This is a genomic window from Nocardia yamanashiensis NBRC 100130 (genome assembly GCF_001613325.1).
Classification (GTDB): Bacteria; Actinomycetota; Actinomycetes; order Mycobacteriales; family Mycobacteriaceae; genus Nocardia; species Nocardia yamanashiensis.
Window position 1 is genome coordinate 115,344 of the sequence record NZ_BDCD01000018.1, and the last position, 115,343, is coordinate 230,686.

Sequence of the window (115,343 nt, forward strand, 5' to 3'; positions counted from 1 at the left end):
CTCGTGCACGGCATCCACTCGGTGAAGGTCGAGACGTAGTCGTCGGAGCCGCCGGTGCACCGCCTCCGCGTCCGCTCGGAGTACGTCCTGGACGGTCTGATCGGTGACGGCGGGGGCGGTGGTGGTCATGATGGATTTCTTGGGTGAGGTGGGTCCTGGACGAGGGGAGGCGTGATTTGCGGCGGCAGGATGCGGCGGGTGTGAGCGGCGCTATGTGACGTGGAAAACGGGGGTGTGCCGAGTACGAAACGGTGGTGGTTCACCGCTTAGACTTCGGCCCGGAAGATTACGAATTCATCTCGGATTGGATCTGTCAGCGTCATGCTCAAGGGCTTCAAAGATTTCCTGATGAGGGGCAATGTCATCGACCTCGCGGTCGCGGTGGTCATGGGCACCGCCTTCACCGCGATCGTCACCTCGGTCACCAAGGGTCTGATCGAGCCCCTGCTCGCGGTGCTCGGCGGCAACAGCGAGTTCGGTCTGGGGTTCCAGATCCTCGCCGGCAAGCCGTCCACCTTCGTGGCGCTCGGGCCGATCATCAGCGCGGCCATCAACTTCGTCACCGTCGCCGCGGTCCTCTACTTCGTGCTCATCCTGCCGATGAACACCCTCAAGAACCGGCTCTCGAAGCCGACCGAGGTCAAGGCCGACCCCACCGAACTGGAACTCCTCACCGAGATCCGCGACCTGCTCGCCAAGCAGCAGGGCGATCCGCTGAAGAAGTAGGGCCGACTCTCAGGGGCTTGGCCCCCGAACCCCCTCGGGTAGGAGTGACTCTCGGCCCCGAGCTCCGGCGAGTTGAAGGGCCACCCATAGGGCGCGCCCCCGAGCTCCCGAGGCCGCGCCGTCTGGGCGTTATCGTGCTAGCCAGAGTGTTGCTCTACAGGCGGCGGGCTACGCGAGGAGGCGGTGGCGTGGGCGGGATTCCTCCCGGGGAGTTGTCCGAGGCGCGGGTCGGGAGTGCGGGGCGGGCGCCGTCCGGGCGGTGGTACATGCTCGCGGTGTTGTGCGCGAGTCTGCTGCTGGTCGCGATGGACGCCACGATTCTGAATGTGGCGTTGCCTTCGCTGATCGATGACATGGAACCCAGTCCCATGGAGCAGCTGTGGATCGTGGATCTGTATGGGCTGGTGCTGGGTGGGTTGCTCATCACGACCGGGGCCATCGGGGATCGGTATGGGCGGAAACGGCTGTTCATCGCCGGGTTCGTGTTGTTCGGGCTGGCGTCGGTGGTGGCGGCGACGGCGCATGTGCCGGCGCAGTTGATCGCGGGCCGGGCACTGCTGGGCGTGGGCGGGGCGATGGTGATGCCGTCGACGCTCTCGTTGATTCGCAATATCTTCACCGATGATCGTGAGCGCACCCTCGCCATCGGGATCTGGGCTTCGGTGGCGGGTGCGGGGGCGGCGATCGGGCCGTTGGTGGGCGGGCATCTGGTCGAGCATTTCGGATGGTCGGCGGCGTTCTGGTTGAACGTGCCGGTGGTCGTGCTCACCGTAGTTGCCGGATTGTGGCTGCTGCCGGAGTATCGGGCTCCGCAAGAGGGCCGGCTGGACTATTTCAGCGCGGTGCTGTCGGTGCTGGGGATCATCGCGCTGGCTTGGGGAATCAAGCATGTGGCCAAGGGCGAACCGGCCGCGGTGGATCTGCTGATCCTGATCGCGGCGTTCGTACTGCTCGGCCTGTTCGCCTATCGCCAATTGCGGTCGCCGGATCCACTGCTGGATGTCCGGCTGTTCCGCAATCGCGCCTTCACCGCGGCCGCCCTCGCGACCCTGCTCGCCATGCTCGCCATCGGCGCGGCGCTGTTCCTGATCTCCTTGTGGCTGCAATACATTCACGGCTACACCCCCTCGGAAGCCGGCCTGCGCACGCTGCCCGCCGCCATCGCCACCCTGCTCGGTTCGCTGTCGACCCCGTGGCTCATGCGCCATGTCGGGGTCCGGATCCTCATGGGTTGCGCGCTGGGCGCGCTCGCCCTCGGCTTCCTGCTACTGGCGGCCGTTCCGGACACCACGTATCCGCTGGTCGCCCTGGTGCTGGTGTGCCTGGGCATCGGCGACGGCATCGCCATCACCACCGCCGCGGCCGTGCTCGTCTCGGCCGTACCCGCCGAACGCGCCGGGATGGCGGGCGCGGTGGAGGAAACCAATTACGAACTGGGCATCGGCCTGGGCGTGGCGCTGCTGGGCAGTATTCACGGCCGCCTGTTCGTCTCGCACATGACCGATCTGCCGTTGCAGGGCGATCAACTCGACACCGCGCGCGGCTCGGTCGGCGGCGCGGCCTATATCGCCCACGAGATCGGCGGCGAGACCGGAGCGCGCGTACTCGAAACCGCCCAGCACGCTTACGATTCCGCCTTGACCACCACTTCCTGGATCTCGGCGGCCATGGTCGGCGCGGTCGCGGTGCTCACCGTAGTGCTGGTCCCACGCGGCTTCACCGCCACCAGCTCACACTGAGACCAGCGCCAGCCGCAATTGCGCCAGTCCGGACCGAATCCGGGCCTTGACGGTCGGCAAACCGATCCCGAGCCGGGCCGCGATCTGCGGATAGGTCAGACCCCCGTAGAACGCCAGTATGACCGATTCCCGCTGCCGCGGCGTGAGCGCCGCCAGCCCCCGGCGAATAGCGCTCTCCTCGTGCCGGCGCACGATTTCCTCGGCCACGACGTCGGCGGGCGCCCGATAGTCGCATGCGCCCCAACGATGTTCGTGCCCCGCCGACGTACATTCGCGCCGCACCCGATCCACGGCTTGATGGTGCGCGAGCGTGGTCAGCCAGGTGAGCGCGTTCCCCCGCCGCGGATCGAACCCGCGCGCACTGCGCCAAACCTGCAGATACACCTCGTGACACGTCTCCTCCGCGTACCCGTGGTCGCGCACGATCCCGTGCACCCGGTTGTAGACGAGCGTGCGGGTCTGCCGATAGAGCTCCCCGTACGCGACCCGGTCGCCGGTTCCGATGCGGCGCACCAGATCATCGAATACTCCGCGATCGGAATCCGCGGCGGTGACCGCGGCCCGCCCGGCGGAAGTGACGCCGACGTCGGAGCCGACGTCGCCACGGCCGGTGGGCTGCGGCGGTGCGGTGCTGGATTGCCGTGGCGCTCGTGACACATTCATGCGGTCCCCAGTCGGGTATCGGTGCGGAACTTGCCGAAACCAGCCGTCGAGGACAGGGACGGGCGGGCGGAGCGCGCGGAAACCGGCCGGGGACAGGGGCTTTCGGTTCCGTCGATCGCCCAGGCTACCGGACCGGGCGCAGCAGGCGGGTCAGATCCGCAGTCCCAGTTCGACGATGCCCTGCGCCACGGCGCGCACCGTGACCCGGTTGCGCCGGGCGTGCGAGCGGATCAGCTCGAAGGCGAGGTCGGGTGTGGTGTGATTGGCGTGCGCGATAACGCCTTTCGCCTGTTCGACCACGATCCGGCTGGAGAGCGCATGTTGCAACTGGTCGGTCACCTCACGATGCCGCTGCACCAGATTGGCGGTGACGATGTGACCGGTCGCCATCCCCGCGAGCAGCGCCGCGATGGACAGATCCTGCCCGGTCCAGGCCCGCCCGGCGCGCGAATACAGGCTCAGCACACCGGCTTCGGTATCGTCCACCCGCAGCGGCACCGACGCGACCGACGAGATCCGGTGCCGCCGCGCCAGACTGGTGAATTCCGGCCACATATCGTCGTAGCCGCCGATGTCGATGACGGTGACCGGCGCCCCGCAGGCGAATGCCACCGCCCCGGGCCCGCGTGCGCTGTCGCGCTGGCAGACTTCGAGTTCCAGCAGATCGGCCGGCCGCGCGGCGAAGAGTTCCGACCGCCCGGGACACAATTGCTCGGCGAGCGCCACCGTCGCGCCCGCCGGTTCCAGCACATCGATCACGCTGCGCAGCAACTCGTCCAGGATCCGCGGCAGTTCGTGCGCCGCCGGTAGCAGCCGCGCGAATCTCGCCAATACCGCCACCAGCAACTCACTGTCGGACACGCCATCACCCCGCATCGGCGAACCCCAGGGGGCGTCCGCCACGAAAGTCCACTGTGCCGCACTAACCGTCAGGTCATGTTATGCCCCGGCAACCCTTCCGGCGGCGCGGTTGCGCTCATTCCGGTTCGATCCGGACCTCCCGGTCCACTACCCGCCGCGCCACCTGCACCAGCGAAAGCCCGTGCGTGAAGGCGTATCCGCGCAGCCGCGCGTAGGCGTCGGCGATATCGATCCCCAATTGCGCGCTGGTCATCCCCGCCGCCTGATGGATCCACCGGCTGGCCGGCGGCTGCGCCCACTGCCGCGCCCCTTCCCCCGATGCCAGCACCAGGCTCGCCGTCACCAGATCGGCGACGTGCAGCGCCCCGGACATGAACCGCGGTCCGGGCCGCCCGGCCCGATCCCGGTACAGATCCACCGCGCCGAGCCGAATCGTGCCCAGCCGCAACGGCACCGCCAGCATCGACCCGTGCAAGGGGGCATCGGCCAGCGCTTCGGCGAATCCGGGCCAGCGTTCGCAGTCCTCGGCGAGGCCGACCACCAGCACCGGCGTCCCGTGCGCCACCGCCGACACCGCCGGTCCCTCCCCCGCTGTCGCCTGCGCGCTCTCCACCCGATCCGCGAATTCGTCACTGGCACACCACGGTTGCATGCCCGCGTCGCGTTCCTCCAGCACGATGGCGGCGGCCCGCACCGGCAGCACCCGCACGCAGGCCGCGCACACCGCGCCCAGCCCGCCGCCGGCATCCCGCACCGCCCGCAGGAACTGCCCGGTCAGCTGGTCGAACTGTGACGTTCCCATCGCACGTACCGCCCCGCCCTCATCGCCTCGCGATGTGTTATTCGGTGCCCGGCCCAGTATCGGCGTCACAGCTCGGCAACGAACAGTGCCGAAAGTCCCTGCGAGCAGCTGTATTTCAGATGTCGCTAGGCCGATCCGGCCGGAGCGGCCCGGTGCGGCACCCCGAGCCGGTACAGCCCACGCAGGTCATAGGTGTGGGTGGCGATCGCGCCCAGCAGGACCCCGAGGCCCAGACCCAGGATGGTCATCCAGATCCCGGTGCCGAGCCCCGCTTCCAGATGCCCGTCGAAGAACAGGATGGCGCGAACCGCCAGATAGATCTGGTGCATGGGTTCGAAGTGGGACAGGAACGCGATGTAGCGCGGCGTCGCCTCGACCGGAATGGTGCCCGAGGACGAGGGCAGGCCGAGGATGACGAACACGATCATATTGACGATCAACCCCAGCGTTCCGAACGCGGCCAGTACCGACAGCCCGGTGACCGATACGGCCGCGATGGCCAGGGCGCCGTAGAGGTACAGCGGCAGCGCGTGATCGATGGGCATGTCCAGCAGGGTGGCGATGCCGAGGAACACGCCCGAGATGATCGGCGCGGTCACCACCGCGATCCCCCATTTCGCCAGCAGCGTCCGCCAGCGGCTGATGGCAATCGGCTCGGTCAGGTGCTTGTACCAGGGGCCGTATTCGGCGGGCAGGTAACCGAGGGTGTTGTCGACCATCGAGTGGATGATGAGCGCCGCGCTGAAGCCGGAGAACAGCAGGATGAGCGTGTAGAAGAAAGCCGACAGACCCTGCCCGGTGCCTTCGGGCAGCGGCCGGTACGGGCTGATGGTCACGTCGATGGGCTTGGCGAGTTGCAGCCGCGCCGCGCCGCTGAGCTCGGCGCCGGGCAGCTTGGCCTTGACCTGATCGGTGAGCTGGGTGCCGACGGTGGCATTGACCTGAGCCAGTGCCCGGTCGCCGACCCGGGTCACGATCTGCGAGGCGTAGGTGCCCGCGCGCGGATTGGTGTGCACGCTGATGGCCGGCCGCTCCACATCGCCGGGCACCACCGAGGCCGCCGCCAGGATGGACAGTCGTTTGGAGAAGTCGCTGGGGATGACGATGGCGCCGTAGATCTCGCCGTTCTGCAGTTCCCGGTGCATCTCGTTGATGCCGATGAGCCGCAGGTCGATCTTGTCGGCGGGCACCTTCGAGGTCAGCGCCTCGGAGATCTGATCGCCGATATTCACGGCCTTGCCGTCGACGACGTCCCCGTCGTCCTGATTGACCAGCGCGACCGGGAAGTCGTGCAGGTTCTTCTCCGGATCGGAGGTGTAACCGAGGTACATGACGCCCATGAGCGCGGCCAGCAAGGTGACCACGAGCATCGGGCCGATCCAGCCGCGCAGCGGCACACTGTTTTTCGTCATAGCATTCGCAAATGTAGGCAGTGACTACAAAGTAGTCAACGCCAACATCCCGAGTGTGTCCGATATCCTGCTCTCACCATGTCCATCAAGCACCGAGCCGTGGAGCGGGTCCGCTCCTACCATCACGGGGATCTGCGGGCCGAACTGCTGCGCCGCGCCGAGGCCACGCTGCGCCGCGCCGGGGTCGACGGTCTGTCGCTGCGCCAGCTCGCCCGCGATACCGGCGTCAGCCACGCCGCGCCCAGCCGGCACTTCCGGGACAAGCAGGCGCTGCTGGACGAACTGGTGGTGTCGGGTTTCGACCGGCTGCGCGACGCCTTCGAAGAGGCCGCGGCCACCGAGACCTTCCTGGATCGCCTGCATGGGATGGCCCGCGCCTACCTGCGGTTCGCCATGGACAATCCGGAACTGCTCGCGCTCATGTTCGCCCGCAAGAGCAGACCGGTGCCGGCCATCGAACAGGCCGCCAGCCGCGCGTTCCTGGTGCCGATCACCATGGTCACCGAGGCGCAGCAGCTCGGCGAGGTGGTGCCGGGCGATCCGCGCCGCATCTGCCTGTCCGCGGTGGCGGCGCTGCAGGGCCTGGCCTCCATCGTGGGATCGGGTCTGGTCGCGGCGAGCGAGGCGGACGAGATCTTCGAGGAGACGGTGACCCACATGCGCGACGGGTTGCGGCCGCGAAACTGAACGGCCCCCGGACCCGATACCTTGGTGTGCGTGATGTGCGAGGGCAGACAGTGACGATCGTGGGCGGCGCCTCCCGGCCCGGTGGGCGAGCCGAGGGGGCGTGGTGACCGTCGAGGGCCGCCTGTACGGCGGTCGCGCCGTCACCGAACGCAAAGCCGAACGGCGGCAACGTTTCCTCGACGCCGCCATCGCCATCTTCGGCGAACGCGGGTACGCCGACTGCTCGCTGGCCGATGTGTGCGCCGCCGCGGGGCTGTCCAAGCGGCAGTTCTACGAGGAGTTCGACACCCGCGAGGACGTGCTCATCGCGGCCTACGACCATATTCAGGATCAGGCCGCGGCCGCGCTGGCCGCCGCCCTGCGTGATTCCGGGCCCACCCCCGATCCGGTCGTGACGGTGACGCGCGCGCTGTCCGGTTACCTCGGTTCGGTCGGCGCCGATCCGTATCGGGCCAAGGTCGCCTTCGTCGAGGTGGTCGGGGTCAGCGAGCGCATGGAACAGCATCGGCGCGCGCGGCGGCATTCGTGGATCGCCATCATCCTGCTGGCGCTGGAACCGCTGGCCGGTCCCGGCGCGCGGATTCGCGGCAATCCCGAGCTCGCCGGTAGCGCCCTGATCGGCGCGATCAACGGTCTCGCCCATGAATGGCTGCTGTCGGAACCCCGGCCGCCGGTGTCGGAACTGGTGGAACTGCTGGTCCCGGTGGCGGTTTCGCTGATCGTCCAGTCCTAGTTCATGAGTTGCCGTTGCAGGTAGGTGTATTCGAGGGCGGCGGTGCGGGCGCGTTCGTCGATATTCGAGCCCGCGGCGTGACCGCCCTGGGTGGCCTCGTAGAACAGGTACGGGTCACCCAGCTCGGCTAGTCGGGCCGCGAATTTGCGGGCGTGCTGCGGGCCGACCCGGTCGTCCTTGGTGGAGGTCCAGATGAACGGTTCCGGATACTTCACGTCGGCTTTCAGGCGCGCGTACGGCGAAATGGATGCCAGGAAGGCGCGTTCGGCGGGGTTCGCGACGCTGCCGTATTCGCCGGTCCAGGACGCGCCCGCCGCGATGCGCTCGTAGCGGAGCATGTCGAGCAGCGGGATCTGGATGTCGACGGCGTTCCAGAGTTCCGGGTGCTGGGTGAATTCCACGCCCATGAGCAGGCCGCCATTGGAACCGCCCTGGATGCCGAGGTGCCGGGGCGTGGTGATGCCGCGGGCGATGAGATCGTCGGCGACGGCGGTGAAATCATCGAAGGCCCGCTGGCGGTTGGTTTTCAGCGCGGCCTCGTGCCAGGCAGGACCGTACTCGCCGCCGCCCCGGATATTGGCGATGACATAGACGCCGCCGCGCTCCAGCCAGAGTTTGCCCAGCAGGCCGTTGTAGGTGGGCGTGGATACCAGTCCGAAACCGCCGTAGGCGTACAGGATGGCCGGGTTGGTACCGTCGAATTTCAGGTCGGCGGACCGCACCACGAAGTAGGGCACCGAGGTGCCGTCGGGCGAGGTCGTTTTGAGCTGCTCGACCACGAAGCGCGACGAATCGAACCGTGCGGGTGCGGTTTTCACCGGTTGCGCCTGCGCGGTGGCGGCATCCAGGGACCAGAGGGCGGCGGGGACGACCGGTGAACTCACCGCGAGGTACGCGGTATTGCCGAGCCGGTCGGCGGTCACCGGGCTCACGGTCGCATTGTCCGGGAGCACGACCGGTCGCGCCGTCCAGCCGCCGTTCGCTTCCGGGGTGTAGACGGTGGCGCGGCCGCGCACGTCGAAAAGCGAAGTGACGACGGCGTAGTCGCGGGTGGTGAGCACCTTGCGCACGGTCTCCTGCGGGCCCGGCGCGTACACCAGGGTGGGGCGCGGCCGCGCCGGGTCGCCGGTGAGATCGTCGGCGTCGAGGGAGACCAGCGCACCGGAGCGGAAGGGGGCGCCGTCCACGGTCCAGTCCTGACGCAGGGCCACCAGCACCCGGTCGGCGACCATGCCTTTCACGTCGGACTTCGCCGGCAGGGCCAGGGGAATCGCGCGTCCCGACCGCAGCAGGTGGAATTCCGACTCGTTGGAATTCATTTCGCGGACAACCAGATTCACCCGGCGACCGGCCCCGTCGGTCAAGGCCAGCGGAGCGGTGCCGCCGCCGTCGGCGCTGTCGCCGCGCGCGACTTCGACCGCCTGGTCCAGCGGTTGCCCACGCTGCCAGCGCTTGACGATGTAGGCGTAGCCCGAGGTGGTCTTCGCACCCGGCTCCCATTCCCGCGCGACCAGCAGCGTGTCGGAATTCTCCCAGGCCACGGACTGCTTGCCGCGCCCCAGTTCGAATCCGCCCGGCACGAATTTCCCAGCTGCGCGGTCGAATTCGCGCACGGTGACGGCGTCCTCACCGCCCTCGGACAACCACACCAGACAGCGCGAGCCCCGCACGGGATCGCAGTCGATGCCCTCCCACACCCAGTTCTTGCCCTCCGCGGCGCCCAGCGCGTCCAGATCCAGCACGGTCTTCCACTGCGGTTGCGCCGCTTGATAATCCGCCGCCGACGCCTCCCGGTAGATACCGCGCGGATGTGCACCGTCCTGCCAGAAGTTCCCGATCATCCCGTCTTGGAACTCGGGCATCGGCAACCGGTCCGGCGCGCTCCCCTGCGCCACCGCCTCGGCCAGATTGCCCCCGTACCGCGAATCCTGCTCCAGCACACCGAGCGTGCGCGCGTTCTCCTTCGCCACCCACTCTTGCACCCTGGGACTGTCCAGTTCCTCCAGCCATTGGAACGGGTCCCCGGCGGCATTCGACCCGCCACACGCCGCCGTCACCATCACCCCGGCGACCCAAACCCGCAACCCTCGACCGATCCCCTGCCCGGCCCGACCCATGACGCCCCCGTCCGATGATCATGCGGCTCTCCACGCTGCCGAGAACACTACCTCGGGGGTCCGACGAATTTGTCGGTGCCGGAAGGCAAGATCATGGGCATGCCCCCTGGTGACGTGCGATGAAGTCCGAACCAGCGCGACGCCTCGAAACAGCCATGGTGACCGGCCGGCGCTGGCGCCCCACCGCGTTCCACACCCTCGTCCTGAACGATCCCAACCTCGCCGCACTCGCCCGAGAACTGGTGTGGGCAACCTTCACCGATACGAACACGACGGACGAATCCGCCGAGGGCGCGGCCTGGGCGGCAGCAGCCGCCGGCACGAATGCAACCGCGGCGAGCACCGGAGCGACGGTCCGGACAACTGCAGCGAGGCCGGGCGGTACGCCTCGGACGAATGCCGCGAATTCCGACATTGTCGTGGCGGCCGGGAGCTTCCGGGTGGAGGACGGATCAGGCGAACTTGTGGACGTGCGCGCCGAGTGCTTCGAGCTTCGGGAGGATGCGCTGGTGGGTGTGGCACACCCATTGCACCTCGGTGAGTCGCTACGCCGGTGGCGGCGGGTTTTCGGTGGGCTCGGCGTGCGGCAGCCGTTCGAGCAGCTGCATCGCGAGGTCCACCGGTTCACCGCGGCGGAGGCCAAGGCGGATCGGTTGCGCCGCTTCGAGAATCGGCGGATACCGACCGGGCGGCTGTACACCATGCAGCGGCAGGGCTGGGAGCTCGGGCATGACGCGATCTCGCTACCGGTCGGGGTGCGGCGGCGGGTGCGGGTCGGGCTCGATCCGGGGATTCGGGGCGGTTACCGGTACGAGGCGGAGGAGCAGCGGATCGTGGCGGTGACCATCGAAGGCGGTGAGTTCGGTGCGCTCGACGCGGTCACCGCCTCCGAATTGCTGCGTCAGCTGGCGCGGCCCGCGGCATTGGCGCCCGCGCGGCGGCCGAAGAACGACCCCGCACCGAGCTGAGTGCCGCTGGCATAGCCCTTGCCGTCCTGGGCCAGGGTGGCCGCGGTGGCGCCGGCCGCGTACAGGCCGGGAATGGGGGAACCGTTGTCCCGCAGCACTTCTCCGTCAGCGGAGGTGCGCAGGCCGCCCAGGGTGAAGCCGGCGTAGAGCGCCTTGCCGAGGGTGAGGTCGAACGCTCCCCACGGGCCGCGGTCCTGCGGCTCCAGCCATTCCGCGCCCTTGTGGAAGTCCGGGTCCTCGCCGCGCGCCGCATGCTCGTTGTAGCTGTCCAGGGTGGATTTCAGAGCCGCATAAGGGATTCCGAGCCCCTCCGCCATTTCCTCCACGGTCTCCCAGCCGTCGATGAACGGCGCCAGCGGAAACGCCGGCCGTTCCATATGCTCGGAGTCGACGATGAGATACGCTGCCGCACCGGGCTGTTCGAGCACGAAGGCCGAGGTCCGGGAGTGGTAGGAATCCTCGGCGACGAAACGCTCGCCATTGCGGTTCACCACGATTCCGGTGAGCAGCCGTGAGGGGGGATACACCGGCGCGGTCACGAACGCCTGATCCATATTGCGGGTGTCCGCGCCCGCCGACACGCCCAGCCGGATGCCCATGCCGTCGTCGTAGGTGGTGCCGAGCACGAACGGCTTCTCGCTCAGCCACGGCACATTGGCGGCCACCATCTCGGCGTTCATGACGAACCCACCGGCCGCCAGCACCACCGATTTCGCCCGCACCGCACCGGTTTCGCCGGGCTTGCGCCAGGCCACGCCGACCACCGCGCCGTCGGGATCGGTGACCAGGTTGGTCACGCCGGTCTCGTAGCGGATCTCGACGCCGAGCGCCGCCGCCCGCTTGACCAGCAGTTCGATCACCATGGCCGCGCCCTGGGTCTCGCCGGGCACCGGCACCTTGTGCCCGCGCGGCGCGGGCACCGCCTGGTCGCGATACGGCCAGACCTTCTCGTTGCCGGTGTACATCAACCCTTCGGTGCCGGGCTGGATCACCGCTTTCTCGGGGAAGTAGCTGCGTTCGAACTCGAAGCCGAGGCCCTCCAGCCAGTCGAAATGCTCGACGCTGCCGTCGCAGTAGGCGCGGATCTTCTCCGGTTCCGGATCACGCGACACCGCCATCAGGTATCGGTACATCTCGTCCGCGGAATCCGCCTGGCCCGTGGCTTTTTGGACCGCAGTGCCGCCGCCGAGATAGAAATGCCCGCCAGCCAGCGCGGTGGTGCCACCGGCCACCGCGGCGCGTTCCAGCACCAGTACCCGGGCGCCGCGCGCCGCCGCTTCCACCGCGGCGCAACCGCCCGCGATCCCGAATCCGGCCACCACCACGTCGAATTCGTCGCCCCACTCGGCGATGGACTCCGCGGCAAGGACTTCCGGCAGCTGTGTGCTCACAACGCACCCTTCTTGATCTGTTCGAAGAACATTCGCATATTGCTGCCGATCTCGGCCAGCTCGAGATACGGCATGCCCGCCGCCGCGCCGTCGAGGTAGGCGAAGCGCATCTGCCCGCCCATATCGCCCTGCTGCAGCACCTCGAGGCCCTGTGCCGCAGCCGTTTTCAGGGCGGCGTCGAAGTCCTCGGGTTCCACGCACACGTGATGCAGGCCGGGCCCACCGCGCTCCAGGAATTCGCTGTAGATGGAGGCCCCGCACACCGGCTGGATCAATTCGAGCTGCGTGTCACCGCTGTAGGCCAGCGAGATGTGCGCGGTGAAGTCGGCGGGCGCACCGCGATAGACGCAGTTCGCGGGCGCGAAATGCACGTCCGGCATCCGCGTCCATTTGCCCGCGCCCAGGGTCGCGGTCAGGAATTCCTCGCCGCGCGCTATATCCGTGACCACCCAGGCGATCTGGGTGACGGGCCCTTCGGCCACCTTCATCGTTGCTCCGCTCGCCGAACCATCACCCGCAGTTAATCACATTCGCTTAATTCGTCAAGCCCGCGTGCCGGACAGCGGCCGGACCGGCGCATACGACGGCGGCCCGGTCCATGCAGGACCGGGCCGCTGGGACTCGTGCGCTCACGCCAGGGTGCTGCGCATCGACTTGGCGGTGCGGATGGTGACGACCGTCAGCACCGTGACCGTGCCCGCCATCAGGACGGTGGACAGCCAGGCCATGGTCGAGATCGGGAGCTGGTAGGCCAGCACGACCCGCACCGCGGCCTCGGCGATCAGGCCGACCGCCCACATCACCGACAGCCTGGTGTGGGTGCGGCGGACCATCGCATTGCTCTCGTAATCCCGCTGGATCTGCGCGGCCCGCGCGGTGCCGGCCAGCGCCTTGCGCACCGCGTGGTAGGTGAGCGGCTTGCCGAGCAGGGTCGCGATCAGGAAGGCCGTGCCCACCGCCGCGGTGCCGAACGAATCCCGCACGATGATCAGCCGGGCGTCACCGCTGATCAGCGAGGCGACCAGGCCGATCGCGAAGCCGCCCAGCACGATTCCCGCGAACAGATCGAAGCTGCGGGCCCGCACCACCCCGGCCACGACGATGATCGCCGACACCACCGCGCCGGCCAGCAGCGCCACGAAATCCGAGTAGCCGAGCGCGTGCAGGGCGTAGTAGGCGGCCATCGGCACCAGCACGTCGCGGGCGATCGGCGCCAGCATCTTGGACATTTCCGGGCGCTGCCGCTCGGCCGGCGCGGTGGTCACGGTGGTTTCGGTGGCGGTCATCTCGGCTGCTCCCCTGTAATCGGCTGCTGCTTACAGGAATTGAATCTACGAGCGCCGCTGTCCGCGCAGATCTGCCAACCATCACCACTCCGGCATGACAGTTGTCATGCCTGCGCGGCGGACTCCAGCGAGACGCCCTTGGTCTCCGGCGCACCCCAGATACAGATGCCGAGGCCGACCGCGGTGAGCGCGGCGGCGGCCAGGAAGGTCGGGCCCATCCCGTAGTGCGTCAGCGACCACGGCAGCAGATAGGTGCCCAGCGCCGCGCCCACCCGGCTGATGGAGGTGGCGAAACCGACCGCGGTGGCGCGAATGTGGGTGGGGAACAATTCGTTCGGATACGTCCAGTCCAGCACGTTCGGGCCGCCGCAGAAGAACGCGTACAGGCACAGCATGGTGAAGGCGAGGACGGCGGGCATGCTCGGCCAGATGCCGATGAACAGCACCGGCAGGATCATCAGGCCGAAACACCAGATGATGACGGGGCGGCGGCCGACGGTGTCGATGAGCCGCATGGCGGGCAGGCAGCCGATCAGGAAGACCGAGCTGATCAGGGCGGTGCCGAGGGTGTCCATCCAAGTGCCGGAAGGCATTCCGAAGGCGGCCAGGATCTCCGGGCCGAAGGTGAGCATGGCGAACAGCACCGCGACCTGACACAGGAAGAAGCCGCAGCAGAAGACGGTGCGCTTGCGGTATTCGGGGGCGAACAGTTCGCGGATGGAGCCGTGATTGTCCGGGGTCTCACCGGTTTCCAGCATGTCGCGCGGGGCCACCTCGACGTGCAGGAACCGTTTCACCATGGCGGCCGATTCGGCGGCGCGCCCGTGTTGCGCGAGCCAGCGCGGGGATTCCTTGGCCGAGCCCTGGCGGACCATCAGGAAGAAGGCGCACAGCACCGCCGAACTCGCCAGCTGCCAGCGCCAGCTGCCATTGCCGCCGAAGGTCAGGAACAGGTAGCCGACCACGTAGGCGAGAACCGAACCCGCATACCAGGCCACGATCTGGAAGCCGAGCAGCCTGCCGCGCATTTTGAGCGGGAGCCATTCGCCCAGCAATGAAGTGGCGATCGGATAGTCGGCGGCCACCGCCATGCCGAGCACGAAACGCAGCACCACGATGAGCCAGGTGCTCTCGACCCAGAACGACAGGATCGAGCAGAGCGCCATGACCACCAGGTCGGCGGTGTACATGACTTCGCGGCCGATCTTGTCGGTGATCACGCCGAACAGGGCGCCGCCGACGAACATGCCGATAAGCGCTGCGGCGCCGATCAATTGGACTTCGCCGGTGCTCAGGTCCAGTTCGGGTTTCATGCCGATGAGCGCGGTGCCGACAATGCTCAGGATGTAGCCGTCCAGCAGTGGGCCGCCGGAGCAGGCGACCGCCAGCCGCTTGTGGAAGGCCGTGAACGGCGCGTCGTCGATTACCGTGCTCATCTCGCCCTCCTAGCCCCCGACCCCGGACTCGCGAATATGCAGCAAACGTGGCGAACCTACCCGGAGCGGCCGGTGGGCGATGGCCCTGACACGCCGCCGCCGGATTTCGATGAGCACTCGCAACCCCCGGACCGCGCCGACTGGCATACGATCGACCGTATGGATGCAGCACAGGAGTCCGGGGATCGCCGCCTGCTCCGAGGCGCGCGCTCCCGCAAGGCGGTTACCCGGCGCGCGGTGGATATCGCCTCGTCGGAGGGGCTGTACGGGCTCAGCTTCGGGCGGCTCGCCGAGGAATTGAGCATCAGCAAGGCCGGCATCCAGACGTTGTTCCGGACCAAGGAGCAATTGCAGCTGGCGACGGTCGAAGAGGCGCGCGTGGTGTTCGTCGATACCGTCATCCGGCCCGCGCTGGCGTCCGCCGCCGGCGGGGATCGGCTGCGGGCGCTGCTCGACAATTGGATCGACTACGCCGCCACGCCTTTGTTCCCCGGCGGCTGTTTCTGGTCGGCCAATCTCGCCGAGTTCGACAGCCGGCCCGGGCCGGTGCGCGATGCATTGCGCGAAACCCGGCAGCAGTGGCTGGATCTGCTGGCGACGCAGTTGATGCGGGCGGTGAACAACGGCGAGATCGCGCCGCTGGACCCGGATCTGGTGGCATTCCAGATCGATGCCGTGCTGAATGCCACCAATATCGCACTGCGCCTGGGCGATCCGGACAGCGTGGGCCGGGTGCGCCGACTGCTCGACGGCCTGCTCACGCCGTCCGGCGTGGCGCGGGGGTGAGGGTCAGAGCACCTCGGAAACGCGGTACGCCACGCCGCCTTCGATCAGATAGCCCTTGCCGATGGCCTGGATGCCGTTGAGCCAGGCGTAGTTTCGCGATCCGGTCTCGAACAGCGGGGCGATGCGGAAGTAGTACCGTGACGGGTCCACCAGGTGCCGGATGGCGGCGAGATCGTCGCGGGCTTCCTCCGGGACCATCCAGCGGCCGCCGTAGCTCACGTAGATGAGGTCGCCCTCCTCGGTGCGCAAGGTCAGCCGGACGTCGATGTCGATACCGCCGTCCGCGCGGTACAGCACCCAATCCCCGCCGCCCGGAACGACTTCCCCGCGTAGCTTGGGGCCTTCGAACGTGCCGCCCGCCGCGCGGTACAGGACCCGCTTCCCGATCGGACCGGCACCGAACTTCACCGGTTCTTCCAAATCGATCGCCACGTCGTAGAGCAGCCGAGTCTCGAGTTCCCCGACGTCCTTGATGCGCGCGTCCATGTTCGTCTCCCTTCGAACCGCCGGCAATCGCCGACCCTTCGAACTATACGGTCGGCCGTATGTATTGTCGATCGCCTGCGGTGGATTCGCGAACCCCGCTGTCCGCCGGCCGTCGTCGCGTCGCGAACAGCAGGGCGACAGCGCTCAATGCCAGCGACAACCAGGCGAACCAGTCACCGAACCGGGCATACGGGGTGCGCTCGCCGGACAGCGGCACCGTCGCCACCACCGACCGCGTGACCGTGATGTCCGTACGCGCGGAAGCGAGGATCTCCCCGCCGGCGTCGCTCAGCACCAGTTCCCCGAGTTGCGGCGCTCGTGCGACCGCGACCCCGGATTCCATCCCGCGCACGACCGCCATCCGGCTGTGCAGCCACGCGTCGTCGGTGAAGTCGAGTGCCGGCACCAGCAGCAGAGTCGCTCCGCGGCGCGCGTTCTCGCGCACCAGCGCCGGTCGATCGAGGTCGAAGCACACCGCCAGCGCCCACGGCCGCCCGGGCGCCAGCTGGAATTCGTTGCCCGGCACCAGATCGTCCTCCAAACCGGGAACCAGATAATGCTTGGCGTATCGCACGCCGGAGGGATAGTCGATGGCCGCGTTCACACTGGTCTCCCCGGTGGTGAGCACCAGCCCCGCCACCACATGTATGTTGCGCCGGACAGCCACCCCCCTGAGCGCTTCAGAAAGTCCCGCCAGGCTGGATTCGTCCGCACGCCAAGCCTTTTCCGGCAACACCACCACCTCCGCGCCCTGATCGGCGAGCCGATCGATCTCACGCACCGCCCGCTCGATCATGTCGCGCCCCTCCGGCGAATCCACCGGAACGAAGTCCGGCGGTTGCGAAATCCCCACCAGCCCCACCCGCACCGATTCACCGGTACCAGAACGCGCCGCCTGCCAGCCCCCGAATCCGCCCGCGGCAACCACCGCGACCAGCACGGCCACCGCAACGCGGATCCGTTGCGCTGCAAATACTCCCGGCGCCGCGAGCGCGGCGATCGCCGAGGATCCCAGCAGCACGGCGAAGCTGATCCCCCACACCCCGGTCAGCGCGGCCACCCGCACCACCGGCAGCATCGCGGCTTGGCTGTACGCGACGCTCCACCACGCCCCGAACGGCCCGACTGCCGCCAGCAGATATTCGAAGCTCACCCACACCGCCGGAACCGCCACTGCCGCAAGCCCGATCCGCCCGCGCACTAGCAATGCCCGCCCCACCAGCACGGCCGCACCGAACACCGCCGCCGAACCGACCAGCAGCAGCACGGTCACCGCCTGCGGCTGTTCCAGCGTCTCGACGAAATACGGCCACCACCGCAATTCCCCGATCAGCAGCGCCGAGAATGCCGCGACGAACGCCCAGCGCGCATCGGTCCTGGGCACGAGCAGCAACACCGGCAATGCCGCCAGCACAGCGACACCCGGCACCGGATGCAAACCCCACCCCACCCACCACAGCCCAGCAGAAGCCAGTACGGCGATGAGCCCCACCGCGAAACGCTGCATCGGAAAGCACCCTTCGAATCGGCATCACTCCGACCCGATGGTCAACCCGCAAAGCTCGACATCACATCACCGAGAAGTACTGTCCCCGAATCACTCTCCCGAGTGAGACGCCCACTCCGCCCGGTCGGTCTGCGAGCGCATCTCCCGAGTGGAAACCCACCTCCGCCCAGTCAGCCTGCGCGCACATCTCCCGAGTGGAAACCCACCTCCGCCCAGTCAGCCTGCGCGCACATCTCCCGAGTGAGACCCCACCTCCGCCCAGTCGATCTGCGCGTGCATCTCCTGGTCCCCCCTGCACAAGGGTCACAGCATCGATCGCTTCGCACTGCGGGAGTTCCCAGGAACCTTTCACCTCGCCGCCGCAAGGTCTCGAGCGCCTCACGTTTCGCCCTGCGCAAGCCCCCCGAGCATCTTCCGATTCGCGCCCCCGCACGAGGTATCGAAGACGCCCCCTCAGGTCGGGGGTCCGATCTTTCCCATCACGCCTTGCGCAAGGTCCCGACTATCTCCCCATTCACCTGCGCTCGATACTCCATCGCGCCGTCCGCCGTCAGGACAACGGTCGAGGTGCCCCCGTCCGCTCCACATCCGGCTCCGCCGACATTCCTTGCCGCGAAGGTCAATTCGTGCTCCTCGGCCACCACGAGCCGCTCGATCCGCTCGCAGCGCACCGCAGCACCTTCCGTCCCGAAGGTCGAACTTGCGACTTCCTCCCCGTTCTTCCCCGACTTCACGACCAGCACGATCTCGTATTTGTCCGCCGAGTTCCCGGCCATGCCTTTCCATTCCCCCAGAAAGGCTTTCGGCACCGCCCAGGTTCCCGCCATCGGTGTCGTGTCCTGCGGCCGTGCGACGCTGGTACCAGCGGCCCGTTCGGATGTCCCGTCCCGCCCCCACAGCACCGCGAGCACACTCGCGACAGCCACCACGACGACCGCGAGCACCGCCCATCCGGCCTGCTTACGCCCCGATCGTGATGAATTCACTGCGCCCTCGCGCGTCCAGGCGACCGTCTCCCCAGCTGGCGCTCTCGTAGGCGTCGACCTCGACGGCGTACTCCCCGGCACGGAGTCCATCGGGTACCACCATCGACGCCGACGAACGGCCGTCGATGATCCCGAGATACACCCGCTCCGCTTCATCTTCCAACGGCACCAGGAAGATTCGCGCGCATTCGAACTTCTTTCGCACGCCCGAAGCCGTGGCCGCCGTCCATCGCACCCCGACCTCCCCGCGCCCGCCCGCCGCGAACTCGACGCTGACCGCCAGCGCCGCCACCCCCTCCACTCCGGCGTCGTGCCTCACAACATCCTCCTCGGTTCCGCTCTGCAACCAGGCTGGCACGGTCCCCCGCCCGAAGCAACGCACCGTCAGCGGCCCTGACGCCGGGTGGCCGGGTCAGGTTTCGGCGTGCTCGCAGCGGCTCGCGCCGATCACGATGTTCCACTCCCAGGACCATTTCCAGGACCACGACCAAGGCCACTTGAACGACCAGAAGTCATTGCCTGCGGGGGAATCCGGATCGCTCTCACGGCGACCGGCGCCGACGACGGCCGCGCCGAGCATGGCACCGGCCAAGGCGGCCACGAGCGGGACGAGGAGGCCACGACGGGGCCTCGGCATCGAATTGTGCTGCGCCGACATGATTTCCCCCCGCACGTACGTTCCCCCGCCATCATCCCACGTCGTCAGTAGCGGCGTCCCCACTTGGCGCGCGACCGCCATTGACCCCCTTTGGGGATACGGGAGCTGAAACCGGCCAGATGCAAGGCCAAGCCGAGCAATCCGGCGATGACGAGCGGCTCGACGGCGGTGGTGGTGCGGTCGACGAGTTCGAGGAGGAGGGCGAGCGCGAACAAAACCGCGGCGACGATGGCGAACATATTCGGGTGATACCCACGTTCTGGCGCGATATGGGGGGAAGGCGATTGCGGAAGCCCCCGAAAATAGGGGATATCCGGATGGGCGGCAGCTTCGAATGTCGGGGCGTAGGCATCGATGTACCGGAATGAGGTTCCCTATGGGCATACATCCGCCCGCCCGCTCACCCCGTCAACGCACCGCGGCCTTGCTGCTCGGTGGCGCCCTGTCGTTCTCCCTGCTCGCGACCACTCCGGCCGTGGCGGAGACCATTACCGCCGAGTCCGCGCTGCCGGCGGATTCCGAAGGCGTGACGCCCGAATCCCCCACCGCCGCCACGGAGAACGTGATCCGCATCGGCAATCTGCAAACCGCGCGGCCGGATTGGATTACCTCGGAGCAGGCCCAGCAGCTCAATGCCGCGGCCACCGATGCGCGGTCCGTGCTGGCGCACACGCTCGAAGCCACCGGCCTGTCGCCCGAACGGGCCGATCTCATCGCCGCCGCCATCCTGACCGACGCGACGGTCGGCGCCGCCATCGGCGCTGCGGCGGCCGCTCCCATCGCGGTCACGGGTGCGCTCGTGGGCGCGGTGTCCGGTGTGGTGGCCGGGATACCGTTCGCCCCGGTCGGTCTGGTGGTCGTTCCGGCGGCCGGCGCCGCACTCGGATACGCCATGGTCGCAGCACCTTTCGCCGCGATAGGCGCGGCGGTCGGCGCGGCAGCGGGCGCGGCCGAGGGTTATCTCGCCGCACCCGTCACCGGCTGAACCAGTCCTACACGGCGGTGAGAATCAGCACCGGAATATCCCAGGACACCTTGGCCTGCAGATCCTTCAGGAACCCCCACCGCTGGATCTGACCGTCCCAGATCCGGTTTCGCTCCTCGCCGGTGGCCTCCGTCGCGCGCACCGACCACGAATCGCTCCCGACCTCCACTTCGGCCCGCGGGTCGGCCATCAGGTCGTGGTACCAGTTCGGTCCTCGCTCGCGGCCGTCGTCACCGGCGAACACGATCAATCGTGCGCCGTCGCGCGCATACCCGAGCGGCACCGTCCGCGTCCCGGTGGTCAGCAGCAGTACATCGATATTCGCGAACGGCCCGCCGAGCTTCCCGCCATTGGCCCGGAACTCCGCGATGATCTCGCGATTCACCCGCTGCGTCTCCTCATGCGACATCCGCCGATGCTATGTGCCCGCCCGCCGCGAACCCGCACGAGCACCGATGAATTCGCTCCCCGGCCGCCGTCTACCCCTACAGCCCCCACTCTGTGGACGCCGACAGGAGGACCTCATGAGCACCCAAGCACTCCCGCCCGTCGTGGACGCCGCCACCTGGCAGCACGAACTCGACCAGCTCCGTATCCGCGAGAAAGCCGCCACCCGCGAACTCGACGCCATCGCCGCCCAGCGCCGCCGCCTCCCCATGGTCGAACTGCCCGACTACACCCTGGAAGGCGAGGACGGCCCCATCCGCCTGGCCGATATCTTCGAAGGCAAATCCCAGCTCATCGTCTACAACCACATGTGGTTCCCCGGCGAGCAATGGCAGTGCGGCGGCTGCACCGGCTTCACCTCCCAATTCACCCGCCTCGAATTCCTCGACAACTACGACGCCCGTTTCGTCATAGTCACCCAGGGCCCCATCGACGAAGCCCTCGCCTACAAACGCCGCGTAGGCAACCAAATGACCTGGTACTCCACCGCCAACAGCCCCTTCGGCGCCGACGTAGGCGCCCCACCCGACGCCGGCTTCGCCGTCAACGTCTTCCTCCGCCACAACGACACCGTCTACCGAACCTGGCACACCAACGGCCGCGGCACCGAACAACTGAGCCACTCCTTCCCCCTCATCGACCTCCTCCCCTACGGCCGCCAAGAAGAATGGCAAGACTCCCCCACCGGCTGGCCCCAATCCCCCACCTACAGCCGCTGGTCCACCTCCAAAGACATAGCCGCCGCCTACGGCGACCCGAACGCCTGAATCCCGCACCGCGACAGGGAGGCCCGGCGCCGCGCGACCGGGCCTCCCGGTTAACGAGTTGTGTTGCCCGCGAATAACGGGTTGGCTGGGTGGGTGGGTCACATTGACGTCAGTGAGGTCGAGTACTTCCTGCCCGATGGGCGGCAGTTGCTGGGTGGGGTGGGGTTCCGGATCGGGGCGGGGGTCAAGGCGGCGTTGATCGGGCCCAATGGGACCGGGAAGACGACGCTTTTGAAGATCATTGCGGGGGATGCGGTCGCGGATGAGGGGGCGGTGACGCGGTCGGGGTCGCTGGGGGTGATGCGGCAGTTCATCGGGCAGGTGCGGGATGAGTCGACGGTTCGGGATCTGTTGTTGGAGGTGTCGCCGGCGAATATCAAGGGCGCGGCGCGGGCCTTGGATGACGCCGAGAACGCGTTGATCCAGGATGATTCGGAGCCGGCGCAGCTGAAGTACGCGCATGCGCTGTCGGATTGGGCGGATGTCGGCGGGTACGAGTTCGAGGCGTTCTGGGACAAGGTGACCATGGCGGCGCTGGGGGTGCCGTTCGATCGGGCCAAGTGGCGGGCGGCGAGTGCGCTGAGCGGGGGCGAGCAGAAGCGGATCGTGCTGGAGGCGCTGTTCGCGGGGCCCGACGAGGTGCTGTTGCTGGACGAGCCGGACAACTATCTGGATGTGCCGGGCAAGCAGTGGCTGGAGCGGACCATCGCGGAGTCGAGCAAGTCGGTGCTGTTCGTGAGCCACGACCGGGAGTTGATCGCGAACGCGGCGACCCGGATCGTGACCCTGGAACCGGGCGTCAACGGTGCGACCGCGTGGGTGCACGGCGGCGGGCTGGCGAGCTATCAACAGGCGCGGGAAGATCGCAACGCGCGCCTGGACGAACTGCGCCGGCGCTGGGACGAGGATCGCGCCAAACTCCGCGCCCTGGTGCTGCGCTTGCGTGAGAAAGCCAAGTTCAACGATGGCGTCGCCGCCCGATACCACGCGGCCCAGACCCGCTTGGCCAAGTTCGAGGAGGCGGGCCCGCCCGAGGCGATCCCGTTGCGGCAGAACGTCACCGTGCGCCTGCACGGCGGCCGCACCGGCAAACGCGCACTGGTCTGCACCCAGCTCGGTCTCACGGGCCTGATGAAACCGTTCGACACCGAGATCTGGTATGGCGATCGCGTCGCGGTGCTCGGCTCCAACGGCTCCGGCAAATCCCACTTCCTGCGGCTGCTCGCGGCCGGCGGAACCGATCCGGGCACCGAACATCTGCCGATCCAGAGCCTGAACCTGGCTCCGGTACCGCACACCGGCACCGCGGCACTGGGCGCCCGGGTCCGCCCCGGCTATTTCGCCCAAACCCATTCCCGCCCCGACCTTTCCGGCCGCACCCTGCTCGAGATCATGCACATGGGCGACGAGCACCGCGACGGTATGGGCCGCGAAGCCGCCACCCGGGTCCTGGACCGCTACGAACTCGCCCGCGCCGCCGAACAACGCTACGACGACCTGTCCGGCGGCCAGCAGGCGCGCATGCAGATCCTGCTGCTCGAATTGTCCGGCGCGACAATGCTGCTCCTGGACGAACCCACCGACAACCTGGATCTGCACTCCGCCGAAGCCCTCGAACACGGCATCGCGGGCTTCGCCGGCACGGTCGTCACCGTCACCCACGACCGCTGGTTCGCCCGCGGCTTCGACCGCTTCCTCGTCTTCGGCTCCGACGGCGCCGTCTACGAGAGCGATACGCCGGTCTGGGACGAGCAGCGCGTGCAGCGCGCCCGCTGAGCCCGAACAGTTCACCAACCGGCCACCCGCAGGTAGGCCCACGCCCGCACCATCGAAGGCATGGGCACCGGAACAACCGCGGCGGCGACATTGCTCGCCGCCGCGCTACTCACGGCCCCACCCGCCACCGCCGACGGACCCGGTCGTGAATTCGACCTGCAAGCACACCGGGGCGGCGCCGCGCTGATGGTTGAGAACACCCTCCCGGCCTTCACGAATGCCCTCGCACTCGGCGTCACCACCCTCGAACTGGACGTCCAGCTCACCTCGGACGGATACGCGGTCGTCACCCACGACCGAGATCCCAGTCCCGACAAGTGCATCGACACCGCCCCCGCGACGCCGAACGATCCCGACTTCCCCTACGTTCCAGGCACCAAATACATCCGCAACCTGACCCTCGCCCAGGTCCGCACCATCGACTGCGGCTCGAAGGCCCTGGCCGCCTTCCCCGGTCAGCGCACCGCCCCGCAATCCCGAATGCCGCTGCTGTCAGAGGTTTTCGACCTGGTGCGCGCACGCCGAGCCGACGACGTGATGCTCAATGTCGAAACCAAAGTGGAAGCCGCCGCCCCCGAACAGACCGCGCCTCGCGAGCAGTTCGTGAATGTCGTTGCCGACGAAGTCCGGAAGGCGGGAATGACCCGCCAGGTCACCATTCAAAGCTTCGACTGGGGCGCACTCATGCTGATGCGCCGCGTCGCACCGGAACTCCCGCTGGTCGCCCTCACCAGCGGACAGCAGTTTCTCCAGGCAGGCGAACCAGGCGCCTCCCCTTGGCTGGGCGGCATCGACATCGACGACTTTCCGGGCTCCCTGCAAGAGAAATACGTATCCGCCGCAGCATCTTTCGGCGCCGATGCAGTATCCCCAGTGCATGGCGATCCACAGGACGGCTCCATCGCGGACCCGGGGTATCGGCCGTTCACCACAAGGGAACTCGTCGACGCCGCCCACCGGCGCGGAATGCGCGTGCTGCCCTGGACGGTCGACGATCGCCCCACCATGACCGCCCTGATCGAGCTGGGCGTCGACGGCCTCATCACCAACCGCCCCGACCTGCTGCGGACCGTCCTGTCCGAGTACGGCTTCCGGCTACCGGCGCGACACACCGGATAGGGTGAATCCATGGCCGATGAAAATGAAGTCCCCGCTGAGAATCTCGCGGGCGAAGCTACGGAGTCGCCGGAGGAGGCGACCAGACGGAAGTTCCGGGAAGCACTCGAGCGGAAGAACGGCCACGCGTCCGCAGGCGGTTCGTACCACAATGGCGGCAAGGTCCGCGGTGCGCACACTCAGGCGGGTGGCAAGCGCACCTTCCGTCGCCGGGCCGGCGGGTAAGCGCTAGCGCGAACGACGAAGGCCCGGTCCTGGTGGACCGGGCCTTCTCAGTGGAGCTGCCGGGAATCGAACCCGGGTCCTCCGCCGCATTTTCAGGGCTTCTCCGTGTGCAGTTCGCTATGCCTCTGCTCGGATCTCTCGGTCACGCGAACAAGCCGAGATGACGATCCCAGCCGCTGTTAGGTGTCCTGTCCGCCGCCGCGGCCGCGACGGACAGTAGAGCCCTCTAGCTGATGCCAGGGACCGGGTCGAGGGCGAACCCGGGCTGACAGACACGCTTCGTTGCTTAGGCAGCGAGAGCGTAGTCGCGCTGATTGGAATCGGCGCTTATAGGGTTACAGCGACGCTTATACGGTGGTCTCCTGCCTGCACCGACACGCTTCCCCTGAATCAACGTACGCAGTCGAAACCGTTCAGCCCCGAGCTGTTTCATCCGATTCAGATGAACTACCCGGCTCTCACCGGGCCACCCATAGTAACACCGCGCAAACAGCGGATCATCCCATTAACCGCGCATGCCTTTGATGCGGCGGCCGAGCTCACGGGTGATCTCGCGTTCGGTGGTGCGACGAGCCAGGTCCTGGCGCTTGTCGTGCTCCTGCTTGCCCTTGGCGAGGGCGAGTTCGACCTTGACCTTGCCGTCGGAGAAGTACATGGACAGCGGAACCAGGGTGAGGCTGGACTCCTTGGTCTTGCCGACCAGCTTGTCGATCTCGCGCCGGTGCAGCAGCAGTTTGCGGCTGCGGCGCGGCGTGTGATTGGTCCAGCTGCCGTTGCCGTACTCGGGAATGTGCAGGCCACGCAGCCAGACTTCACCGTCGTCGATGGTGGCGAAGGCGTCGACGAGCGATGCCTTGCCTTCACGCAGGCTCTTGACCTCGGTCCCGACCAGCGCGACTCCCGCCTCGTAGGTGTCCAGGATCGAGTACAGATGCCGCGCCTTGCGGTTGGTCGCGATGGCCTTGCGCCCCTTCTCCTTCATAACGGTCAACATTATCGGTCAGGGCCAGCCATTTATTCCGAGGCCGGGTCAGGCGATGATTTTGAGACCGATCACGCAGGCCACGATGCCGCCGAGCAGCAATATCTTGAGCGCGGAGACCGGCTCGGTCCCGGTGGCCATGGCGTAGGCGACGGTGAGGACCGCGCCGGTGCCGACCCAGACCGCGTAGGCGGTGCCGACGGGCAGCCCGCGCATGGCGTAGGCGAGGCCGGCCATGCTGGCGAGCAGGGCGACGCCGAACACGAGCGAGGGGGCGAGGCGGGTGAAGCCTTCGGACTTGCCGAGGGCGGTGGCCCATACGGCTTCGAAGACGCCCGAGGCGAGCAGGACGATCCAGTACATGACGAGCCTCCTGAGAGGCCGTCTTGTCGCTGACCGGGTACGGCTCCATCGTCCGGGGTTCCATCGAGGAACCACTTCCACCATTGCAAAGGCCCGGCAAGCCGGGCAAATTCCCCGGTGGTGAGTTCGGTCTCCACTCACGAGAAGTATTGCGGGAGAACGAGAAAGGCCCCCAACCGGAGTTGGGGGCCTTTCTTGGTAGTCCCGACGGGATTTGAACCCGCGCTACCGCCTTGAGAGGGCGGCGTCCTAGGCCGCTAGACGACGGGACCAGGAGCTTTACTGCGATCCGTGGACCGCGGCAGCTCCGAAAGCTTATCGCGGGAGCGCTCAGCATCCAAATCCGCTGGCTAACGGCCATCCCGAGGTCGATTGCGCACAGCCGCGCAGCCGCTCACGCACCACCCGGCAGTCCACTTACGCGAGTCCGCGCCCGGTTACGCGCAGTCCGGCGGCAGCTCGACTTGCCCGTAGCCGGGCGGCAGCTCGTCTTACGCGTAGTCGGGCGGCAGCTCATCGAAGTCGGGCGGCGCTTCATCCGGCCACGGGATGTCGTCGGCGGCGAAACTGGGCGCGGCGGTCGGGGTGGGTCGCGCGGCAGCGGATGCGGCGGCCGGGCGTGAAGCGGCGGACGCGGCGGCGGGGCGCGGGGCGGGCGCGGCATCTCCGAAACGCGAAGACTGCCGGGGCGCTGCGGTTTTCACCGCGGCCGGAGCCGAGGCAGCGGGCGGGGCGCCAGCGGAACCCGCACCGCCGCCCGATTCGGCGATGACCTCGAGCACACCCTCGCCGTACTTGGCGCGCTTGTTCTCGCCGATGCCGGAGATGGTGCCGAGGTCGGCGAGCGAGCCCGGTTTGCGGGCGGCGATTTCGCGCAGGGTGGCGTCGTGGAAGACGACGTAGGCGGGGACGCCCTGTTCCTTGGCGGTGGCCGCACGCCAGGCGCGCAGCTTCTCGAACAGTTCGGAGTCGCCGGGCGCGAGGTCGGCGGCGGGCCGGGAAGCCTTGGCGGACTTGGCGGTCCGGGTGGTCTTGGCGCGCTCGGGTTCGCGGCGGAGCTTGACCTGCCGGCCGTCGAACAGCACCTCGTTGCTGGATTCGGTGAGCGTCAGCACACCGTAGTCGCCGTGCACGGCCAGCAGCCCCTGGGCCAGCAACTGCCGCACCACGCCCCGCCATTCGATATCGCGCAGTTCGGTGCCGATGCCGAAGACCTTGAGTTCGTGATGGGCGTGCTGCTCCACCTTGGGGTTTCGCTTGCCGATGAGAATGTCGACGATGTGCCCGGCGCCGAAGCTCTGCCCGCGTTCGCGCTTCAACCGCAGGATGGTGGAGAGCACCTTCTGCGCGGGCACGGTGCCGTCCCAGGCCTCGGGAGCATTGAGACAGGTATCACAGTTCCCGCACGCCTTGCCCTCCTGGCCGAAGTAGGCGAGCAGCTGGGTGCGCCGGCATTCCACGGTCTCGCAGAGCGCGAGCATGGCGTCCAGGTGCAGCTGCAGCTGCCGCCGGTGCATGGCGTCGCCCTCGGACATGTCGATCATCTTGCGTTGCTGCACAACGTCGCTGAGGCCGTAGACCATCCAGGCGGTGGAGGGCTGGCCGTCGCGGCCGGCGCGACCGGTCTCCTGGTAGTAGCCCTCGACGGATTTGGGCAGATCCAGGTGTGCGACGAAGCGCACATCCGGTTTGTCGATGCCCATGCCGAAGGCGATGGTGGCGACCACCACCAGGCCGTCCTCCCGCAGGAACCGCGCCTGGTTCGTCGCCCGCACCCGATTGTCGAGCCCGGCGTGATACGGCACGGCCGCCACGCCATTGGCGGACAGGAACGCCGCGGTCTTCTCCACCGAATTGCGCGAGAGGCAGTAGACGATGCCCGCCTCCCCCGCGTGCTCGTTCTGGATGAACGACAGCAGTTGCTGTTCGGGCCGGTTCTTGCCCTCGATCCGGTACTGGATATTCGGCCGGTCGAAACTGGCCACGAAATGCTTGGCCGACACCAGGTCGAGCCGTTCCGCGATCTCCTTGCGGGTGGCCGCCGTGGCGGTGGCGGTGAGCGCGATACGCGGCACGTCCGGCCAGCGCTGATGCAGCATGGACAGCGCCAGATAGTCCGGCCGGAAGTCGTGGCCCCACTGCGATACACAGTGCGCCTCGTCGATGGCGAACAGCGAGATCTTGCCCTTGTCCAGCAGCGCCGCCGTGGACTCCAGCCGCAGCCGTTCGGGCGCGAGGTAGAGCAGGTCCAGCTCCCCCGCCACGAATTGCGCCTCCACCGTGCGCCGTTCGTCGGGGAACTGGGTGGAGTTGAGGAATCCGGCCCGCACCCCGACCGCGTTCAGCGCATCGACCTGGTCCTGCATCAACGCGATCAGAGGCGACACGACGACGCCCACGCCGTCGCGCACCAAGGCCGGGATCTGATAGCAGAGCGACTTACCGCCACCGGTCGGCATCAGCACCAGCGCGTCGCCGCCGGAGATCACCTGTTCGACGATCTCCCGCTGCGGCCCGCGAAAACTGTCATAGCCGAACGTCTTACGCAGAACCTGGTGCGCCGCATCGCCCTCAGTGAATCCAACACGGCCGGCGGACCCCAGGGTCGCGTTGCGGTTGACGGCCTCGACCTCCGGTGCGCTCACGCCGGCAATCCTACGGACACCGGCAGACACCGATCCAGCCGTTGCCAACTTCGCGCACCGACACGCCGACTCACTCCCGCACGTAGAAGCGCAACGCCAGATAGGCCGTCAACGCCGCGAACCCGATACCCACCGGAGTCACGATCAACGCCACGGTCGCGATGTCGTCCCCGGTGATGCGCGGCAGCACCTGATCGTTGAACAGGCTGCCCAGCGCCCGGTTGATCACCAGCGGCTGCGCCACGAACAATCCGCCCACCGCCAGCACCGCACCGGCCAGCGCGGCCAGCACCGCCTCCAGCAGGAACGGCAGCTGCGTGTACCAGCGGGTCGCGCCGACCAATCGCATGATCGAGACCTCGGTCTTGCGCGCCATGGCGGCCACGTGAACCATATTGGCGATCAACAACAATGCCGCGATGGCCTGCAGAGCCGCCAGCCCGAACGCCGCATTCCGCAGTCCGACAAAGAAACTCACCAGCCGGTCCACGATGTCCATATCGTTGAGCACCGTCATGACGCCCGGCCGCTTGGCGAAGTCGTCGTAGATGGACCGGTACTTGGTGACATCGTCGAGCTTCACCCGGAACGAGGCCGGCAGCCCGTCCTTGCTCACTTCGTCCGCGAGCCCCGGCTGATCCTTGAAGGTGGTCTCCTTGACCTCCTTCACCGCGTCCGCCGAGTTCACGAACTGCACGCTCGCCACATCCGAATGCTTCTTCAGGTCGGCCATGAGCGTCTTGCAGGTATCGGCGGTGCAGTCCGGATCGGTGCGCGAGACCTCGTCGTCCAGGTACAGCCGGATCTCCACCCGCTGCACGTAGTAGTCCTCGATCTTGTCCGCCATGCGCACCGCCAGCAGCCCGCCGCCCAGCATGGTCAGCGAGACCGCCGTGGTCAGGATCATGGCGATGGTCATGGTGATATTGCGGCGCAGGCCGGTGAAGACCTCGCTGAACAGGAATCCGACGCGCATTACCGGCCCACCCCGTACACGCCCATCTCCTCGTCGCGGACCAGGCGGCCGCGATCGAGTTCCACCACGCGCCGGCGCATGGCGTCGACGATGGTGTTGTCGTGGGTGGCCATCACCACCGTGGTGCCGGTCCGATTGATGCGTTCCAGCAGCGTCATGATGTCCTGACTGGTCTCCGGATCGAGGTTGCCGGTCGGTTCGTCGGCCAGCAGCACCAGCGGCCGGTTCACGAAGGCCCGGGCCAGCGCGACCCGTTGCTGCTCACCACCGGAGAGCTCGCTGGGCAGCCGGTCGGCCTTGCCCGAGAGCCCGACCATGTCGAGCGCCTCGGGCACGGCGCGATTGATGAAGGTCCGCGACTTACCGATCACTTCCAGCGCGAACGCCACGTTCTGTTCCACCGACTTCTGCTGCAGCAGCCGGAAGTCCTGGAACACGCAGCCGATGCGCTGACGCAGTTTCGGGACTTTGCGGCCCGGTAGCTTGTCGACTCGAAAATCGGCCACCCAGACTTCTCCGGTGGTCGGCTTCTCGTCTTTGAGCAGCAGACGCATGAAGGTCGACTTGCCGGAGCCGGACGGTCCGATCACGAAAACGAACTCGCCTTTTCCGATGTCGACGGAGACATTGTCCAGCGCGGGCCGCGTCGAGGTCGGGTACGCCTTACTGACACTCCGCAGGCTAATCACGAGGTCCGAGTGTACCGAGACCTGACCGTTACCCGGCCGCGCCGCGCAGACACGCCGTTAGCGGGCGGATGGCTCAGCTGTGCCAGGCAGATGGTTGCTGAGCATGGTGTTGACGATCGGGGTGTAGTCGGTGTGGCTCTGTGTATCGGGCTTGACGAACAGGTACAGCACGAACGTGGCGATCCACACGGTGAGCAGGATCGCCGTGGACTTACGTGTTTTCACTGAGACCCTCCCGGCGTAGTGCAGCGGCGACTCGCACGCGCAGCTCCCGCCCGACTTCGAACTGTTTGCCCGGCAGTGTCCGGGCCACCATCTTGATGTTCATCTGGTTGACGGTGAGATCTTCGACACCCATCACGGTGGGTTCGTCGAGCAGCAGCGTCTTCAACTTGCGATCGGCGAAGGCTTTGGCGCCCACGTCGTGCAGGACTTCGTTGACCTTGTTGATATCGGCGGTCGCGGGGACGGGCACGTCGATTGCGGCACGCGCCCAATCCTTCGACAGATTGGTCACTTTCACGATCTGGCCGTTCGGTACGGTGATCACTTCGCCGTCGGCGCTGCGCAAGGTCGTGATGCGCAACGTGACGTCCTCGACCGTACCCTCCGCGTCCTGAGCCGATCCAGTGACGGCGATGCGCACCACATCGCCGTAGCCGTACTGCCTTTCGGTGATCAGGAAGAATCCGGCGAGCAGATCCTGCACGATGCGCTGGGCGCCGAAACCGAGCGCGGCGCCGAGCACCGCCGCGGGCGCGACCAGACCGGTCAGCTGGAATCCCAAGCGCTGCAAGACTTCCAGACCGACCAGGAAGTACACGATGGACAGCACCACCCAGGTGACGACCTGGGCGAGCGCGTGCCGATGCTTGGCCGCCTCCGACCGCACCAGCGAATCGCTGGAGCGGAAGGTGGCGTCGATCTTGCGCGTGATCCGGTCGCGCACAAAGGTTGCCGCGCGACTGAACAGCATCGCGCCGACGATCAACAGGACGATCTCGAGTCCGCTGGACCGGACCCAATTACCTAGATCGGCTCCGGTGCCGGCGGCGAGCATCGAACTCATAAAGCGTTACCCCTGGGTTGTCTGCTGCTCCCGCATACGCCAGCGGATGCCGCTCTCGATGAAGGCATCGAGATCGCCGTCGAGCACCGCGGTGGGGTTGTTGACCTCATAGGCGGTACGCAGATCCTTGACCATCTGGTAGGGATGCAAGACGTACGAACGCATCTGGTTGCCCCAGCTCGCGCCCTCGTTGGTCTTGAGCGCGTCCATCTGGGCGCGCTCCTCCTGCCGCTTGCGCTCGAGCAGCTTGGCCTGCAGCACCCGCATGGCCGAAATCTTGTTCTGCAGCTGCGATTTCTCGTTCTGACAGGTGACGACGATGCCGGTCGGAATGTGGGTCAGGCGGACCGCCGAGTCGGTGGTGTTGACGGACTGACCGCCCGGGCCCGACGAGCGGTACACGTCGACGCGGACTTCGTTCTCGTTGATGTCGATGTGGTCGGTGGTCTCGACCACGGGCAGCACCTCGACCTCGGCGAAGGAGGTCTGGCGGCGGCCCTGGTTGTCGAACGGGCTGATGCGCACCAGGCGGTGCGTGCCCATCTCGACCGAGAGGGTGCCGTAGGCGTACGGCACCTTGACGGCGAAGGTGGCGGATTTGATGCCCGCCTCTTCGGCGTAGGAGGTGTCGTAGATCTCGACCGGGTACTTGTGGCGTTCGGCCCAGCGCACGTACATGCGCATGAGCATCTGGGCCCAGTCGGCGGCGTCCACGCCGCCCGCGCCGGAGCGGATATTGACGAGCGCTTCACGCTTGTCGTACTCGCCCGCGAGCAGGGTCCGGACCTCGACGGCTTCGATGTCGGCGTGCAGCGAAGAACGCTCGGCATCGGCGTCGGCGAGGGCTTGCGTGCGCGCTTCGCCCTCTTCGTCCTCGGCCAATTCGTAGAGCACCGGCAGGTCTTCCAGACGCTGCCGGAGATCGCGCACGCGACGCAGTTCGGCCTGCGCGTGCGAGAGCTCGCTGGTCACTTTCTGAGCGTGTTCCTGGTCGTTCCACAGCTCTGGGTCCGCGGCCTGGTGCTCGAGCTCGTCGATACGACGAGCCAGCTCGTCGATGTCGAGCACGGACTCGACAGTCTTCAGAGTCGTGTCGAGTTCAGCCAGGTCAGCAGAGACGTCAGGATGCACGGTGTTCAAGGCTACTAGTCCTATCTAGATCGATGAAACAAGAGGGAGTACGACCCGCGCGGGGTCCCGCACTCGTTCATCAACCCGGGAAGCCGCCACAGCAGTGACAGCCGGACCTTCAACCTGCGACGGCGCGTAATCCACCCGGGCGGCGACCGACCAGTCGGTCCAAGGCCACGGCGGTGGTGTCGTCGGCCGGGAGATAGATCATGACGAACTGATCGTCGTCGGCGGAGAGCTCGAGGGTTTCGTACGCGAGCCGCAGCGCGCCCGCCTCGGGATGGGTGAGCCGCCCGACCCCATTGGTATCGGGCAGACCCGGAATCGTCTCCATGCGACGGGTGAACTCCTGACCGACCAGCACGGTCAGCTCGTCGATGAGCTCGCGCACCTGCGGATCGGCGCGCCCCGGCCCCTGCTTCAGGGTCGCGACCACCTTGTCCGCCTTGTGTTCCCAATCGGGGTAGGCGTCGCGCGCCCGCGGATCGGTCAGCACGTAGCGGGCGTAATTGCCCGGCAGGCCATTGTCGAGGAGGCCGATCGGCCCGAAGAGCTGCTCGTATCCCGTTGTGCAGGCGATGATCTCGCTGAGCCGGTTCATGAGCGCGGCGGGGGCGGGCTCGAGCTGATCGAGAATCGCCCGCACCGCCGGGCGCACCCGGCGATTCGGTCCCTGGCCGCCCAGGCAGTTGAAGGACGGCTCCGCGGCCTTGCCCAGGCGCAGCAGGTGCACGCGCTGCGAGGCCGTCATGCGCAGTGCGTCGGCGAAGGCGGACAGCACCTGTGGCGAGGGATTGCGATCGCGGCCCTGTTCGAGCCGGGTCAGGTATTCGATGCTGACGCCGGCGAGCGTGGCCAGTTCGGAGCGGCGCAGTCCGGGCGTGCGGCGGCGCGCGCCGGCGGGCAGCCCCACCTCGGCGGGCGTGACGGCTTCCCGGCGCAATCTCAGGAAGAGTCCCAGCTCGTTATCGCTCACCGTTCGAAAGTAGCAAGCCCGGGCAAGCGAAATCAGGGGCTGAGGGTATCCCTGTCACTACCACCCTCGAGCTGGCCTCCCTGCGGGTCACGAAGCGCAGCAATGTTGTTGCCGAGCGGCCGGACAGGTCGCGGTGAACTCTCGAAGGAGTAGTCCCATGAGCAACACGCTTCGTCTCGCGGTGGTCATCGGCAGTGTCCGGGAAGGCCGGTTCGGTCCGGTGGTGGCGAACTGGGCGGCCGAACAGGCCCGCGAGTACGGCGAATTCGAGGTCGACGTCATCGATCTGGCCGATTACCCGCTGCCGCACGCGCTGCCCGCGGTGTCGCCGCTGATGGAGCCGAATCCGGTGCGCCCGGTCGGCACCGAGGAGCTGTCGGAGCGGCTGGCGGCGGCCGACGCCTTCATCGTCGTCACCCCGGATATCAACCGGAGTTACCCGGCATCGCTGAAGACGGCTATCGACTGGCACTTCACGCAGTGGAATCACAAGGCCATCGGTTTCGTCGGATACGGCGGCCTGAGCGGCGGCATCCTGGCCATGGAGCACCTGCGGCAGGTGTTCGGCGAGCTGCACGCGCACACCGTGCAGGGGTACGTCGCGTTCCCCAAGTATTTCCTGCTGTTCGACCAGGATGGCCAGCCGATCGAGCCGACCGGTCCGGAGGCCGCGGCGCGCGGCATGCTCGAGCAGCTGCACTGGTGGGCGGGCGCCCTCGCCGCCGCCCGTAAGCAGGCCGTTCCCGCCTGAGCGGGCGCGGGATGCCCGGAGTTCGCTGCCGTCACGCAATGTTCACTGACAGGCACTAACGTGTCGGCGGTGAGCGCCTACTCCGAAGATCTCGAACTCGCCCTGCGGCTGGCCGACGCCGCCGACGCCATCACCCGCGACCGGTTCGGCGCGCTCGACCTGAAGATCGACTCCAAGCCGGATCTGACCCCGGTCTCGGATGCCGACCTGGCGGTGGAGCGGGAGATCCGCGACATCCTGAAGTCGGAGCGCCCCGGCGACCTGGTGCTGGGCGAGGAATTCGGCGGCGATGCCGAATTCACCGGCCGCCAGTGGGTGATCGATCCGATCGACGGCACCAAGAACTTCGTGCGCGGCGTGCCGGTCTGGGCCTCGCTCATCTCGCTGCTGGAGGACGGCGTGCCGGTAGTGGGTGTGGTGAGCGCCCCGGCACTGTCCCGGCGCTGGTGGGCGGCGGCCGGCGCGGGCGCCTTCACCAGCTTCGAAAAGGGTGCGGCCAAACCGATTTCGGTCTCGGCGGTGGCGGAGCTGGGCGCGGCCAGCCTGGCCATCTCCAGCCTGTCCGGGTGGCGGGCCATCGGGCGGCGGGAGAAGCTTCTCGTCCTGACCGACGAGGTGTGGCGGGTGCGCGGTTACGGCGACTTCTTCGGCTACACGCTGCTGGCCGAGGGAGCGGTGGACATCACCACCGAACCCGAACTGTCGCTGTGGGATATGGCCGCGCTCGACATTCTGATCCGCGAGGCCGGCGGTACCTTCACCTCCCTGGACGGCGTGCCCGGGCCGCACGGCGGCAGCGCGGTGGCCACCAATTCCCGGCTGCAGGACCAGGTCCTGGCGGCATTGTCCGCCTGATCCTCCGGCCCGCCGGTCCGAGTTTCCGGTATAACGAGAGAGCACCCCCCGTCGTACACACGGGGGGTGCTCCTTCGTATTCGAGCTCGTTAGGCCGAGCCGGAACCTCCACCCGGGCTTCCGATGAGAACACCGACGAGACCACTGAGCAGACTTGTTACCACAGAGACGAGTCCTGACAACATGAGCAATCCTCCTTTCGCCTCGTCGAAAAACGTAGTGGCCCTTGACAGTTGCCGTAACCGTTACGAAATAACCGCATGGAAGTCCTGTTATACAAACTTCACCATGCTGCGAATCATTGTGGAGGACAGCGCTTTTGACATGTCATCCTATGAATCCGAGCGTGCGCCGTGGCTATCCCAGTCGTCGCAGACCAGGCCACAATTCAGCCCATGAATCCTTCGGCTGGCTACATAGATACACCGGCGCGTCGTGCTCGTCGGCGTGTATGTCGAACTCATTACGTAGGTGAACGACTAGTTTAAAATCCTTGCAGAACAACGCGATTCGAGGCTCGTCCATGCCCACCACGAGCACCGGCCGGTTATCCACCGGCGGGCCCCACCACCAGTAGGAGTTGTGCGGGCTGTGTGGTGCGGGCAGACGATATTCGGAGCCGAAGCGCTCCACGGCGCCCGCTTCTCCGTAATTGGCCGTGAGGATTTCGGCGTCGGGGGCGACGCGAGCGCGGGCGTCGGCGAGCTGGCGAACATACTCCGGCCAGCCGATGGTCTCGCCCGCGTCGTAGTTGATCTCAACCACCGGGGAGCCCCGCAGCTCCGTCTCCGGCAGTACCGGAAGGAACAGCAGTGCGCCGAAAACGGCATTGACGGTGACCACGGAACCGACCGCGGCAAGCCGGATTCGGCGTCCGGCAAGCCCGGGTTCCAGGCCGGTCGCGGCGGCGGCGAGCAGCAGGGGGTACATGCCGCCCAGGTAGTAGGCCTTACCACCGGTCGCCAGGTAGGTCGCGAACAGCAGCAGATAGGTGAGCGCGAACGCTCGGTAGTCGCGATGCCGCCACAGCCACCACAGTCCGAATATCCACAGCGGCACCAGCAGTGGGCCCATCAGGCCGCATTGCAGCAGCACGAACTCGGCCCGGGAACCCGAGGTGCCCGAGGATCCGCCCGCGATGGCTCGACTCAATTCCCATTGCGGCCAGCCGTTTCGCGCCTGCCACACCAGATACGGCAGCACGATCAGCGTTGCCAGGCCGACTGCCAGGGGAAAGTATCTGGTGGCGAATATCTTTCGCGGTCCCACCACGGCGAATGCCAAGGCCAGCAACAGCAGTGGAATCGCGGTGAGCGCCTTGACCTGCAACCCGAGCCCCACCAATGCCCCGATGGCCAGCCACCAGCGCCGATCGGTTTCCGGGCGGAGCAGCCGCAGTACCAGCAGCACGATCAGCGAGAGCACCGCCAGATCGAAAATCGTCGTGCCGAGCAGATGCCCGGCCCCCATCAGCAGAGCGGCCGAGGCCACCGTCGCGGCGGCGAGGGTCCGCGCGAGCCGACCGCCCCCGAATTCGCGTGCCAGCCAGCCGGCGCACAGCACGACCAGGACGGCCGCCGCGATCGCCGGGAGGCGCAGGAGCGTCAAGGAATCCGCGTCCAGGAACGACATGGCGCGGGCGAGCAGCGGAACCACGGGCGGCTGATCCGGATAACCCCAGTCGGGGCGCCGTCCGGCGGCCAGGAAGTACAGCTCGTCGCGGTGATAGCCGTAGCGATCCGCGTAGACCAGCAGGAGAACCGCGAAACTTCCGCCCACCCAGTACATTCCGTCAGCCTGCCGGTTCGCGGTGAACGCCGGGTGCTGCGGCCCCGGCGCGAGGGTGCCCGAAGGCGTCAGCGCGGGGAGACGGAGCCCGAGCCGAGGTAGTAGCGGACGGAGCCGAATTCGAGGTAGGGGCCGCCGGGGGCGGCCGAGCCTACGCCCACCGAGCCGAGGCTGATGGTGGTGTCGGCGGCGGGGCTGCCGTTGGAGCCGAGTTCGATGCCGGCGACCGGTTCCAGCGGGAGGCCGGTGGCGGGTGCGGCGGTGGCGACGGGCATGCCGAGCAGGGTGAGGGCCGCGAAGCCGCCGACGCCGATGACTGTCTTCTTCATATGTGCAAGACCTTCGAAAGTGGGGGATGGTGCGCCTGCACGGTAGCCCAGTTCCGGCCCATCTGAATGGAGTTTGTTTCACTATCTCCGAAACCTGGGAAAACCACCGCCTCGACCTGCCGATTCGACAACGCTCGACGGTTCTTCTTACTCTGGAGTAAGATAGTCTTACTCTGGAGTAAGATTGCTGGGCAGGATCACCCTCCACACTCAAGAAAACTGGTGATGATGAGCACTCGAGACACCGCAACGAAGCGGGATACCTCCGCCGTCGGCCTCAACCCGGTCAAGCGCGACTGGATGGGCACGGCCATGCGGGTCATGACGACCATTACCGGGTCGCCGCTCGCGGAGAAGTACAACCTGCGCAAGCCGATCGAACGGCTGACCTACGAAGGCACCAAGACCGGCTTCCGCACCCTCGGCGCGGCCACCCGGGCCTTCGAGAAGGTCTCCGGCGGCGGCGCCCCGAAGCGGCTGCCGGCCAACGAGTCTCGCAAGAAGGACTACTTCGACCTGACCCCGTCCGACGAGCAGCAGATGATCGTCGAGACGGTGCGCGAGTTCGCCGCCGAGATCCTGCGCCCGGCCGCCTACGACGCGGACAATGCCGCCAAGGCGCCGCGCGATCTGCTGGAGCGGGCCGCCGAGCTCGGCATCACCCTGATCAATGTGCCCGAGGAACTGGACGGCGCGGCCTCCGAGCGCGGCGCGGTCACCAATTCGCTGGTGGCCGAGGCCCTCGCGCACGGTGACATGGGTCTGGCGCTGCCGATCCTGGCGCCCTCGGGTGTGGCCGTCGCGCTGTCGCAGTGGGGCACCGACGCGCAGCAGAAGACCTACCTGGGCGCCTTCACCGGTGAGAACGTGCCGCAGTCCTCGGTCGTCATCTCCGAGCCGGGCGCGCTGTTCGATCCGTTCGCGCTGAAGACCAAGGCCACCCGCTCCCCCAGCGGTTTCCGCTTGAACGGCGTGAAGAGCCTGGTGCCCGCCGCGGGTGACGCCGAACTGTTCATCGTCGCCGCCGAGCTGGACGGCCGCCCCGCGTTCTTCGTGGTCGAGGCCGACACCGAAGGCGTGGTGATCGAAGCCGATCCGTCGATGGGTCTGCGCGCCGCCGGCCTGGGTCGCCTGCTGCTCGACAATGTCGCCGTGCCGGCCAACGCCATCCTGGGCGATGCCGAGGTCGCGCAGCGCACCGAGGATTACGCCGACGCCGTGCGCCTGGCCCGCCTGGGCTGGTCGTCGCTGGCCATCGGCACCGGGCAGGCCGTGCTCGACTACGTGATCCCCTACGTGAAGGAGCGCGAAGCGTTCGGCGAGCCGATCGCGCACCGTCAGGCGGTCGCGTTCATGGTCGCCAATATGGCCATCGAGCTCGACGGTCTCCGGCTCGTGACCCTGCGGGGTGCGTCACGCGCGGAGCAGGGCCTGTCGTTCGCTCGCGAGGCGGCGCTGGCCAAGAAGCTGGCCACCGACAAGGGCATGCAGATCGGCCTGGACGGCGTGCAGTTGCTGGGCGGCCACGGCTTCACCAAGGAGCACCCGGTCGAGCGCTGGTACCGCGATCTTCGTGCCGTCGGCATCGCCGAGGGCGTCGTCCTCATCTGACCCGACTTCTCAACGGAGAGACCATCATGATCAATCTCGAACTCCCCAAGAAGCTGCGGGCCAGCGCCAACCAGGCCCACCAGGTTGCCGCCGAGATCTTCCGCCCGGCTTCGCGCAAGTACGACCTCGCCGAGCACGAGTACCCGGTCGAGCTGGACACCATGGCCGCCATGGTGGAGGGCCTGTCCGACTCCGGCACCGAGCAGATCTCGGGCGCCACCGGCGGCCGTTCGGTCGACGGCGAGAAGGACGCGCACGCCACCGAGCTGCTGGGTAACACCAACGGCGGCAATATGTCCGCGCTGATGAACGCGCTGGAGACCTCCTGGGGCGACGTCGGCCTGATGCTGTCGATCCCCTACCAGGGGCTCGGCAACGCCGCCATCGCTGCGGTCGCCACCGACGAGCAGCTCTCGCGTTTCGGCAAGGTGTGGGCCGCCATGGCCATCACCGAACCGTCCTTCGGTTCCGACTCGGCCGCCGTCACCACCACCGCCACCCTCGACGGTGACGAGTGGGTGCTCAACGGCACCAAGATCTTCGTGACCGCGGGCTCGCGCGCCACCCACATCGTGGTGTGGGCGTCGGTGGACCGGTCCCTGGGCCGCGCCGCCATCAAGTCCTTCGTGGTGCCGCGGGATGCCAAGGGCCTCACCGTGTCCCGCCTCGAGCACAAGCTCGGCATCAAGGCGTCCGACACCGCCGAGATCCGTTTCGAGGACTGCCGCATCCCCAAGGACAACATCCTGGGTTCGCCGGAAGTCAATGTGGAGAAGGGTTTCGCGGGCGTCATGCAGACGTTCGACAACACCCGTCCCCTGGTGGCCGCCATGGCCGTCGGCGTCGGCCGCGCCGCCCTCGAGGAACTCCGCAAGGTCCTCGAGGAGGCGGGCGTCGAGATCTCCTACGACAAGCCCGCCAACAACCAGCACGCCGCCGCCGCGGAATTCCTCCGCATGGAAGCCGACTACGAGGCCGCCTACCTGCTGTCGCTGCGCGCCGCCTGGATGGCCGACAACAAGAAGCCGAACTCCTTGGAAGCCTCCATGTCCAAGGCCAAGGCCGGCCGCATGGGCACCGACGTCACCCTCAAGGCCGTCGAACTGGCCGGCACCACCGGCTACTCCCAGCGCACCCTCCTGGAGAAGTGGAGCCGCGACTCGAAGATCCTCGACATCTTCGAAGGCACCCAGCAGATCCAGCAGCTCATCGTCGCCCGCCGCGTCCTCGGACTGGGCTCCGACAAGCTGAAGTAAGTTCTGGCACAACGGAAACCGGCACGAGCCCAACCACGGGATCGTGCCGGTTTTCTCGTTCCCGAACACCGTCGCATGATCACCTTCGCCCCTCAGGCCGTCACCAGGCCGTCAACAGGTAGCACCCACGCCTTCGCCGCCGCTTCCACCGCCAGCCGAGCACGCTCGTGACTGTCGTCCAACAGATAAAGGGCAGGCCCTAGGGCAGGTGGGTACCTGCCCCTTTGCAGTGCAGGCCCGATCCACCCAGGGCCAACAAACACGGCGGTGGGATTGCCAATGGTCCGGCAACTCGGAATCACTATGACTGCCATGACAAAAGCGTCGCCATCTCGCCTCACTGACCTCGCGTGAACCGGTGCCCGCAGCAACGATCGCACGGAGCTCGCAGCAAAGTGGCGAATACGCCGGGACCTCACAGCGGTGACTTTGATCCGAATCAGCCAGCCGAGGCAGGAGAAGACTCAAGGGTCTCGACTCGAGTGACACGCAATTGTGAAACGGCGAAGATACGACAGGGCACCTGCGCTGATCAGGGGGCGACCAAACGGGTGCTTGCCGAGAATCTCAAAGAGCTTCAGGCGCAGGGAAAGATCGACGGATTGCTGGCACAATGGGCCGACCTGCTGCGGGTCGTGGGCAACAAGGGAGCTCACCTCACCGGGGAGAAGGTTTCCGCGCAGGATGCGCAGGATGCCCTGGACTTCGCGGAAGCCCTTCTCGATCACATCTACGTGCTGCGTGCGCGTTTCGACGCATTCAAGGCTCGACGGCACACCTAGGCCGGGCCTGCCGCCGGGCGCGACGAGCAACCTTCGAAACCGCTGGTCAGGACATTGCGAAAACTCGCCGCGGTTGAGTTGATCTAGGCGCATACTCGGGAGAATGGAAGGGCTCGAGATCGCGGGGGCCATTGTCGGCATCACGACGGGTGCGCTGGGCGCGGTCGCGGTGGTTCATCAGGTTGTCGGGCAGCATCTGCGGGACCGGCAGCAGCGGTTCAGGCTCACCATGTGGATCAGTGGAGAGCTCGCGGTCCTCGTTGGTTGCCTCACCTACTTCGCCTTCCAGCCGGATGGGCCGCTGGTTGGTGGTGCCGTGATCGGAGGCGTGTTCCTGGTACTGATGCTCGCTCACGATGTGCGCACCGTACTCAAAGGCGATCCGGAGAACAGCGGCAGCGAATAGCGATCAGGCTGGCGTGGGTGCGAGGTCTGCGATGGCGTCGGCGCGCTTGTTTTCGTTGGGGATGCAAAGGCTCAGGAGCATGCCGGTGAGGCCGCGGCGTTTGTAGCGGAGGCGGCGGCTGAGGTTGTGGATGGTGGAGAGGAGGGGGTGGCCGAGGGATTCGGCGAGGATGCGGTCGGTGCGGTAGACGATTCGGCGTTCCCAGGCTATTTGGGCTAGGAGGCCGTAGCCGAGAACGGGGAGGACGGTGATTGTTTCGGAGAGGGTCAGGCTCGCGCGGTGGAAGAGGTCGAAGGTTGCGATCAGTGCTGTCACGGGGAGCACGAGGAGGGCCGTGGGGAGGGCAATCAGGAAGACCAGGGCTCCGGTGAATTTGATCAAGCTGGATTTGAGGATGTCGGAGGCTACGACCGCGCGGGCTAGTTCGGCGTCTTGTTCGGGGGTGGAGAGGGTGGCGAAGGTGGGGCTGATGTGGATGTGCGGACGGGCTATGAGGATGCGGACCCAGATGCCGCCGGGGAACCAGCTTTTGGGGAGGCGCGCGAATTTCAGGCGGGGCTGGGATACGCCCAGCTGGGTTGCCAGTTCGTTGGCGCGGGCTGTTAGTTGATCTTGGTCCACTTGGCAAGGATGTAGTACCGGGCGCTGAATGTCAGGTTGACGTGTTGTGGCGCTGGGGCTTCGGGGGCTTGAACAGCTCGGCCAGGTCAGGGGGCTTGGTATTCCTTGGAGGTGCGGTCGACCAGTTGGGCGACGGTGGGGATGTCGTGGACACCACTGGTGGAATGGCCGGCGCTGAAAAAGGTCAGCCAGGGGCTGGGGGAAGTCGCTTGGGCCAGGAGGGCTTTCAGGTCCGGGTGGCCGGGGTGGAGGGCTTCGAGGTCGATGCCGGATTGGGTGATGGAGGGTTTCAGCATGTTGGTGGGGAGGCCGGTGAGAGCGGCGGTCTCGACTATGTCGTCGAGGGTGGAGGCGGCGACCATTTGTTTGTGGGCGTCGGGGGCGAGGCTTTCGGTGGTGGCGAGGAATTTGGTGCCCATGTAGGCGAGGTCGGCGCCCAGGGTGCGGGCGGCGCGGAGGGCGATGCCGTCGCTGATGCCGCCTGCGAGAACTACTGGGCCGGGGTAGAACTCGCGGACGGCGCGGACGAAGGCGAAGGGGTTGGCCCAGCCGGTCTGGCCGCCGGCGCCCGCGGTGAGCAGGATGAGGCCGTCGACGCCGGCTTCGATGGCCCGGTGGGCGTGGCGGATGGTCGCTATGTCGGCGAAGACCAGGGCACCCTTGTCGTGCAGGGGGTTTACGACCGCTGCCGGGGAGCCCACCGAGGTGATCACCAGGTCGGTGGGCTGGTCCAGGAGCGCTGCGAGGTCGGCGTCGAGGCGGGTATTGCTGCGGTGGACGATCAGGTTGGCGGCTACCGCGCCGTGCGCCGGGTCACGCTCGGCGTGGATGCGGGTGAGCCAGGCCGAAAGTTCGGTGCTGTCACGGGCATTGGCGGTGGGGAACGCGCCGACTATGCCGGAGCGGGCCGCGGCGATCACCAGATCGGGACCGGAGACCATGAACATGGGGGCGGCGATGACGGGGAGGGTGAGGCGGGAGCGGAGCTCTTCGAAAGTGATCATGCGCCGAGTTCACCCGCGTTCGAAGGGGTTTCGATGCCGTGCAGGATGGTCCGGGCGATCAGCTCCGGGTCTTCCCACATGGGCATGTGCCCGCAGTCGAGCAGGGTGATCGTACGGGTGTGGGGCGGGAGTTGGTCGAGGAAGCGGCTGTCACGGGGCCGGACCATGCGGTCGTGGGAGCCGAAGGCCAGGGTGATCGGGATCGAGAGGTGCCGGCCGCCTTCGAATCTGGAGTGAAAGGCGATGCGAAGGGCACGGCGCAGGGTGGGGAGGGAGCGGTACAGATCTTCGACGATCCCGATGGCTTCGCCGGTGGACAGACGCTCGGGGTGGTGCAGAGGCGCGGACAACGCCAGGGTGCGCACGACCGGGTACCGCAGTAGTGCCCGCGCCGGGGTGCGGACCGTCCAGGCCCCGGCGATTCCGGCGAAGAATTGCAGGCGGGTGCGAATCGGCATGGCGGGGTTCCACAATCCGGCGGGCCCGATACCCACCACCGAGCTCGCCAGGCCACGGGTGGCGGCTTCGAGGGCGAGCCAGCCGCCCATCGAATTCCCCGCCATATCGACGGGGGTCGCGATGCCGAGCCGATCCAGCTCGGCGGCCAGCTCGTCCATGAGCCGTGCCATGGTGAACGGGCCACCGTTCAGTGCGGGAGTATCACCGAAACCCGGTAGGTCCAAGGCGATTACGCGACGCCGAGCGGCGAGCAGATCGATCACCGGCAACCAGCTGCGAGCGGACGAGCCGCCCCCATGCAGCAGCACCAACGGCCGGCCGGCCCCGCGGTCGATACGGTTCCAGGTAGTCATGTGCCAGCTCCTTCGATGGCGGACAAGGGAATTCAGGCCCCGGCGACGCGGCCGGCGTGACCGGCCCAGTGCGGTTCGCGGAGTTGTTTGCGCAGCAGTTTGCCGACGATGCTCTTGGGGAGCGGGGCGGTGGTGATCTCGACGCGGCCCGGTTTCTTGTAGGACCCCAGGCGATCCCGGCACAGCGCAATGATCTCGTCGGCGGTGACGGCCGCGGGGTCGGCGACGGTGACGACGGCCATGGGCGATTCACCCCAGCGCTCGTCGGGAATACCGAACACGGCGGCTTCGAGCACGGCCGGATGGTCCTCGATGACGGTTTCCAGTTCTGCGGGCCAGATATTGAAGCCGCCGGAGACGATCATGTCCTCGACCCGGTCCAGCACGTAGAGGAACCCGTTGTGGTCGAGCCGCCCGATGTCCTTGGTGTGCACCCAGCCGTCGATCAGCCGCGTGCGAGTCAGTTCCTCGTCGCGCCAGTACCCGCGCATCTGTCCTTCGACCTTGGCGACGATTTCACCCACCTCGCCGATGGGCAGCGCCTTGCCGTCCTCGTCGCGAATCTCGACCTGCGCGTACGGCACCACTCGCCCTGCGGACCGCATCGGCGTGGACCCCTCGACCGCACCGAACCATTCCTCCGGCCCCATGCCCGAGATCGGGACGGCTTCGGTCTGGCCGAAACCCTGGAACAGGGTGTCGCCGAACACCTTCCGGCCGAGCAGCGCGGTGGCGTCGGTGATGGGCGCGCCGCCGACCATGATGGCGCGCAGGTCCGGCCAGGCGCGGTCGGCCTGCGGCATGCGGGCCAGTGCGGCCAGCAGGCTGGGTGAGGCGAACATGTGGCTGACTCGGTGCTCGGCCATCATGGTCAGCACCTTGACGGGTTCGAACGCGCCGAACACCAGGTTGGCGGCCCCGGCCAGCCAGCCGGGCAGGAACAGGTATCCGGAGGCGTGCGAGATGGGCCCCGCATGCCCGACCACGCTGCCGCGGTGCAGGCGCTCGATCGCGTAAGCCCAATTGCGGCAGTTCAATACCCAGTCGTGGTGGGTGTAGGCGACGCCCTTGGGTTTGCCGGTGGTGCCGCCGGAGTGGCGGATGATGTACCAGGCGCCGGGATCGATGGGAATCAGCGGATCGGTGTCGTCCTGCCCGGCCAGCCACTGCTCGTATCCACCGTCACGGACCACCAGGTGCCGCAGGCAGTCGAGCTGCGCGGGCAAGGCCGCCACCGATTCGGCGAACTCCGCGTCCACCAGCAGCACCTTGGATTCGGTGTGGGAAACCATGTGCGCGTGGGCTTCCGGGGAATTACGGGCGTACAGGGGCACTCGCACCGCGCCGGCGATGGCGCAGCCCAGCACGGAGTCGACGCAGCCGAGATTGTTGTCCTCCAGCGTCGCGACCCGGTCCCCCGGTTCGATTCCCAAGGCCCGCAGGGCATTCGCCACCCGGACGCCCCGGGTCCAGGCTTGCGCGAAGGTGAGCGCGCCGCCCTCGGTGATGATTGCCGTGTGGTCGGCGTTGAGCGCGGCGGCCTGCCGCATCAGCCCGGTCACATCCATGGGACCCGGTTCCTTCCAATCGATCGGATACGACTCCGAGCATCGCCCGCCGGGCCGGTCGCGCACCATGGAGCGGAATCCCGATCTGTGGCCCAGCACCTTATGGGATTTTCCAAACGCGCCGTCTTAGACTCGTCGATCATGAGTGCTCGATCCACGTCCGCGCGCCGCCGGTTGATGGCCGAGCTGGCCGAGCGGCGGCGGCTGCTGCTCGACCGGATCGTGCTGCGCGCCCGCACCGAGGTACCGAGCTATCGCGGGCTCGCACCCGCCGAGCTGGAACCGCTGACCGGCCGGATGATCGAGATCATGCTGGATGCGGCGGTGGCGGAACGCGGGCCGACGGCGGCCGAGCTGCGCAGCTTCCGGGAGTTCGGGGTGGTGCGCGGGCGGCAGGGCGTCTCGCTGCCGGAGATGCTCACGGCCTGGCGGATCGGCGTGCGGGAGATCCTCGACGAGCTCACGGAGGTTGGCAGATCCTCCAACTACTCCGATCGGCTGCAACTGGAACTGACCCGGCAGCTGCTCGATATCGTCGACGCCGCGATCCTGGAATTCAGCAGCGGCCATCGCGAAGTGGAATTGGAGAACGCGCGCCAGGATCATCGAGCCCGGGCCGATTTCACCCGGGCCGCGCTCACCGGTACGGCCGGGCGCGCCGAATTGGGGGTGCGCGCGCAGCGCTACAACATCGAACCGGGTCATCCGTTCATCCCGTTCCGCGCCCGCCCGACCCTGGCCCATCCGCTCGCGGAGCTGGAACGACTGCTGGGCCGATCCGGCTTCACCACCACGGTGGACGGCGATCTCGCGGGCTTCACCGACCGGCTGCCCGATGAGCCGCCGGTCGCGGTGGGTTATGCGGGCGCGGTGCCCATCGACCAGCTCACGCCGGGTTTCGTGCAGGCCACCCGGGCATTGCACACCGCCGTCGCCTTCGAGCGCACGGGCGCGTACGACCTGGCCGGGCTGGGCTTGCTGCCCGCGGTGCTCGCCGACGCCGAGATCGGTGACCTGCTGGTGCGCCGCTACCTCGATCCGCTGCGCCGCACCGACGCCCCCGAGCTGTACCTGGATACGCTGCGCCGTTATCTCGACAGCGGGCAGCACATCGAATCGACCGCCCGGCAGCTGGTCGTGCATCCCAATACGGTCCGCTACCGCATCGATCGATTCCAGACCTTGACCGGCACCGATATCCGCAAACCCGCGGTGGCGCTGGAACTCTGGTGGGCGCTGCAACGGCGGCGCCTGCACGAGCACCCGATAGGATCGGATGGGTGAAGGTGCTGGGAGCTTGCCCGCTGGATTGCCCGGATGGATGCTCGTGGGTGGTGGACGTCGAGGACGGCGTCGCGGTGGGGCTGCGCGGGAACAAGGCGCATCCGATCACGCGCGGGGCGCTGTGTGTGAAGGTGAACCGGTACCTGGAACAGCTGAACTCCGGGGAGCGGATCACCTATCCGATGCGGCGGGTGGGGGCCAAAGGTGAGGGGAAGTTCGAGCGGATCAGCTGGGACGAGGCGCTCACGGAGATCGCGGGGCGGCTGACGGGGATTATCGAGGAGCACGGGGCGGAGGCGATCTGGCCGTTTCACGGGACCGGGAGTCTGGGGTATATCCAAGGGCTGGAAGGGTTTTCGGGGCGGCGGTTCTTCAACGCGCTCGGGGCCTCGCTGCATGATCCGACCATCTGCTCCGTCGCCGGCACCACGGGGCTGAAGTACACGCTGGGGACTTCGGGCGGCATGGATCCGGAGGACTTCGCGAAATCGAAGCTGATTCTGGTGTGGGGCACCAATCCGCTCACCTCGGGGCATCACGGGTGGAAGTTCGTGCAGGACAGTGACGCCTACACCGTGGCGATCGATCCGGTGCGGACACGGACGGCCGAGCGGTGCGACGAGCATCTGGCTCCCCTGCCCGGCACGGATGCCGCGCTGGCGCTGGGGCTCATCCGCATCGTGGTGTCGATGGGCGCGCAGGACGACGCGTTCCTGGCCCAGCACACCGAGGGCTGGGACGAGTTCCGGGAACGGGTGATGGAGTACACGCCCGAGCGGACGGCGGAGATCACCGGGTTGCCGGTGGAGCGGATCGTGGCGCTGGGTGAGCGGATCGCCACCACGCGGCCGACGTCGATCCGGGTTTCGCAGGGGATTCAGCGGCATGCGGGCGGCGGGATGGCGTTGCGGACGCTGGCCTGCCTGCCGGGCGTGACCGGGGATTGGGCGATTCCCGGTGGCGGCCTGCACTATTCGACGAGCGGGCACTTCAAATTCAACCTGTCGGAGCTGGCGCGGTATGACCTGCTGCCGAATCCGGTGCGGACGCTGTCCATGACGCGGATGGCCGAGGCGCTGCTGGATATCGACGGACCGCCGGTCAAGGCGTTGTTCGTGATCGCGGCCAATCCGGTGGCCTCCAACCCCGATCAGCGGCGGGTGCGCGCAGGGCTGGCGCGCGAGGACCTGTTCACGGTGGTGCTGGAACACTTCCCGACCGACACCGTGGATTACGCCGATATCGTGCTGCCCGCCACCATGCAGCCCGAGCATCTCGACGTCATCGCCGCCTACGGCAATCTCTACATGGTGTGGAACGAGCCCGCGGTCACCCCGCCGGGCGAATGCCTCACCACCACCGAGACTTTCCGCCGGCTGGCCCGGACGATGAACCTCACCGAACCGGCGCTGTACGACTCGGACGAGGAACTGGCCCAGCAGCTGCTGAAGGGCCACGATATCGACCGGCTGCGCGCGGAGGGCTTCCTGAAGGCCGAACCACAGCCGGTCCCGAACGGAAAACTCCAGTTCGTCTCGTGGCGTGCGGAAAAGGCCGGGCACGACCCGCTCGCGGGCTACACCCCGCCCGCGGATCCCGGCGACGGCCTGGTGCTGATCTCCGCGGCCTCGCACTTCTTCCTCAACACCACCTTCGGCGCGAATGCCGAATTGCGCCGCCGCGCAGGCGAACCCACCGTGACCCTGCACCCGGACGATGCCGCCGCCCTGTCGGTCACCGACGGCGCGGCCATCACCGTAGCGAACGACCGCGGCTCGTTCGAAGCCGTCGCCGCGGTCTCGGACGCGGTGCGCCCGGGTGTCGCCGCCACCACGAAGGGCCGCTGGGCGAAGCTGTCCGGCGGCGCGACCGTGAACGCCACCATCGCCGAACGGGATGCGGATTACGGTGGCGGCGCGGTCTTCCACGACAACCGGGTGCGGATCACGCCCCGTTAGGAGAATTCGACATTGACGCGCGCGCCGGGCGGGATGGCGCGCAGTTGGTCGTGGATCTGGCCGAGGATGTTCACGCCCATGGCCATGGCGGTGAGGTCGACATTGCCGGGTTCGAGTTCGCCGCCCAGCGAGGGCGGGTGGGTGAAGTCGTAGATCTCGTCCTCGCCGGGTACCAGGCCGCGGCGGGCGAGTTCTTCGGCGAGTTCGGACATCAGGTATTTGGCTTGTCCGTCAGCGGTGTTCAGCTCGGCTTCGAGCTCGTCGAGGGAATCCCAGACGCGTTCGAATTCGCCGTCGATGGTGTTCAACCACCAGATTCCGTCGTCGGCGCGCAGGAAAATGTCCCCGAACAGCGAGGTGAATAGGGGCGCTTTGCCGTCGAGGCCGATCCAGGCCCAGGTGTCCAGGGCTTCGGCGTATTGGTCCGGGGTGAACCATTTGATCAGTTCCACACGGGCACAGTACAACTCAGGGTGCGCCGCGGGTGAGGACGGCGGCCCCGCCGAGTGACCAGCCGCCGTCGACGGGGATGATCGCGCCGTTGATGTAGGAGGCGTGCGGCGAAGCGAGCCAGAGACAGCAGCCGGCGATGTCCTCGGTGGTGCCGTAACGGCCCAGCGGCACGGAATCGGCTACGGCACTGGCCAGTTCGGGCGTGGGCGCGAGCCGGGACATGCCTTCGGTATCGGCGATCGGGCCGGGCACCACGGCATTGACCCGGATCCCGGCGGGCCCCCATTCCAGCGCGCAAACCTTGGTCACCATGTCGACCCCGGCTTTGGCGGCGCAGGCGTGCGCCTGGAAGCTCATCGGAATGGTGGATTGCGGGGCCGAGATATTGATGACGGCGGCCCCCGGTTTGCGGAGATGCGGGTGGGCCGCCCGCAGCACGTTGTAGGTGCCCTTGAGATCGATGTCCACCACCGCCGCGAAGGCGCGCGGCGACATGGAGTCCGCGGGCGCGGGAAAGTTCCCCGCGGCCCCCGAGATCAGCACGTCCAGCTCCCCCAGTTCGGCCTGGGTGGTGGTGAGCGCGGAGTCGACGGCGTCGAAATCGCGCACGTCGGCGGCGAAACCCAGTGCGGTGATGCCGTATTCGCCGAGGCGATCGACGGCGGTCTTGACCTTGTCGGGGCGGCGGGACAGCACCGCCACGGAGGCGCCCGCACGGGCGAAGGATTCGGCGATGGCGAAGTTGATGCCGCTGGTGCCACCGGCGACGAAGACGGTCCGGCCGGAATAGTCGAAAAGGTCGTCCATTCAATGATTCTGCGGCGGCGCGGACGACCGGGAGTGCGAATCGTATCGATCAGCTGACCAGGAAAAGCTGCTTCAAGATCAAGCGGCGGCGAACCGCACCGCCAGCTGGGTCCGGCTGGTGCACGAGGTCTCGGCGAGCACCCGGCTCAGATGCTTCTTGACGGTATCCACACCGATGAACAACCGCTCCGCGATCTGCCGATTGGTGAGCCCGTGCGCGGCGAGATCCGCCACTTCCCATTCCCGCGGCGTGAGCTGCCAATTCGATTGCGCGGCACGGCGTTCCCGATCCCGGTCCAGCTGCTCGATGACCAGCGGCGTCAGATGCCGGCGCAGGGCGTGCAGCAGCGCCAGATCGCGTTCGGGCACCGCGGGCCGATCGCAGACCGCCATGCCGACCGCGAACACCCCGGACGCGCCGCCGTCCACCAGCATGGCCGCCTTGTCGGTGATCCCGTTGGGCCGCAGGAAATCCGCTACGAACACCGAATCCTGCACCAGCTCGCCCAGCCGGACCACCCCGCGCGCGAGCAGCACCTCGGCGAACCGATCGCTGCGGAAGGGATCGTAAGGGGCCCAGCGCTCCTCGTACTCGGCGATGAACTCCGGGGTGTATCCGCCCCGCACACCGCAGCCCTCGCTGATCGCCTCGGCGAGCGAAGCGCCGTGCATGACCGCCACCCCGGTGAAACCGAACCAGCTCTGCAGCGCGCGAACCAGCAGCTCCCGGAATTCGGGCAGGTCACCGGCGCGATCCACGGATTCCAGCACGCCGACGAGCCGCCGGTAATCCTCGGCGGAGAGGGATTCCCCCGCCGGCAGCGGGCGGGGTCGGCGAATCGGGTCGGTCAGCGCTCCGGTCACGCAGTCAATATTCCACCTTTGGGCCATACCCGGCGACGGCTGTGCCGGGCAGTCTTACTACCAGCACCCGGGCATACCGCCCGGGCCGGGGCAAGGCCAGGAAGAGAGACAGACATGAGTGCAGCATCCACCCCGCGCCGCTGGCTGATCACCGGAGCCAACTCCGGGTTCGGGGCCGCGTTCACCCGGGCGGCGCTGGCCGCCGGTGACGAGGTCGTGGCGGCGGTGCGGCGGCCGGAGAGCATGGCGGAAATCGTTGCCGCGCACCCGGATCGGGTGCAGGTGGTGGCCCTGGACGTGAAGGATCCGGCCGCCGCCGAGCGGGCGGTGAAAGAAGCCGGCCGCATCGACGTGCTGGTGAACAATGCCGGTTTCGGCATTGTCGGCGCGATCGAGGAGACCAGCGAGGCCGATCTGCGCGATGCCATGGAGGTGATGTTCCACGGTCCGCTGCGGCTCACCCAGCTGGTGCTGCCGCAGATGCGGGAGCGGCGGTCCGGGGCGATCGTCCAGGTGTCGAGCATGGGCGGCTTCATGTCGTTCGCGGGCGTCGGCGTCTACAGCGCGGCCAAGGGCGCGCTCGAATTGGCCAGTGAGGCTTTGGCCGCCGAGGTGAATCCGCTGGGCATCCAGGTGCTGATCGTGGAGCCCGGGGCTTTCCGGACCGGGTTCGCCAAGCCCGCCGCGCTGACCATCAGCTCCGAGATCGCGGATTACGCGGAGACCGTGGGCGCGATCCGCGATGGCCTGCCCGCCTCGGATCAGCAGCAGGAGGGCGATCCGGAGAAGGCCGCCGCGGCGGTGGTCGCCACGGTCGGGCAACCGGACGCGCCGCTGCGCCTGGCGCTGGGACCCGATGCGGTGCAGGCGATTCGCGGCAAGCTGGCCGCCGTCGCCGCCGACCTGGACGCCACCGCGCACCTGGGCCTGGCGACCGCGCTGGACGGTGTCGCGAGCTGAACCCGGGTCGATCGGCCCCGGAACGCCGATGGCCCGGCGGTGCGAAACCGCCGGGCCATCGGATTCCTGCGTTTAGGCGCTACCGGCGCTCGCCATGAACATGGCGGACAGCACGTCGGCGAAAACGGAGAGAATTTCCATGCGTAAGACCTCAATCTGATTCGAGTAGGGCGAAGGCAGCTTCGGTTACCCAGATGGCCGGGGCGTGACGCGAAGGTGAAGACCGAGGGTCCACTCGCACACAACCGGCGAATGTCCGGTGTGACCGAATTTGTGTAACAGCGATCACAGTGCGCTGCTACCGTGGCGACAACCCGCCTCCGGCCCCGGGTGGCGGAGTTCATGCACGGAGGTGGGCTGGGATGGCCTCGGTTCTGGAAGCGGCGCAGCAGCGATTGACGCATATCGGCGAGGCCGTCAAGGGTTTACAACGCTTGCGCGAGCGCGGGCTGACCGATCTGCGCGCCCCCGGCGAGACCCTGCGAACCGCCATGGAGGCAAGGGTTTTCGGCCCGCCCGCCACCATCGTCCGGCATACCGCCCGGGTATCGCCGGATCTGCCCGCCCTGGCCGACGAACGTGGTGAGCTGACTTACCGCGAACTCGACGAGCGCTCCAATGCCCTCGCGCGCGGCCTGCAGCGCATGGGCGTGAAGCCCGGCACGGTGGTCGGCGTGCTGGCCCGCGATCATCGCGGATTGCTCTTGACCATGGTCGCGCTCGGCAAGCTCGGCGCCCGCCTGGCATTGATGAACACCGGTTTCGCCAAGCCGCAGTTCGCGGCGGTGTGCGAGCGCGAGAACGTGAAGGCCGTGCTGCACGACAGCGAATTCCTGGGCCTGCTCGACGCCCTGCCGCCGGAACTGCCGCGCGTACTGACCTGGGTGGACGACGGCGTCGAAATCCCGGCTGACGCAACGACTCTGGACCGGCTCATCGAGGCGAACGCCCCGACTCCGCTGCCCGCGCCCAAGAAGCCGGGCGGATTCATCATCCTCACCAGCGGCACCACCGGCCTGCCCAAGGGCGCGCCGCGCGAACGCACCGGGCCGCTGTCCACCGTGCAGATGATCGACCGCATCGATTTCCCCCGGCAGGGGACCATGGTCATCGTCTCGCCCATCTTCCACAGCACCGGGTTCGGCACCTGGCTGACAGGTGTGGCCTTCGGCAACAAGGTGGTGGTCGCCCGCCGCTTCGATGCCGAGCGCACGCTGCGGCTGATCGCCGAGCACAAGGCGGAGATGCTGGTCGCGGTGCCGACCATGCTGCATCGAATGGTGGAGCTGGACAAGGAGATCCGCGACAAGTACGACACGTCCTCGCTGAAGGCCATCGTAATCGCGGGGTCCGCGCTCTCGCCCGAGCTGAGCGTGCGCACCGCCGAGGTGTTCGGGCCGGTGCTCTACAACCTCTACGGTTCCACCGAATGCGCGGTCGCCACGGTGGCGCGGCCGGAGGAACTGGCGGTCGCCCCGGGTACGGCGGGACGCGCGCCGACCACGTGCGAGGTGGCGCTGTTCGACGAGGACGGCCGGCGTATCCGGGCCAAGAACGTGACCGGACGCATCTTCATCCGTTCGGGTTCGCCGTTCAAGGGCTACACCGACGGCCGGCACAAGCAGATCATCGACGGCTATATGTCCAGCGGCGATCTCGGCCATTTCGACGACAACGGGCTGCTGTTCGTGGACGGCCGCGATGACGACATGATCGTCTCGGGCGGTGAGAACGTCTTCCCGCAGGAGGTGGAGAACCTGCTGCTGGAACGCAAGGACGTGTTCGACGCGGCGGTGGTCGGCGTCGACGATGTCGAGTTCGGGAAGCGGCTGCGTGCCTTCGTCATCCCCGAGCCCGGTGCGGAGATCACGGCCGAGGAGATCAAGGCGTACGTGAAGAACAACCTCGCGCGCTACAAGGTCCCCCGCGACGTCTTCTTCATCGACGAACTCCCCCGCAATGCCACCGGCAAACTGCTGCGCCGTGTACTCGTCGAGTACGAGGAGCCGTCCGGCGCGCGGTGAACCCTGCGATCCGCGCCACGACCAGGCGGGTCTATGCGATACCGCTGGTCACAGAGACCTCGGCCACAACTCCGCTGCCTGCGCTTGCTAGTGTTAGCACCGCACTGGATCTCGATGTTGCGGTCCGTCCGGCCGACTCGTCCGGCAAGGGGATCGCGGAAGGTTGTACCTATGCCACTTCCATCGGCTGGCTCGGTTCTACGCAAGGCGGGCGACGCGGCGCTGAGCGTCAATGCGATGGTCCGAGGGGGACTGTTCAATCCGCTGCGACCCGATCACGCGCTGCGTTCCGCGGTCAATGTCCTGAAGTTCGGCCCCTTCGCGGGCGCGCTGATCCACGGCGCCAATACCAATCCGCGCGGCGCGGCCATCGTCGACGAACTCGGCGAGATGACCTTCGAGCAGATCGACAAGCAGTCCAGCGCCTTCGCGCGCGGCCTGGCCGCACAGGGCCTGCAGCCCGGCGACGTGATCGGCGTGCTGGCCCGCGACCATCGCGGCATGGTGCTCTCGCTGGTCGCCGCCGGCAAGCTGGGCGTGCGCGCGGTGCTGATGAACACCGGTTTCGCCAAGCCGCAGTTCACCGATGTGGCGGCCCGCGAGAACGTCAAGGCGGTGCTGCACGACAGCGAGTTCTTCGATCTCATGTCGGCCATTCCGGCGGAGATCCCGCGCATCCTGACCTGGGTGGACGCCAAGGACAATGCCGACCCGTCGATTCCGACCATCGATTCGGTCGCGGCCGGGCAGTCCACCGAACCGCTCGATCCGCCGGAGAAGCCGGGCGGCATGGTCATCCTGACCTCCGGCACCACCGGCACCCCCAAGGGCGCGCCGCGCGACAAGGTCAGCCCGTTCATTACCGCGCAGTTCCTGGATCGAATCCCGGTGCCGCGCAACAGCACCGTGGTGATGGCCGCCCCGATCTTCCACGCCACCGGCCTGTCGCAGTTCACGCTGTCGCTGGCGCTGGGCAATCGAGTGGTGTTCCAGCAGCGGCGTTTCGACCCCGAGACCACCCTGGCCAATATCCAGAAGTACCGGGCGCAGGGCCTGACCGTGGTGCCGACCATGCTGCAGCGCATTCTGGATCTGCCCGCCGAGACCCTCGCCAAGTACCAGCCGGGCGAGACGCTGCGGGTGTTGTTCGCCGCCGGTTCGGCCATCCCGCCGGACGTGGTCACCCGCACCCTGGACTACTTCGGGGACAGCCTCTACAACGTGTACGGCTCCACCGAGTGCGCGGTCATGACCGTGGCCACCCCGGCCGAGCTGCGCAAGGCGCCGACCACCGCGGGCAAGCCGCCGGTCGGCATCCGGGTCGCGCTCTACGACGAGAACCGCAAGCGCATTCACGCGCCGAACGTGACCGGCACGATCTTCATCGAGAACGGGCACTCGTTCAAGCAGTACACCGACGGGCGCACCAAGGAGTTCGTGGACGGGCTGATGTCCTCGGGCGATGTCGGGCACTTCGATGCCGACGGTTTGCTGTTCATCGACGGCCGCGATGACGACATGATCGTCTCCGGTGGCGAGAACGTCTTCCCGCAGGAGGTCGAGAACCTGCTGTCGAATCGGGCCGATGTGCTCGAGGCGGCCGTGGTGGGCGTCGACGACCGCGATTTCGGGAAGCGGCTGCGCGCCATCGTGGTGCCGGGGCCGGAGTCCAAGCGGGACGCGCAGGAGCTCAAGGATTACGTGAAGGCCAACCTGGCACGGTACAAGGTGCCGCGTGAGGTGATCTTCCTGGACGAACTGCCGCGCAATGCGACCGGGAAGCTGCTGCGCAAGCCGCTCGTCGAAATGTCGGTTCCCACCGAATGATTCCGGATGGAATTGGAGTAAAGGGCTGTAAAAGCGGGTTCACTTATTCCGCTATCATCAGCGCGTGAGTTCTGAGACCGGTCGCCGCTCGGCGCATATCCGCAGTGATGCTGCGGTGTTGCGCGGTGGGGCGGCCGGACTCGTTTCCGGGGCGCTCGCGGTGGCGGCGCACGGCTGGGTTTCGGGGGCCGCGCCCTTGGAATCCGGTCCGTTGTCGCTGCTGGTCGCCGCTTCCGCCGCTGTCGGCGGCGTGGTCGCCGGAGTCGGCGTCTTCCGCAGTACCTGGCTGGGACTGGTCATCGCCTTGATCGGCGGTCAGCTGCTCGGTCACTTCAGCATGATGTGGGGTTCGCCGGGCGCGAGCCATCATCAGCATCACAATGCGGGGATGTGGAGTCCGGCCATGCTGGCCGCGCACATCACCGCGGCGATCTTCGCCGCCGTCGTCATAGTCGGCGCGGAAGCCGCCTACCGCATCGGCACCACGGTGCTCTCGTGGGTGCTTCCGGTTCCCATCTCCCTCCCGGTGCTCAGCGGCCCACCCAAGCTGCCCATCGAGCATCGTGATCGCGTCGTCCTGCGCATCTTCGCGGCCGATGTCTTCCGCACGCGCGGACCCCCGACTCTCGTTCGAGTTTGATCCAACTCTCGGTGCTCTCAGGGGCAAGCCCCTGAAACCCCGAAATTCCTGACCGGCGCCCGGGCCCCCACGCCCGAGCGGTCTTGCCGTATCCACTGTTCCTGCTGAAGGACAGCTGTATTCGGCGTACCCGGTTTCTCGAACGAATCAGAAAGTCCGCTCGTGACAATCACAGAAAGCGGTGTCGATGCCTCGGCACCGCCGCCCTCGCCTACCCCCGAACCGGAATCCACACCGGCGTCCGTCAAACGCGGTGCGGGTAATGCCTTTCAGGCGTTGATGCTGCGCCTGCATTTCTACGCGGGCGTTTTCGTCGCCCCGTTCATCCTGATCGCGGCCGTCACCGGTGCGCTCTACGCGATCGCCCCCACCCTCGAGACCTTCACCGAACGCGGCCTGCTGCACACCGATTCGACCGGGCCGGTCAAACCGCTCTCCGAGCAGGTGGCCGCCGCGCTCGCGGTGGAACCGAAGCTGGCGCTCACCGCGGTGGCGCCGGCGCAGCACACCGGCGACACCACCCGGGTCATCTTCAACGATCCGTCGCTGGGCGCTTCCGAACGCCGTGCCGTCTTCGTCGATCCGGTCACCGCGCAGCCGGTGGGCGACAGCGTGGTGTACGGCAGTTCGGGCGCGCTGCCCACCCGCACCTGGATCGACAAGCTGCATCGCGACCTGCACCTGGGCGACTTCGGCCGCTACTACAGCGAGATCGCGGCCTCCTGGCTGTGGGTGATCGCGCTGGCCGGGCTGGTGCTCTGGTATCGCCGGGTGCGGGCGCGCCGGGAACGCCGCTCGGCCGGCTGGCTGCTGCGCCCGGACCGCTCCAAGCCGCGCGCTCGCACGCTGAATTGGCATGCGGCCGTGGGTGTCTGGATTCTGCCGATCCTGCTGCTGCTGTCGGTCACCGGTATGACCTGGTCCAAGTACGCCGGTGAGAACGTCACCAAGCTGCGCCAGGAAATGAGCTGGACCACCCCGGCGGTGAGCGCCAAGCTGCCCGGTTCCAGCATGTCCGGCATGTCCGGCGGCGAGCACGGCGATCACGGTGCGCCGCAGGCGAATCTGCCCGCGCCCGCGCCGAACAAGGCAGCGCTGGTCGACACCGTGTACGGGGTGGCCCGTGCGAACGGCCTGGAAGGACCGCTGGAAATCAGCGTTCCGGCCAAGGACGGCACCGCGTTCGTGGCCAAGGAACTGCGCCGCCCGGGTGTGCTCACCCTGGATTCCGTCGCGGTGAACGGCCAGACCGGCGTGGTCACCGACGTGCTGCGGTACAGCGATTGGCCGTTGATGGCCAAGCTCACCAACTGGGGCATCCAGTTCCATATGGGCCTGATGTTCGGCCTGCTCAACCAGCTGCTCCTGCTGGCCGTGATGATCGGCCTGATCACGGTGATCGTGCGCGGTTACCTGATGTGGTGGCGGCGCCGTCCCACCAAGGGCGACAGCAAGTTCGGCGCCGGCAAGCCGCCGCGCCGAGGCGCGTTGCGGCAGACCCCGTGGACGGTGCTGCTGCCCTTCGCGGCCGTCGCCGTGGTGGTCGGCTGGTTCGCCCCGATGGTCGGCGGTCCCCTTCTGGGCTTCCTGATCGTCGATGTACTGGTGGGTCTGACCGCCCGCCTGCGCAACCGCACCGCCGCCTGACAGTTCTTCCCACCGAGCGACACGGCCCCCACGGCCGTGCCGCCGGTACCTCATACCCTCGTGCAGATCCTGACCTGCACTGACGCAAGGAATTTCCCTGATGAAGGTCAACAAGCTCGTCGTCACCGCCGCCCTCTCCGCCGCCGTCGTCGGCGTCACCGCGGGCACCGTCCAGGCCGCGCCGGCCGCCGACGCGGGCGTGATCAACTACGCCGCGACGCACGACGAGAACGGCGTCATGGTGATCCGCACCGACGCCGGTTCCCTGGTGGTCGACAATGGCGCGCTGCAGATCAAGGCCGCGGACGGCACCGTCGTCGGCGGCACCGAATTGGCTTTCCGGGTGGACGATTTCGTCTTCCCGATCGCCGCCGAGGTCCAGGGCCGCACCGCCACCCTGACCCCGCAGTTCGATCAGGCGCACGCCACCTACAAGCCGGTCGCCCTGCCCTTCGAGGACAAGGCGCCGTGGAAGTCCGAGTACGACCGGGAGCAGGCCGCCTGGAGCCGCATGACCTCGACCCTGTCCATGGGCGCTTCGATCGGCACCCTGGTCGGCGGCATCGGCGGCGCGGCCATCGGCTGTGTGGCGGGTGCGCTGCTGGGCGCGGTGGCGACCGGCGCGCTGGCCACCCTGTTCGGGCTGGGCCCGCTGGGCGGTTGCATCGCGGGTGCGGCGGCCGTCGGTTTCCTCGGCACCGTGGCCGGACAGATCTTCATTACCGCGCCGTTCGCCATCGCGGCGGCGGTGCAGTACTTCACCACCATCAACCAGCCGTTCACCCCGGCCGGTAAGTAGCGCACCGGGTTTCGTGCCCGCCGGGAGTCGTTTCCTCCCGGCGGGTGCGGGCTACCGGGTGGTCTCCGGCAGCGGCAGGTAGTCGAGTTGCTGGAGCAGATCGGCCGTGGGGAGCACCGCGCCGCACCGGCGGGCGGTGTAGTTGAGGGCCATCAGGTGTTCCTCGCGGGAGAAGTCCGCGGTGGCGTCGAGGATCAGGAACGGCTGGATATCGGCCATGAAAGCCTCGGCGGCGCTGAGCATGCAGCCCATATGGGTGTAGACGCCGGTGATCAGGAGCTGGTCGCGGTGATGGAAGTTGAGCAGTTCGCGCAGGTCGGTCCGCTGGAAAGCGGAATAGCGCCACTTGGTGACGAGGATGTCGGCAGGGGCCGGATCGAGTTCGGCGACGATTCGGGTATCCGCGCCGTGAGACATGCCGGTGCCCCAGAAATCGGCGAGGATGCCGCGCCGGGACGGATGCTGGTTACCGGGCTGCGCGGTGTAGATGACCGGAATTCCCAAGTCGTGGCAGCGGTTCCGGAGTTCGGCGATATTGGCCAGCAGCGTGCGGGCGGGTTCCTGGGCGCGGTCGTAGGCGGTCAGGAAGTACTGCTGCATATCGTGGATGAGCAGCGCGGCGCGGGTGGGATCGACCTTCCAGGGGACCTGGTTGGGGACCACTTCGGCGGGCGTGGGCAGGGCGTACGGGGCGATCGGGGGAATCGGCATGCGTCGGCTCTCTGTGTGGGATGTGCTGGCCGGTAATGGAATTCGCGAGCGACGGCGGGGTCAGCCGACCGCGACGGGGTGGTGCGTGATGCCCAGGGGGCCGAGGATGCGCTGGAATTTGGCGGTGGTTTCGGCCAATTCGGCGGCCGGGTCGGATTGGGCGACGATGCCGCCGCCCGCATGGGCGAGGAGGGTGTGGCGGTCGGCGGACAGTTCCGCGCACCGGATGCTGACCATCCATTCGCCGTCGCCGGTGGCGTCGCACCACCCGACCGCGCCCGCGTAGAACCCGCGATCGCCTTCCAGGGCCTCGATGAGTCGGGCCGCCGGGGCGGTGGGGGTGCCGCAGACGGCAGGGGTGGGGTGCAGTGCCACAGCGAGTTCCAGTGCCGTGGGACCGGTGGCGGGCACGGTGGCCGTGATCGGAGTGCCGAGGTGCCACATCTCCGGGGTGCTGGTCAGTTCCGGGTTGCGCGGGATCTCGACGGTGTCGCAGCGGTCCCGCAGTACCTCGCCGACCTGGTCGACCACATAGCGATGCTCGGTGAGGTCCTTCGCCGAGGCCAGCAGAGTACGGGCCGCGATGCGGTCGGCGGCGGCATCGACCAGCACGCGGCGGGCCGACCCCGCCAGCGGATGGCTGAGCACCTCCGCGCCGGAACGACGTACCAGCACTTCGGGGCTGGAACCGATCAGATGCCTGCCGCCGTACGGCTCGCCCGCCGCCGAGAGATCCACGAGGAAGCCGTTGCCGAGCGGATCGGTCTCCACCAGACGGCGCAGGATGTCGACCGGCTGGACGGGCCGGGCCGAGCGGGCCCGAACAGCCCTGGCCAGCACCACTTTCCGGACCGGATGCTCGCGATCGGCGAGTAGCCGGACCGCCGCGCCGACCCGGTGCACGTGGGTCTCCGGCGACGGCACCGCTTCGTCGAACTCGAATCGGATGGGAGCGCGCTCCGTTCCGGCGACCGCGGCCGCACGGCTGGGCGATTCGGCGGCCGTCGGCACCGGAGACTCGGTGATCCGCACCGAGACCGGTGCCCACAGCGCGGCGGGTGCGTCGAGGGCGAACGGCAACGCGCCGACCACGTGGGCGACCTGTCCGGAGCGCAGCGCGGCAGCGGCCTCGGCGGCCGACCGGAAGACGCGGGCCACCCCGGTCGCGGTCAAAGTACGGTGCGGCCGGGCCAGAATGAAGCCGGGAGCGGCGGAATCGTTTGTCGCGGCGGCGAATTCGGAAGAGATGGTGATCATCCTCTCGGTCACATGTCTAGCGTGGCCCCGCCGTCCACCCGCAGATCGTGCATGGTGATGTGGCGGGCGTCGTCGGAGACGAGGAAACGGACGGCGGCGGCGATATCAGCCGGAGCGGCGATGCGCCGCAAGGGGATTCCGAGACGGTAGACCTCGGGGTCACCCTCGAGCAGAGCCGTGCGCGCGGCTGCATCGAGCGGCCGGGCCGTCCCGGCGAGTGGCTGAGCCGGATCGGCGAACATGCCGCGCAACATGGGGGTGTCGGTGGAGCCGGGCGAGACCAGGTTCACCCGGACTCCGAGCGGGGCGACCTGTAGGGCGAGGGAGCGGGTGAACGCGGTGGCAGCTGCCTTCGCCGCGCCGTAGGCGGCCATGCCGACGCGGGGTGTGGCGGCGGCGTTGGAGGAGATCACCACGATCGCACCGCGTCCGGCCGCGACCATCTCGCGGGCCGCGCGCTGAGTCACGTGCACGACACCGGTCGCATTGACGGCCAAGCACTCCGTCCACGCGTCGGGGTCGATTTCCAACGGGCTGCCGGGATACAGCGCACCGGCGGCGTGCACCACCACATCGATGGGGCCGTGGGTCGCGACGAGGTCGTCGAAGGCGGCGGTGACGGCGTGGGCGTCGGTGATGTCCACCTCGGCGGCGATCACCGATCCCGTTGTGCGGGTTTTGATTTCGACAGCCACCTCGTGGACCCGGGGATCGCGGTCCCACAGCGCCACGGCGCGTGCGCCCGGCGCGAGGGCGGCGGCGACGGCCGCGCCTATGCCGCCGGCGGCCCCGGTGACCACGATCATTCGTGCATCCGAATCGATCATGGACATAAGGTTAGCCTAACCTGATATGAAAGTGGGGCGCTCGTTTCCGGCGCAGACTTCCGACCGATGCGGCGACAGCGTTCGCCGGAAAGAGGTGTCCCCCAATGCCATCGACCGTTCTGCCTGGTCACACCCCATGGCCGCGGGCCCAAGCCGAGGACTACCGGGCCCGTGGGTACTGGTCCGGACAGACCTTCGGCGCCCTGCTGGCCGAACGGGCCGCAGCGGCCCCGGATGCGCTCGCCGTGGTGGACGACCGGCACCGCTGGACCTATGCCGAACTCGATCACCGCGCGCAGGCCCTCGCCACCGGGCTGGGACGGCTCGGAATCGGCAGGCGGGACCGGGTTCTGGTGCAGCTGCCGAATCGGGCCGAGTTCGTGGAGGTGATCTTCGCGCTGTTCCGGCTGGGCGCGCTGCCGGTGTTCTGCCTGCCCGCGCATCGGCGCGCCGAGCTGACGCCGATCGCCGCGGCCAGCGGGGCGGTGGCGATGATCACCTGCACCACGCATCAGCGATTCGACCATGCGGCACTGGCGAATTCGGTGCGCGCGGAGTCGCCATCGCTGCGGCACGTGCTGGTGGTCACCGGTGAGCCGAGCGAGACGTTGCCGGACGGAGTGCTCGATATCGCCGACTTCCGGGACGAGCCGGGCGAATTGCCGCAGATCGATGCCGGCGAGGTGGCGTTCCTGCAATTGTCGGGCGGCAGCACCGGAATTCCCAAGCTGATCCCGCGCACCCACGACGATTACCTCTACAGCGTGCGGCGCAGCGCCGAGATCTGCGAACTCGGCCCGGACAGTGTGTATCTCACGGCGCTGCCGGTCGCGCACAATTTCCCGATGAGCTCGCCGGGCATCCTGGGCGTGCTGTGGGCGGGCGGTGCCATCGCTTTGACGCCCGATCCGACGCCGGCCACCGCGTTCCGGGCGGTCGAGCGGTTCGGGGTGACCATCACCGGCCTGGTGCCGCCGCTGGCCCGGTTGTGGGTCGAGCGCGCGGAAGCCGATGATACGCACGACCTTTCGAGCCTGCGCGTGGTGCAGGTGGGCGGGGCGCGGTGTCCCGACGAGCTGGCGCGCCGTGTCGGTCCCGCCTTGGGGGTGACATTGCAGCAGGTGTTCGGCATGGCCGAGGGCCTGGTTTGCTACACGCGCCTGGACGATCCGATCGAGGCGGTGGTGAACACCCAGGGGCGGCCGATGTCGGAGGCGGACCGCATCCGGGTGATCGACGATGCGGGCAACGATGTCGAGCCGGGAGCGATCGGCAATCTGATCACCCATGGCCCGTACACGATTCGCGGCTATTACGACAATCCCGAGGCCGATGCGCGCAGCTTCACCGCGGACGGCTGGTACCGCACCGGGGATATGGTCTCGGTGCGCCCCGACGGCAACCTGGTGGTGGCGGGCCGGGCCGGCGACTGGGTGAACCGGGGCGGGGAGAAGGTCTCCGCCGAGGAACTGGAAGCCCATCTGCTGGCGCATCCCGAGGTCCGCGACGCGGTAATCATCGGCACGCCGGATCCCGTACTGGGGCAACGCATCTGCGCCTTCGTCCAGCCCGCCGACCCCGCCGCCGCACCCACCCTGACCGCCATCCGGTCCTTCGTGCGCGGGCGCGGGGTGGCGGCCTGGAAGATGCCGGACGCGGTGGTCATCGTGCCCGCTTTCCCCGAGACCGGGGTGGGCAAGACCAGTCGCCGCGAGCTGCGGGAGCTGCTCGCGGCGCGCACGCCCGGGAACTGACGGGAAGGGTGGCGCGGCTCCGGCCGCGCCACCGGTCACGACAGCGCTTCCAGCCAGGACCGCAGCACCGGATCACCGGCGAGGGTGGGGAAGTCGATGTGCGCGTGTCCCGCCGCCCGCCATTTCTCGACGAGGGACATGATGCGGACCGAATCCAGTCCGGCGTCGAGCAGATCGGTGTCGAGGGTCAGTTCGGCCGGGTCGACGCCGAGGGCGGTCGCCACATCGTCGATCGCCCACTGCCCCACCGTGATCGCCTGTTCGTTCGTCATCGTGTCCCTCACTCGTCTCGGTCGTAGTCGGCGACGCCGCGTTTCCAGTACCCGGCGATCAGGTAGTCCTTGGGCCCGATGCCGAGGTCGGTGCGCACGAAGCGGCGCAGCGGCCGCAGCACGCCCGCCTCACCGGCGATCCAGGCGTAAACCCGTTGTCCCTCCGGCACTTCCACCGTTCGGACCGCCTTTTCCAGTGCATCACCGGTGCCCGGTTCGGCAGCGCCGCGATGTACCCAGCGCACTTCGATGCCCGGCGGGGCGGCCAGGGGGATCTCCTCGTCCGGCCCGGTCACTTCGATGAACGCCCAGCCCGCGGCCTCCCGCGGCAGCCATTCCAGCCAGCGCGCGATGGCGGGCAAGGCGGTGATATCACCCGCGAACAGGTATCGGTCATAGGTGCGCGGCACCACCACGCCCCCGGGCGGGCCCGCGATGTGCATGGGCGTGCCCGGAGTGGCGGCCAGCGCCCATTCGGAGGCCAGACCGCCGGGATGAACCGCGAAATCGATATCCAGTTCGGCGTCTTCGGCGCTGTGCCGGCGCACCGTGTACTCCCGGGACACCGGTCGCGGGTTGCCCCATTCGAGGGACAGCCCGTCGCGGCTCGGCAGGCGCAGTACACCGCTTTCGTCCGGAAACACCAGGCGCACATGCTCATCCGGCACGTAGCTGTGGAATCCGGCGAGGTCCGGACCGCCGAAGGTGATGCGCAGCAGGCCCGCGCCCACCGGTTCGGAACGCAGCACGCGCACCTCGCACAATCCGATCGGGTAGCCGACCTTGGCGCCGTGCGGGCCGGCCAGCACCTCGGTGATGCGGGTGGCATAGGCGGCACGATCCATCAGGGCTTCTCCTTTCCCAGCAGTGGCGCGGCGGCCAGAGCCGTGCCCGCGCCCAGAATCAGTACGAACAGCCCGTAGACCACGAGAGCGGTTGCGGGCGTGCAGAATTGGCCGACGAGTGCGGCCAGCATGGAACCCACGGCGGTGCCGGTGACGGCCTGCACCATGAGCAGGCCCGAGACGCGGCCGCGCAGTTCCTCGGGGGCTTCGCGTTGCAGCACCGCGTACCGCAGCACCATGTTCACGGCGCGGGCGGTGCCGAAACCGGCCAGGCCGAGGAAGACCAGGGCGGCGTGCGGGGCCAGACCGGCGATGATCACGCCGATCGGCATGCAGGCCAGTGAGATCAGCAGGGCGCGCCCGGGATGGGCGCTGCGGCCGATCCAGCCGCTGGTCAGCGAGCCCAGCACCGCGCCCGCGCCGGGGGCGGCATAGAGCAGTCCGAGGGTGGTGGCGCCGGCGCCGAGTTCGTCGGCCAGGGCGGGCAGCAGGACCAGGGGTCCGCTCACCAGCATGGCGATCGATCCGGTGAGCAGAGCCGCGCGAATCCTGCGGTGCTGGAACGCGAATCGAATGCCGATCGCCAGTTCCCGCAGCGGATGCCGGGTTTCGCGCGCCGGAGCCGGTTGCGGGCCGATCGCGCGGATCAGGCTCACCGTGGCCACGGTGGCGGCAGCGGTGAGGAAGAACGCCGGGCCCACACCGGTTTTCGCGATGAGCAGGCCCGCCAGCGCCGGGGTGATCATGGTGCCGAGGTCGGAGGTCAGCGCCGTCAGAGCGCCCGCGGCGGCGACCTTCTCGCGGCCGACCAGCATCGGCACCAGCGCCATCAGCGCGGATCCACTGATCCCGCCCGCGAGCCCGTCCACCACGCCCGCCGCATAGACGACCGGCAGCAGCGGATCGGGCAGCAGGGCGTTCACGCCCAGCGCGAGGAACCCCAGACCGGCCGCGCTGCGCGACCATTGGATGACATCGCGCCGGTCGTAGCGGTCCGCGATCACCCCGCCCGCCAGGCTGCCGGCGAACAGGGCGATCGCGGTGACCGTGGTGACGCCGGCGACGTGCAGCGAGGATCCGGTGAGCTGATAGACCTGCACCGGCAGGGCCACCATGAGCAACCCGATCCCCAGCACCGATACCAGCCGGGCGGCGAAGGCGCAGCGGAATTCCCGGCTGGCCCGCAGCGGCGAGACATCGATGAGCAGGCCGCCGACCGCCGTCACCGGAAGCGCTCCGCCAGCAGGTCGAGGGTGCTCATGACATTGCGGTAGTCGGGGCGCTGGCTGGTGGCGGGCAGTTCGTACACCTTGCCGGACTGGAAGGCCGGCAGCTTGGCGAACATGGCGTCGTCCTTCAACTGGGCGATGGTGCGGCCGCCGTCGAGCTGAATGACGAACAGGGCGGGGGCGTCGGCGACGGTGGTCAGCAGTTCCGGGCTGAACGACACCCAGTCGGCGGCCGCGGCCCGCGCCGGATTACCGGCCTTGGCCTCCACCTTGTCGTCGATGGTGAAGCCGGTCGCGGTCAGCAGCGAGGCCAGCGGCGTGCCCGGCGCGATCAGGGACGGCTTGTTGTCCTTGCGCGACTGGAACACCGACACCGCGCCCGCCGGCGGCTTGATGCTGTCCTTGACCTTCGCGACCTTGGCGTCGTACGCGCTGATCAGGGCGTTCACCTTGGCAGACTGATTGACCGCCTCGGCGACCGACTTCAGCTGGTCCTGCCAGTTCACCGCGTTGGACGGCACCAGCACGGTCGGCGCGATGGCGGTGAGCTTGTCGTAGGCGTCGATGGACTGCTGCCCCGGGAAGCCCTGCCCGCCGCCGATGATCAGATCCGGGCGCTGCGCGGCGATGAATTCCAGATTGATGTTGTCGCCGGAGGACAGCACCTCGGTGCCCTGCTCCTTGGCGTCGGCGGCCCACGCGGCCGGGAACTCGCCCGGCTTCAGCGTCACGCCGAGGACGCGGGGATCGGCGGCCTTGACCTTCGCACCCAGATCGAACAGGTAACCGGCGAGCGCGCCGTTGACGACGACGATGCGCTGCGGATCCGCGGGCACGGTGATCGCGCCCTTGTCGGTCTGCACCTGGCGGGTGCCGGACTTGCTCGCTTCGTCGGAGCCGGAACTGCTACAACTCGCGACCGCCGCGACCAGCGCGAGAATCAGGAGGGCGACGGCGGCGCGCAGGCGGGCCGTCGATCGGTACAGCGACATGAATGTGGTGTTCTTTCTTTCTTGTTGGGAATGGAGCTAGATGCTCAGCGCGGGGTCCGCGTCGAGCAGCGCGGCGAGTTCGGTCCAGCCGGTCGGGGACACGATGTCGAAATGCGTGTACGGCAGGCGGCGCACGACGAGCCGGTCATGGTCGGCGACCCAGCCGGACAGCTGGGCTTCGGTGCGTTCCCGGCCCGCGCCGTCATTGCGGATGAGGGCGGTGTCGGCGGCGTACAGCGCCATCCGGCCGGAATAGCGGGGCGGGGTCGACCGGGTGACCATGCCCAGCAGCTCGGTCGCGGCAGCGCGCAGCAGCGTCGCGAGTTCCGGTGCGTCCGGGTCTATTTCGGGTAGCAAGCGGTCGAGCGCGGCAGCATCGGACAATGCCCGGTGCGCCTGGCCGGTGAGGTTCGCGAGCGGATGGGAATCGATGAGCCCGGTGAAGGCGATGGACTCCCCGGCCGCTTCCAAGGCGGCGGCGAGCGCGTGCACGATATTGCCGCCCAGTGAGTAGCCGAGCAGGTGATACGGCCCGTGTGGCTGGATGCGGCGAACAGTGGCGAGGTAGTGCGCCGCCAGCTGATCGAGATCGTCCGCGCGAAAGTCCTTGTCGCTCAGCGACGGCAGCTGCAATCCGATGAGCGGCCGGTCGGCGCGCAACAGTTGCGCGAGCGGGCCGAACTGCCATGCCGTGCCGCCGATCGGGTGGACGCAGAACAGCGGAGCGCCGGAACCCTCGGCGCGCAGCGGCAGGACCTGGTCCAGGCGACGGCCGAAGAATCCGGAATCGGCTGCGGCACCGGCGATCCTGGACGCCAGCGCGCGGGGCGTCCGAGCCTCGAAAACGTCGTCCAGCACGACTTCCATTCCGGCGCGGCGCAATCGGCCGACCAGTCGAACGGCGGTGAGGGAATGTCCGCCCGCGGCGAAGAAGTCGTCATCGGGGCCGACCGAGAGCAACGACAGCACCGCCGCCATCGCCACAGCGATCGCGCCGGCCGGCTCCATCTCGCCGGTGCGAGCCGCCTGTCCATCCGAGGCGAACAGGGATGAGGCCGATCCGTCCGCTGCGGCGGCGGATTCGTTCGGCATCGTCGAGTTGCCGAGCGCCGCTCCCGACCGGGCATGGTGCGGGCCGGGGACGGGCAATGCCTTGCGGTCGATCTTCTCGCTGGTGGTGCGGGGAATGTGATCGAGGATCAGGTAGGCGCTGGGAATCATGTACGCGGGGAGCAGTTCCCGGAGGGTCGCGTCCACCGCCGCAATGTCGAGTCGTGCGCCCGATGACGGGATCAGGTAGGCCACCAGCCGCTGATCGCCCGGCGTGTCCTCACGCAGCAGCACCGCGGCCTGCGCGACGCCCGGGCAGGCCGGGAGCGCGGATTCGATATCGCCCAGTTCGATTCGCTGGCCACGCAGCTTCACCTGGCTGTCGGCGCGGCCGACGTATTCGAGTTCACCGTGCGCGCCGCGCTTCACCAGGTCGCCCGTGCGGTACATGCGAGTGCTGACACCGGACGGATCGGGGATGAAGGAGGCGGCCGTCACGCCGGGGGCTGACAGGTAGCCGCGCGCGAGTTGGGTTCCGGTCAAATACAGTTCGCCGATCGCGCCGGGCGGGACGGGGTGCAGCCGCTCGTCGAGTACGCGGACTTCGGAGCCCGCTGCCGGGAGACCGATCGGGACGGTGCGGGTGTCGGCGTCGTCGGTTTCGTGGCGGGTGATGCAGACGGCGGCCTCGGTGGGGCCGTACAGGTTGTTCACTCGTGCGCCGGTCAGTGCGCGCACGCGTTGCGCGGTGGCCGGGGGGAGCGCTTCGCCGCCGGTGATGACGCAGCACAGGTCGGTACAAGCTGCCAGGTCGGCTTCCTCGGCGAGGACGGTGAGCATGGAGGTGGTCATCTGGACGGCTGTCACGCGTTCGTCGCGCATGAGTTTCGCCTGGTAGTAGGGGTCGCGGTGGCCGTCGGGGCGGGTGAGGACGATGCGGGCGCCCACGTGCAGCGGGAGGAAGAGTTCCAGCAGGGAGGCGTCGAAGGTGGGTGGGGTGCGGTAGAGGACGGTGTCGCCGGGGCCGAAACATTGTTCGTGCTGGAGCCATTCGAAGGTGGCGACGATGGCCTCGTGGGAGACGATCACGCCCTTGGGGATGCCGGTGGACCCGGAGGTGAACAGGAGGTAGGCGGCGTTCGCCGGGTGCAGCGGGGCGAGGCGTTCCGCTGCGGTGATCGGGGCGTCGGCGCAGGCGCTCGTATCCAGGTCGGCGAGGGTTTCGAGGATCAGGGCGGGGCGCGCGGTTTCGAGGATCTTCTCGATGCGCTGCGCGGGCTGTTCGGGATCGATCGGCAGGTAGACGCCGCCCGCGCGGAGCACGGCGTGCGCGGCCACGACCGAGTCCACGGTGCGCGGCATGGCCACGGCCACAACCGATTCCGGTCCGATACGTTGTGCGATCAGCCAGCGCGCCAAGCGATTCACACGGGAATGGAACTCGCGGTAGTCGATGGTCGCGCCCTCGCAGGTGACAGCTGGGGCATCCAGGTCGAAGCCTTCGATCGTTCCCCAGACAGCCAAGGTGCCACCCTCGGTCGTTCGCGGCAATGAAGTGGCCTGAGCCCTCGAGATGCCTGAATCACTCTGCGGTGCAGCGAGATAGCTCGCGACGTTGGACGCGGACTCGGTCGCCAGATCGGTGAGCACCTTGCCCAGCTGCTCCGCCAGTCGCGCTGCCGCTTCGTCCGGCACCGCCGCCGGATCGTGATGAAGCATGAGCTCGAACCGCTCGCCCGGCCGCGCGGTCACCGTCACCGGGAAATGGGTGAGGCTGTGCACCGCGACGTCGGCGACCCGCAGTTCATGGCTGTCCGGCTGGCGCAGTGCGGATTTCGGGAAGTTCTCGAAGACGACGAGTGAGTCGAACAGGCTGCCCAACCCGACAGTGCGTTCGATGGTGGCCAGGCCGAGATGGGCGCGGGCCTGTAGTTCGAAGGTCTCCTGCTGGAACGCCGTCAACTGCTCCAGCAGTGAACGGGCGGGATCCAGGCGCAGCCGGACCGGGATCGTATTGCTGAACAGGCCCACCATGTTCTCGACATCCGGCAGGTCGGCGGGGCGGCCGGAGACGACCGCGCCGAACACCACGTCGGTGCGGCCCAGCTGAGCGGCGATCGTGAGCGCCCAGGCGCCCTGAACGAGGGTGTTCATGGTCAGGCCGTGACGGCGGGCGGCGGCTTCCAGATCACCGGTCATGGTGTCCGGCAGCGGAATTCGCTGACCTACAGACGTCGATCGGCCACCGAGCGTGCCGAGTAGCGATCCGGCGGGCAGTCCGGACAGGTACTGCTGCCATCGGTTGAGCGTGGCGGTGACGTCGCGGGCGGCGAGCCAGGCGAGGTAATCGCCGTAGTACGCCGGATTCGTCAGCGTCGCACCGTGATACAGCGCGAGCAGTTCGCGCATGACGATCGGGATGGACCAACCGTCCGAGAGCAGATGGTGGGCGGTGAGGACGAATCGCTGCGAGGTGTCGGTCAATCGGATCAGCAAGCCGCGCAGGAGTGGCGGCTCGGCGATATCGAAGGGTTCGGCGCCCGCCCGTTCTTCCAGCTGCTGCGCCTCGGCAAGGCGCGCCGACTCCGCGCGATCCCGCAGATCCACCGCACGCCAAGCCGATCGCGGCGTCCGCGGCACGACCTGAACCGGGTCGTCGAATTCCTCGTACCGGAAGGCCGCGCCGAGATTCGGGTACCGCTCCAGCACGGCCGCGAAGGCCGCGCCCAGCCGCTCCGGGTCCACCGGACCGGCCAGGTCGAATCGCGCTGTCAGCGTGTAGATGTCGTCCGCACCGTCCCGCAGCGCGTGGAAGAGCAGCCCTTCCTGCAATGGAGACAACGGCAGCACATCGGCGATCGGCCCGTACCGCGCCGTCAGCATCGCCAAATCCCGCGACGGCAGCGAAAACCGCACCGCCGCTGTGTTCGAGGCCGGTTCGTCCAGAGGCTGCGCGGCGGCAGCCACCACCGTCAACGCCGCCCTGGTCAGCAATTGCTGCGGGGTCAACGCGAAACCGCGCTCCCGCAATCGGCTACCGACGGTGATCGCGGTGATGCTGTCGCCGCCCACACCGAAGAAGTCGTCGTCCACGCTGACGGCGTCATGTCCGAGCACTGACCCGATCACCGCGCAGAGCGCGTGCTCGGCCGGGGTCCCGGGTGCGCGGCCGCCCGCATCCGCCGCCGGATCGGGCAGTGCCGCACGGTCCAGCTTGCCGTTCACGGTGTGCGGCAGGGCATCCAGCACGACGATCCGCGCCGGCACCAGGTGATCGGGCACCAGCTCGGCCAGCGCACCGCGCAGTTCCGCGGAATACGCTGCGTCACCGGTCTTGCCATCGGAATCCGCGCGCACGACGTACCCGATCAACGTCGGCCGCCCGGAAATCTCGCGAACATCCGCCGCCGCACTCCGGACTCGCGGCAGCCCGCCGAGCGCGGCTTCCACTTCACCGAGTTCGACGCGATGCCCGCGGATCTTCACCTGCGCGTCGACCCGCCCCGCGTATTCGTAGCCGTGCCCGGGCGCCCAGCGCGCCCGGTCGCCGGTCCGGTACATCCGCGCACCGGGCGGCCCGAACGGATCGGGCACGAACCGCTCGGCCGTCACACCCGGCCGCCCGAGATACCCGCGCGCCAACTGCGGGCCCGCCAGGTACAGCTCGCCCACCCGATCATCGGCAACCACCTGTAACCCACTGTCCAGCAGGTAAACCCGGGTACCGGGCAGTGGATACCCGATCCGCGGCCGCTCCCCCGCGACCACCGCGCCGACGGCATCGACGGTCGATTCGGTCGGCCCGTACAGGTTGACCGCGCTGATCCTCGCGTCCTGAATCCGACGCCAGAGTTCGGGCGAGCAGGCGTCGCCACCGAGCGCCAGCAACCGCAGCCCGACTCGCTCGAGCCCGTGGTCCAGCAATGCGGCGGCCAGCACCGGAGTGCCGTCCGCGACATCGATCCCGTCCCGCTCGAACGCCTCGACCAGTCGCGACGGATCGCGCCGGATATCGCTGTCGTACACGTGAACTCGATGGCCGTCCAGCATCCACAGCAGCGGATCCAACGCGGCATCGAACGCGAACGACGTGGTGTGCGCGACCCGCAGCGGCCGGTCGATACCCGCCGCCGTCGCCGCGTACATGCCGGATCGATGGGCGTCCAGCAGATGAGCCAGCGCACCGTGCTCCACGAGCACGCCCTTCGGCTGCCCGGTCGAGCCGGAGGTGTAGATCAGGTATGCGCTCTGCCTCGCAAAGAGTGCGGCGTCCCGTACCGGACCGCCGTCCGATTCACCGATCCCGGCCGTGATCGCTTGGCGCTCAGCATCTTCCACGTCAATGGCCAGGTCCTCGAACTCGGCCGTCATTTCGGATGAGGCCAGCACGATCACCGGCTCGGCGTCATCGACCATGGCCCGCAATCGCGCCACCGGATGTTCCGGGTCCAGCGGCAGCGCCACTCCCCCTGCGCGCCATACCGCGAACAAGGCCGTCACGAACCGAGCCCCGCGCGGCAACGCGATGCCCACCCGCGCCTCCGGTCCGACGCCCCGCTCCCGCAGGAAACCAGCCAGCCGGTCCACCTGTCCGGCGAGCGTCTCAACCGACCATTCACCTTCGTCGTCGGCCAAGACGATTGCGTCCGGACGCTCCGCCACCAGTCGCGCGAACGCATCGGGGACCGACTCGATGCGCCCGGAATCATCAGATTCCACACCGGGATCCACCGGGCCGGACAGCTGCGCACGAACGCGCAGAAGTTCTTCTTGCTCGCGCGGGTCGAGCAGGCGCAGGGCACCGACCTGGGGTTTGTGAATGCCGGTGAAGGCGTGAACGACTCGGGTCAAGCCGGTGATGCGGGCCTGCACGGCAGCGAGGGTGTTGCTGCGGGCGTCGGATTCGAAGCCCAGGAGCAAGGTGCCGTCGGGGAGGGGCGTGACCGTGAGGCCGAGGTCTTCGGGTGGGCCGCCAGCCACATTGCGCAGCACGCCGCGGGAGCCGTCGAAGTCGAGGGCGAAGTCGAAGACCTTGAGGTTGATGCCGATACCGTGCAGGAGCTCGCCGGCGCCCTGGCCGTGGAAGTCGCGGGCCAGGTCGTCGCCGCTGTAGCGCTGGTGGGTGCGGATATCGCGGAGGGTTTCGGCGACGCGCGGCGCGAGATCGGCCAGGCGGTCGCCGGGGTGGACGGGCAGGCGCAGCGGGAGGACGTTGACGGCCATGGCGGGGGTGGTGAGGGCGGCGCGGCCGACGCGGCCCATGAGGAGCATGGAGATGACGAGGTCGGAGGCGCCGAGATGGCGGCTGAGGAAGGCGGCGTAGCAGGACAGGAGGATATCGGCCCAGGAGACGTTGTGCCGGTCGGCGGATTCCTTCAGGGCCGTGAGGGTTTCGGCCGAGAGGATGGATTCGGCGCGCAGAGTGCGCTCCACGGCGCCGCCGACGTGCCGGCCCCGACCGTCGAGATCGGGCCAGGGGGTGAGGGTTTCGCGCCAGTAGGCGCGATCCTGTGCGAACTCGGGGCCGTCGCGATAGGCCCGTTCCTCCGCCACCAGGGCGGCGATGGTTCCGAAAGTGTTTCTGGGCGCGGGCTTTCCGCGCCGCAGGGCGGTGTAGTGCGCGGCCACGCGGCGCGACAGCAACGCCGCGCTGTAACCATCGACGATGAGGTGGTGATACAGCTGCACGCACCACACCTCGGTGTCGGTGAGGCGGATCAGCGTGTAGATGTACAGCTGCCGATCCACCATGTCTCGGCAGTGCTCGGCGGCGCGATGGCGTTCCAGCGCGACGGCTTCGTGTGCCAGTGCCACCGGGTCGGCGGCCGCGCGCAGGTCGATCACGGGGCGCAGTTCGGCGGCCACCTCGGCGACGAATTGCCGTGGCCCGTCGGTCGTTTCCCGGAATCGCAACCGCATGTTCTCGGCCTCGGCGACCGTGCGCCGGATGGCCTCGGCGAGCAGCTCGACGTCGATCACCGCCCCGCCGGAGATTTCGAGCACCTCGCCGACCAGGTATCGCCCGGATTCCGGATCGAACCGCTGGGCGTTCCAGATGCCCAGCTGCGGTCCGGTCAGCGGTAGCGCGGGACCCCCGGTCCACGAGTCGGCTCGATCCTCCGGCGACACGGCAACTCCCTTCACCCTCAACGACATTCGGATCGCACGCGGCCGCGGCGGTGGCCCGGCGGCGGCGAAATCCATCCAGAGAAGGAAGGTTAGCCTAACTTTACCTAATGTGGGGAAGCTACGTTTCCGCCGGAGCCCGGGACGGCTGCGCGGCCAGCGGAATGACCAGCGGCGCGCCGGTTTCCGGATCCTCGATCACCCGGCTGGCCAGCGCGAACACCTCCTCGACCAGGGCCGCGGTGACGATCTCGCGCGGCGGCCCCGCGGCCACCACCCGGCCGTCCCGCATGGCCACCAGGTGATCGGCGTAGCGGAAGGCGTGGTTGAGGTCGTGCAGCACCGCCACCACGGTGCGGCCGGCCTCGCGCTGCAGCGTCCGGCACAGCTCCAGCAGCTGGATCTGGTGCGCGATATCGAGGTAGGTGGTGGGCTCGTCGAGCAGGATGATCGGGGTCTCCTGGGCCAGCACCATGGCGATCCACACCCGTTGCCGCTGACCGCCGGACAGCTCGTCCACCAGGCGCGCGGACAGTTCCGTCACGCCGGTCGCGGCCAGCGCGGCGGCCACCGCGTCGGCATCGGCCCGCGACCACTGCCGCAGCAGCGACTGGTGCGGGAAGCGCCCGCGCGCGACCAGATCCGCGACCCGGATGCCGTCGGGCGCGGTGGAGGTCTGCGGCAGCAGGCCGATCCGCCGCGCCACCTCCTTCGCCGGATATGACCCGATCTGCTTGCCGTCCAGCAGCACCGCGCCCGATTCCGGGGCGAGCAGCCGGGCCAGCGCCCGCAGCAGCGTGGACTTGCCGCACGCGTTCGGGCCGATGATCACCGTGAACTCGCCGTCGGGGATATCGACCGACAACTCCTCGCTGATGGTCCGGCCGCGATAACCGAGGCGCACCCGGTCGGCGCGCAATCTGACCTTTGCTTCCCGCATTTCGTCCATGTCTCGTCTCCTCACTTCCGCCGGGCCTCGGCCACCAGCAGATACGCCAGATACAGCCCGCCGATCGAAACCGTCACCACACCGACCGGCAGGTTGGTCGGGGCGAACGCGCGCTGGGCGATCCAATCGCAGGCGATGAGCAGCAGCGCGCCCATGGCGGCCGCGGGCGCGAGGGCGGTGCCGGGGGTACGGGCCAGGCGGCGGCCCAATTGCGGTGCGGCCAAGGCCACGAAGGCGATCGGGCCCGCGACCGCCGTGGCCACCGCGGTGAAGGCGACGCTCAGCACGATGAGCGTCAGCCGGGTGCGGCCGACTCGTAGACCGGCGGCGTGCGCCAGCTCGTCACCGAGTTCCAGGACGTGCAGGCGCGGCGCGAGCGGAATCAGCGCCGCGGTCAGGCCGGTGAGCACGACCACGGCCGGCAGCACCTGGGCCCAGGTGAGCCCGTTCAGCGAGCCCGCGCCCCAGGCCGCCGCGGACATGGCCGAATCCAGATCGGCCCGCAGGATCAGCCAGGTATTGACCGAGGCCAGCATGGCGCCGATACCGATACCCACGATGATCAGGCGATATCCGGACACGTTGTGGCGCAGCGCGAGTAGATGGATGGCCATCGCCGTGCCCAGCCCCCCGAGCACCGCGCCCATCGCCGTCTCGTAACGGCCGCCGCCCAGTACCAGGATGACCAGCAGCGCACCGGTGTACGCGCCGGAATTGAACCCGACCAGGTCCGGGCTGCCCAGCGGATTGCGCGTCACCGATTGCAGGATCGCGCCGCTGACCCCCAGCGCCGCGCCGAGCAGTAGTGCCAGCAGAATGCGCGGCGCCCGCCACTCCCGGACGACCAGCTGATCGAACCGGTTGTCGCCCACGAACAGTGCCCGCAGCACCCGCCCCGGCGCGATGGCGTAGTCCCCCGTGCCCAATGCGATCACCGCCACCGCCAGCGCGGCGACCAGCAGCAATCCGCAGACAACCAGGCTCCGGACCGCCACGCGCGCTTCGATTCCGGCCCACCGCGCCCGCACCACCAGCATCGAGCGCCCGAAATCGATTGCCGCCGAGCCGCGCCCGGCCACGTGGCTCCCGGCTTCGTCGGTGTGGGAGCGAGCGCCGGCGGGTTTCATGCGACACCCGCCGGAGCGCGGCGCGCCAGCGCGATCAGGACGGGCGCCCCGAGGAAGGCGGTGATCAAGCCCGCCGGAATCTCGTCGGGGGTGATGACCACGCGGCCGATCACATCCGCCAGAACCAGCAGGATCGGGGCGAGCAGCAGGGAGTACGCGAGTATCCAGCGTTGATCGGGGCCGGCCACCCAGCGGGCGAGGTGCGGAACGGCCAAGCCCACGAAGGTGATCGGGCCGATCGCGGCCGTCGCGGTGCCGCACAGCAGCACCAGGGCGAGCGCGGTGAGGACGCGAGTGCGACCCACTCGGACGCCGAGGGCGCGCGCCAGGTCCTCGCCGAGCGCTACCGCGTTCAGGGAGCGGGCGGCGGGGACGGCCAGCAGCAAGCCCAGCGCGATGAACGGGACCGCACCGGCGATGACGCCGTAGCCGCGGCCGGTGAGCGCACCGGAATCCCAGTTGCGCATTTCGTCGAAGGCTTTGGGGTGCAGGAGGATCAGGCCCTTGGTGAGGCCGGTCAGCACGGCGGTGAGCGCCACGCCCGCCAGGGTGAGGCGGACCGGGTCCGCGCCCTGGCGGCCCGCGGTGCCGAGCCGGTAGACGGCCAGGGACACCACGGCGGCGCCGGCGAATCCGAACCACACATAGGATTCGATGCCGCTCGCGCCGAGGAACGCGACGGCGAGGGTGATGGCGAAGGCCGCGCCGGCATTGACCCCGAGCAGTCCGGGGTCGGCGAGCGGGTTGCGGGTCAGGCCCTGCATGAGGCAGCCCGCCACGCCCAGCGCCGCGCCCGCGAGCAGGGCGAGCAGGGTTCTCGGCACCCGGTATTCGGTGACGACCAGGTGATCCGGCGAATCGTCGCCGCCCCACAGGGCCGACCACACCTCGTGGACGGGGATCGATTTCGCGCCGATGACGAGGCTGAGCAGACAGGCCGCGACCAGCACGGCAGCGGCCAGCAACCAGCCGGTCCAGTGTCGCCGGGAGAGCATTCGCGTTCGCTCCAATGGGTTTGTCGAGGGTGATTCGCAAGAACGAGGGTCTTGATAGGTAAGGCTTGCCTACCCTACTGTGTCGCTTGTCCGGTTCACAGCTACCGCTCAGGAAGCTGGCGACAGCACCGCAAATCACCGATGCGGTCGGACGGAAGCCGAATTCATCGGCCCGGTAACGCATTTCGCATGCGCTGCCCGGGCCCGATGACGCCTGCCTCGATGAGGGAACAGAAAGAGGTTCGACCCCCGTGAAATTCACCAAGATCGTCATGCTGACCACCGCCGTCAGCACCGCCCTGACGCTCGCCACCGGTACCGGTCACGCTGCGCCGCAGGCGGATTCGCCCGAGGCGGCCGCCATCAACTACACCGCGGCCAATAACGAGAAGAACATGGTCATCACCACCGACGCGGGTTCGATGACCGTCGAGAACGGGGTGTTCAAGATCAAGGACGCGGCGGGGGCCACCGTCGCGGGCACCGAATTGAGCTTCCGGGTGGACGAATTCGTCTTCCCCATCACCGCCGAGATCAGCGACCGCACCGCGACCCTGACCCCGCGCCTGGATGTCGCGCACGCCGTCTACCAGCCGGTGGCCCTGCCGTTCGAGGACAAGGCGCCCTGGAAGAACGAGTACGACCGCGAGGTCGCGGCGTGGAGCCGGCTCGGCACCACCATCAGCCTGGGCGCCAGCATCGCCACCCTGGTCGGCGGCATCGGCGGCGGCCTGATCGGCTGCGCGGCGGGCGCGGTGCTGGGCGCGGTCGCCACCGGCGTGCTCGCCACCCTGTTCGGCCTCGGCCCGCTGGGCGGCTGCATCGCCGGCGCCGCCGCGGTCGGCTTCCTCGGCACCCTGGCGGGGCAGATCTTCATCACCGCGCCGATCGCCATCGCGGCGGCCATCCAGTACTTCACCACCATCAACCAGCCGTTCACCGCACCGGCCAAGTAAACGGCTGCGGCACAGCACGATTCAGGATCGATCGAGTAGAGCGAGAGCATTGGCGATGTCGGTTGGGGCCTCCCCGGACGCTCGACAGGTGACCCCGGCGGCGACGCCGCGCGGTGGCCCGGCGCGATACCGGATTCCGGTGCTCGCGCTCGGGCTGGCCGCGCTGGGGCTGTGCGTGGTGCTCAGTCTCGCGCTCGGCGCGCGGCCGGTGCCGATCACCACGGTGATCCAGGCGCTGTTCGGCGGCGACGCGAGCCGCGACGCCATGGTGGTCGTGGATATGCGACTCCCCCGCACGCTGGTCGGTCTCGCGGTCGGCGCGGCGCTCGGGCTGGCGGGCGCGGTGGTGCAGGGCATCACCCGCAATCCGCTGGCCGCGCCGACCACCCTCGGCATCAACGCGGGCGCGGGCTTCGCGGTCGTCGTCTCGATCTACGCGCTCGGCCTGACCCATCCCGGGCAGTACGTGTGGTTCGCCTTCGCCGGGGCAACGGCCGCAGCGCTTTTCACGCTCGCGCTGGGCCGTCGCTCGGGCGATCTGGACCCGATCCGGCTCGTACTCGGCGGCACCGTCCTGCAATTGGTGCTGGTGTCGTGGACGTCGGCGGTCATGGTGTTCAGCGAGCGCACCATGGACGAGGCCCGCTTCTGGCTGGCCGGTTCGATCGCCCAGCGCGATCTGCACGTCCTGCTGCCGATGCTGCCCACCCTGATCGTGGGCGCACTGGTCGGTCTCGCCATCGCCCCGGCGCTCGATACCCTCGCCCTCGGCGACGACGCCGCCCAAGCGCTCGGCATGCCCGTGGCGCGAATCCGCTCGGCGGGCATGGTCGCCGTGGTCCTCCTCGCCGGTTCCGCCGTCGCCGTGGCGGGCCCCATCGCCTTCATCGGCCTGGCCGCCCCGCACCTGGTCCGCCTGCTGGTCGGCAGCGACCACCGAATCCTGGTGCCCGGCTGCCTGATCGCCGGACCGATCCTGCTGCTCACCGCGGATATCGTCGGCCGCCTGATCGCCCGCCCCGCCGAGGTGGAGGTCGGCATCCTCACCGCCTTCCTGGGCGCCCCACTGCTGGCCATCCTGGCCCGGCGACGGGTGACGGGCCGATGATGCGACCACAGCGCACCGCCGGGTGGCGAAACGTACTGGGCAGCAAGCCGGAACAAGATAGCGCGGGGTCACTTCCGGCCGCCCAGACCCCGGGGCCGGGCGGCGGGGCGTTCGTTCGACAGCACCGCCGGGCCGTATTGGTCAGCTCTGTCTGTGTGGGTGTGTTGACGGTGCTGGCCGTCATCGCGCTGACCACCGGTGAGGTGGGGATGTCGGCGGTCACCGCGCTGCGGGCCGCTGCCGGACTGGGTGATCCGGGCGATGTGTATGTCGTTCAGGAATTTCGAGCGCCGCGGCTGGTGGCGGGAGTGGTCGCCGGGGCGGGGCTGGCGACGGCGGGGGCCGTGTTGCAGCGGTTGTTCCGGAACCCGCTGGCGTCACCCGATGTCATGGGCGTCACCGGTGGGGCGTCGCTGGGAGCGGTGCTGATTCTGGCCTACGGGGCCGCGCAGACGTTGATTCCGTTGGGGGCGTTGGCGGGTGGGCTGTTCGCCGGTCTGCTGCTGGTCGTGCTCGGGTTACGGGCGCGGTTGCCGGTGGCGCGGCTGGTGTTGGTGGGTATCGCGGTGCAGGCCGGATTGGCGGCGGCGGTGAATCTGGTGGTGGTGCGGTTTCCGCGGGAGCTCGCGGGATCGGCTACGCATTGGACGGCGGGGTCGCTGTATGGGCGGACCTGGCCGGAGGTGCAGGGGGCGGCGCTCGCCACGGTGGTGACGCTCGTCGTATTGGCTTTGCAGTACCGGACTCTCGCGGTGCTCGATCTGGGTGATGAATCGGCGGGCACGCTGGGTGTCGGGGTTTCCGGAGCGCGATTGCGGCTGTTGTTCGTCGTGGTGGCGCTGGCTTCGCTGGCCGCGGCGCTGTCGGGGCCGGTGTCGTTCGTGGCGCTGGCGGTGCCGCACCTGGTGCGGATGATCGCCGGACGGCCTACGGGCGCAACGCTTGTCGCCACCGGGCTGGCCGGGGCGACGCTGCTGGTGGGGTGCGATCTGATCGCGCAGCACTTGTTACCCGTCACGGGATTGCCGGTCGGCGTGATCACCGCGACCGTCGGCGCGCCCTGGCTGCTGATTCTCATGCTCCGCGCGAGCGGGCCCACCCGGCGATCCGGGTGACGCCGATTCATCGCGCACCCGGCGCGGCGGAAAACCACCCCGGCCGACACCTCGACCCAGCTACGGCGGACGTTTACATGAATCCCTCTACTCAGCCGAACGAGCTTGCGGCACAGCATCTTCGACTGCATTACGGCGACCGCGCGGTCATCGACGGGCTGGATCTGCGCCTGCCCGGCGGGGCGGTTACCGCCATCGTGGGGCCGAACGCATGCGGTAAGTCCACGCTGTTGCGCGGGCTCACCCGCCTGCTGCGCCCGACGGGCGGCGCGGTCACGCTCGACGGTGCGGACATTCACCGGATGCCCGCTCGTGCACTGGCTTTGAAGCTGGGCCTGCTGCCCCAACAGCCGATCACCCCCGAGGGCATCACCGTCGAAGCCTTGGTTCGGCTGGGACGCTATCCGCATCAACGCCTGCTGAGCCCGTGGTCCGCACGCGATCAGGCCGCGGTGGAGGATGCGTTGCGCCGCACCGCAACCGAGAGCCTGCGCGAACTGCCGGTGGACCAGCTGTCGGGCGGGCAGCGCCAGCGCGCCTGGATCGCGGTGGCGCTCGCCCAGGACACCGAGGTGCTGCTGCTCGACGAACCGACCACGTTCCTGGACCTGCGACATCAGCTCGAAGTGCTGGATCTCGTCGCCGACCTGCACGAGGAGGCCGGTCGCACCGTCGTGATGGTGCTGCACGACCTGGGCCAGGCCGCCCGATACGCCGACCATCTGGTGGTGCTGCACGACGGGCGACTGGCCGCCGCGGGCAAACCCGCCGACGTGCTGGACGCCGACCTGGTGCGCACCGTGTTCGGCGTCGACTGCCTGGTGATTCCCGATCCCGAGACCGGCACCCCGCTGGTCGTTCCGCGTGCGCGCCCCGCGCGCCGCCCCGCCCTGTCCGGCGTCGTCCCCGCGGCGGCGTCGCATCGAGAAGAGAAATGAGAACCGCAGCAATGCCCACCCCGTCCCCGCGGCGGCGCCGCCGCATCGCGGCCGCGCTGACCGCCGCCGCCCTCGCCGTCTCCGGCCTGGCCGCCTGCGGATCCGATTCCGCCGCAACGAATTCCCATGTGAGCGCCACCGACTCGGCGAGCTTCCCGCGCACCCTGGACACCGCGATGGGCCAGGTCACCATCCCCAAGGTCCCGCAGCGAGTGGTCGTACTCGACACGGGCGAACTGGATTCCGTCACGCTGCTCGGCATCAAACCGGTCGGCGCGGTCATCCCGCACACCAAGACCCACGGCGGCTTCCCCGCCTACCTCGGCGACAAGGCCGACGGCGTCACCGATGTCGGCCCGCTGCTGGAACCCAACCTGGAACGCATCGCCTCGCTGCGCCCCGATCTGATCCTCTCCTCGAAGATCCGCCACGAGAAGATCTACGCCAAGCTCGCGGGCATCGCCCCGACGGTCCTCACCGAAACCACCGGCGGCCCTTGGAAGGAGAACCTCCTGGTCCACGGCCGCGCGCTGGGCCTCGACCAGCAGGTGGCCACCGCCTTGCAGAGCTACGAAGCCCAGGCCCGCGCCCTGGGCAAGGCGATCGCCGAGAAGAACAACGGCGTCCCGCCCACCGTTTCGGTGATCCGCTTCCTCGCCGGACCGACCCGCCTGTACCTCGACAACTCCTACAGCGGCGTGGTCCTCGCCGATATCGGCCTGCGCCGCCCCGCCTCCCAGACCGCCGCCGACACCAAGGCCAAGACCATGCGCGAGGTCAGCCCCGAGCAGATCGATCTGGCCGACGCCGACCTGATCTTCGTGGCCACCATCGACGACCCGGGCAAGACCGAGAAGAACGCCGTCACCACCGGCAAGGTCTGGCAGGACCTCCGAGCCGTCAAGGCGGGCAAGGTCATCGAGGTGAACGACGAGGTCTGGATGTCCGGCATCGGCATCCAAGCCGCCCGGGCCATGCTCGCCGATATCGCCGCCGCCACCGGCGTGGAGCTGCCCGCGCAGTCCTGACCGCGCGGGCGGCGGCGCTATTCGGAAGTGTTGTCCGACAGTTGATCCGGCTGGCGGACGGGGCGCAACCGGACCCAGACGAAGAAGACGATGCCGGCGGCGAGCATGCCGATGCCGGCCCAGAGGTTGACGTCGATGCCGCCGGTTTTCATGTGCTGCACGGTGGAGTCGTAGGTGAGGGCTACGACGATGAGGATCACGCCGTAGGCGGCGAGTAGGCCGCCTACGATGGTGCGAATATCGAAAAGCATTGGGCGCCTTTCCTATCCGACGAGGATATTGAGCAGGATTACCAGGAAGAGGGCCAGGCCCGCCAAGGGGGCGGGGCGCTGGTACCAGGGCAGGCCGGCCGCGTCGGCGTCGGTGCGCAGGGACGCGGGGGTTTCGGAATAGACGAGGCCGACCAGTTCTGCCGGGGGTTTGGGGCGGGAGTTCGAGGTGACCAGGACGCTCACCAGAATGTCCACGGCGAAGGCGACGCCGGCGGCCACGAAACTGGTGCCCTGGCCGGATAGTTCGAAGAAGCCGGTCTTGCTGAGGATGAAAATGACGATGGCGGCGGCGGTTCCGGAGACCAGGCCGATCCAGCCGGCGGCAGGGGTCATGCGTTTCCAGAACATGCCGAGAATGAAGGTGGCGAACAGGGGTGCGTTGAAGAAGCTGAAGAGCGTTTGCAGATAGTCCATGATGTTGGCGAAATTGCCTGCCACGAAGGCGGTTCCGACCGCGATCAGGGTGGCCCCGACGGTGGCGAGCCGGCCGACGCGCAGGTAGTAGGAGTCCGCACGATCGCGGGCCACATAGCGCTGCCACAGGTCGTAGCTGAAGACGGTGTTGAAGGCCGAGACATTGGCGGCCATCCCGGCCATGAAGGCGGCGAGCAGACCGGCCAGGGCCACGCCGAGCAGGCCGTTGGGGAGGGTGTCCTTCATCAGGTAGAGCAGGGCCTGGTTGTAGGTGACGTCGCCGCTGAAGTCGGGGTCGGCGGTTTCGGCGGCCTTGAAGTCGGCCATCTGCGGCACCAGGACGGCGCTGATCATGCCGGGGATGACGACGATGAAGGGAATGAACATCTTCGGGTAGGCGCCGATGATCGGGGTGCGCTGCGCGGCGGCGATGGAATGGGTGGCCAGCGCGCGCTGGACCTCGACGTAGTTGGTGGTCCAGTAGCCGAAGGACAGCACGAAGCCGAGCCCGAAGACGATGCCGATCACCGAACCCACATTGCTGGTGAAACCGGTCAGTTCGTTGCCCGGCCAGGCGTGCAATTGCTCGACGCCGCCCGGGCCCTCGATCACCTTGCCGCGCAGCCCCTCCCAGCCGCCGACCCGGTGCAGGCCGACCAGGGTGAGCGGGAGCAGCGCCGCCACGATCACGAAGAACTGCAGCACCTCGTTGTAGATGGCCGCCGACAAACCGCCCAGCGTGATGTACGACAGCACGATGGCCGCCGCCACCAGCACCGACACCCACAATGGCCAGCCCAGCAGCGCGTTCAGGATGGAGCCCAGCAGATAGAGGTTCACCCCCGCGATCAGCACCTGCGCCACCGCGAAGCTGACGGCATTGACCAGATGCGCGCCCGGACCGAAACGCCGCAGCATGAACTCCGGCACGCTGCGCACCTTGGAGCCGTAGTAGAACGGCATCATCACGATGCCCAGGAACAGCATGGCCGGCACCGCGCCGATCCAGAAGTAGTGCATGGTCGGCATGCCGTACTGCGCGCCGTTGGCCGACATGCCCATGATCTCGACCGCGCCCAGATTGGCGGAGATGAAGGCCAGCCCGGTCACCCAGGCGGGCAGCGAACGTCCGGACAGGAAGAAGTCGAGACTGTTCGAGATGCCGCGGCGGGCCAGCAGGCCGATCCCGAGCACCACGGTGAAATACAGTGCGACCAGGGCATAGTCGACAGGATCGGCATCCAGTCGCAGCTGCCCGGCGGCCAGGGCGGCGGCCGATGAGGCGGCGTCGAACGGCATACGGCTTCTCCTGTCGAAACGATCACGAGATGACGCGGGCGCGACTGTGCCGCGCAATAGTAGCGGGGCGCTCGCGGCGCTCCGGGAGGTTCACGACGGGGCTGCGCGTGTCCGGCGCGACTCACCAGGTCCAGTGCGGGACTTCGCGCAGCGGATGCAGCTCGGCGTCGGTTCGGGCGTGTGAATTCTGCTGGGCGACCTGCGCGCCGAACTCGACGTGCTCGCGCACCGCCGCGCGGAATTTCTCATCCGCGGGTAACCCGGCCGCGTCCAGCGACTCCAGGTAGACCTCGACGAAGCGCTGCCGCTGGGCATCGGTGATCCGCAGGCCGCGATGCGCGTCGATGATGTAGGCGAAGCCCAGCTCGCGGGTGAAACGGGCGGGGCCGCCGAAGGATTCGGCGGTGAACCAGGTCAGATGGTCGACATGGGTGGGTTGCCGGACCGGGAAGACCTCGCGCAGGACTGGGTCGGCGAGCGCCTTGTCGTAGAAGATCTCCTCCAGCCGGTGCAAGGCCTCGTCACCGCCGGCGAACTGGTACAGACTTTCCATGGCTCGCTCATTCCTGGTGTGCGAGTGGATCGTTGCGGGTTCCAGGCTAGGCCGACAACCCGACATTTCGGCAGGCTTTGCGTTATTCGATCCGATGCGCACCGGCGGCCGGCGTGACCGCGAAACAGCGCGGGGCGTCGAAGTCCTTGACGGCGAAGGCTTCTCGTACCGCCGCGGTGACGTCGGCGGTCCGCGCGCGATCCACCAGGGCGATGGCGCTGCCGCCGAATCCGCCGCCCACCATGCGGGCTCCGTGCGCGCCGGCGGCCAGCGCGCTGTCCACGGCGGTGTCGAGCGGTGGCGCGGAGACCTCGTAGTCCTCGCGCAGCGAGCGGTGCCCGGCGGTCAGGATGGGCCCGACGGCGCGCGGGTCCGCACCGGTGAGCAGTTGCGTGGCGACCTCCAGGACGCGGGCGTTCTCGGTGACGACATGCCGGGCGCGCCGGCGCAGCACCGGATCGGCGAGCCGGTCCAGCGCCGCCGGTTCGGTGATGTCGCGCAGGTAGGGAACGCCCAATTCGGCGGCGGCGGCAGCGCATTCGGCACGCCGTCGCGCGTATTCGCCGTCCACCAGCCGGTGCGGACTGCCCGTGTCGATCACCAGCAGTTCCAGCTCGAAGCGCTCGAGTTCGAACGGGATCTGCACCCGCCCGCCGCTGCGCACGTCCAGGAACAGCACGTGCCCGGCGGTGCAGAGCATCGAGGCGGACTGGTCCAGCACCCCGGTCGGCACGCCAACGTAGACGTTCTCGGCGGCGCGGGCGATATCGATGAGCTCGTCGGCGGACAGATTGGGCGCGAACAGGTCCCGCAGCGCGAGGGCCACCGAACAGCACAGCGCGGCCGAGGACGACAGTCCCGCGCCCATCGGGACGGAACCGTCCAGTTCGAGTTCCAGGCCGGTGATCTCGTAACCGCGGCGTTCGAATTCGCGGATCACGCCGAGCGGATAGTGCGACCAGCCGGGCAGTTCCGACCAGCCGCCCGCGGTCAGTGCGCCCAGCGTGGTGCGCGCCGCGTCGCACGGCGCCTGCCGCGACAGCACCCGCACCACCTCGTCCCGGCGCGCGCCGACGGTGCAGGTCACGCCCAGCGGCACGGCGAGCGGCAGCACGTAGCCGTCGTTGTAATCGGTGTGCTCGCCGATCAGATTGACCCGGCCCGGCGCGTGCCAGCGCCCCGTCGTGGATATCACCGCTGCTCCTGTCCAGACAATCGTGCAGGCCGTACGGTTCGATTCGCAGGCAGCATAGCGAGTCTCGCGAAACGCGAACCTGCGGGATCCGTGAACTCCGCTACGAAATCTCGCGTTTCGTGTCATGATCGACTCGGTTTCCCAGATCTCGACGGCAGCCGTGCTGCCGCCGTCGGCTGGGTCCTATGCTCGTACAGCAACACTCGGTTCGCGATTCACCGGTGTCCTTCTGAGCCGGTCTTCGCGAATACGGTGATATCGGGTGCGCAAGACCGAAGGTGGCACGGTTCCTGGGGATGGAGCGGACAGGGGGGCTGGTAGTGACAGACGTAGAACCGGCCGGTCCGTCTGTGCCGCGATTCCGATTCTGCTGGCGCACCACACTGTTCCTCAGCGGGCTGCTCATCCTCGCCCTGCCCCTGGTGGTCGACAGCCGCGCGCTCGCGCTGGGCACGCTGATCACCTCGGTCACCATCAGCCTGATCATGATCGGCGTCGGCGTCCGTCAGCACCGGCCGCGCCATCCGCTGCCCTGGTATCTGCTGTCGGCCTCGGCGGTGCAGTTCACCATCGGCACCGCGCTGCGCGATCTCACCGACTGGCAGCATCATCCGTTCGACGATCTGTTCACCCTCAGCGGCTACTGCTGTATCGGCGCGGCCGCGGTGCTCTGGCTGCGGCCGCGGCAGAACAGCACCGATCACGATCTGCTGCTGGACTCCGGGCTCATCGGCCTGGGCGCGGCGCTGGTCTCCTGGACCTTCCTGATCTCGCCGATCCTGCACAAGGCGGACGGTTTCAACCTGACCACGGTCACGGCCATCACCTATCCCATCGTGGACGCGTTCCTGCTGACCGTGGTGGTGCATTCGGTGGTCACCTCGGCGCGGTCGGAAACCTCGGTGCGGCTGGTGTATCTGGCCATGCTGGTCATCCTGGCCGGGGATATCGGCTACAACCTGGAGACCGCGGGCTCGGCCGATCTGAGCCGGCAGGTGCTGCTCATGCCCTTGCAGCTGGCGTACACGCTGATCGGGGCGGCGGCGGTGCATCCGAGCATGGTGGTGCTGGGCGGGCCGCGCGATATCCACGCGCACCGGTCACGGCAGCGGGCCAGCATCATCGCCATCGTGATGATCGTGGCGGCGCTGGTGCCGGTGGTGGGGTCGAGCCTGGATCTGGTGGACCGCGTGGTGGTTTCGTCGCTGTTCGCACTACTACTAGCCGGCGTGCTGCTACGCAGCGAACGCGCCATCGAACGCAGCGCCCGCAGCGAACGGCGCGCGCAGTACCAGGCCGATCACGACATGCTGACCGGACTCCTGAACCGCGCCGCCCTGCTGCGGGCGCTGCATCGTAATCGGGAGAAGTGGGGTGAGCAGCCGCTCGCGCTGCTGTTCATCGACCTGGACGGGTTCAAGCGGGTCAACGACAATTACGGGCACGCGGTGGGTGACGAGCTGATCGCCAATGCGGCGGCGCGGATCCGGCGCATCATCCGGCGGGACGACGCGGCGGCGCGGTACGGCGGGGACGAATTCGTGGTGCTGGCGCCGCTGGCGCGGCAGCAGGCCATGATGCTGGCGGAGCGGCTGCTGGCGACGCTGGGTGAGCCGTTCGAGCTCAGTGCGGCGGAGGTGCGGATCGCGGCGAGCATCGGAATCGCCTGCAGTGGGGCGCGGGGTGGGGACACCACCGTGTACGAGCTACTGCGCGAGGCGGATTCGGCCATGTATCACGCGAAGGAATATTCGCTCGGGTACATCTTCCACGACGATCTGCGGCCGGGGCATCCCAAGAGCGGGTCGCAGACCTGGCATCGCGAATCCGCGGTGTGATCGCGGCCGTATCGAATCGAACGATACGACCGCCATCAGTCGATCTCGTCAGCCCGCGAGTTCGTCGAGTAATTTACGGGCGCTTTCCAATTCGGCCTGCAGCGCCTCCACCTTGGCGCGCTGCGAGGCGCGCACCGACTCCAGCACCCCGTCCACCACTTCGGCGACCTCGGGGTGCAGCAGCTTGGCGGCTTGCGACACAGCGGAACTCGGCACCGGCAGACCCTTGGTGCGCTTCTTGCCCGCCACCACCTCGACGGTCCATTCGCCGTCGGCGGTGCCGAGCAGGGTGACCGTCACCTCGGGCGTCTTGGCCTTCTTGGCGGCCGCGGGCGCGGACTTCTTCGCCGGGGCGGTAGCCGCGCCGCCGGCGGGCTTGGCGGCCGGCGCGGGCGCGCTGGAGGGCTGCGGCGCTTCGGCTTTCGGCGCCGGCGGGGAGACCGGCTCGCTCGGCGGAGTAGCAGGCACGGCTGCGGGCGACGGCATCGTCACGGTGGAGTCCTTCCTGGTTGCCGATTTCGGTTTCACACCGGCGGCCGCGTCCTTGCGGGCCGGTTTGGTCAAGGTCACCTCGGTGGGACCGAAGGACAGTACGTCTTTCGAACCGGTCGGCTTCACCTGCAGGAAATCTCCCTCGGATGGATCACCGAGCGAGATCACCTTTCCGGAACGGCCTTCCGGTACTCCTACGGCCGACGCCGTGAACCACACCATAGGCGGGCGGCCAGCGTCGATCTCGTCGGCTATCTGCCGAATCTCGGTCTCCGACAAGGGCTGTGCTTTGGTGCTACGGGACGACATGGGGCTCTCCGGGCGGACGGCTGGACATCTGCGTGCCAAGAGCATGCACCATGGCACCGACAAATCCACATCCGAAGATTTCGTACCCCCATCGCCGCGCTGGTCAGCGAACGTTCAGCACTTCCGATTCGTGCGGCCCACCGAGCATGGCGGCGGCTCCGATAGTAGGCGCTGACGGTCCCCGCCGCGCAATTTCGCTACAGCTGCTCGACCCCGCGCAGCACGCAGTGCACCGACTGCGGGCGGGTCACCGGATCCAGTTTGGTCTCGGTGGTGAAGTCCTGCGTGGCATTCGGGCCGACGGTCACCTCGGTGCTGGTGCGCTCCAGGGTGGTGGACTCGGGCGTCAGGAAACTGATCACCACCAGATACCGGTGCTCGACCTGATCGCGATTGCTCACCACCGCCGTGGCCTGCCAGCCCGCCGCGGTCCCGTCGCAGGCGGTGACGAACGCGCTGCGCTGCATCTCGGTCATCTCGCCGGCGCGAGCCTGGGCTGCCGAGGGTGTCTCACTCGCCTGCGAACAGCCGGTGAGCACCGCCACTCCACCCGACACCACGCCGACCAACCTCAGCAAAGGGGCGATCATCGAATCTCCCTTTCCACCGCGCACTTTCCGCCCCCGCACCACCATTGCCGCTGAATAGCTGCGGGAGGCACACTACCTGAGGGTCGCGGCGTGTCGTCAGATAACGCCGCTCGCGTGTCGGGGAGCCGGGCCGGTGGAATCGAAATGCCGGCGCGGCTGTCACTCCCGGTTGCGCAGTACCTCCAGCACCTTGCTCGCCTGGTAGTCCGCGCCGAGCTGGTTGGGGTGGAAGGGCACGGCCAGGCCGACCGGGTTGCTGGAGTAGGGCACCAGGCCCTCCACCCAGCGCACGCCCGCGGGCTGGCAGGCGTCGTGGCCGGTGCTGCCGTCGTAGGTGTTGACGAAGTCGACGCCGGTGCCGGCGGCGACGCGGGCGAGCATGTCGTGCAGTTCGATGAGCTTGTGGCCCAGCCAGATCGCGTCGGTGTCGGAGATGGGGATCTGGGCGAAGCAGCCGCCGTCGAGGCCGATGCCCTCGAAGTAGTCCAGGAGCAGGATGCGGGCCTGGGGTGAGCGTTCGCGAATGCCCGCGACGACGGTCCGGACCCGGCCTTCGGTGGCGGCGATGGCCTGGGACATCTGATCCTCGCCGTTCACCACCATGGCGGTCACGCACGGGGAGGCGGTGGGATCGTTTGTCACGCAGTTCATCACGGCCGCGGCCAGGCCCGCGTCATTGCCGCCGATCTCGAGAGTGACCAGATCGGTGGTGGGGGTGAGGCGGTCGAACTGGGGAGCGTTGGTGCCGAGCACGGTGGACTGCGGGGCGGTCATGTTCTTGGTCTCGGCGCCGCCGCAGGTGGCGTCGCGGAAGGTGGGGACGGCGAGGGCGGCCGCCACCTGCTTGGCGTAATTGTTCGCGCTCTGCACGCAATTGAGCGGGGTGAAGGCGGTGGTGATCTGGCTCAGGGTGGCATCGGCCGCCCAGGAATCGCCGAGCGCCACGTACTCGGCGTAGGCGGGCGATTCGGCGGCGGCGGCGCCGGGCAGGCAGGCCGCCAGGGCGGTGGCGGCGAGTAGTGCGTGCGAGATCTTCATCATGTCTCCCCTCGACCGGTCACCACTGAACTGGACCGGTGTCCGGGTGGGAAATTAACAGTGACAACGGAATTCCGCGCGGCGAACGGGGAAATACGCGGTGTCCCCCCGCCGGACCGGAACGGGCGGGCGAGGGGCGGCGCGCGAGCGTCACAGGCGGTCCGCGGATTCCACCCGTTCGTAGCCGAGCAGCACATCGTGATCGACCGCGCCGTCGGCCACCGCCACCCGGCTGAAGACCGGCGGATAGCCGCGCGCCATCACCGTGTACCGGCCCTCCTCCAGATCCGGGACGGTATAGCGGCCGGTGTCGTCGGTGCGGGTGACCGCGATCAGGTCACCGGCCTCGTCCAGCACGGTGATCTGCGCGTCCGGAATCGCCCGGCCCGCATCGGTGAGCGCGGCCCCGGCCAGCACCGGGCGCGGCAGCAATTCCACATCGTGGCGCAGCATTCCGCTCTCCGGCACGGTCAGCGCGACCGCGTTCGGCCGCATGTGCTCGGCCACCGCCACCAGGGTGTAGGTGCCCGCCAGCACGCCCCGGCAGGCGAACGCGCCCTCGGCGGAGGTGACGGCGGAACCGATCACATCGCCGAAGGAGTCGGTGATCGTCACCGTCGCGTTCGGCAGCGGCACACCGCGGCCCGACGAGCGCACCACGCCGGAGACCTCACCGGAACCGACCAGCGCGATATCGAGCTCGTGCGGGCGGCGGCCGACGGTCACCGACACCGCCGCGGGCTGGTATCCGGTCGCCGACACGATGAGCACGTACCCGCCCGGATGCGGGACGCCGATCGCGTACACGCCGTCCGGATCGCCCACCGCACGCGAAACCTGGCGTCCGCGTTGATCGATGAGGGTGAACATGGCATCGGGGACCACCTGGCCGTCCTCGCGATGCACCACGCCGGCGATGGACAGAATGGTCGGCGCGACGCTCGGGACGTACTCCGGCTCGGGTTCGGGCTCCGGCTCCGGCGCGGCCACCGGCATCGGAACATCCTGGAGCGGCAGCTCTTTCATGAACATGAGCACCACCGCGCCCAGCACCGCGACCGCGGCCGAGACGTAGAAGACCCCGCCCATGGCATTGGTGAAGCCGGTCAGGATGGGGATGCGCAGCTCGTCCGGCAGTGCGGCGAGGCCCGCGGTATCGCTCTCCAGCCCGCCCAGTCCCCCGGCGTCGAAACCCGGCGGCAGGGTGCCGCCGAAGGCGTGCAGGATGCGGCCGGGCAGCAGGTTGAACAGGATGGTCAGGAAGATCGCGACGCCGAGCGTGCCGCCCATCTGCCGGAAGAAGGTGGCGGCGGCGGTCGAGACACCCATATCGGTGCGGGGCCCGGCGTTCTGGGTGGCGATGACCAGGGTCTGCATACAGCCGCCCAGGCCGAAACCGATGACGCCGCAATACAACAGCGGCTGCCACAGCGGGGTGTCGAAGTGGACGAGCGCGAACAGCACCGAACCGGCGGCGATCACCAGCGATCCCAGGATGGGCAGGAACTTGTAGCGGCCGGTGTATTTGGTGACCAGCCCGGCCAATTGCGCGCCGATCATGATGCCGATCACCAGCGGCAACATGAAAAGCCCGGCGCGCGTGGGCGAATAGCCGCGCACCACCTGGAAGTACAAGGGCACCAGCACGATCGCGCCGAACATGGCGACGCCGACGATGAAGCCGCCCAGAATCGCCAGGCTGAAGGTGCCGCTTCGGAAGAGCCGCAACGGAATCAGCGCCGAATCCTTCATCAGGAACTCGACGAGGACGAACAGCACCAGCCCGGCGGCGGCGATGCCGTAGCAGAGCAGGGCGCGATCCGAGCCCCAGCCCCAGTCCCGGCCCTCCTGCGCGATGACGAGCAGCGGGACCGTGCCCGCCGCCAGCGTGATCGCGCCCAGCCAGTCGGTGCGATGCCGTTGCCGCGCGAACGGCACGTCCAGCACCTTCGCCACCACCAGCAGCGCCAGCAGGCCGATGGGCACGTTCACCAGGAACACCCAGCGCCAGCCCGCCAGGCCGAGCAGCCGGTCGGCATTGGAGAGCCAGCCGCCCAGCACCGGCCCCAGCACCGTGGCGATGCCGAAGACCATCATGAAATAGCCCTGGTAGCGCACCCTTTCCCGAGCCGGGACGATATCGCCGATAATGGTGAACGCCAGCGACATGAGCCCGCCCGCGCCGATGCCCTGAATCGCCCGGAAGGCCGCCAGCTGGTACATCGACGTGGCGAATGTGCATGCCACCGAACCGATCACGAACACCCCGATCGCGATCAGATACCAGGGTTTGCGGCCGTAGATGTCGGCCAGCTTGCCGTACAGCGGCGTCGCGATGGTGGCGGTGATCAAGTAGGCCGTGGTGGCCCAGGCCTGCTGGTCGAAGCCGTGCAGGCTGTTGGCGATGCGGACGATCGCCACGCTCACGATGTTCTGGTCCAGCGCCGCCAGGAACACTCCCAGCAGCAATCCGGACAGGATGGTCAGGATCTGCCGGTGCGACAGCGCGTCCCCGGCGGGCGGGCGCGGCGGGACGGCCCGCGCCTCGGTGGTATCAAAAGCCTCGGTGGTAACATTCGTCATGTTTGGGGCCCTTGTCGGTTTTCGTCTTCCCTACCTGCGGTACTCCTCGAAAAACCCTCGCCGTTAAGCAATTCGGCGAGCTTACCCGCGCCCTATCAGCCGCTTGAATTGAACCCACCACGGCCGCCGCACGTTTGGCGTAACAGGTGGGCTCGCGCCCGCGGGATCGAGCCCTACATCGGATACGGATGGTGAGCGGTGAGCAGGGAACTCGTGGTCCCCTCCCCCGACTTCGACGACGCGGCGCTCGCCGTCGGAGCACTGATCGGCGCGCACACGGTGGCGGGCCGGCGGGTGCCGACCGTCCGCCGTTCCCACCGCGCCTGCGGTGGCGAACTCCTGTGGCACCTCTACCCCGCCCGCCCCAGCGCTCCGGCCCACCGACGACCGGCATCCGCCGCGGCCGCACCGCCGAGTCCCGTGGTCGATCCCGACCGCGAGCTATCCGGGGCGACGAGTGCGGAACCCCGGGCAGGCGGTTTCGGCGGGACCTCAGGCGGCACTCCGGCGGGCGCCGAGTGGGTGATCTCGTGAGGGTGATGTTCGTGGCGTCGCCGTTGATCGGGCATCTGTTTCCGATGATGCCGCTGGCGGTGGAGCTACGGCGGCAAGGGAATTCGGTGCTGGTGGCAACAGGCGGGGATGCGGTGGGGGCGGTGGCGGGGCAGGTGCGGGCGGTGGATGTGGGGGCGGCGCACGGGTATGTGCGCGGGGCGGCGCGGGGGCTGGCGGCGCATCCGGTGCTGGCCTTGCGGTCGGCGGCGGGGCTGGCCGAACCACGCGGGGCGGCAAGGGTTTTCGCGGGGACGAATGCGGCGATGCGGGAGGAGCTGACGCGGCGGGCGCTCGAGTTCGAGCCGGATGTGGTGGTGCACGAGCCGTTCGCATCGGTGGCGGCGATCGTGGCGGCGCGGCTCGGGGTGCCGGCGGTGCTGCACAATATCGCGCTCGACAACGGGAGCCATATCAGGCTGGAGCTGCTGCGGCTGCTGGGCGGGGCCGAGGTGCCCGCCAGCGCGGTCACGCTGAATATCGCGCCGCCGAGCCTGGTCCGGACGCCGGGCCGGTCCCTGCGCTTCACGCCTTACGCCACAATCGATTCCGTGGTTCCGGAGTTCCTGCGCGAACCCGCGCGGCGGCCGCGCATTCTGGTCACCCGCAGCACCATGCTCGGCGACGGACCCGACGTGATGCTGGCGACGATCCTGCGCGCCGCCCCGGAAGTGGATGCCGAGATCGTGATCGTGCGGCCCAATCACCGCGTGGATCGGGCGGCGCGGCTGCCCGCGAACGTCCGCACGGTCGGCTGGACCGATCTGCACGCGGTCCTGCCCCACTGCACCGCCATGGTCAATCACGCGGGAGCCGGATCGGTATACGCCGCCCTGCGCGCGGGCGTGCCCCAGCTCGCCACCCCCGCGCCCGGCGATCGCCGCTGGAACGCCCGCCTGGTGCAGCGCCGCGGCGCGGGACTCTCGGTGCCCGCGTGGCGGATTCGGCCGCGGCATCTCGACCGGCTGATCTCCGAACCGGGCCTGGCCGAGTCCGCCCGCGCCGTCGCCACGGAGATCGCCGCCATGCCCCCGGTCGAGCGGGTGGCCGCCGAATTGACCGCACTGGTCGCCGGCAAGGGTGCGCGATAAGCCCTTCGATGCGTAAAGTGGGGTGAACGGTTCACATCCCCGTCGATGGCCCGATGCGCCGCGAAGCATCACCGCACATGACTCTCGTTCTGCCCCACGGGAAGGCGCTTCCCGTTCTCCGATGACCGCCGCGCGGCTGCGCAGCCGCGGCGAACTACGCCGCCAGCGCCGTCCCCGCGCCCACGGTTGCTGGAACCATCTCATCGCCGCGCCCCTGTGGCCCATGCACGGCGTCAACCTCGGCACCCTGCTGCGCACCTGTGACGCCACCGGCGCCTGCCTGGCGGTTCCGCGCCTGCCCTGGGTTCCGGAAGCCCTGGAGAAGGGCAACACCTTACGAAAACAGCCGTGCGTGCACTGGATTCAGGGCCGCGTGGACGGCTGGCTGGACCGCCAGCGCGACGGCGGCTCGACGGTGGTGGGCGTGGAACTCACCGACGAATCCATCCGGCTGGCGGATCTCCCGGTGGCGCGACAGCGCACGGTGATGGTGCTCGGCAACGAACGCGCCGGCATCCCGCCCGAGGGCCTGGAGCGACTCGACCTCGCCGTGGAGATCCCGATGGTGGGCACCGGGGCCAGTCTCAATGTGGCGGTAGCGGGATCGCTGGTGCTCTACAAGCTCGCGGGCCTGTGCTGATCCGCCTCAGCCCTCCACCTGCGCGTAGAGCGGAATTCCGGTGTGGAAGAAGCGGATCAGGCGGCCGATGCGGACGCAGTGGTCGGCGGCGCGGCCGTACTGGTGCGCCAGCATGGCGATATCGATGGCCATGGCCGAGCCGTGCGTCCAGTCCGGCGCGGACGCGGTTTCCAGGATCTGGGCGCGCAGGCGGTCGAGGTTCTCGTCGTGCGGGACCAGCACCCGATCCCGGGGCGGGTTCTGGGCGGCGATCACGCGCACCACGGTAGCCACCAGATCGGCGGCGGCGATCGAGATCTCGGACAGTTGCGCGACCACCGGCGGCGGGGCCACGGCATGGGGGTAGCTGTGCACCACGGTGTCGGCGACCCGGCTCAGCGCGCCGCTCACCGCCAGCAGATCGTCGGCGATCTGCATGGCGGTCACCACGTGGCGCAGATCGCGGGCCACGGGCGCTTCCAGGGCGAGCAGGATGACCGAACGGTCCTCGCACTTGGCGTGCTCGACCTGGACCTGCTCCTCGAGGGCGAAGACCTCGTAGGCGGCGGTCAGATCACTGCCCGCCAGGGCCGCGGTGGCCCGCTCCGCCGACTCGTGCGTCAGCCGAGCCATATGTGCCAGCTCATCGGTCAATGCCATGAGCTCGATGGAGAATTTCGTCCGCACTCGCATAGTCTGTCCGCCCGCCCGCACAAGTGCACAATATCGTGGCAAAACCGTTCGCCCCGAATGGCTCTCGGTAGTTTCGCCGCCAAAGTACCTACCGGTCTGAACTAGACGTATCAACCGGGTGCTGGACTCACCGGTGCGTCGTGCCCGGAATTCGCTGCGTAGTGGCCGACACTGGGTCGGTGGCCGACCCAGCCGATCCGCCGGAACCGGCGGGCGAGTCGCTCGACACCGGCGCCGCCGATCCGGGCGGTCGCATGCCGAGCTGGCTGCCGCGCGCCATGGTGCTCGCGCTGGCGCTGCTCGGCGTCTTCGAACTGGCCAACTGGGCCGCCGGCCGCCTGGTCACCATCGCCGTCATGATGACCGTGGCCTTCTTCGTCGCGCTGGCAATGGAACCCGCCGTCGACGCGCTCGCCGCCCGCGGGCTGCCGCGCGGGGTGGGCACCGCGCTCATCTTCGTGGTGGTGATCGCCTGCGTGGCCGGCTTCACCATCGCGCTGGGCGTGCTGCTGGTCGAGACCATGGGCAATGTGGTGAACGAGCTGCCCCGGCTGCTCGATTCCAGCGTGGACTGGGTGAACCACACCTTCAATCAGCATTTCACCCTGAATCAATTGCGCGACAGGCTGTTCAAGGATTCGGATGTGATCAGCGCGTACGCCGAGCGCGCGGCCAACAACGTGTGGGGCGTGTCCAGCACCGTGCTGGGCGGGCTGGCGCAGGTCATCACCATCGCGCTGTTCAGCATCTACATCACGGCCGACGGCCCGAAACTGCGCCGCTCGGTCTGCTCGCTGCTGCCGCCCGCGAAACAGGGTGCGGTGCTGCACGCCTGGGATCTGGCGATCGAGAAGACCGGCGGCTACCTGTATTCCCGGGCGCTGCTCGCCGTCATCTCCGCGGTCACGCACGGGGCTTTCCTGTGGCTGCTCGGGTTGCCGAACTCACTGGCGCTGGGCATCTGGTTCGGCGTCATCGCCTCGTTCGTGCCGACCATCGGCACCTATATCGCCGGGGTGCTGCCGATCCTGGTGGCGCTCACCATTCGTCCGCTCGACGCCGTCTGGATCCTCATCTTCGTGGTCGTCTACCAGTGGCTCCAGGACTACGTCCTGCAACCGCGCATCACCGCCCGCACGGTGGACGTGAATCCGGCCATCGCGCTGCTGTCGGTGCTGATCGGCGGCGCGCTGCTGGGCGCGGTCGGCGCGCTGCTCGCCATCCCGGCGACCGCGACCCTGCAGGCGTTCCTCAGCGAATACGTCAAACGCTATGAGGTGAACGAGGATCCGCGCATCGAGCGCACGAAACGTTAGGCGGGTGCGGGTTCCTTGATCGCGGCCTTGGCCCGGGCGGTGCCGAGGATCGAGCCGAGGATCACCAGCGGGAAGCCGATCGCCATGCCGGCGGTGAACGGTTCGCCCAGCAGGCTGACGCCGATCACGAGCGCCACGGCGGGGTTGATGTAGGTGATGACGGTGGCGCGGGCGGGGCCCACTTCCCCGATGAGCGCGAAGAAGACGACGAATGCCAGGGCGGTGCAGAGCAGGCCCAGGCCGACCACCGACCAGGTGGCATCGGCCGGATAGTGCTCGGGGCGTCGCCAGATCGCGAAGGGGAGGTAGATGACGGCGGCGAGCAGCAGGGAGGCGGTGACGACGCCGATCGGCGGGAGCCCGGTCAGTTTGCGGTCGATGATGATCGGGCCGACGGCGTAACCGATCACGCTGACCGCGATGGCCAGCAGCGCACCGAGATCGGACACGTCGATATCCAGGCCGACCAGCGCCGCCACGCCCGCGATGCCGATGACGAGACCGAGAATGCGGCGGCGGTCCAGGCGATCGTGACCCAGCCGGGTGACCATGACGACCGCGATCAGCGGGACCGCCGCGATGAGCAGGCCGACGGTGGAACTGGACAGCGACGTCTCGGCTTTGCCGATGAGTAGCCAGGGGCCGGTGATCTCGACCAGCGTGTAGGCCAGCACCCACTTCCAGTACCTCAGGACCGGGTAGAAGACCCTGGTGTACAGGGCGATGGGGAGCAGGACCAGCGCGCCCAGGAAGGTGCGGCCGAACGCCACCACCACCGGGTCGAAATCGGTCACCGCGATGCGGATCATGGCGTAGGGGACGCCCCAGATCACCCCCATGCTGAGGAACAGGACCCAACCGCGCCTACTCATCGCCCGCACCGCCATTGCCGCGCATCCCGCACTCCTTCCGAATCACCGGAGCGTATGACACGCCGCCGACAGCCATGACACTCCGCCGGGCGGCGACTATTCCGGCCGAAACGTCCGGTAGGCGCCGCCCTGCGAAGTACTGATGGGCACTACGACGCGTTCCGGCGCCCGACTGTTCCCGCCTGATGAGGAGAAGAGGTTGCGTTCATTGCGGATTCGAGGCGGGGTGCTGGCGGCGCTGAGCCTGATGCTGGGGGCCACCGCACCGGCGGCGGCCGAACCGCTCGCCGGTGCGCCGGGCGCCTGGCCGGTCTCGACATCCTCGACCATCGCGCCCGTGCTGGACTGCGTGCCCGCGGCGGCGCGGCCCGAACCGGTCATCCTGCTGGCCGGGTTCGGCGCGGTCGGGGATATCAGCGCCACCATCGACCGGCAGATGTCGCTGATCACCGGCGGCGTCCGGGCCGAGGGCGGGTGCGCGTATCCGTTCGCGTACGGCATCGTCGGGCCGATGCACGCGGCGGCGCCGATCGCCGAATCCGCCGTGCAGGTAGCGGGTTTCGTCGACGAGGTGCTGTCACGAACCGGTGCGGCGCGGGTGGATATCGTCGCGCATTCGTCCGGCGCGCTGGTCGCGGACTACTACCTGAAGTTCCTCGGCGGCGCACCCCACGTCCGCCGCGTCGCACAATTGGCCCCCGTGACGCACGGAACCACCGCGACCACTCTCACCGCCGGGCTGACGCTCCCCGAATACCCCAGCACACCAGCCGATTTCATGGAATCGACCGGTCTCGCCGGAACTCTCGCCACCACCGTCCCCGCCGTCCGCGGCGCCCTCGACTGCCTCGCGGGTTCCACGGTGATCACCCAGGTCCTCGACGACGGCGTGACCGTCCCCGGAGTCGAATACTCGGTCCTGGCAACGCGCTTCGACCAGGTACTCACCCCACCCGGCACCGCATCCTTCATCACCGAACCCGGCGTCCGGAACGACTTCTACGAGGACCTGCACCCCGAGGCCCCGCCCGCCTCGCACGCGGCCCTGCCCATGCAGCCGGGCGCGGCAGCCTGGGTACTGGACCGGCTCTACGGCGAGCAGGTCTCCTAGTCGAACCACTCCTCCTCTCCGGCGTCGATGAGCTCCGAGAGCAGTTCGCGGTCCGAGAACGCCTGGCGGAGCAGGGTTCCCAGCTGTTGCAGGGCCGCCGCGTCGTCGCCGTAGGCCACGAAGGTGCCCGCCTCGGGGTCGAAACCCATACGCCCCTGCAGTTCCGGGGCGCGCAGGCGGACGATCACCTCGGCCACGCCGGTCCAGGAGTAACCGCCGCCCTCGTAGCCGTGCACGGCGAAGACGTCCTCGAGTTCGACCATGTGGTTGTCGCTGAGCATCAGGCAGTAGTGGCCGGGTTTGTGGTCGTACTCGAAGAAGACGAGCGGGGCGTAGGTTTCGCGATCTGTCATGCGGCGCACTCTACGAACCCGGTCCGACAGCCGCTCACCGTGCTGCTCAGTCCCGGCGGGCATTGCGCGCGGTGCCGCGATGCGCCGCCACGGTCGCCGGATCCTCCGGCCACGCGTGCTTCGGGTAGCGGCCGCGCAGATCCGCGCGCACCTGCGGCCAGCCGTTGACCCAGAACGACGGCAGGTCCGCGGTCACCGCGACGGGTCGCTGCGCGGGTGAAAGCAGATGCAGCAGCAGTCCGGCGCGGCCGTCTGCCAAGCGCGGCGGCTCGCGCCAGCCGAAGATCTCCTGCACCTTGACGGCCAGGATCGGCGGGTCGGCGGAATAGTCCACTCGAATATGGCTGCCGGAGGGCACTTCCAGGCGCTCCGGGGCGAGTTCGTCGAAACGCGCCGCCTCGGGCCAGGGGAGCAGACGCCGCAGGGCTTGGCTGGCATCGATGCGTTCCAGGTCGGAACGCCTTCTGGCAGTGGATAATTCGATCCCGAGCCAGCTGTCCGCCGCCGCGATCAAGGCGGCGTCGTCCACGGCGGGCCACGGCGCGCCGAGCGTCCGATGCAGGAAATCCAGTCGCTGCCGCAGCGCGACGGCGTCGGCATCCCACCGCAACACCCCCGGCCCCTCGGTCGCGAGCCCCTTCCGGAGAGCGGCTTCCACCGCCCCGCGATCCGGATCGCGTAATGGCTTCTCCGACAACATGATCGCGCCCAGCCGTTCCACGCGCCGGGCGACCACGTCACCGCCGAGCCAATCGACCTCGTCGGCCGTGCCGAGCAGATTCGGCGCGACCGCCCGCGCCAGATCCTCATCGGCCGTGGCGGCCAATCGAATCCGCCCTTCCGACTGGCCCGGATCCCGCGAGGCGACCGCGACGGCCACCCATTCGGCATCGCCCAGACCCGAACCCGGCGGCAGCGTCACCGCCGTGCCGCCCACCATGAGATAGCTCGCCGAACCCGCCCCGCGCCGCCGTGCGATCCGCTCCGGCTGCGCCAGCGCCACGACGTACGCCACGTCCCCGGACAGACCGGCGGAGGCGCCGGTACTACCGGATCCGGCCTTCCCGTGTGTGCCACGCGAGCCCGAATCAGACCGGCGTCCGGATTCTCGCGCGTCGTTCCCGGCAGCCGCACGCGGCTCGAGCAGTCGCACAAGTCTTTCCACCTCGCGGTGCCAGCGGCCGGCGGGCTGATTGCGCAAGGCGCGGAGGGCGGCCGCGAGGTCGGTGGACGTTGCCGCCGCATCGTCGTCGAGCAGGGCGACGACCTCGGCGGCGGTCTGCGCGCCGACGGCCGTCGCGCCATCGAGGAGGGCGCGGGCCAGGCGGGGGTGCAGGCCGAGCGCGGACATGCGCTTGCCGCGAACCGTTGCGGCGCCGTCGATATCGGTCGCGCCCAGGGCGAGCAGTGCCCCACGACCCGCGGCGAGGCCGCCGGGGCGGGGGCGGGTCCCACCAGGAGAGCGCGGAGCCGTCGGGGGTGCCCCAGCACGCGAGTTCGAGGGCCAGGCGGGTGAGGTCGGCGGTGCGGATCTCGGGTTCGGGGTAGGGCGGGAGGGTGGCGTGCTCGTATTCGGGCCAGCAGCGCCAGACTCGGCCGGGAGCCTCACGGCCCGCGCGGCCCGCGCGCTGGGCGGCGACGGCGGCCGAAACACGCACGGTGGCCAGGCCGGACAGCCCGCGGCGGTGGTCGATGCGCGGGACCCGGGCCAGACCGGAGTCGATGACGGCGCGCACGCCGGGGACGGTGAGGCTGGATTCGGCTACCGCCGTGGACAATACGATGCGGCGGCGGGCGCCGGGGCGCAGGGCGGTGTCCTGGGCCGCGCTCGCCAGGCGGCCGTGCAGCGGCAGGACGTCCACGTCGTCGAGATCGGAGAGCAGGGTGGCCGTGCGGCGGATCTCGCCCGCGCCGGGGAGGAAGACCAGGACGTCACCGTCGTTGTCCGCCAAGGCGATTCGGGTGGCGCGGGCGACCTGGGCTTCGATGCGTTCGCGGGGCAGGGCGGGCAGGTAGGCGATGTCGACGGGGTGGGTGATGCCGTGCACCTCCAGCACCGGGGCGGGGCCGTCGTCGCCGAGCAGGGCTGAAAGACGTTCCGCCGCAACGGTTGCGGAGGTGGCGAGCAGGCGCAGGTCGGGGCGCAGGCCGGCGCGCGCATCCAGCAGGAGGGACAGCAGCAGGTCGGCGTCGAGGTGCCGTTCGTGGCATTCGTCGAGGACCACCACATCGGTGCCGGACAGTTCCGGATCGTTCTGCAAGCGCCGCACCAGCAGGCCCGAGGTCACCACTTCGATGCGGGTGCTCGCGCTGACCCGCCGATCGCCGCGCACCGCGTATCCGACCGTCTTGCCGACCGGCTCGCCCAGCAGCGCCGCCATGCGGGCCGCCGCGGCACGCGCGGCCAGCCGCCGGGGTTCGGCCACCACGACGCGGCCGCCGGCGCCCGCCGCCAAGGCCAGCGGGACCAGGGTCGTCTTACCGGTGCCGGGCGGTGCGACCAGGACGGCGGCGCCGGTGCGGGCCAAGGTCTCGGTGATCTCGCCGAGGGCCGGGCGGACGGGGAGATCGGGCAGGTCGGGGAGTTCCATTGCCGACCAGTCTGCCGTTGCCCGGGATCGGCGGACCGCTCACCCCCGCCGGGTTCAGACGAGGGTGATGGTCCCTGCGGCGGTACCCAGGGTCGCGATCAGGGCGGGGCGGGCGCCCGCGCCGACGGTGAGGTTCGCGCCGACGGCCAGCAGGCGATCGGCCGCCGCGGCGGGATCGGGGTGGATCGCCGCCAGGGATCGCAGTTCCACCTCGGGCAGTTCGGCCGACGGGTGTGCGGTCGCGCCCCAGTCGATGAGGAACGGGACGATCTGGGTGGGCTCGCTGAAATCGGGGAAGGTCAATCGCCACTCCAGGATTCGGCCGTCCGGGGTGGCCCGGGACAGGTCCGAGGCCGCGCCCGGATCGAATCCGGCGGCGCGCGCGGACTCGACGGCGGCATCGATATCGGTGACCCGCACCGCCCAGCCCGCCAGCCGGGCTTCGGTCAAGCTGTCGATGGCGAACGGCCGCGGCTGCTCCGGTTCGGGCTGTTCCGGATCCGGGCCGATGATCTCCAGGTACCCGCCGTTGCCGAGCCCGAGGAGATAGTTGCGCGTCCCGCGCCCGGGATGCCGCCCGCCCGCAACCGGTTTCACGCCCAGCGCCCGGGCGACGAGGTCGACGGTGGCGGCCAGATCGGGGGTGGCCAGGACGAGATGGTCGAGTTCGCTCACCCCACCGAAGCTAAGCCGCCCCGCCGGTGTTCAGTAGCGTTCCACTCACCGTGATCCCGAGGAAAGGACATGCAACGTGCGGGTACTCGTCACCGGTGCCGCCGGCTACCTCGGCCGCGCGGTCGTCAGCGCGCTCGCGACCGCGGGCCATCAACCGGTCGCCATGGTGCGCACCCCGGCTGAACCGATTCCGGACGCCGCCGAGACCCGCACCGCCGACCTCCTCTCCCTCGCAACCCTCGTGTCGGCGCTCGAGGGCATCGACGCCGTCTGCCACCTGGCCGGACTAACCCGCGCCCGCGAATCCCTCACCGACCCACTCCCCTATTTCCGCGTCAACACCGCGGGCGCCATCACCCTGCTGGAAGCCATGCGAGCGGCGGACATTCGCCACCTGGTGCTGGCTTCCACCTGCGCCATCTACGGCACCCCCGCCTGCCAGCCGATGACCGAACGCACCCCCGACGCACCCCCGCACCCCTACGCCACCAGCAAACTCGCCGCCGAACAAGCCATCACGGCCCAAGCCAACACCGGCGCCCTCACCGCCACCATCCTGCGCCTCCCGAACCTGGCCGGCGGCAACGACACCGACCCCACCCGCCTCATCCCCCGCACCCTCACCGCCGCCGCCACCGGCACCCCCCTGGAAATCAACGGCGACGGCACCGCCCTACGCGACTACCTCCACCTCACCGACGCCGCCGCCGCTTTCCCCGCCGCCCTGACCCACCCCACACCCCCCGTCACCCGCTACAACCTCGGCACCGGCCAAGGCACCAGCATCCTCGACGTGATCGCCGCCGCCGAACGCATAACCGGCCACCCCATCCCCACCCGCCACCGCCCCGCCGCCCCCGAACCCCCCGCCCTCATCGTCGACCCCACCCTGGCCACCACCGAACTCTCCTGGACCCCAAAGCATTCCGCCCTGGACGCCATCCTCGCCGACACCTGGTCCCACCACCCCTCGAACCCACTCCGCTAGCTCCACCAGCGGTTCGCCTCGAAAGCGGTATGGTTTGGGAGGTTTTGGTACGAGGGGCCGAATGGTGCGTGTGGGTGAGGTTTTCGCGGGGTTTCTGATCGAGCGCAAGCTCGGCGGAGGCGGCATGGGGGAGGTTTATCTCGCCCGGCATCCACGCCTGCCCCGGCGAATCGCCGTGAAGGTGCTGGCGCGGGAACTCGCGGCGGACCAGCAGACCCGGGCGCGGTTCGAGCGGGAAGCCGAACTGGTGGCCCGGCTGGACCATCCGAATATCGTGACGGTGCACGATCGGGGCGTCGAGGACGAGCGGCTGTGGATCGCCATGCAGTACGTCGACGGCGGCGACGCCTCGGCGTTCGGTCCGGTGACGCTGCCGGTGGGCGATGCGGTGCGGATCATCCGCGAGACGGCCAAGGCGCTGGACTACGCGCATTCGATGGGCGTCATCCATCGTGATGTGAAGCCCGCCAATATTCTGCTGACCCAGGCCGTGCCGGGTCACGAGCGGCGAATCCTGCTCACCGACTTCGGGATCGGGCGGCTGCGTGACGATACCCAGCAGTTGACGCGGACCGGGACGCTGGCCGCGACGCTCGCTTACGCCTCGCCCGAACAGCTTTCCGGGGATTCGATCGATCACAGGTCGGATCAGTATTCCCTGGCCTGCACGTTCTTCCGGTTGCTCAGCGGGGCGACGCCGTTCCACGCCGAGTCGGCGGCCGCGGTGATCGCCGGGCATCTGAGCCATCCCGCGCCGCGGGTCACCGATCGGCGGCCCGAGTTGCCCGTGAGCTTGGACGAAGTGTTCGCGCGCGGGCTGGCCAAGCGCCCCGAGGACCGGTTCGAGTCCTGCCGCGCGTTCGCCGACGCTGCGGCACAGGCCTTGTCGGCGACGGCCGACACCATGGTCATGTCGCTGCCCTTGGGGAACGAGCCCACCGCGCTCACTGAACCCGAGCCGCCGGCCGTTGCGGGCTCGTCCCGGACCTCGAAGCGCGGCCGCTGGGTCGCCGCCGGTGTGGGCTCCCTGGTGGTGGCGATCGCGGCCGCCGCCGGAATCGTCTGGGCGGTGGACGATTCCAGCCGGAAGGGCGTGGACCTGGGCATCACCCCGAGCAAATCCCATGCCGCGGTCTATTCCGGCTTCGTGCCCCTGAGCCCCATCGATCTGGCGGGAAAGCCTGTCGCGGCGCCGATCCCGGTACCGAACCCCGCCAACGACGGCCGGTTGCCCTGCCCGCCGACCTCGATCGCCGCCGCGCTACCGCTCTCCGGCAAGGACGCCGACCTGGGGCGGACCGTTCTCGGCGGTATCCAGCTGGCCGTCTCCCAGTTCGTTCGGGGTGGTGACAACGCCTGCTCCGTCACGGTCCGCGAATTCGACACCGCCGCCGACCAGACCACGGCGGCCCAGGTCGCCGAACGCATCGCTGCCGACGACTCGATAGTCGCCGTGGTCGGGCCGGCGCTGTCCGGTGAGGTGATCGCCGCCGGTCGCACGTTCGACGATGCGGGCCTGCCGTTCCTCACCCCGGTGGCGACGAATCCGGTGCTGGCGCAATCCGGCTGGACCAATTTCTTCCGCGGCCTCGCCAACGACAACGCCCAAGGCCCCGCCGTCGCCAGATACCTGGTGGACACCGCCGCATTCAGCCGCGTCTGCGTGATCCGCGACAACGGCGGCGGCTTCGGCGGCAATCTCGCCGACGCCGTCACCGAGGAACTCGGCTCCGCCGCCGCCTGTACCGCCCGCATCGACCCGACCGGCGATCTAGACCGGACCGTGCGAACGGTCGCCGCCGCGACCCCCGACGCCGTCTACTACTCCGGCTACGCGGCCACCGCCGCCAAGCTCCTCACCAAGCTCCGGAATGCCGGGATCACCGCCACCTTCGTCCTGGGCGACGGCGGCTTCGATCCACTCTTCCGCACCGACGCCGGCCCCGCCGCCACCGGCACCCTGGTGGCCTGCCCCTGCGGCCCCGGCACCGAACGCCTGCTCACCGACTACCGCACCACCACCGGCCGCCCCGCCTCCCCGCACGCCGTCGAAGCCTACGACCTGACCGCAATCCTGTTGCGCGCCATCGTCTCCGGTCACACCGACCGTGCCGCCATCCGCACCTACCTCCACACCTACCAGGCCGACGGCATCGCCCACTCCTACGCCTGGTCCCCGACCGGCGAACTCACCGACCCCCGAGTCTGGCTGTACCGCGTGTCCTGACCTACCCGTCGCGCCATCCGGACGCGGCCGCGCAACGAATATTTCGAATGTCGATGGGCAGGATTTCGCGACGGCGACTACTGGGTGCCGCTGCGGCGGCGGGGGCGGTCGCCGGTGGTGCGGGGTTGGCGGGCTGTGGGGCGGCGGCTAGTGAGTACAGCGTGCGGAGTGGGGGTGGGGGCGTAGCGAGGCGTTGGCGCGGCAGTTGCTGGGGGTCGACGGCGATGGGGAGGATTTCACGCTGGCTTATCTGAAGGTATTGATCGATACGGGTCTGCCTGTGGCGGAGGGGCGGAAGAAGATCGTTGTGGTGGGGGCGGGGGCGGCGGGGTTGAGTGCCGCGAGGCTGCTGGCGGGGGCCGGGCATCAGGTGACGGTGCTGGAGGCCAATGGGAATCGCGTGGGTGGGCGGGTGAAGACCTTGCGGGGGGTGTTCAGCGATCCCGCGCTTTATGCCGAGGCGGGGGCTATGCGATTGTCGAGTGCGCATCCGCTGGCGCTGGCGCTGGCGGATCGGCTCGGGCTGCGGCGGCGGCCCTTCTACGGATCGGATGTGCTCCCGGACACGCGCACGCCGCCGACTCCGCCGGTGTACTACCGGTCGTTCACCGGCGAGGAGTGGACGAACGGGCCGAAGACCGATTACGTGCCGCCGCCGGCCGCCGGGCGCACCTTGATCGCGGTCAACGGGGCGAGCGTCACCCGAGCCGCGTACGCCGCGAATCCCGCTGCGGTGCATGCCGGTTTCGGGTGTGTGTCGGCGACGGCGGGCAGTGCCGAACTGGATGCGGCGCTGCGGCAGGTCGTGGCGGCCGGGCAGCCGATCGAACGGCAGGTCGAGAGCTGGGCCGAGCTGTTGGACAAGTACGAAAACCATTGCCTGCGGCAATATCTCATGGAAGCGGGCTGGAGCGGGGCGCAGCTGGCGGCGGTGGGGACGCTGGAGAACGTGACGGCCAGGCTGCGGCACAGTGTGATCTTCCCGCTGGTGGATCACAGTCTGGTTCCGTCGGATGCCACGTCGTGGGAGCTGGTGGGCGGGATGGCGTCGCTGACGGATGCGATGGCTCGGCAGCTCGGGGCCGCTGTTCTGATGGGTAAGCGGATGACCCGGCTGGAGCAGACCGAGCATGGTGTGAAGGTCTGGACCACGGCGGAATCCGGGAACGAGAGCAGTGACGGCGGGCCGGTGGGGCCGGTCGAATCGTTCGAGGCGGATTATGCGATCGTGGCGATACCGTTGACGGCGGCGCGGTTTTGCACGTTCGAGCCGCCGCTGTCGTACGACAAGCGGCGGGCGGTGATCGAGATGCATCATGATGCCGCGACGAAAGTGTTGCTGGAGTTCAAGACTCGGTTCTGGGAGCAGGGGGCGGCGGGGTTCCGGGGTGGGCGGTGCATCAGTGATTCGCCGAATCGGTGCACCTACTTTCCGTCGCATACCGAGAACTCGGAAGGTGGGGTGGTGCTGGCCTCCTACACCTTCGCCGATGAGGCGATGCGGTGGGATTCGCTGACCGACGGCGAGCGGATTCACTTCGCGCTCAACGGGATGCGGGAGTTGTTCGGGGCGCGGGTGGATTCGGAGTTCACGGGAGTCGGGATCACGCAGAGCTGGTTGCGGGCGCGGTATGCGCTCGGCGAGGCGGCGATTCCTGCGCCGGGGCAGTTGCACGAACATCACCTCGCCACTCGATCGGTGGAGGGGCGGGTGCATTTCGCAGGCGATCACACCAGTTTGAATACGGCGTGGATCGAAGGCGCGCTCGAAAGCGGGGTCCGGGCCGCGCTCGAGGTGCATCGACGGTGAGTGTTCGCGCACAGGCGAGGGCGGGCAATGACCACTTGTACCGCTCTTATCTGCAAAGATGCAGAAATGAGCTTGTCCTCCGGCACTCCGCGACCCAACCCGGACGATCTGCTGGTATTGCTGGCGGTCGGCCGGACCGGGCGGTACGTATCGGCGGCGGATGAACTCGGCCTCAACCACACCACCATTTCGCGGCGGATCGCGGCATTGGAGCGGGCGCTGGGCGGGCGGGTGCTGACGCGCGGGGCGGGCGGCTGGGAACTGACGGAACTGGGGCGGACCGCTCTGGGTGCGGCCGAATCCATCGAATCGGCGGTCAAATCGCTCACCGGAACGGACGGCGAGCACACCCTCGAAGGCGTCGTAAGGCTCTCCGCCACAGACGGTTTCAGCGCATATCTGGCCGCCCCCGCGGCCGCCGCGGTGCTGCGCCGCCACCCCAGGATGGCCGTCGAGATCGTCGCGACCACGCGCCGGGCTTCCCTGCAACGCTCGGGACTGGACGTCGAAATCGTGGTCGGCCGCCCGCAGGTCCGGCGCGCGGAGGCGATTCCGCTGGGCGACTACATCCTCGGCCTCTACGGCGCGCGCGGCTACCTCGAGGAACGCGGCACACCGGCCGCCATCGGCGACCTCGCCCGGCACCCGCTCGTCTACTTCATCGACTCCATGCTCCAGGTGGACGACCTCGACCTGGCCACCGGATTCGCGCCCAACATGCGCGAATCCGTCTCTTCCACCAACGTTTTCGTCCACGTGGAAGCCACCCGCGCCGGGGCCGGACTCGGGCTGCTCCCAGCCTTCATGGCCGACCGGCACCCCGATCTGATCCGCGTGCTCCGCGACGAGGTCGCAGTGCAGCTCACCTACTGGCTGGTGGCCCGCTCCGAAACCCTGCGCCGACCCGAAGTGGCGGCGGTGGTCGAAGCCTTGCAGGACCAGGTCCGGCTGGCGGGCAGCGCACTGCTCGGCGGCGGAGTGCGCGGCTGAGGGGTGCGCGTTTCGGGCATAGTTCTGAGCCGATCACACATTGGAACGCTCATCCGGCCGCTATACCGTCGATCCCGAAGCAACCACTTGTGAATCGGAGGCAACCCGGTGGCTATTCAGATCGGCGTCTTTCTGCCCACGTCCGGCCCGCATATCGCGGAGTCCGGGGCCGGGGAGCTGCGTGCGAGCGCGCGTACGGCGGAGTCGGCGGGACTCGAATCCGTATGGGCCAGTGACCATCTCATCGCGTCGCAGCCCATGCTGGACAGCACGGTCGCCCTCACCACCGCCGCGGCGGTGACCGACCGGCTCCGGATCGGCTACGGGGCGATGCTGCTGGCACTGCGCCCGGCCGCGTGGGCCGCCAAGGAAATCGCCACCCTGCAACAGCTTTCGGACGATCGGCTGCTGCTCGGCGTCGGCACCGGCAACCCCGCGCACGGCGATATCGGCTGGCGCGCGGCGGGCGCGCCGTTCGCCGAACGCGGCGCGCGCACCGATCACGCGCTGGCGGTGCTTCCGGACCTGGTCGCGGGGAAACCCACGCGGCTGGACGACGAGCTCGAGGTCGCACTGTCGCCGGGTGCGTCGATGCCGCCGATCCTGATCGCGGGCAACAGCGCCCGGGCCCGCCGCCGGGCCGCCGCCTACGGCGACGCCTGGATGCCGATCAACCCGGGCCTCGACCAGCTGCCCGGCCTGCTGAACGAACTGCGCGAACTCGCGGCGCGCCACGAACGCCCGGCGCCCGCCGTCACCATCGTCGCACCGGCCCTGTCCACGGACCCGCGCTCGGCCGCGGCCGAATTGACCGCGTACGAGGCCGCCGGCGTCGAGCGGGTCATCCTCGCGCCGACCGGACCGGATTGGCGGCGTGACTACGCCTTCGCCGGTGCGGTCCGCGCCGCGCAGTAGCGACCGCGAAGCCGCCCGCCGCGGCTCCACTTCTCTTTCCGCAGAACGGATTCCGACATGCGCTCTTCCCGTGCCGTCACCAGGCTGCTGCGTGCGCTCGCAGCGGTGGTACTGCTCATGCTGCCCGCGATCGTGACGACGGCGGGCGCGTCGCCCGCGCCGCCCGGCTGGTCGGCGGCCTGGACCACCGCGCTGTATCGAGCGGACCGCTTCGTCGCACCGAACTGGTCAGAGCAGGGATTCACGAATCAGACACTGCGCCAGGTGGTTCGAGTCACGCAGGGCGGAGCCGCCGCCCGGATCGTGCTGTCGAACCGCTTCGGCACCGCACCGCTGCGGATCGGCGGCGCGAGCGTGGCACGCGGGCTGCCCGACGCGGGGATCGCCCCGGAAACGTTGCGTACCTTGACATTCGGTAATGCCGTCGCCACGGAGATCCCGCCGGGAGCCGAGCTCACGACCGATCCCGTACTGCTGCCGATCGCCCCGTTCGACGAATTGAGCATCACCCTCTACCTCACCGACGCCAAGGGACCGGTCACCCAGCATTCCCAGGCCTTCGAGACCGCCTACCGCGCCGACGGAGACCAGCGCGCCGACACCGGCGGCGCCGCCTTCACCGAGACCACGGCGGCTTGGTACTACCTGTCCCGCGTCGAAGTGGCCGATATCCTGCCACGCACCGCCGGGATCGTCGCATTCGGCGACTCCATCACCGACGGTGTCGGCTCGACCGTCGACGCCGGCAATCGCTTCCCCGACGAACTCGCCGAACTCCTTGCCGCACAGGGGACTCCGCGCGCCGTCCTCAACCAGGGCATCGGCGGCAACCGGGTGACTGTCGACTCCGGCTGGATGGGCGAGAGCGCCCTGCGCCGCTTCCGGCACGATGCGCTCGACCAGCCCGGCATCGCCACCGTCATCATCCTGGAAGGCATCAATGACATCGGGCTCAGCGTCGGCGCGCCGGAGATCGGCGAACCCGCCGTACCGGTCTCGGCCGAGCAGCTCATCGCCGGATACCGCGAGTTGATCGCGCAGGCCCGGGCCCGGGGTCTGCGGGTGATCGGCGCGACCATGCTCCCCATGGAGGGCTCGCCCTACTATTCGGCCGCCGCCGAAGCCGAACGGGCGGCGGTGAATCAATGGATCCGCGCTTCCGGGGAATACGACGCGGTGATCGATTTCGATGCCGCGCTCGCCGATCCCGCCGCCCCGCGACGCTTGGCCGCGCCCTACGACTCCGGCGATCACCTGCACCCCAGCGATGCCGGTTACACCGCGATGGCCGCCGCGGCCGCCGCCGTCGACCTGGGTTGATCACTGGGCGGTCAGCTGGACGAACCCGAGGTTGGCCAGCACCACCACGGGGTAGATCAGCGCCGCATGCCGATGCCCGAGGCGGTGCAGCGCGATGGCCGCACCGCCGAACACCGCGATCTTGGTGAGCACCGCGAGCGCCGGAACGTCGAAGGTCGATTCCGGCGCGGCGAACAGACCCCAGAACAGCATCGCGACCACCGCGGCAGCGATCCCGCACAGCAGTTGCCCCGCCCGGCCGCGTCCGCCGCGCGCACCCAGGAAACCGAGCGCGGCGACGGCGACCAGCTCCAGCAGGAACGCGACGAGAAGGTTGGCGCCACGCCAGATTTCCAGGATCATGCCCACTCCGAGATCAGTGCTCTCTATTGCGCCATCACTGTCTCACGAACAATGATCCGAAGCAAGAGCACTGCTCTCGGACGTGCCCGCGGTCAGCGGGTGGGGCGGTCGCCGAGGATCGCGGCGCGCTCCATCACACGGCGCTGCGGGAAGTAGTCGTTGACGGCGTAGTGCTGGGTGGCGCGGTTGTCCCAGAACGCGATCGACCCTGCGGCCCAATGGAATCGGACCTGGTACTCGGGAATTCGGGCCTGCTGGAACAGTTCCCGCAGCAGATCCTCACCCTCGGCCGGGTCCAGACCGACGATGTGGGTGGTGAAGACGGCATTGACGAACAGCGTCTTGCGGCCGGTGCGCGGGTGCGTGCGGACCACCGGGTGCACCACGGGCGGGAATTCGGCTTGGCGGCGGGCGAGTTCGTCGGCATCCAGGAACTGACCGAAGGGCAGGGTGAAGTCGTGCACCGCGTCCAGGTCGTCGATGCGGGCCTTGAGTTCAGGCGACAGATTGTCGTAGGCGGCGGCCATATCGGCGAACATGGCGTCGCCGCCGGCCGCCGGGACCTCCAGCGCACGCAGCACGGAGCCGAGCGCCGGGCGTTCCCGCCAGGTGACGTCGGTGTGCCAGGCGTTCTCGACGCCCGGGTTCTGCGCGTCCTTCGAGAAGCGGACGATCTCGGGGACATCGCCCTGCGGCAGGAACGGGTGCACTTCCAGCTCACCCCACAGGCGCGCGAAGTCGCGATGCTGTGCGCCGGTGAGGTTCTGGTCGCGGAAGAACAGCACCTTCCACTCCAGCAGCGCGCGATCGAGTTCGGCGAACAATTCCGGGCCGACCGGTTCGCGCAGATCGATGCCGGAGATCTCGGCGCCGATCAGATTGGTGTACGGGGTGAGGGTGAACAGTTCGTACGGCGCGCTGTCGGCGCCGCCGGGCAGCCGGTGCAGGGTGCGCGGGCCGGCGGCCAGGGAACGGCCGATCAGCATCTCGCCGAGCGTGTTGTACGTGGCAGTCATCGTGATCCTTGTTTCGTTGGGTGACTTGCGTTTTCAGGCGGCCAAGGTGCGGCGAGCATCGAGGTGGCGGCATCGACGAGCACGTCCAGGCCGAGGTCGGTGAGATGCCCCGGCGGGTCCGGTTCCTGCAAGCGGCGCTCCCGATCCGCCAGTGCGGTGACGACGAGCATCGCGACCAATCGCATTCGCTCGTCGAAGATCTCGGGCGCGAGGCCCTCCAGCTCGCGCCGCAGTCCCGCCACCACCAGCCGCACGCTCTCGGCTTCGGGCCGCCGCATCGTGTTCAGCACCGGATCGAACTGCGGCCGCCACAGGGTCTCGGCGATGAATCGCAGATACCAGCTGGGCTCCCCCGCGCGCTCCGGATCGTGCAAGGTGGCCGCCAGCGGTTCCACCAATGCCCGCACCAGCTCGGACACCCCGGCGTCCTCCAGCTCCCGCAGCCGCCGCATCCGCTGTGCGTTCACGGTGGTCATCCGCCAGACGTAGATCTCCTCGACCAGCGCTTCCTTGCTCCCGTAGTGGTAGGCCACCGCCGAGGTATTGCGTTGTCCCGCGGCAACCGCGATCTGCCGCAACGACACCGACTCGATCCCGAACTCCGCGAACAACCGCTCCGCCGCCGCCAGGATCCGCGCTTTCGCCGCCATGCCCCCAAGTTAAAGCAGCTGCGTTAATCCGCGAACCGATTCACTCACCCCGATCTTTATTCGCCGCCGCAACGCGCTCCGCGGCAGGCACCGGGCACATAATCGGCGAAAGTGTTGCGGGGGTGCCGTTTCAGTGACTAACTTTGCGTCCACGCTGGCGGGTAGCCAGACCTGCGAGTAGGCGACGATTCGGTGATCAGCAGCAAATTTCTCCATCTGAACCCGGCACGGTGGTCGCGGGTTGTCAGCGTCCGAACCAGAGTGCTTGCCATCGTGCTCATTCCGAGTCTCGCCTTGCTGGCGATCGGAATCGGCGGATCGGCCTATCTGGTGCAGAGCGGGCGGGAGGCCAATCGGTTCGCCGAACTGGCGCGCGGCACCTCGGGGCCGTCGATCAAGATGATCGAGGCGTTCCAGGAGGAGCGGCGGCTGTCCCTGTTGTTCCTGGCCGGGGACGATTCGGCGGGGTACGGCTTGCCCGCGGCGCGTAAGCAATCCGATGCGGGGTACGCGGCGGTGGTGGCGCAGGCCAATGCGCTGTCGGAACTTCGGCCCGATCTGAAGGACGGGTTCTTCCGGGTCGGCGTCGGGCAGAAGGTGCCCGCGCTGCGGGCCGCCATCGATGCGCGCGCTATTCCGGCGGCGGAGGCGTTCACCGCGTACAGCATGGCGGTCGCCGCCATCATCAACGGCTGGCTGATCTCGGCGGATGTAGCGCCCGAATCCCATATCGCGGTCGAGCTGTACAAGTCGGTCCATGCGCTGCGGGCCGCCGAATCCATTTCGCGGACCAGCGGTTTGGGCTCCCTGGTGATGCTCAACGGGCAGCTGTCGCCGGAACTGCTGGTGGAATTGGCCGGATACATCGGCGACGGGCGCGGCGAGGTCGCCTACATCGGGTCGGTGCTGCAGGGGTCGCACCTCGAACGCTGGAAGGCGATCACCGGCAGCTCGGAATGGCAGCGGCTGCGCGCCATGGAGGACGCGATCCTCGTGCGCGGCCCGGTCACGGCCTCCGGAAGCGGCGGCCGCTCCGCCGATTCGCTGCCGTTGACGCTGACCGAATGGCAGCAGGTGGCGGGCAAGGTCCGGGGCGATCTGCTGGGGCTGTGGGAAACCCAAAGCGTCGACGCGCATTTCGCGGCGACCGAACAGGGCAACCGGCTCAACCGGAACTCGCTGACCGCCGGGGCGGGCGTGCTCTCGCTCGCGCTGCTGGCCTTCCTCGGTGCGCTGCTGCTGGCCAACAGGTTCATCGCCCGGCTGCGCCGGCTCCGCCGCGACACCCTGGAATTGGCCGATGAGCGGTTGCCGGACACCATCCGGCGGCTCTCGGCCGGTGAGGAACTCGACGAGGACGCCGACCGGCTGGATTTCGGCGCCGACGAAATCGGCCATGTCGCCGATGCTTTCAACCGCGCGCACCGGGCGGCGGTGGCGGCGGCGGTCGCCGAGGCCAAGACGCGGGCGGGCGTGAACGCGGTGTTCGTGAAGATCGCGCACCGGTCCCAGAGCGTGGTGCACCGGCAGCTGGCGCTGCTCGACAAAGCCGAGCGGGAGGAGGCGGATTCGGAGCGGCTGCAGCTGCTGTTCGATCTCGACCATCTGGCGACCCGGGCCCGCCGCAATTCCGAGAACCTCATCGTGCTCGGCGGGGAACAGCCGGGACGCAAGTGGCGCAATCCGGTTCCGCTGGTCGATGTGGTGCGCGGTGCGGCCGCGGAATCGCTGGACTACCGGAGAATTCACGTCCGCAGGCTGCCGGAGACGCAGATCGTCGGTTCCGCCGTCACCGATATCATCCATCTGCTGGCGGAGCTGGCCGACAATGCCACCGCGTTCTCGCCGCCGGAGTCACCCGTGGAGGTGACCGGCGGGACGGTCGGCAAGGGCATCGCCATCGAGATCGCCGATCAGGGCATGGGCATGACCGCCGCGGAGATGGCCGCCCGCAACGCGCTGCTTGCGCAACCGCCGGACTTCAGCGTCGCGACCCTGTCCTCGGATATTCGGCTCGGTTTGTTCGTGGTCGCCAAACTGGCTGCGCGCCACGGTATTACGGTGCGGCTCACGGAATCCGATTACGGCGGCATGAAGGCCATCGTGCTGATCCCGCGCACGCTCACCACCGCCGCGCTCGAGGCAGGTACGGCAGATCCGGTGCGCGAGAACCGAATTACGGCGCAGCCCGAGTACTCATGAGCGATGCACCGGAGTCGTGGTACGACGAGGACGCCGGACCGGTGGTGCGGCTCTACGCGGTGACACGCGGCCGGTCCGAAACCCGGCGCACCGACGTGGACATCCTCACCCGTGTGGTGACGTCGAGGTTCGGCCGGCTGCGGCGCGACGAACCCGAATACGCGGCCATCGTGGAGCTGACTCGGGCGCCGCTCTCGGTCGCGGAGATCGCCGCCCAGCTGCGGCTGCCGATCACCGCGACCAAGATCCTGGTCGGGGATCTCATCGCCGACGGCGTCCTCGACTTCCGCGCACCCGCGGCCGATCAGGGTTCCGCCGACGATCTGGCCGTGCTGCGCGCGGTCCTGAAAGGGATTCGGGCACTGTGACCCGGTTCCGGCCGGCCGACGCCTACCAGGGCGTATCCCAATCCCCTACCGTCCCGGTGGGTTTCAGCGCCGGAACATCCGGCAAGCGGGGAACGCGCCCCACCGGGCGGCCCGCCGCACGCGCTAGACCCGCGAAGCGGATGGCGTCGAACACCGCCGCACCACCCGGGTCATTGTTGAAGTACACGAAGACGTCCAGGTCCCGGTCCCAGGCCTCGTCGATGCGGTCGAGCCAACCGCCCAGCACCGCTTCGTGGTAGCTGGGCGCCGGTTCGCCCGTACCTTCATGGAACCGCAGATAGCCCCAGTCGGCCGTCCGCCACAGCGGCGTCACCGGCCGATC

The 115,343-nt window shown here is 68.6% G+C and carries 109 protein-coding genes, 1 tRNA gene, 1 other RNA gene and 1 riboswitch (2 of these 112 cut by a window edge); of the genes, 46 read left to right on the top strand and 65 right to left on the bottom strand.

Translation table 11 applies throughout. The annotated features are described in order from the left end of the window. From NY1_RS20705 to NY1_RS20715, 3 genes are all read left to right on the top strand, one after another. Positions 1–39 carry the final stretch of a peptidase inhibitor family I36 protein gene (locus NY1_RS20705; protein ID WP_067715849.1) on the top strand. 615 nt of this gene lie to the left of the window's left edge, so only the last 39 of its 654 coding nucleotides appear in the window; its start codon lies off the left edge, out of view; its stop codon occupies positions 37–39. Between the two features lie 282 nt (positions 40–321). Further along, positions 322–726: a large conductance mechanosensitive channel protein MscL gene (gene mscL / locus NY1_RS20710; RefSeq protein ID WP_067715852.1), complete on the top strand. Its 405-nt coding sequence runs from the start codon at positions 322–324 to the stop codon at positions 724–726. A gap of 188 nt (positions 727–914) precedes the next feature. Next, the gene (locus NY1_RS20715) at positions 915–2,465 is read left to right on the top strand and encodes an MFS transporter (RefSeq protein WP_233434409.1); all 1,551 of its coding nucleotides are present in this window, start codon (positions 915–917) and stop codon (positions 2,463–2,465) included. Here the strand turns inward: NY1_RS20715 and NY1_RS20720 are convergent. The 4 genes from NY1_RS20720 to NY1_RS20735 form a co-directional block, all read right to left on the bottom strand. Then, positions 2,457–3,128 carry a sigma-70 family RNA polymerase sigma factor gene (locus NY1_RS20720; protein WP_084535159.1) on the bottom strand — a complete coding sequence of 224 codons (672 nt, stop codon included), beginning with the start codon at positions 3,126–3,128 and terminating at the stop codon, positions 2,457–2,459. The two genes, NY1_RS20715 and NY1_RS20720, sit on opposite strands and share 9 nt — an antisense overlap. Positions 3,129–3,278: 150 nt before the next feature. After that, positions 3,279–3,989, bottom strand: a complete 711-nt coding sequence (locus tag NY1_RS20725; RefSeq protein WP_067716243.1) for a GAF and ANTAR domain-containing protein — start codon at positions 3,987–3,989, stop codon at positions 3,279–3,281. Positions 3,990–4,104: 115 nt separating this feature from the next. Next, positions 4,105–4,791, bottom strand: a complete 687-nt coding sequence (locus tag NY1_RS20730) for a GAF and ANTAR domain-containing protein (RefSeq protein ID WP_067715858.1) — start codon at positions 4,789–4,791, stop codon at positions 4,105–4,107. Between the two features lie 125 nt (positions 4,792–4,916). Then, positions 4,917–6,203 (bottom strand): YhgE/Pip domain-containing protein, encoded by a 1,287-nt coding sequence (locus tag NY1_RS20735; protein ID WP_067715861.1) that lies wholly within the window; start codon positions 6,201–6,203, stop codon positions 4,917–4,919. A 78-nt stretch (positions 6,204–6,281) separates the two neighbouring features. Here NY1_RS20735 and NY1_RS20740 point away from each other — a divergent pair, with 78 nt between their 5' ends. Beyond that, positions 6,282–6,890: a TetR/AcrR family transcriptional regulator gene (locus tag NY1_RS20740; RefSeq protein ID WP_067715863.1), complete on the top strand. Its 609-nt coding sequence runs from the start codon at positions 6,282–6,284 to the stop codon at positions 6,888–6,890. Positions 6,891–6,993: 103 nt separating this feature from the next. Beyond that, positions 6,994–7,623, top strand: a complete 630-nt coding sequence (locus tag NY1_RS20745; RefSeq protein ID WP_067716246.1) for a TetR/AcrR family transcriptional regulator — start codon at positions 6,994–6,996, stop codon at positions 7,621–7,623. On the opposite strand, the gene NY1_RS20750 is transcribed toward NY1_RS20745, so the two are convergent. Then, on the bottom strand, positions 7,620–9,707 hold the full coding sequence (locus tag NY1_RS20750; protein ID WP_067716248.1) for a prolyl oligopeptidase family serine peptidase: 2,088 nt from the start codon (positions 9,705–9,707) through the stop codon (positions 7,620–7,622). The genes NY1_RS20745 and NY1_RS20750 overlap by 4 nt on opposite strands. A gap of 152 nt (positions 9,708–9,859) precedes the next feature. Here NY1_RS20750 and NY1_RS20755 point away from each other — a divergent pair, with 152 nt between their 5' ends. Next, positions 9,860–10,708 carry a DUF4132 domain-containing protein gene (locus NY1_RS20755; RefSeq protein ID WP_084535163.1) on the top strand — a complete coding sequence of 283 codons (849 nt, stop codon included), beginning with the start codon at positions 9,860–9,862 and terminating at the stop codon, positions 10,706–10,708. On the opposite strand, the gene NY1_RS20760 is transcribed toward NY1_RS20755, so the two are convergent. The 4 genes from NY1_RS20760 to NY1_RS20775 form a co-directional block, all read right to left on the bottom strand. Further along, complete coding sequence (locus NY1_RS20760) at positions 10,642–12,099, bottom strand: FAD-binding protein (protein ID WP_067715868.1); 1,458 nt, start codon at positions 12,097–12,099, stop codon at positions 10,642–10,644. The two genes, NY1_RS20755 and NY1_RS20760, sit on opposite strands and share 67 nt — an antisense overlap. Then, positions 12,096–12,587 carry a VOC family protein gene (locus NY1_RS20765; RefSeq protein WP_067715871.1) on the bottom strand — a complete coding sequence of 164 codons (492 nt, stop codon included), beginning with the start codon at positions 12,585–12,587 and terminating at the stop codon, positions 12,096–12,098. The genes NY1_RS20760 and NY1_RS20765 overlap by 4 nt, the downstream gene beginning before the upstream one ends. Before the next feature lie 141 nt (positions 12,588–12,728). Next, the gene (locus NY1_RS20770) at positions 12,729–13,385 is read right to left on the bottom strand and encodes a VC0807 family protein (protein WP_067715874.1); all 657 of its coding nucleotides are present in this window, start codon (positions 13,383–13,385) and stop codon (positions 12,729–12,731) included. Between the two features lie 104 nt (positions 13,386–13,489). Continuing rightward, positions 13,490–14,821, bottom strand: a complete 1,332-nt coding sequence (locus NY1_RS20775) for an MFS transporter (protein WP_067715877.1) — start codon at positions 14,819–14,821, stop codon at positions 13,490–13,492. Between the two features lie 159 nt (positions 14,822–14,980). Between NY1_RS20775 and NY1_RS20780 the strand changes: the two genes are divergently transcribed. Then, positions 14,981–15,607, top strand: a complete 627-nt coding sequence (locus NY1_RS20780; protein ID WP_067716251.1) for a TetR/AcrR family transcriptional regulator — start codon at positions 14,981–14,983, stop codon at positions 15,605–15,607. Between the two features lie 3 nt (positions 15,608–15,610). Here the strand turns inward: NY1_RS20780 and NY1_RS20785 are convergent, their stop codons facing one another. From NY1_RS20785 to NY1_RS20810, 6 genes are all read right to left on the bottom strand, one after another. Beyond that, positions 15,611–16,093, bottom strand: coding sequence for a DUF3237 domain-containing protein (locus NY1_RS20785; protein ID WP_067715880.1), 483 nt, complete (start codon positions 16,091–16,093; stop codon positions 15,611–15,613). Positions 16,094–16,136: 43 nt separating this feature from the next. Beyond that, on the bottom strand, positions 16,137–17,600 hold the full coding sequence (locus tag NY1_RS20790; protein WP_067715883.1) for a nitrilase-related carbon-nitrogen hydrolase: 1,464 nt from the start codon (positions 17,598–17,600) through the stop codon (positions 16,137–16,139). 479 nt (positions 17,601–18,079) lie between these two features. Continuing rightward, the gene (locus tag NY1_RS20795) at positions 18,080–18,586 is read right to left on the bottom strand and encodes a hypothetical protein (protein ID WP_157762402.1); all 507 of its coding nucleotides are present in this window, start codon (positions 18,584–18,586) and stop codon (positions 18,080–18,082) included. Beyond that, entirely contained in the window at positions 18,561–18,905 is a 345-nt protein-coding gene (locus NY1_RS20800) for a hypothetical protein (RefSeq protein ID WP_157762404.1), read from the bottom strand. Before NY1_RS20800 ends, NY1_RS20795 begins: the two co-directional genes overlap by 26 nt. A 93-nt stretch (positions 18,906–18,998) precedes the next feature. Then, positions 18,999–19,223: a hypothetical protein gene (locus tag NY1_RS20805; RefSeq protein ID WP_157762405.1), complete on the bottom strand. Its 225-nt coding sequence runs from the start codon at positions 19,221–19,223 to the stop codon at positions 18,999–19,001. Between the two features lie 65 nt (positions 19,224–19,288). After that, positions 19,289–19,483 carry a hypothetical protein gene (locus NY1_RS20810; protein ID WP_067715895.1) on the bottom strand — a complete coding sequence of 65 codons (195 nt, stop codon included), beginning with the start codon at positions 19,481–19,483 and terminating at the stop codon, positions 19,289–19,291. Between the two features lie 137 nt (positions 19,484–19,620). Between NY1_RS20810 and NY1_RS20815 the strand changes: the two genes are divergently transcribed. Further along, positions 19,621–20,229, top strand: coding sequence for a hypothetical protein (locus tag NY1_RS20815; protein WP_067715898.1), 609 nt, complete (start codon positions 19,621–19,623; stop codon positions 20,227–20,229). 7 nt (positions 20,230–20,236) lie between these two features. Here NY1_RS20815 and NY1_RS20820 read toward each other — a convergent pair whose 3' ends face one another. Further along, a complete protein-coding gene (locus NY1_RS20820) occupies positions 20,237–20,638 on the bottom strand; it encodes a nitroreductase/quinone reductase family protein (RefSeq protein WP_067715901.1) in 402 nt (133 codons plus the stop codon). A gap of 115 nt (positions 20,639–20,753) precedes the next feature. On the opposite strand from NY1_RS20820, the gene NY1_RS20825 reads away from it, so the two are divergent. The 4 genes from NY1_RS20825 to NY1_RS43780 all read left to right on the top strand — a co-directional run bounded on the left by NY1_RS20825 (position 20,754) and on the right by NY1_RS43780 (position 24,560). Then, entirely contained in the window at positions 20,754–21,443 is a 690-nt protein-coding gene (locus tag NY1_RS20825; RefSeq protein ID WP_067715903.1) for a DUF899 domain-containing protein, read from the top strand. Positions 21,444–21,536: 93 nt separating this feature from the next. Continuing rightward, on the top strand, positions 21,537–23,219 hold the full coding sequence (locus NY1_RS20830; RefSeq protein ID WP_067715906.1) for an ABC-F family ATP-binding cassette domain-containing protein: 1,683 nt from the start codon (positions 21,537–21,539) through the stop codon (positions 23,217–23,219). 60 nt (positions 23,220–23,279) lie between these two features. Beyond that, positions 23,280–24,338: a glycerophosphodiester phosphodiesterase family protein gene (locus NY1_RS20835; RefSeq protein WP_067715909.1), complete on the top strand. Its 1,059-nt coding sequence runs from the start codon at positions 23,280–23,282 to the stop codon at positions 24,336–24,338. A 9-nt stretch (positions 24,339–24,347) separates the two neighbouring features. Further along, positions 24,348–24,560, top strand: a complete 213-nt coding sequence (locus NY1_RS43780) for a DUF5302 domain-containing protein (protein WP_067715912.1) — start codon at positions 24,348–24,350, stop codon at positions 24,558–24,560. 48 nt (positions 24,561–24,608) lie between these two features. Here the strand turns inward: NY1_RS43780 and ssrA are convergent. The 11 genes from ssrA to NY1_RS20890 all read right to left on the bottom strand — a co-directional run bounded on the left by ssrA (position 24,609) and on the right by NY1_RS20890 (position 33,391). Then, positions 24,609–24,981: a transfer-messenger RNA gene (gene ssrA / locus NY1_RS20845) on the bottom strand. Between the two features lie 84 nt (positions 24,982–25,065). Next, positions 25,066–25,542, bottom strand: a complete 477-nt coding sequence (smpB, locus tag NY1_RS20850; protein WP_067715914.1) for an SsrA-binding protein SmpB — start codon at positions 25,540–25,542, stop codon at positions 25,066–25,068. Between the two features lie 48 nt (positions 25,543–25,590). Further along, positions 25,591–25,905, bottom strand: a complete 315-nt coding sequence (locus tag NY1_RS20855) for a DMT family transporter (protein WP_067715917.1) — start codon at positions 25,903–25,905, stop codon at positions 25,591–25,593. 12 nt (positions 25,906–25,917) lie between these two features. Then, positions 25,918–25,982, bottom strand: a riboswitch (guanidine-III (ykkC-III) riboswitch). A 119-nt stretch (positions 25,983–26,101) separates the two neighbouring features. Continuing rightward, positions 26,102–26,177, bottom strand: a tRNA-Glu gene (locus tag NY1_RS20860). Between the two features lie 219 nt (positions 26,178–26,396). Then, a complete protein-coding gene (recQ, locus tag NY1_RS20865; RefSeq protein WP_157762419.1) occupies positions 26,397–28,508 on the bottom strand; it encodes a DNA helicase RecQ in 2,112 nt (703 codons plus the stop codon). 112 nt (positions 28,509–28,620) lie between these two features. Continuing rightward, complete coding sequence (gene ftsX, locus NY1_RS20870) at positions 28,621–29,526, bottom strand: permease-like cell division protein FtsX (protein WP_067715920.1); 906 nt, start codon at positions 29,524–29,526, stop codon at positions 28,621–28,623. Further along, positions 29,526–30,215, bottom strand: coding sequence for a cell division ATP-binding protein FtsE (gene ftsE / locus NY1_RS20875; RefSeq protein WP_067715922.1), 690 nt, complete (start codon positions 30,213–30,215; stop codon positions 29,526–29,528). Before ftsE ends, ftsX begins: the two co-directional genes overlap by 1 nt. 57 nt (positions 30,216–30,272) lie before the next feature. Continuing rightward, entirely contained in the window at positions 30,273–30,440 is a 168-nt protein-coding gene (locus NY1_RS43080; RefSeq protein WP_157762407.1) for an Rv3103c transmembrane domain-containing protein, read from the bottom strand. Further along, complete coding sequence (locus NY1_RS20880; protein ID WP_084535164.1) at positions 30,427–31,284, bottom strand: mechanosensitive ion channel family protein; 858 nt, start codon at positions 31,282–31,284, stop codon at positions 30,427–30,429. Before NY1_RS20880 ends, NY1_RS43080 begins: the two co-directional genes overlap by 14 nt. A 6-nt stretch (positions 31,285–31,290) precedes the next feature. After that, positions 31,291–32,415, bottom strand: a complete 1,125-nt coding sequence (prfB, locus tag NY1_RS20885; protein ID WP_067716256.1) for a peptide chain release factor 2 — start codon at positions 32,413–32,415, stop codon at positions 31,291–31,293. A gap of 118 nt (positions 32,416–32,533) precedes the next feature. Beyond that, positions 32,534–33,391, bottom strand: a complete 858-nt coding sequence (locus NY1_RS20890) for a helix-turn-helix domain-containing protein (protein ID WP_067715925.1) — start codon at positions 33,389–33,391, stop codon at positions 32,534–32,536. A gap of 157 nt (positions 33,392–33,548) precedes the next feature. Between NY1_RS20890 and NY1_RS20895 the strand changes: the two genes are divergently transcribed. Continuing rightward, the gene (locus NY1_RS20895; protein WP_067715928.1) at positions 33,549–34,142 is read left to right on the top strand and encodes an NADPH-dependent FMN reductase; all 594 of its coding nucleotides are present in this window, start codon (positions 33,549–33,551) and stop codon (positions 34,140–34,142) included. Between the two features lie 69 nt (positions 34,143–34,211). Further along, positions 34,212–34,997 carry a histidinol-phosphatase gene (hisN, locus tag NY1_RS20900; protein ID WP_067716259.1) on the top strand — a complete coding sequence of 262 codons (786 nt, stop codon included), beginning with the start codon at positions 34,212–34,214 and terminating at the stop codon, positions 34,995–34,997. A gap of 357 nt (positions 34,998–35,354) precedes the next feature. Here the strand turns inward: hisN and NY1_RS20905 are convergent, their stop codons facing one another. Beyond that, positions 35,355–36,785, bottom strand: coding sequence for a glycosyltransferase family 39 protein (locus tag NY1_RS20905; protein WP_067715930.1), 1,431 nt, complete (start codon positions 36,783–36,785; stop codon positions 35,355–35,357). Positions 36,786–36,853: 68 nt separating this feature from the next. Then, positions 36,854–37,114, bottom strand: coding sequence for a hypothetical protein (locus NY1_RS20910; protein ID WP_067715933.1), 261 nt, complete (start codon positions 37,112–37,114; stop codon positions 36,854–36,856). A 222-nt stretch (positions 37,115–37,336) separates the two neighbouring features. Here NY1_RS20910 and NY1_RS20915 point away from each other — a divergent pair, with 222 nt between their 5' ends. The 4 genes from NY1_RS20915 (at position 37,337) to NY1_RS20930 (ending at position 41,169) form a co-directional block, all read left to right on the top strand. Then, positions 37,337–38,725 carry an acyl-CoA dehydrogenase family protein gene (locus tag NY1_RS20915; RefSeq protein WP_439956028.1) on the top strand — a complete coding sequence of 463 codons (1,389 nt, stop codon included), beginning with the start codon at positions 37,337–37,339 and terminating at the stop codon, positions 38,723–38,725. A 26-nt stretch (positions 38,726–38,751) separates the two neighbouring features. Then, complete coding sequence (locus NY1_RS20920) at positions 38,752–39,981, top strand: acyl-CoA dehydrogenase family protein (protein WP_067715938.1); 1,230 nt, start codon at positions 38,752–38,754, stop codon at positions 39,979–39,981. Positions 39,982–40,376: 395 nt separating this feature from the next. Then, complete coding sequence (locus NY1_RS42110; protein WP_169815385.1) at positions 40,377–40,763, top strand: DUF4145 domain-containing protein; 387 nt, start codon at positions 40,377–40,379, stop codon at positions 40,761–40,763. A gap of 103 nt (positions 40,764–40,866) precedes the next feature. Continuing rightward, positions 40,867–41,169 carry a hypothetical protein gene (locus tag NY1_RS20930; protein ID WP_067715943.1) on the top strand — a complete coding sequence of 101 codons (303 nt, stop codon included), beginning with the start codon at positions 40,867–40,869 and terminating at the stop codon, positions 41,167–41,169. Positions 41,170–41,172: 3 nt separating this feature from the next. Here the strand turns inward: NY1_RS20930 and NY1_RS20935 are convergent, their stop codons facing one another. From NY1_RS20935 to NY1_RS20950, 4 genes are all read right to left on the bottom strand, one after another. After that, entirely contained in the window at positions 41,173–41,790 is a 618-nt protein-coding gene (locus tag NY1_RS20935) for a hypothetical protein (RefSeq protein WP_067715946.1), read from the bottom strand. A gap of 86 nt (positions 41,791–41,876) precedes the next feature. Then, entirely contained in the window at positions 41,877–42,794 is a 918-nt protein-coding gene (locus NY1_RS20940) for an NAD(P)H-dependent flavin oxidoreductase (protein ID WP_157762408.1), read from the bottom strand. Continuing rightward, positions 42,791–43,606, bottom strand: a complete 816-nt coding sequence (locus NY1_RS20945; protein ID WP_067715948.1) for an alpha/beta fold hydrolase — start codon at positions 43,604–43,606, stop codon at positions 42,791–42,793. The genes NY1_RS20940 and NY1_RS20945 overlap by 4 nt, the downstream gene beginning before the upstream one ends. A gap of 32 nt (positions 43,607–43,638) precedes the next feature. After that, positions 43,639–45,174 (bottom strand): class I adenylate-forming enzyme family protein, encoded by a 1,536-nt coding sequence (locus tag NY1_RS20950; protein ID WP_067716265.1) that lies wholly within the window; start codon positions 45,172–45,174, stop codon positions 43,639–43,641. 141 nt (positions 45,175–45,315) lie between these two features. On the opposite strand from NY1_RS20950, the gene NY1_RS20955 reads away from it, so the two are divergent. Beyond that, positions 45,316–46,458, top strand: a complete 1,143-nt coding sequence (locus NY1_RS20955) for a PucR family transcriptional regulator (protein ID WP_084535194.1) — start codon at positions 45,316–45,318, stop codon at positions 46,456–46,458. Further along, a complete protein-coding gene (locus tag NY1_RS20960; protein WP_067715954.1) occupies positions 46,455–48,416 on the top strand; it encodes a molybdopterin-containing oxidoreductase family protein in 1,962 nt (653 codons plus the stop codon). Before NY1_RS20955 ends, NY1_RS20960 begins: the two co-directional genes overlap by 4 nt. On the opposite strand, the gene NY1_RS20965 is transcribed toward NY1_RS20960, so the two are convergent. From NY1_RS20965 to NY1_RS20975, 3 genes are all read right to left on the bottom strand, one after another. Further along, entirely contained in the window at positions 48,413–48,868 is a 456-nt protein-coding gene (locus NY1_RS20965) for a T6SS immunity protein Tdi1 domain-containing protein (protein WP_067715957.1), read from the bottom strand. The genes NY1_RS20960 and NY1_RS20965 overlap by 4 nt on opposite strands. Positions 48,869–48,884: 16 nt before the next feature. Beyond that, positions 48,885–49,676, bottom strand: coding sequence for an SDR family oxidoreductase (locus tag NY1_RS20970; RefSeq protein ID WP_067715959.1), 792 nt, complete (start codon positions 49,674–49,676; stop codon positions 48,885–48,887). A 78-nt stretch (positions 49,677–49,754) separates the two neighbouring features. After that, positions 49,755–50,540: a helix-turn-helix transcriptional regulator gene (locus tag NY1_RS20975; RefSeq protein ID WP_233041345.1), complete on the bottom strand. Its 786-nt coding sequence runs from the start codon at positions 50,538–50,540 to the stop codon at positions 49,755–49,757. A gap of 114 nt (positions 50,541–50,654) precedes the next feature. Between NY1_RS20975 and NY1_RS20980 the strand changes: the two genes are divergently transcribed. From NY1_RS20980 to NY1_RS21005, 6 genes are all read left to right on the top strand, one after another. Then, positions 50,655–51,500, top strand: a complete 846-nt coding sequence (locus NY1_RS20980) for an SDR family NAD(P)-dependent oxidoreductase (RefSeq protein WP_067715962.1) — start codon at positions 50,655–50,657, stop codon at positions 51,498–51,500. Between the two features lie 362 nt (positions 51,501–51,862). Beyond that, positions 51,863–53,524, top strand: coding sequence for an acyl-CoA synthetase (locus NY1_RS20985; protein ID WP_067715965.1), 1,662 nt, complete (start codon positions 51,863–51,865; stop codon positions 53,522–53,524). 171 nt (positions 53,525–53,695) lie between these two features. Continuing rightward, a complete protein-coding gene (locus tag NY1_RS20990) occupies positions 53,696–55,351 on the top strand; it encodes an acyl-CoA synthetase (protein WP_067715968.1) in 1,656 nt (551 codons plus the stop codon). Between the two features lie 64 nt (positions 55,352–55,415). Then, entirely contained in the window at positions 55,416–55,991 is a 576-nt protein-coding gene (locus tag NY1_RS20995) for a hypothetical protein (RefSeq protein ID WP_067715971.1), read from the top strand. Positions 55,992–56,153: 162 nt separating this feature from the next. Then, complete coding sequence (locus NY1_RS21000) at positions 56,154–57,638, top strand: PepSY-associated TM helix domain-containing protein (RefSeq protein ID WP_084535167.1); 1,485 nt, start codon at positions 56,154–56,156, stop codon at positions 57,636–57,638. Positions 57,639–57,738: 100 nt separating this feature from the next. Then, complete coding sequence (locus NY1_RS21005) at positions 57,739–58,437, top strand: DUF8020 domain-containing protein (RefSeq protein ID WP_067715974.1); 699 nt, start codon at positions 57,739–57,741, stop codon at positions 58,435–58,437. Positions 58,438–58,488: 51 nt separating this feature from the next. Here NY1_RS21005 and NY1_RS21010 read toward each other — a convergent pair whose 3' ends face one another. Genes NY1_RS21010 through NY1_RS21020 form a run of 3 tightly spaced genes read right to left on the bottom strand, consistent with a single transcriptional unit; the run spans position 58,489 to position 61,238 of the window. Continuing rightward, a complete protein-coding gene (locus tag NY1_RS21010) occupies positions 58,489–59,148 on the bottom strand; it encodes an isochorismatase family protein (protein WP_067715976.1) in 660 nt (219 codons plus the stop codon). A 60-nt stretch (positions 59,149–59,208) separates the two neighbouring features. After that, entirely contained in the window at positions 59,209–60,417 is a 1,209-nt protein-coding gene (locus NY1_RS21015; RefSeq protein WP_233434410.1) for an isochorismate synthase, read from the bottom strand. Beyond that, entirely contained in the window at positions 60,414–61,238 is an 825-nt protein-coding gene (locus NY1_RS21020; protein WP_067715982.1) for an SDR family oxidoreductase, read from the bottom strand. Before NY1_RS21020 ends, NY1_RS21015 begins: the two co-directional genes overlap by 4 nt. 98 nt (positions 61,239–61,336) lie before the next feature. Between NY1_RS21020 and NY1_RS21025 the strand changes: the two genes are divergently transcribed. Next, the gene (locus NY1_RS21025; RefSeq protein ID WP_067715985.1) at positions 61,337–62,986 is read left to right on the top strand and encodes a (2,3-dihydroxybenzoyl)adenylate synthase; all 1,650 of its coding nucleotides are present in this window, start codon (positions 61,337–61,339) and stop codon (positions 62,984–62,986) included. 35 nt (positions 62,987–63,021) lie between these two features. On the opposite strand, the gene NY1_RS21030 is transcribed toward NY1_RS21025, so the two are convergent. The 8 genes from NY1_RS21030 to NY1_RS21065 all read right to left on the bottom strand — a co-directional run bounded on the left by NY1_RS21030 (position 63,022) and on the right by NY1_RS21065 (position 76,571). Further along, positions 63,022–63,258, bottom strand: a complete 237-nt coding sequence (locus NY1_RS21030; RefSeq protein WP_067715988.1) for a phosphopantetheine-binding protein — start codon at positions 63,256–63,258, stop codon at positions 63,022–63,024. Positions 63,259–63,266: 8 nt separating this feature from the next. After that, positions 63,267–64,103: a siderophore-interacting protein gene (locus tag NY1_RS21035; protein ID WP_067715992.1), complete on the bottom strand. Its 837-nt coding sequence runs from the start codon at positions 64,101–64,103 to the stop codon at positions 63,267–63,269. Next, positions 64,103–65,329 carry an enterobactin transporter EntS gene (gene entS, locus NY1_RS21040; protein ID WP_067715995.1) on the bottom strand — a complete coding sequence of 409 codons (1,227 nt, stop codon included), beginning with the start codon at positions 65,327–65,329 and terminating at the stop codon, positions 64,103–64,105. Before entS ends, NY1_RS21035 begins: the two co-directional genes overlap by 1 nt. Next, complete coding sequence (locus tag NY1_RS21045) at positions 65,326–66,324, bottom strand: ABC transporter substrate-binding protein (RefSeq protein ID WP_067715998.1); 999 nt, start codon at positions 66,322–66,324, stop codon at positions 65,326–65,328. Before NY1_RS21045 ends, entS begins: the two co-directional genes overlap by 4 nt. Positions 66,325–66,360: 36 nt before the next feature. Beyond that, positions 66,361–73,503: a non-ribosomal peptide synthetase gene (locus tag NY1_RS21050; RefSeq protein WP_067716001.1), complete on the bottom strand. Its 7,143-nt coding sequence runs from the start codon at positions 73,501–73,503 to the stop codon at positions 66,361–66,363. Between the two features lie 118 nt (positions 73,504–73,621). Beyond that, a complete protein-coding gene (locus NY1_RS21055; RefSeq protein WP_067716004.1) occupies positions 73,622–74,449 on the bottom strand; it encodes an ABC transporter ATP-binding protein in 828 nt (275 codons plus the stop codon). An 11-nt stretch (positions 74,450–74,460) separates the two neighbouring features. Further along, the gene (locus NY1_RS21060; protein WP_067716275.1) at positions 74,461–75,486 is read right to left on the bottom strand and encodes a FecCD family ABC transporter permease; all 1,026 of its coding nucleotides are present in this window, start codon (positions 75,484–75,486) and stop codon (positions 74,461–74,463) included. 86 nt (positions 75,487–75,572) lie between these two features. Then, on the bottom strand, positions 75,573–76,571 hold the full coding sequence (locus tag NY1_RS21065; RefSeq protein ID WP_084535170.1) for a FecCD family ABC transporter permease: 999 nt from the start codon (positions 76,569–76,571) through the stop codon (positions 75,573–75,575). Between the two features lie 251 nt (positions 76,572–76,822). On the opposite strand from NY1_RS21065, the gene NY1_RS21070 reads away from it, so the two are divergent. The 5 genes from NY1_RS21070 to NY1_RS21090 all read left to right on the top strand — a co-directional run bounded on the left by NY1_RS21070 (position 76,823) and on the right by NY1_RS21090 (position 81,716). After that, the gene (locus NY1_RS21070; RefSeq protein WP_067716009.1) at positions 76,823–77,527 is read left to right on the top strand and encodes a DUF8020 domain-containing protein; all 705 of its coding nucleotides are present in this window, start codon (positions 76,823–76,825) and stop codon (positions 77,525–77,527) included. Positions 77,528–77,615: 88 nt separating this feature from the next. Further along, positions 77,616–78,635 carry a FecCD family ABC transporter permease gene (locus tag NY1_RS21075; protein WP_067716011.1) on the top strand — a complete coding sequence of 340 codons (1,020 nt, stop codon included), beginning with the start codon at positions 77,616–77,618 and terminating at the stop codon, positions 78,633–78,635. Positions 78,636–78,790: 155 nt separating this feature from the next. Continuing rightward, a complete protein-coding gene (locus tag NY1_RS21080; protein WP_233434411.1) occupies positions 78,791–79,750 on the top strand; it encodes a FecCD family ABC transporter permease in 960 nt (319 codons plus the stop codon). A 77-nt stretch (positions 79,751–79,827) separates the two neighbouring features. Beyond that, the gene (locus tag NY1_RS21085) at positions 79,828–80,688 is read left to right on the top strand and encodes an ABC transporter ATP-binding protein (RefSeq protein ID WP_067716015.1); all 861 of its coding nucleotides are present in this window, start codon (positions 79,828–79,830) and stop codon (positions 80,686–80,688) included. Between the two features lie 11 nt (positions 80,689–80,699). Beyond that, positions 80,700–81,716: an ABC transporter substrate-binding protein gene (locus NY1_RS21090; protein WP_067716018.1), complete on the top strand. Its 1,017-nt coding sequence runs from the start codon at positions 80,700–80,702 to the stop codon at positions 81,714–81,716. A gap of 17 nt (positions 81,717–81,733) precedes the next feature. Here NY1_RS21090 and NY1_RS21095 read toward each other — a convergent pair whose 3' ends face one another. From NY1_RS21095 to galK, 4 genes are all read right to left on the bottom strand, one after another. Then, the gene (locus NY1_RS21095) at positions 81,734–81,967 is read right to left on the bottom strand and encodes a hypothetical protein (protein ID WP_067716020.1); all 234 of its coding nucleotides are present in this window, start codon (positions 81,965–81,967) and stop codon (positions 81,734–81,736) included. Positions 81,968–81,979: 12 nt separating this feature from the next. Beyond that, positions 81,980–83,701: a sodium:solute symporter family protein gene (locus NY1_RS21100; protein WP_067716023.1), complete on the bottom strand. Its 1,722-nt coding sequence runs from the start codon at positions 83,699–83,701 to the stop codon at positions 81,980–81,982. A gap of 121 nt (positions 83,702–83,822) precedes the next feature. After that, complete coding sequence (locus NY1_RS21105) at positions 83,823–84,254, bottom strand: group II truncated hemoglobin (RefSeq protein ID WP_067716025.1); 432 nt, start codon at positions 84,252–84,254, stop codon at positions 83,823–83,825. 82 nt (positions 84,255–84,336) lie between these two features. Further along, on the bottom strand, positions 84,337–85,449 hold the full coding sequence (galK, locus tag NY1_RS21110) for a galactokinase (protein ID WP_233434412.1): 1,113 nt from the start codon (positions 85,447–85,449) through the stop codon (positions 84,337–84,339). A gap of 320 nt (positions 85,450–85,769) precedes the next feature. Here galK and NY1_RS21115 point away from each other — a divergent pair, with 320 nt between their 5' ends. Next, positions 85,770–87,287 carry a GGDEF domain-containing protein gene (locus NY1_RS21115; protein ID WP_233434413.1) on the top strand — a complete coding sequence of 506 codons (1,518 nt, stop codon included), beginning with the start codon at positions 85,770–85,772 and terminating at the stop codon, positions 87,285–87,287. 48 nt (positions 87,288–87,335) lie between these two features. Here the strand turns inward: NY1_RS21115 and NY1_RS45125 are convergent, their stop codons facing one another. From NY1_RS45125 to NY1_RS21135, 4 genes are all read right to left on the bottom strand, one after another. Further along, positions 87,336–88,088, bottom strand: coding sequence for a DUF6319 family protein (locus NY1_RS45125; protein ID WP_067716030.1), 753 nt, complete (start codon positions 88,086–88,088; stop codon positions 87,336–87,338). A 197-nt stretch (positions 88,089–88,285) separates the two neighbouring features. Further along, on the bottom strand, positions 88,286–88,678 hold the full coding sequence (locus tag NY1_RS21125) for a hypothetical protein (protein ID WP_067716033.1): 393 nt from the start codon (positions 88,676–88,678) through the stop codon (positions 88,286–88,288). A 159-nt stretch (positions 88,679–88,837) separates the two neighbouring features. Then, positions 88,838–89,716 carry an SGNH/GDSL hydrolase family protein gene (locus NY1_RS21130; protein ID WP_067716281.1) on the bottom strand — a complete coding sequence of 293 codons (879 nt, stop codon included), beginning with the start codon at positions 89,714–89,716 and terminating at the stop codon, positions 88,838–88,840. Positions 89,717–89,866: 150 nt separating this feature from the next. Next, positions 89,867–92,299, bottom strand: a complete 2,433-nt coding sequence (locus NY1_RS21135) for an MFS transporter (protein ID WP_067716036.1) — start codon at positions 92,297–92,299, stop codon at positions 89,867–89,869. Positions 92,300–92,497: 198 nt separating this feature from the next. On the opposite strand from NY1_RS21135, the gene NY1_RS21140 reads away from it, so the two are divergent. The 3 genes from NY1_RS21140 (at position 92,498) to NY1_RS21150 (ending at position 94,582) form a co-directional block, all read left to right on the top strand. Then, complete coding sequence (locus NY1_RS21140) at positions 92,498–92,833, top strand: hypothetical protein (RefSeq protein ID WP_157762410.1); 336 nt, start codon at positions 92,498–92,500, stop codon at positions 92,831–92,833. Between the two features lie 11 nt (positions 92,834–92,844). After that, complete coding sequence (locus NY1_RS21145; protein WP_157762411.1) at positions 92,845–93,942, top strand: glycosyltransferase; 1,098 nt, start codon at positions 92,845–92,847, stop codon at positions 93,940–93,942. Positions 93,943–94,063: 121 nt separating this feature from the next. Next, complete coding sequence (locus tag NY1_RS21150) at positions 94,064–94,582, top strand: TrmH family RNA methyltransferase (RefSeq protein WP_067716044.1); 519 nt, start codon at positions 94,064–94,066, stop codon at positions 94,580–94,582. A gap of 6 nt (positions 94,583–94,588) precedes the next feature. Here the strand turns inward: NY1_RS21150 and NY1_RS21155 are convergent, their stop codons facing one another. Next, positions 94,589–95,248, bottom strand: a complete 660-nt coding sequence (locus NY1_RS21155; RefSeq protein WP_067716284.1) for a phosphate signaling complex PhoU family protein — start codon at positions 95,246–95,248, stop codon at positions 94,589–94,591. Positions 95,249–95,433: 185 nt separating this feature from the next. On the opposite strand from NY1_RS21155, the gene NY1_RS21160 reads away from it, so the two are divergent. Continuing rightward, a complete protein-coding gene (locus tag NY1_RS21160) occupies positions 95,434–96,570 on the top strand; it encodes an AI-2E family transporter (protein WP_233434414.1) in 1,137 nt (378 codons plus the stop codon). On the opposite strand, the gene NY1_RS21165 is transcribed toward NY1_RS21160, so the two are convergent. Next, entirely contained in the window at positions 96,567–97,442 is an 876-nt protein-coding gene (locus tag NY1_RS21165) for a DMT family transporter (protein ID WP_067716287.1), read from the bottom strand. The genes NY1_RS21160 and NY1_RS21165 overlap by 4 nt on opposite strands. Positions 97,443–97,641: 199 nt before the next feature. Here NY1_RS21165 and NY1_RS21170 point away from each other — a divergent pair, with 199 nt between their 5' ends. Then, the gene (locus NY1_RS21170) at positions 97,642–98,553 is read left to right on the top strand and encodes an esterase/lipase family protein (RefSeq protein ID WP_157762412.1); all 912 of its coding nucleotides are present in this window, start codon (positions 97,642–97,644) and stop codon (positions 98,551–98,553) included. On the opposite strand, the gene NY1_RS21175 is transcribed toward NY1_RS21170, so the two are convergent. The 4 genes from NY1_RS21175 to NY1_RS21185 all read right to left on the bottom strand — a co-directional run bounded on the left by NY1_RS21175 (position 98,550) and on the right by NY1_RS21185 (position 102,172). Further along, positions 98,550–98,906: an immunity 51 family protein gene (locus NY1_RS21175; protein WP_067716049.1), complete on the bottom strand. Its 357-nt coding sequence runs from the start codon at positions 98,904–98,906 to the stop codon at positions 98,550–98,552. The two genes, NY1_RS21170 and NY1_RS21175, sit on opposite strands and share 4 nt — an antisense overlap. A 46-nt stretch (positions 98,907–98,952) precedes the next feature. Beyond that, the gene (locus NY1_RS44650) at positions 98,953–99,846 is read right to left on the bottom strand and encodes an ATP-dependent helicase C-terminal domain-containing protein (protein ID WP_369690446.1); all 894 of its coding nucleotides are present in this window, start codon (positions 99,844–99,846) and stop codon (positions 98,953–98,955) included. A gap of 148 nt (positions 99,847–99,994) precedes the next feature. Continuing rightward, entirely contained in the window at positions 99,995–101,497 is a 1,503-nt protein-coding gene (locus tag NY1_RS45410) for a helicase-related protein (protein ID WP_369690445.1), read from the bottom strand. Between the two features lie 54 nt (positions 101,498–101,551). Continuing rightward, on the bottom strand, positions 101,552–102,172 hold the full coding sequence (locus NY1_RS21185) for a VOC family protein (protein WP_067716052.1): 621 nt from the start codon (positions 102,170–102,172) through the stop codon (positions 101,552–101,554). Between the two features lie 76 nt (positions 102,173–102,248). Here NY1_RS21185 and NY1_RS21190 point away from each other — a divergent pair, with 76 nt between their 5' ends. From NY1_RS21190 to NY1_RS21215, 6 genes are all read left to right on the top strand, one after another. Then, positions 102,249–103,160 (top strand): NAD-dependent epimerase/dehydratase family protein, encoded by a 912-nt coding sequence (locus NY1_RS21190; protein WP_067716054.1) that lies wholly within the window; start codon positions 102,249–102,251, stop codon positions 103,158–103,160. Positions 103,161–103,221: 61 nt separating this feature from the next. Next, the gene (locus tag NY1_RS43085) at positions 103,222–105,387 is read left to right on the top strand and encodes a bifunctional serine/threonine-protein kinase/ABC transporter substrate-binding protein (protein WP_067716057.1); all 2,166 of its coding nucleotides are present in this window, start codon (positions 103,222–103,224) and stop codon (positions 105,385–105,387) included. A gap of 193 nt (positions 105,388–105,580) precedes the next feature. Then, positions 105,581–107,197: a flavin monoamine oxidase family protein gene (locus tag NY1_RS21200; RefSeq protein ID WP_067716060.1), complete on the top strand. Its 1,617-nt coding sequence runs from the start codon at positions 105,581–105,583 to the stop codon at positions 107,195–107,197. Positions 107,198–107,263: 66 nt separating this feature from the next. Further along, a complete protein-coding gene (locus NY1_RS21205; protein WP_067716062.1) occupies positions 107,264–108,187 on the top strand; it encodes a LysR family transcriptional regulator in 924 nt (307 codons plus the stop codon). Between the two features lie 108 nt (positions 108,188–108,295). Continuing rightward, on the top strand, positions 108,296–109,102 hold the full coding sequence (locus tag NY1_RS21210) for an LLM class flavin-dependent oxidoreductase (protein ID WP_233434416.1): 807 nt from the start codon (positions 108,296–108,298) through the stop codon (positions 109,100–109,102). Between the two features lie 57 nt (positions 109,103–109,159). Continuing rightward, a complete protein-coding gene (locus NY1_RS21215) occupies positions 109,160–110,422 on the top strand; it encodes an SGNH/GDSL hydrolase family protein (RefSeq protein ID WP_067716064.1) in 1,263 nt (420 codons plus the stop codon). Here the strand turns inward: NY1_RS21215 and NY1_RS21220 are convergent, their stop codons facing one another. The 3 genes from NY1_RS21220 to NY1_RS21230 all read right to left on the bottom strand — a co-directional run bounded on the left by NY1_RS21220 (position 110,423) and on the right by NY1_RS21230 (position 112,430). Then, positions 110,423–110,764 carry a YrdB family protein gene (locus tag NY1_RS21220; RefSeq protein WP_067716067.1) on the bottom strand — a complete coding sequence of 114 codons (342 nt, stop codon included), beginning with the start codon at positions 110,762–110,764 and terminating at the stop codon, positions 110,423–110,425. A 92-nt stretch (positions 110,765–110,856) separates the two neighbouring features. Then, positions 110,857–111,780, bottom strand: coding sequence for a TauD/TfdA dioxygenase family protein (locus NY1_RS21225; RefSeq protein WP_067716068.1), 924 nt, complete (start codon positions 111,778–111,780; stop codon positions 110,857–110,859). Continuing rightward, complete coding sequence (locus NY1_RS21230; RefSeq protein WP_067716071.1) at positions 111,777–112,430, bottom strand: TetR/AcrR family transcriptional regulator; 654 nt, start codon at positions 112,428–112,430, stop codon at positions 111,777–111,779. The genes NY1_RS21225 and NY1_RS21230 overlap by 4 nt, the downstream gene beginning before the upstream one ends. Before the next feature lie 273 nt (positions 112,431–112,703). Between NY1_RS21230 and NY1_RS21235 the strand changes: the two genes are divergently transcribed. Both NY1_RS21235 and NY1_RS21240 read left to right on the top strand, forming a co-directional pair. After that, positions 112,704–114,632, top strand: coding sequence for a sensor histidine kinase (locus tag NY1_RS21235; protein ID WP_233434417.1), 1,929 nt, complete (start codon positions 112,704–112,706; stop codon positions 114,630–114,632). Continuing rightward, complete coding sequence (locus NY1_RS21240) at positions 114,629–115,000, top strand: DUF742 domain-containing protein (protein ID WP_067716076.1); 372 nt, start codon at positions 114,629–114,631, stop codon at positions 114,998–115,000. The genes NY1_RS21235 and NY1_RS21240 overlap by 4 nt, the downstream gene beginning before the upstream one ends. Before the next feature lie 22 nt (positions 115,001–115,022). Here the strand turns inward: NY1_RS21240 and NY1_RS21245 are convergent, their stop codons facing one another. After that, positions 115,023–115,343 carry the final stretch of a DUF72 domain-containing protein gene (locus tag NY1_RS21245; RefSeq protein ID WP_169815386.1) on the bottom strand. The gene runs 489 nt beyond the window's last position, so the window shows 321 of its 810 coding nt (coding positions 490–810); the start codon falls outside the window, past its right edge; its stop codon occupies positions 115,023–115,025.

Bases quoted from the DNA above. Each gene is read 5' to 3' on its own strand.
- NY1_RS43780 (WP_067715912.1), top strand. From the start codon at position 24,348: ATGGCCGATGAAAATGAAGTCCCCGCTGAGAATCTCGCGGGCGAAGCT.
- NY1_RS20940 (WP_157762408.1), bottom strand. From the start codon at position 42,794: ATGATCACTTTCGAAGAGCTCCGCTCCCGCCTCACCCTCCCCGTCATC.
- NY1_RS20815 (WP_067715898.1), top strand. From the start codon at position 19,621: ATGGGCATACATCCGCCCGCCCGCTCACCCCGTCAACGCACCGCGGCC.
- mscL (WP_067715852.1), top strand. From the start codon at position 322: ATGCTCAAGGGCTTCAAAGATTTCCTGATGAGGGGCAATGTCATCGAC.
- NY1_RS21205 (WP_067716062.1), top strand. From the start codon at position 107,264: ATGAGCTTGTCCTCCGGCACTCCGCGACCCAACCCGGACGATCTGCTG.
- NY1_RS21175 (WP_067716049.1), bottom strand. From the start codon at position 98,906: ATGACAGATCGCGAAACCTACGCCCCGCTCGTCTTCTTCGAGTACGAC.
- NY1_RS21230 (WP_067716071.1), bottom strand. From the start codon at position 112,430: ATGGCGGCGAAAGCGCGGATCCTGGCGGCGGCGGAGCGGTTGTTCGCG.
- ftsX (WP_067715920.1), bottom strand. From the start codon at position 29,526: ATGCGCGTCGGATTCCTGTTCAGCGAGGTCTTCACCGGCCTGCGCCGC.
- NY1_RS20780 (WP_067716251.1), top strand. From the start codon at position 14,981: ATGGATGCAGCACAGGAGTCCGGGGATCGCCGCCTGCTCCGAGGCGCG.
- NY1_RS20730 (WP_067715858.1), bottom strand. From the start codon at position 4,791: ATGGGAACGTCACAGTTCGACCAGCTGACCGGGCAGTTCCTGCGGGCG.
- NY1_RS44650 (WP_369690446.1), bottom strand. From the start codon at position 99,846: ATGGTGGGCGGCACGGCGGTGACGCTGCCGCCGGGTTCGGGTCTGGGC.
- NY1_RS21130 (WP_067716281.1), bottom strand. From the start codon at position 89,716: ATGAAGATCTCGCACGCACTACTCGCCGCCACCGCCCTGGCGGCCTGC.
- NY1_RS20810 (WP_067715895.1), bottom strand. From the start codon at position 19,483: ATGTTCGCCATCGTCGCCGCGGTTTTGTTCGCGCTCGCCCTCCTCCTC.
- NY1_RS45125 (WP_067716030.1), bottom strand. From the start codon at position 88,088: ATGTCGTCCCGTAGCACCAAAGCACAGCCCTTGTCGGAGACCGAGATT.
- NY1_RS21045 (WP_067715998.1), bottom strand. From the start codon at position 66,324: ATGTCGCTGTACCGATCGACGGCCCGCCTGCGCGCCGCCGTCGCCCTC.
- NY1_RS20765 (WP_067715871.1), bottom strand. From the start codon at position 12,587: ATGAAGGTGGCCGAAGGGCCCGTCACCCAGATCGCCTGGGTGGTCACG.
- NY1_RS21100 (WP_067716023.1), bottom strand. From the start codon at position 83,701: ATGCCGTTCGACGCCGCCTCATCGGCCGCCGCCCTGGCCGCCGGGCAG.
- NY1_RS20880 (WP_084535164.1), bottom strand. From the start codon at position 31,284: ATGAGTTCGATGCTCGCCGCCGGCACCGGAGCCGATCTAGGTAATTGG.
- NY1_RS20785 (WP_067715880.1), bottom strand. From the start codon at position 16,093: ATGGACGCGCGCATCAAGGACGTCGGGGAACTCGAGACTCGGCTGCTC.
- NY1_RS20790 (WP_067715883.1), bottom strand. From the start codon at position 17,600: ATGCAGCGTTTCGCGGTGGGGCTCATCGCCGTACTGGCTTCTGCTGGG.
- NY1_RS21025 (WP_067715985.1), top strand. From the start codon at position 61,337: ATGCCATCGACCGTTCTGCCTGGTCACACCCCATGGCCGCGGGCCCAA.
- NY1_RS20825 (WP_067715903.1), top strand. From the start codon at position 20,754: ATGAGCACCCAAGCACTCCCGCCCGTCGTGGACGCCGCCACCTGGCAG.
- NY1_RS21035 (WP_067715992.1), bottom strand. From the start codon at position 64,103: ATGGATCGTGCCGCCTATGCCACCCGCATCACCGAGGTGCTGGCCGGC.
- NY1_RS20920 (WP_067715938.1), top strand. From the start codon at position 38,752: ATGATCAATCTCGAACTCCCCAAGAAGCTGCGGGCCAGCGCCAACCAG.
- NY1_RS21220 (WP_067716067.1), bottom strand. From the start codon at position 110,764: ATGATCCTGGAAATCTGGCGTGGCGCCAACCTTCTCGTCGCGTTCCTG.
- NY1_RS21240 (WP_067716076.1), top strand. From the start codon at position 114,629: ATGAGCGATGCACCGGAGTCGTGGTACGACGAGGACGCCGGACCGGTG.
- NY1_RS21065 (WP_084535170.1), bottom strand. From the start codon at position 76,571: ATGCTCTCCCGGCGACACTGGACCGGCTGGTTGCTGGCCGCTGCCGTG.
- smpB (WP_067715914.1), bottom strand. From the start codon at position 25,542: ATGAAGGAGAAGGGGCGCAAGGCCATCGCGACCAACCGCAAGGCGCGG.
- NY1_RS21060 (WP_067716275.1), bottom strand. From the start codon at position 75,486: ATGCTGGTGGTGCGGGCGCGGTGGGCCGGAATCGAAGCGCGCGTGGCG.
- NY1_RS21090 (WP_067716018.1), top strand. From the start codon at position 80,700: ATGCCCACCCCGTCCCCGCGGCGGCGCCGCCGCATCGCGGCCGCGCTG.
- NY1_RS20980 (WP_067715962.1), top strand. From the start codon at position 50,655: ATGAGTGCAGCATCCACCCCGCGCCGCTGGCTGATCACCGGAGCCAAC.
- NY1_RS20820 (WP_067715901.1), bottom strand. From the start codon at position 20,638: ATGTCGCATGAGGAGACGCAGCGGGTGAATCGCGAGATCATCGCGGAG.
- NY1_RS21215 (WP_067716064.1), top strand. From the start codon at position 109,160: ATGCGCTCTTCCCGTGCCGTCACCAGGCTGCTGCGTGCGCTCGCAGCG.
- NY1_RS43085 (WP_067716057.1), top strand. From the start codon at position 103,222: ATGGTGCGTGTGGGTGAGGTTTTCGCGGGGTTTCTGATCGAGCGCAAG.
- NY1_RS20770 (WP_067715874.1), bottom strand. From the start codon at position 13,385: ATGACCGCCACCGAAACCACCGTGACCACCGCGCCGGCCGAGCGGCAG.
- NY1_RS45410 (WP_369690445.1), bottom strand. From the start codon at position 101,497: ATGGAACTCCCCGACCTGCCCGATCTCCCCGTCCGCCCGGCCCTCGGC.
- NY1_RS20805 (WP_157762405.1), bottom strand. From the start codon at position 19,223: ATGCCGAGGCCCCGTCGTGGCCTCCTCGTCCCGCTCGTGGCCGCCTTG.
- NY1_RS20990 (WP_067715968.1), top strand. From the start codon at position 53,696: ATGCCACTTCCATCGGCTGGCTCGGTTCTACGCAAGGCGGGCGACGCG.
- NY1_RS21020 (WP_067715982.1), bottom strand. From the start codon at position 61,238: ATGTCCATGATCGATTCGGATGCACGAATGATCGTGGTCACCGGGGCC.
- NY1_RS20945 (WP_067715948.1), bottom strand. From the start codon at position 43,606: ATGACTACCTGGAACCGTATCGACCGCGGGGCCGGCCGGCCGTTGGTG.
- NY1_RS20950 (WP_067716265.1), bottom strand. From the start codon at position 45,174: ATGGATGTGACCGGGCTGATGCGGCAGGCCGCCGCGCTCAACGCCGAC.
- NY1_RS20930 (WP_067715943.1), top strand. From the start codon at position 40,867: ATGGAAGGGCTCGAGATCGCGGGGGCCATTGTCGGCATCACGACGGGT.
- NY1_RS20740 (WP_067715863.1), top strand. From the start codon at position 6,282: ATGTCCATCAAGCACCGAGCCGTGGAGCGGGTCCGCTCCTACCATCAC.
- NY1_RS21165 (WP_067716287.1), bottom strand. From the start codon at position 97,442: ATGAGTAGGCGCGGTTGGGTCCTGTTCCTCAGCATGGGGGTGATCTGG.
- NY1_RS21225 (WP_067716068.1), bottom strand. From the start codon at position 111,780: ATGACTGCCACGTACAACACGCTCGGCGAGATGCTGATCGGCCGTTCC.
- NY1_RS21055 (WP_067716004.1), bottom strand. From the start codon at position 74,449: ATGGACGAAATGCGGGAAGCAAAGGTCAGATTGCGCGCCGACCGGGTG.
- NY1_RS20910 (WP_067715933.1), bottom strand. From the start codon at position 37,114: ATGAAGAAGACAGTCATCGGCGTCGGCGGCTTCGCGGCCCTCACCCTG.
- NY1_RS20720 (WP_084535159.1), bottom strand. From the start codon at position 3,128: ATGAATGTGTCACGAGCGCCACGGCAATCCAGCACCGCACCGCCGCAG.
- NY1_RS20895 (WP_067715928.1), top strand. From the start codon at position 33,549: ATGAGCAACACGCTTCGTCTCGCGGTGGTCATCGGCAGTGTCCGGGAA.
- NY1_RS20735 (WP_067715861.1), bottom strand. From the start codon at position 6,203: ATGACGAAAAACAGTGTGCCGCTGCGCGGCTGGATCGGCCCGATGCTC.
- NY1_RS21005 (WP_067715974.1), top strand. From the start codon at position 57,739: ATGAAGGTCAACAAGCTCGTCGTCACCGCCGCCCTCTCCGCCGCCGTC.
- NY1_RS21085 (WP_067716015.1), top strand. From the start codon at position 79,828: ATGAATCCCTCTACTCAGCCGAACGAGCTTGCGGCACAGCATCTTCGA.
- NY1_RS21135 (WP_067716036.1), bottom strand. From the start codon at position 92,299: ATGACGAATGTTACCACCGAGGCTTTTGATACCACCGAGGCGCGGGCC.
- NY1_RS20755 (WP_084535163.1), top strand. From the start codon at position 9,860: ATGAAGTCCGAACCAGCGCGACGCCTCGAAACAGCCATGGTGACCGGC.
- NY1_RS20835 (WP_067715909.1), top strand. From the start codon at position 23,280: ATGGGCACCGGAACAACCGCGGCGGCGACATTGCTCGCCGCCGCGCTA.
- NY1_RS20855 (WP_067715917.1), bottom strand. From the start codon at position 25,905: ATGTACTGGATCGTCCTGCTCGCCTCGGGCGTCTTCGAAGCCGTATGG.
- NY1_RS21010 (WP_067715976.1), bottom strand. From the start codon at position 59,148: ATGCCGATTCCCCCGATCGCCCCGTACGCCCTGCCCACGCCCGCCGAA.
- NY1_RS20970 (WP_067715959.1), bottom strand. From the start codon at position 49,676: ATGGACGACCTTTTCGACTATTCCGGCCGGACCGTCTTCGTCGCCGGT.
- NY1_RS21105 (WP_067716025.1), bottom strand. From the start codon at position 84,254: ATGGAAAGTCTGTACCAGTTCGCCGGCGGTGACGAGGCCTTGCACCGG.
- NY1_RS20905 (WP_067715930.1), bottom strand. From the start codon at position 36,785: ATGTACTGGGTGGGCGGAAGTTTCGCGGTTCTCCTGCTGGTCTACGCG.
- NY1_RS20775 (WP_067715877.1), bottom strand. From the start codon at position 14,821: ATGAGCACGGTAATCGACGACGCGCCGTTCACGGCCTTCCACAAGCGG.
- NY1_RS20955 (WP_084535194.1), top strand. From the start codon at position 45,316: ATGAGTGCTCGATCCACGTCCGCGCGCCGCCGGTTGATGGCCGAGCTG.
- NY1_RS21125 (WP_067716033.1), bottom strand. From the start codon at position 88,678: ATGATCGCCCCTTTGCTGAGGTTGGTCGGCGTGGTGTCGGGTGGAGTG.
- NY1_RS21030 (WP_067715988.1), bottom strand. From the start codon at position 63,258: ATGACGAACGAACAGGCGATCACGGTGGGGCAGTGGGCGATCGACGAT.
- NY1_RS21095 (WP_067716020.1), bottom strand. From the start codon at position 81,967: ATGCTTTTCGATATTCGCACCATCGTAGGCGGCCTACTCGCCGCCTAC.
- NY1_RS20985 (WP_067715965.1), top strand. From the start codon at position 51,863: ATGGCCTCGGTTCTGGAAGCGGCGCAGCAGCGATTGACGCATATCGGC.
- NY1_RS21150 (WP_067716044.1), top strand. From the start codon at position 94,064: ATGACCGCCGCGCGGCTGCGCAGCCGCGGCGAACTACGCCGCCAGCGC.